This is a genomic window from Paenibacillus mellifer (genome assembly GCF_023195895.1).
GTDB lineage: Bacteria > Bacillota > Bacilli > Paenibacillales > Paenibacillaceae > Fontibacillus > Fontibacillus mellifer.
This window is the reverse complement of the sequence record NZ_JALPRK010000006.1, coordinates 57,672-173,014: the sequence shown is the minus strand read 5'-3', so window position 1 is coordinate 173,014 and position 115,343 is coordinate 57,672. Positions and strand designations below refer to the sequence as shown.

Here is a 115,343-nt window from a genome sequence, read left to right as displayed (position 1 = left end):
ATTTCCGGAATGGAAGGCATTGGCTGAGAGTTTTTCGCTTGCTCAGCAAAAGCCGATACGTAAGGATCGTTTTTGATTTGATCGCTTTCCAGCGCTTCAAGGTTCGTTGGAACTGCGCCGACTTTCTCGTTCAATAGAAGTTGAGCATCTTTCGAAGAAGCAAAGTTTGCGAACAATTTTGCTGCATTCGGATATTTCGTAAAGGAGTTAACAACCCAAACTTTGATCCCAGAGAACGTGATCGCCGTTTTACCGTTAATGGTCGGATACGGAGCCAGACCCAAGTTGTCACCGAGAGCCGCTTTGTATCCTGCCAACTCCCAAGGACCGTTGATGTCCATTGCAACGTCGCCTTCGTTAAACAAGCTGCGTTTGATGTCCGGATTGATGTCGCCGCTGTTGATAGGAAGAGCTGCCTTCAAGCTTTGGAACACTTTCAAGCTTTCAATTGCACCTTCACTTGCCAACCCGATGTCGTCCGGGTTTGTACCGTTGTCGCCAAACAGGTAACCGCCGTTGCTGGCAATAAACGGATAGTTGAAGTACATGTTGCCGACTTCCCACATAATCCCGTATTTGTTTTTGGATTTATCCGTGAACGTTTTGCTAAATTCCAGAACGTCTTTGAAATCCTTAGGTGCTTCTGGAAGGATCGATTTATTGTAATACAAAGCCATCGTTTCCGCTGCTCTCGGGTAACCGTACAGCAAGCCGTCATAGGTAGCACCTTGAATGGAGGCTTCCGTATTGTTTTTCGTTGTTTCTTCTGCAAACGCATCGTTTGGCAAAATCAGACCGGAGGTTGCTGCATTACCCAAGTGATCGTGAGGCACGATCAGAACGTCGGCGGCGAGGCCGGATGGTCCGTCTTGCGTCAATTTACCGATTTGATCGGTAGGAGCTACTTCTTCGATCTTTACATTTACGCCGTATTTCTCAGTAAATTGCTTGGCGATTTCGTCTGTAAATACTTTCTCTTCTTTACTTTCCCAAATGACCAGTTCCGCGCCATCTTCCGGAACGATCGAGTCTGCGGAAGCATTGTTGCCGGTTCCCGTATTTCCAGTGTTTTCGGCTTGATTCGCCGGAGCGTTCGCACTTCCGTTGTTGCCGCCGTTATTGCTTGATCCGCAAGCTGTGATGGAAATAACCAAGGACAGCGCCGCTACCAAGGTCAATGCCTTTTTGAACTTCATTACAATAACCCCTCCTAAATATGATATAGACGTTTTTGCGCAAACGTTTTCAGAAAATACCTGAAACTATTGGATAGTTGTCTTTTCTCGCCTCGATAGTTTAGTATTTCCCGCCCGAAAGCGCTTTATCCATGTAACACATCATACATCATGCCGCAGAACTTGTAAAAACGTTTGCACAGAGCTTAAATAGGGGTAAATCATTTCATATCTCTTCATTTCTTTTATTTACTCCGTAATTCGCATATTTTACTTATTCACGAGTTTGCCATACGTTAGCAGATGTGGCATGTTTGTGCGTTTTTTCTCTATGTATCAAGCTCTAATCGGTACTTCTCGTCCCGAATAGCGCTTGCTCTCGCTCGAAATAATTACAGCTCCCCTTCTATCTTGTGCAATGGTTTGAACAGTGTTATAATCCGGATCAATGAGAGCAATACTAGCTTTGCCGCTTGGTTCAATAATTCGAAGGCGCTGTTATCGAAAGGTACATCCTCGGCCCGTTACTCGGCTTGGATGTGCTTTTTTTGCTTATGAAACAAGCCGGCCCGGTACGGGATCTGGCGGACGAAGCGATCCATTAACGATTCTAGGAGGGAATTACTATGTTACTCGAAGCGGTGTATCACCGTCCCAAACTCAATTGGACTTATGCTTACGACAACAAGACACTCCATCTACGCCTGCGGGCCAAGAAAAACGATCTCACCGAAGTTTACGCTTTTGTTGGGGATAAATACATGTGGGATCAAAGCAAAGAGTTGATTCCGATGACCCTCATGATTAGCGATGAGATGTTCGATTATTGGGAATGCTCGTATCAGCCGCCGCTGCGCCGGACGAGATACGGCTTTCTGCTGAAATCCGGCGACAAGCAAATCTGGATGACGGAAAGCGAATTTACAAAGGAACGCCCTGCCGGTCCGGAACGGCTGTTCGAATTCCCGTTCATCAATCCAATCGACGTGTTTACACCACCGGCTTGGGTGAAGGACGCCATCTTCTATCAAATCTTCCCGGAGCGCTTCGCTAATGGGGATCCAAACAATGATCCGAAGGGGGTATTGCCTTGGGGTGGCAAGCCAGAACGCGATAACTTCTTCGGCGGGGATCTGCAAGGCGTGATCGATCATCTCGACCATCTAAGTGAACTTGGAATTACGGGCATCTATTTCACCCCGTTGTTCGAGGCCACAACCAACCATAAATACGATACCGCCGACTATATGAAGATCGACCCTCATTTTGGCGATATCGCTACGATCAAGAAGCTGGTTCAAGCCTGCCACGAGCGTGGGATCAAGGTGCTGTTCGACGCCGTATTTAACCACTCGGGCAAGACGTTTGCTCCGTTCGTCGACGTCATGGAAAAAGGCGAAAAGTCCCGCTACAAAGACTGGTTCTACGTGCGTGAATATCCGCTGCAAGTGAAGAATGGCGTACCAACCTACGACACGTTTGCATTCGAACCGCTGATGCCGAAGCTAAACACCGAGAATCCGGAAGTCAAAGAATACTTGTTGAAAGTCGCGGAATTTTGGATCAAGGAGATCGGGATCGATGGCTGGCGGTTGGATGTCGCCAACGAAGTGGACCATGCCTTCTGGCGTGATTTCCGCAAAACAGTGAAGGCCGCCAACCCGGAGGCCTACATCTTAGGGGAGATCTGGCATGAGTCGTCGGGCTGGCTGCAAGGCGACCAATTCGACGCCGTAATGAACTATCCGTTCACCGAAGCGGTGCTTGATTTCGTCGTGCGCGGTACGTTGGATGCCGAAGGCTTCGCAAATGCAATCGGCAAGCAGTTGTCCCGGTATCCGCTGCAGGCAAGCGAAGTGGCGTTTAATCTGCTCGATAGCCACGACACCCCTCGTCTGCTGACGTTATGCAAGGACAACAAAGCCCAAATGAAGCTGGCGGCCCTGTTCCAGTTTACATACAGCGGAACGCCTTGCATTTACTACGGGGACGAAGTGGGCCTGGACGGCGGCGCGGATCCGGATTGCCGCAAGTGTATGGAATGGGATCCGAAACGTCAGGATCGCGACTTGTTCGCGTTCTATCAGAAACTTATCGCGGTTCGCAAGGAGCTGGCTCCGCTTCGCACCGGCAGCCTGAAATTCCTTCTCGCAGAGAAGGAAGGCTCGAAGCTGGCTTACGAACGTGTATTGAATGGAGAGAAAGTGCTTGTTCTGCTGAATAATTATGATGCCGGACAGACCATTGAGGTTCCTGCGACAGGTTCGTCTTGGCGCGATGCCTTCGGCAGCCAAACCTACTCGACTTCCGATGGCAAGCTCGCTGTTAAGCTTCCGGCTTATGGTTATGCTGTGCTGACCCTGGCGTAGGCGAACCCTTTTTCACCTGAACTCAAAAAATCACCTTATGGCGACCGGCCTATTTCCTCTGAGATAAGGCCGATCGCCTGTATTTTTGTTGGTAAATCGTTTGCGCAATCTGTATAGTTATTTATTCCCTTTGATGTCTATTTTCGAGGGAATGTCCCCGGATATAAGGCGGTAATATGCGACTTATCCCCAGATTCTCTATTTACTTTCCTTTTTCTTTCGATTAAGATTACAGTGTAAAGCAAACGGTTCCACAGAGGAGGTTTTTTATGGCTGTCACCATTAAAGATGTTGCCAAAAAGGCCGGAGTATCGCCCTCTACCGTGTCCCGGGTGCTGTCCAATCACCCTAGAATCAGCGCGGAAACCTCGCGCAAGGTGAAGCTCATTATGGATCAACTTGGCTACCATCCAAACATTATGGCCAAGAGCTTGGTCTCCAAAACGACAAACAGTATCTGCATCATGCTGCCAAAGTCCGCAGAGGAATTGTTCTCCAACTTCTTCTTCATGGAACTGATCCGCGGTATCGTAACCCAGGCCAGCCGTCTGGGATATGATGTGCTCATCAGCTCTGGAGCGAATGAGAAGGAAGAACTCGAAAGCGTCTCCAGACTTTTGAACGGACGCCGGGTGGATGGGGTCATTTTGCTGTATTCACGGCAGAACGATCCGGTGATCGATTTTCTCCATGAAGGGGGTCACTCGTTCGTATTGATCGGACGCAGCGAAGAATATCCTGATATTTTAACGGTGGATAATGATAATATCCAGGCGTCCTACGACGCCACGAAACATTTGATCGCGTTGGGACATGAACGAATCGGGTTCGTCAGCGGACCGCCGGAGCTCGTCGTTTCCAAAGACCGGTTGAAGGGCTATCAGGATGCGCTCAAAGATTCAGGCTTGGAGTGCCGGCCCGAATGGATTGTCGAAGGTGAGTTTTTACAGGACAGCGGCTATCGGGCCATGTCGTTCTTCATGAATCTTCCGGACCGTCCGACGGCCCTTGTCATGATTGACGATGTTGTAGCCTTTGGCGTACTTCGCGGCTTGCATGAACTGAAATTTAAAGTGCCTGAAGATTTGTGCCTGGTCAGCTTCAACAATATTCCGCTGTCAGAGCTTTCAACACCGCCGCTCAGCAGCATGGATATCGGCATTTACAACTTGGGTTACACGGCTTCCCAGGTGTTGATTCAATCGGTTCAAAACAGCGGCGACAAGGTGTATCCGAAGAGGCAGATCATTCCGCACCGCCTGATCGTTCGCGATTCGTCCATGTATTCGGTCCCTAAGAAATCGTAATGGACGCATGGGCATGTAGATGAAAATAAACGGGAGCTGAGGCTTCCTTTATTTTTCACCGTTTGTTCAAACGTTTGCGCTAATTATTGACCTTACAGGAGGTTAGTTATGAATCCCATTCAAGCTTGTTTGTTTGACCTCGACGGCGTGCTCGTCGATACCGCAAAGTACCATTATCTGGCCTGGAAGCGGCTAGCGGAGGAACTGGGTTTTGAATTTACGGAACAGGATAATGAGAAGCTCAAAGGCGTAAGCCGCATGGCTTCGCTGGATATTTTGCTAAGTGTTGGCGGCCTTCAGTTGGAAGACAACGTGAAGCAGGAGCTGGCCGAACGCAAAAACAACTGGTACGTCGAGTACATCTCCCGTATGGATGCGTCGGAAATTTTGCCAGGGGCGCTCGAGTTCCTGCAGCAGTGCCGTGAGAACGGACTGAAAACCGCACTGGGATCGGCCAGTAAGAACGCGCCAATCATTTTGCAGAACACCGGCCTGACGCCGTACTTCGATGCGATCATCGATGGTACGCGTACGTCCAGCGCCAAACCCGATCCTGAAGTGTTCCTGCTCGGCGCTTCGGAACTGGGGGTTCCCTCGGAAGCTTGCGTCGTGTTCGAAGACGCGGAGGCCGGAATTGAAGCGGCCCGCCGTGCTGGCATGCGCTGTATCGGCATCGGTTCGCCGGATACGCTCGGCGAGGCTAACCGAGTGGTCGCTTCGCTGGGCGACGTTTCGGTCGCCCTGCTGCAGCAGCTGGCCGCCGAATAAGCAAAAGAGGCCTGTAGAACAGCCTCGGGCAACGCGACTCGCCAATCGTAAGAAAACGCGAGCCGCTTGCGGCGAATAGCTCTCGTTCTTTTTTTGCATAAATAATCTATTAGAAAAGACTAAAGGAGCGGTTAGAGTGAAACAGTATTTAAAAGTGGATCCTTGGTCCATTCTGGAGGAATCCTTTGATCCGGCGAATCATGAAATATCTGAAAGTATCTTCAGCATTGGCAACGGATTTATGGGCCAGCGCGCAAACTTTGAGGAGCAATACAGCGGTCCTTCCCTGCAAGGCAGCTACATGGCCGGCGTGTATTATCCGGACAAAACGCGGGTTGGCTGGTGGAAAAACGGCTATCCCGAATACTTCGCCAAAGTGCTGAACAGCACCAACTGGATTGGCATTGGCGTGTTCGTCGACGGCGTGGCGCTGGATTTGGCCGAATGCCAAGTGAAGGACTTCGTCCGTGAGCTGAACATGAAGGAAGGATATCTCTCCCGCCGTTTTACTGCCGTGATGATGGACGGCAAAGAGCTGTCGGTGGAAGCCGTACGTTTTGTCAGCATCGTACGCCATGAAGTCGGGGCGATCCGTTATGCCGTGACGCCGCTGAACTTCAATGGGGAGCTGCGCTTTGCCCCTTATCTCGACGGCGATGTGAAGAACAAGGACTCCAACTATGAGGAGAAATTCTGGCTGGAGGTAGAGAAATCTGCCGGTGCCGACCTCTCCTATCTGACCGTAAAAACGAAGAAACTCGACTTCCACGTCACGTCGATCATGGCGTTTGATGTGGAGCAAGACGGGAAACGCCTGGAGCTGACTCCCGCGTTCCACGAGCAAGAGAAATTCGTTTCCGCCGAAGTTGCGGTTAACGCATCTGCGAACGAAACGGTTACGCTGTTCAAATACGTAGCCAATGTGACCTCTCGCGACCACGGGTTGGGCGATCTGGTGAAAGCCGGAACGGAAGCGCTGAACTCCGCGAAGCAAGCCGGTTTCGATACGCTCAAACGAGAGCAAGCCGAAGCCTGGGCGAAGAAATGGGAAATGAGCGATATCATCATCGACGGCGACGTATCGGCGCAGCAGGCGATCCGCTTTAATATTTTCCAATTGAATCAAACCTACAGCGGCGAAGACGACCGTCTGAACATCGGACCAAAAGGCTTCACCGGGGAAAAATACGGCGGCAGCACTTACTGGGATACGGAAGCATATTGCCTGCCGTTCTACCTCAGCACGGCGGAGTCCGACATCGCCCGCAACTTGCTGATCTATCGCTATAAACACTTGGAGAAAGCCAAGGAGAACGCTCGCAAGCTTGGTTTCACGAAGGGCGCGCTGTATCCGATGGTGACGATGAACGGTGAGGAATGCCACAACGAGTGGGAAATCACGTTCGAGGAGATCCATCGGAACGGGGCGATCGCTTACGCTATTTTTAACTACGTTAATTATACAGGCGATAAAGCTTACCTGGGCGAATATGGCCTCGAGGTGCTTGTGGAAATCTCCCGCTTCTGGGAGCAACGCGTGAACTTCTCGCAAGCGAAGGGTAAATACGTCATGCTCGGCGTCACCGGACCTAACGAATACGAGAACAACGTCAACAACAACTGGTACACGAACCGGATCGCGGTCTGGACGATGGAATACGCGCTGGAAGCACTGGGCGAGGTCAAAGCACAGGATTCCGCACACTATACGGCACTGATCGAAAAGCTGGGTCTTCAAGAGACGGAAACGAAGCAATGGCAGCACATTATCGACAATATGTATTACCCTTACGCTGAAGAGCGCGGCGTGTTCCTGCAACAGGACGGCTTCCTCGACAAAGAGCTGATCGCCGTGAAGGATCTGGATCCGAAGCATCTGCCGATCAACCAGAACTGGTCTTGGGACCGAATCCTGCGTTCGTGCTTCATCAAGCAGGCTGACGTGCTGCAGGGTTTATTCTTCCTCGGCGACCGTTACGACCTGGACACGAAGAAACGCAACTTCGACTTCTACGAGCCGATGACCGTTCACGAGTCCTCCCTCTCCCCTTGCGTGCACGCGATTCTCGCCTGCGAGCTTGGATATCAGGAGAAGGCGTACGAGATGTACCTGCGCACCGCGCGCCTCGACCTCGACAACTACAACAACGACACGGAAGACGGCTGCCATACGACCAGTATGGCCGGCACGTGGATGGCGATCGTGCAAGGCTTCGGCGGCCTGCGCGTCCGTGAAGGCGAGCTGGTGTTGCGTCCGTTCATCCCGTCCCACTGGACGTCGTTCTCGTTCAAGGTGATGTTCCGCGGTTCCCTGCTGCAAGTGAACGCCACCGCGGACAGCATCATCGTAACGAACGAGTCGGATGCACCGGCGGCCATTCGCATCTATGACCAAAGCTACACGGTCGCGGCCAAGAGCCAAGTGCAAGCACAGCGCCTGGAGCCTTCGGCGCTAAGCTAAACGATTGTAACAGCCCCCATCGGCCTGGCCGTTGGGGGCTGTTTATTGCGTGCGGCGAAATAGCGGTAAAAAATGGCCTTATTTCGGTCCGGCAGGGGCAAAACCGCCCATTTGGGGGCTCCTGCGGAGAAATAAGGCCATAATATGTCGCTATTTTGTTCAAAAGCGGCGCTATCGCGGAAATAAGGGGATTTATTCCCCTTATTTCCGCGAAGGCCCTGGGACGGCGAGTACCACGACGCCGACCCCGCGAACCTCCAGCCGTGCCCCGGCTGGAGGCCCGCCTGCTGCAGCGCCTGCGGCCGCTGCAGAGCCCCCGCTCGCGCCTGCTTGCAGCGCGAGCACAAGCTCGCCGCCGAACCGGACCTCCCACGGTCCGAGGGCGGGCAACACCAGCGACAACGCGCCGGGGTTCGCGTTGTAGAGCACGTACAGGTGGCGATCCGGGTCGCCACCGGCGTGGTCGCGCAGCGTGTACGCCACCGCGTGGGACGGCGCTGCCTCAAAGCGCAGATGCGCGCGAATCTCGTCCGCCGTCCGGAGGCGGAACGCGGGATGCGCATGGCGCAAGGAGACCAGGCTGCGCAGATAGAACACGTCGTCCTGATGCGCAGCGCAGCGCTCCCAATCGAGCCAGTTGGTCTCGATTGGCGATTTGTAGCTGTTCTCCACGCCGCCCTTCGTGCGCAGGAATTCCTGCCCCGCGTGGAGGAACGGAATGCCTTGGCTCGTCAGCACGATCGCCGAGGCGAGCCGATGCATGGCCCGGCGTTCGTCGTCCGAAGCGCTCGGCGTGGACAGCTCGATTTTGTCCCATAACGTATGGTTATCATGGCACTCCACGAAGTTCACCGACTGAATCGGCTCAACGGCAAACTGCCGAAGCTCCACCCCGTCATAGTCAATGCCCCCGGCTACGCCGCGCATCACGCCATCCTCAAACCCATCGCCGCCGCTGATGAACCCTTTGCGGTCAAAGATGAAAATATCCCCCTTCACCGCATCCCGCAACCCATCATTAAACATGCCGATGCCCGGCACCTTCCCGGCGTTATTCTGGTTGGCTCGGCGCTCCTTAGGAAGCACCGTCTCCATGATCCAGCCTTCGCCGATCGTCAGGATCGAAGGGTCGATTTCGTCCAGTTGGCGGCGAATTTCATTCATCGTCTCCGTATCAATGAGCCCCATCAGATCAAAGCGGAAGCCGTCGATATGGTATTCGCGGACCCAATACAAGATCGAATCAACGATATATTTCGTCATCATCAGGCGTTCCGAGGCGCACTCATTCCCGCAAAATGCCCCGTCCGAGAACGTCCCATCCGACTTATACCGCAAGTAATACCCCGGCACGAGCTTGGTGAAGTGGATTAAGTACCCATCGTACACATGGTTATACACCACGTCCATAATCACCCGAAGCCCGCGAGCATGCAGCGTCTGGACGAGTTGCTTCAGTTCGGCAATCCGAGCCGCCGGATCATAAGGATCCGTGGCGTAGGAGCCTTCCGGCACATTATAGTTCAGCGGATCATACCCCCAGTTGTAATGGGGGGCATCCAGACGGCTCTCATCCACACTCTCTCGGGAGTAATCAAAAATCGGCAGCAACTGCACATGCGTCACACCCAGCCCGGCGATATGATTGAGGCCCGTCGGAATCCCGCCCGGCCCCCGGGTTCCTTCCTCCGCCAGGCCCAAGAACTTGCTCTTCTCGCGGATGCCGCTGCTAGGGTGAATCGACAGATCACGAAGATGCAGCTCATAAATCACAGCGTCCACGGGCGATTCGAGCGGCGGCTTCGCATCCTGCTCCCATCCGTGCGGATCTGTGCTTCGTAAGTCGAGAATCGCCGCCTTATCCCCGTTCACGCCCACTGCCTTCGCGTAAGGGTCGACTGCCTCATTCCATAGCTCGCCAACCTTGACGCGATACGTATAGAATAAACCTCGGCAATCCTCTGCTACCGTTAGCGTCCAGGTTCCCTGCACATCCCGCTGCATCGGCAGCTCATTCACCGGCGTGCCGTCCCAGCTTTCATATAGAACGACCTTCGCCTCAGAAGCGGTTGGCGCCCATAAGCGGAACCGGGTTTGCTCCGGCGAATAAACCGCCCCCAGATCATCTCCCTCATACCTAAACTTCTCATCAAACTCGGCGTCAAACACCGAGATTCCCTCGGTAACCGCCAAATCACCGTAATCGATGGTGCCCTGGTATTCTTGTTGTACCGACACGTCCCTTCACTCCCATCCCGTCAAATTCGGCAGCACGTCTTCCGTATAAGCGCGAAGGATTTCGCCCACACTCCAAGCCTGCGTAAAGCAACCTCGCCCGGTACAGGCAAATTCCCCGTCAAAAATCTCGGCAATGCCGCCAAGTCCGCCGTCAAACATATGATCCTCAAACACGCTGCACATCTCCTTCGCCGTCCATACGGCCTCCCGGCTGTAGTCATTCACTTTGCAATAGGCCGTGATGAACCCGCCAATCGGAAACGCCCACGTCGTTCCCATATGATAAGCACCGTCCCGATCGATCAGCTTGCCGATGTAGCGAGGCTGGAACCGGGGGTCCCGATCGGACAACGACCGAAGTCCATACGGCGTGTACAGATGCTGATACACTGTCCCCACAACCGCCTTCTCCTGTTCCGGAGGCAGCATCGTAAACGGCAGCGAGACCGCCCAAATCTGGTTGGGCCGAATCGAAGGGTCATCTTCCAGTCCGCCGCCGTCCTGCGGCACGTCCACCACATCGTACAGGCATTGATCCGCCTCGTTCCAGAACCGGCGGCAGAACGATTCCCGCACTTTCTGTGCTAATTCATCATATGGCAGCTTTTCCCCAAAACGTTCCGCCAGCTGTGCCATGATCCGCAGTGCATTGTACCAGAGCGCATTAATCTCCACCGGTTTACCATGCCGCGGCGTGACTACCCATTCGCCAACCCGCACGTCCATCCAGGTAACCTGATCCAATCCCCCGCCGGCATGAATCAACCCGTCCTCATCCATCCCAATCGAAAAGTCCGTGCCGTCCCGGTACGCATCGATGATATCCTTCAGCTTCGGATAAATTTTGTCTCGAATGAACCTGTAATCATCTTCCCCACCGGTATGTTTCAAATATTCATAGACGGAGTGAACATACCATAGGGAGGCGTCAACCGTGTTGTAGAGCGGCTCCTGACCGTCGTCGGGGAACATGTTGGGGATCAGCCCGCGCCGCACGTATTGGGCAAAAGACTCCAAAATTTCGCGGGCCTCCGCGAATCGTTTAGTCGCCAGCGCTACCCCTTGAAACGCAATCATCGTATCCCGGCCCCAATCGGTGAACCAGGGATACCCTGCCAGAACCGTCTTCAGTCCCGTAGACTCCCGATCCACGATAAAATGATCCGCTGCCTCCACCAGGCGGTCAGCCAGCCGATCGCCGTAACCGGCCGTCTGTACAAGCTGCTCCATCCGTTCGCGGTATTCCCGCACGATCGTAAAACCATCCTTCCCGTCCAGCGCCAATGGTTCCGTGGAGCATTTGAGATATACTCTCTTGCGCTCATAAGGCTCAATGGTGATCTGTATCTCATATGGCGTATAGTGATTGTCGATGCCCAGAAAACCGTTCCGGTTCTCAAACGGATAATAATGCCCTTCTTCGATTACGTAATTGGGCGTCGCCATTGTGACGGGAAGCGTTGATCGGTCCAGGAATTCCCCTTCCGAAGCGAGGAACGAAATCGTCACTCCCGGATCCTGTTCGGGAACCAATTGCAGCAACCGGCCCTTCAGCTGTTTCTCGAAGCGTAAATTCCCTTTCTCGGACACATCCCCGGGCGAACGGTAATTAAACAGCGGAACCAGCTTGATCCGCGCCGGTTCCTTGCCCCCGGTGATGTCATAACATACCGCGACCGTATTGTGGCCGTATTCCATCGCAATCGTTTTGACGATTCGTACGTCTTCGACCTGGTAGTCGTATTCCGGCACAGTATCCAGCTTGAAGCGCCGCAGATGGCGTTGGCCGTTTTTTTGCCAGTTGATGTATTGTTGCGAAGTCAGGTCGTAGCTGCGGTCACCGATGTCCACCTGCTCCTGAGAACGCGTAAACACCAGCATCCGGTTCACCGGCGCTTTCGCCGAAGCCACCAAATAACCATGCGACATCCGATAGCCGCCACCCGGCACGGCATGATTGGCATACCCGCCGATGCCGTTACCGATCAGCCACTCCCGTTCGTTCCCTTCCTCGATCGTCCGCCAGGCATTGCGTCCCAGGACATAAGCCCGGTTGTTTGCCGCTTCATTCTTCTTATGAGAAACTGTACAATTTGAAATCTCCATCCAACTTACTTCCTTTCGATCATTTCGTACTTGCCCCTTCGGGATTTCTCATCCTGCCGTCTCAGGTCGCTCCAAGTCCCTATTGTTCCTTCGACCTCCGCTCTTCATGACATTAAATTTCAGCGTCAAAAAAGCGCTCACATCATTCCGAAGGTTAAACGTTTACTAGTCGGTATGTGCTGGATTATATCATTGGCACCGGAAACAGGTCAATCGTTTGCACAACGTTGGTATAAGCTTATTCGTTTGAAAAAAGCGCGAGTCCCAGAGATCCGCTGATCCCCAAGCTCGCGCTCTTCTTGAAGCATTTATAGCATTAAACTCTGCTGCGAAGGTTACGCCGCCTTCCCCCCGATAACCTCCAAATCCTTCAGCATCAACTTGGCGAAGCTTTCCTTGATGGTCAAGCCGCTTTGGACGCTGATAGTCAACTTCAATGCTTTCAGCTTGATATCACGCTCCAGCGGGGTTTTGGCTTTTTGCAGAGAGGTGATTTGAGCTTGTAGGCTGGTGGCCGTGCCTTTGGTTTTGAAATAGCCGTTCTTCTGTCCCAAATCCACCAGTTCGTCCAGATGGGCTATGTCGATTGTAACCTTGAACGTAAACTCTACCGTAGCGGTATGTCCCGCCGCATCCGTTGCTTGGACCGTCAGCTTGTGCGTGCCAACCGCCAGGGAGAACGGGACGATTTCCGCGACCCCCGCAATGCTGCGATCGTCAAGTCGGTAAGCCGCAGATTTCGGACCGCTGACTGCGTCATGAACGGCAATGGAGAACGGAACGTTCGAAGCAACCTGCAGGACTTGGCTGTCTCCGGAGAAGGTCACTTCGGGTGCCTGGCGATCTACATTGATATGCAGCGACTTGGAGGCTTCCTCGTTCCCCGCCTGATCCACGGAGCGGTATTCGATGGTGTACTTGCCGTCGGCCGACAGTACCAGCGGATCCGCATAGGAAGTCCACTCCCCGCCATTCACCCGGTACTCGGTACGATCCAGTCCACTGCCCCCTTCATCCTCTGCATAAAAAGCTACAGTGACTTCCGTTTGGTTATAAACGTCCGCTCCTTCAATCCCCGTAATATTGCTTTCCGTCACCGGAGCGGTTAGATCCGCTTCCACCGTCCTAGGCACAACATGGGCCAAGGCGAGCGGCTTCAGTTGGTATGTTCCCCGGAACACCGAAGCGATTCCGCTGATATCCACGCGCGTGCCTGCAGGGTACAACGCCGTAAAAGCGTCCATCGTCACACCGGTTCTCCCGTCGAAGCGTACCCGCGTCGAACTCCCGTCTTCCCGGACAACGTTAAACTCGAAGGAACCGGTTGGAGTGGCAGCAACAACATCCTGTACCTCCACGTTCGTTAAGGTGATGAATTGCCCTTGATTGGCTTCTGTCACCGCCTCCTGGACTAGCGGCTGCGGCAGCGGAGCCGTGCCTAACTTCTCGATCAGCACCGGATTCTCCAGCTCCACTTCACCGTTGTACAACGTTCGGGTTGCGCTGATTCGGACCAGATCTCCGGCATGGTAACCCGCTGCCGTTTGAAAGACATAAACCCCAGCCGTCTCGTCCTGTAAATAAAAACCCTGGCCGCCAAACACACCCGGCTCGGAGGTAATCACCCCCTGGGCCGTCACAACCGTCCCTTCCGCCGCCTCGCGAACTTCAGCGATCGTGATCAGCTCCGGCACCGGCGGATGATCACCTGGCAACGGCTCGGCATCCACGTTCGCAATTTCAACTTGCTTCGTGATCTCGTTCGCGCTGCCTTGCTTCAAACGCAAATTGGCGTTTGAAGCCGACACCCCCGGCTTCAGCTGTACGGTCAAGTCCTTGGAGGCATGCCCTCGGTTATCGCCTGTCAAGGAGAATGCCGGGCTGTAGTTGTAATCCGACCAGCTGCCATCGGTATTCTTGAACCGGGCGATCTGCTCCCCTCCGGCCAGGTAGATGCCTACGCGCAAATCAGACTCCGTCTGGCCCGGTGTCAAACCGTCGGCCGTCAAACGGAGTTGGAACTCCTGCTGACTGGGCAGCTGCGCTTGATGTACGAAGGCAAATACCGGCTCTGTTTCCGGCGCTTGCGATGAACCGTATGACCCCGGCTTAAAGGTGGTCGGATCATACCATTTGTATCCGGCGGCCGGCTGCGACCAAGGCTCCGGCTGCGGTTCCGTTGTGGCGGCTGGTTCCTCGTCAGCGCCCACCACCGTCGGCACGTCCAGCGTTAATCCCGGTACCTCGCCAAAGGAGGTGTAGTTCTCGTCGTACGCCAGCCATTTTACGGTTTGCACCAGGAACAAGCCGTCGTCGACTTCCTTGAACCCGTCATACGTCGTTTTCTTTTGGCCATTCTCTTCCCGCACGTATTTCGGCGTTGCATCTTCTACCGGCGACGAATCGCCGATAAAGGCCGCTTTGCCGAGACCCAGCTTGGAGATGGCGGCGTAAGGACCTTCCGCCCGGCCTCCACCATCATAGACTCCTTCGTCAACCGCGTTGCCCCAGGCCGGAACACCGGTTGGAACATAGACAAGCCCTTTGGCTTTCTGCGGATCAAGAATCGCCACGGTTGACCCGGCATGCATGGCGACGGCCTCTACGCCGGCCGTGATACCAAACGATTGCGACGGGCTGACGATATCCGCTGCATTGACGTCGCCCAAGGCGTTATAACGGAACCGAATGCCAAAATTCTCGGCCAGCCAGTCGGAGCTATTCAGTCCCTGCATCGCCGGGGAACTCGCCTCTTCGGCCGTCATCCCCTTGGCTGGATTCTCATAAGCTCCACGGCGATAGCCGTTAAACACCTCTGAGGCGTCCCAGCGGTTCTTATTGCGGTCGGCATTATAGTGGTCGGAGATGAAGAAGACGGCTCCGCCATTTTCCACGTATTGTACCAACGCCGCTTGTTCAGTTGCTTTGAAGGGAACGTTCGCTTCGGGAATAATGAAGACATCATAAGGTTGCAAAACCCCATAGGTAATCGCCGTTTCCCCGAAGTTGTATGGACTCGGGCGATCCAGCGACTCTACCGTAAAACCAGCCGCCCGCAGTCCCTCGGCAAAATCCGAGAATCCGCCATCGATAACCCAGTCCGCCGCACCGGCGGTTTGGCCGTGAGCATTGTCAAACAGCACCTTCTTGCCGGTACCGTCCGGTAACTGCGGAGTTTCACCCGGATCAGGCCCTTGGCCAGGGTCCTCTCCTGGATCCTCACCAGGATCCTCTCCTGGATCCTCCCCAGGGTCTTCCCCGGGATCTTCCGGTTGTACCTGGGATAATGAAATCGCCGATACGCTTTTTAATCCGGGAAAATTGTTATACGCTGCAAGGGAACCGGATACGACGACCTTCTTCCCGATCAAATCGGGATGGCTTTGCAGGCCGAACTCGGCTCTTAAGCCGGAAGGAACCTGAACGTCAATGAGCTTGGCCTTATCCTGTTCCCCGGCCGTATCGGCCATCAGGAAGTTGAAGTCGTTGCCGAAGGGAGCTTCGAAATCCGCAGTAAGTGAACCCGTCGCATGACCAACGATTATACCGGACACTTCCACAACCTCGCCGCTGTTCCCTTTCGCTATAGCTGCAGCAACACTAAGCGATTCGGCTGCAACTTGCAGGGATGCTTCACTGCTGTCCGTTGTTGGGACAGATTCCGTACCCACACCGTCGTCCATTGTTCTTTCGGTTACTTCCGTCGCTATTGACGGATCGGCAGACTGCGCTGCCGCCTGAGGTGCCCATCCCGGCAAACCGGTTACGACGATTGCACCGGTCAATAAGAGACCCAGCCATTTGTTGCGCCATGCGTTCGCTTTGCCTTTACCCATAAGTCATCGATTCCTCCCCATTCACCTATTCATTGGACTACCCTCTCATCATATTTATTATAAAATTGCAGATTATTTCCTGGTTGTAAAAATAATGTAAAATCGCCGATTCTGGACATTTTGAGCTAAAAGACATACAAGTCTAAACCCAACGCGTTGATCCTCCGATAAACATTTCAGATATAGTTCTATTGAACTATACAAACCCATCTATGAATTTATCTGGACGGAGGCTGTATATGTACTGCACCAACTGTGGGAATGTCCTACATGAAGAAGATCGTTTTTGCGCTAGTTGCGGTTCCCCGGCGAAGCCGAGCAGTGAAAGGGAGGACATCCTGCGCACCCCACCCTTCCCCCCGTTAAATCCTCAACAAGGACGAAACACGACCGAATTCGGAGTCTCGGAAGAGGATCTGAGAAGCTTTGTGGGGCGCCGAGCAGAATCCTATTTGCAGAAATGGCGGGAAGATAACCGTTGGAATTGGCCGGCTTTTCTATTCGGTGGATATTGGCTGTTATACCGTGGTATGTATTTATATTTACTTCTTTATCTGGTTGCAAGCTCGCTTGTGATGAACATTGCCGGACCTCTGCTTTTTTCGAATTCGGGAGGCACCTTTTCGGGCGGAATGGTGGTGACCGTGCTTACCGTATATTTAGCTATCAAAATCGGTTTGGCTATTACCGCGAATCGACTTTATCTACACCAGGCCAAACGTAAAATCAACGTACTTTATCAACGGTATCCTTCGGATCCGGTCACCCGTGAAGACAAGATCGTATTAGCCGGGGAAACCAGCCTGTACATTCCCATCGCACTGGCAGTTCTCCCGTTATTAGTCGCCCTCGTATTCGGGGCGTTCACTTACCTCCATTACTATAAACAAGTCCAAACGGAAATCGAACAGCTGCAGGAATAGGCATGCCTCCCCGCTCGCAAGGAAAAACAGCACAGCACCACCTCAGTTCTCCCTATACAGTGGTCTTAGCCCGGCTTTCCGGAGAACGGCTTAAATGGGAGTGAGCTCTGCCGATATGTTTCGTTCGTTAAAAACAGCTGTTATTCTTACCGCCGGCTTAAGTTTACTTGGACTAAGCGGATGTATGGCTTCTCGGTCCTCGGATGACCTACCCGTGAAGTTGCAGGCGGGACAGCCACTTACGCTGGTTGTTGCTTCCGATATCCATTACCTAAGCCCCCGCCTGCATGATGATGGGGAAGCCTTTCATACTTATATCCAGGCCGGAGACGGTAAGCTGCTGAGTTACATCGACCCGATGAGTGAAGCGTTCGCCGAAGAAGTTAAAGAGCAACACCCGGCCGCCCTGATCCTGAGCGGCGATCTAACCAACAATGGGGAGAAAGCCAGCCACGAGGATTTGGCCGCCAAACTGAAGCGGATCGAGGCCGCGGGAACGCAAGTTTATGTGATTCCCGGTAACCATGACCTCTCCAATCCTTGGGCACGCCGGTTCAAAGGCGATTCCCAATACAAAACCGAAGCAATTACGCCGGAGCAGTTCGTCGAGATTTACGAGGCTTTCGGGTATCATCAATCAATTTCCAGAGATACATCGACTTTAAGTTATTTGGCTAAGGTATCTCCCGATCTTTGGTTACTGATGCTCGATACAAGCCAGTACGATCTAAACGAGTTCGCCGGCTTTCCCCAGACCGACGGGGAGATTCCATCCACCACGCAGGAATGGATCAAGGACTGCACCCGGCTTGCCGGTAAGAATGGCGCCCGCATCGTGACCGTGATGCACCATAACCTGGTCGACCACAGCACCGTACCCATCAAAGGGTTTACACTCAACAACAGTAAAGAAATTGTCCCCTTATTTGAGAAGCTGCGACTCAACCTCGTCTTGTCGGGTCACATCCACATCCAGGATATCCGGCAAACGGATCACGGCCTTTACGATATTGCCACCAGCGCCTTCAGTGTCTATCCGCATCAATACGGTGTGATGCAATACGATCCATCCGATAGGACGATTAATTATGAATCCACCCAGGTTGATGTAGAGGCATGGGCCCGTAAGCAGCATGTTTCAGACGGAAACCTGACGGGTTTCGCGGAGTACAGCCGCCAGTTTTTTGCCGAGCATTCTTATAACAAGTCCTACGCCTCCTTGGGGGAGCTCCCCTTATCCGAAGCGGATAAGACGTTAATGGCACGAACTATGTCAGACATCAATTTGCTGTACTTCGCGGGCAAGGCCGCATCGGGGCCCGAACGCGAGCGCTTGCTGGCCTCCCCAGGTTATCGATTATGGGAGAAAGCTGATTCGATCTTCCTGCAAGGTTATGTCCAAAGCATGCTAGAACCGAAAACTCCGGACAACACCAAGCTGCAAATGACGTTGCAAGGCGGATTGGAGTAGGCCAAACCAACCTCTTCGTGCCAATGAGCGGTAACACGGTGTCTCCCTCATCCATCTGAGATGAGTAAAATGTTGCAACATGTGCATCATTTTGCTCTCCATTGGCGGCGAAACCAAGAAAATGTTGCATTCTCTGCAGCATTTTCTCGGGAATCTGCCCTGACCGGGTTAGAATGCTGCACTTTTTGCAACACTCTTCTCCCAGGGCTCACCTCGCCGCCGAAATGTTGCAGTTTTTGCAACATTTTCGACCCTTTCGGCTGGGCCGGTCTCCGAGCGGTGACATAAAAATGGGCACGGCTCCTTGATCCAAGGTCCGTGCCCATTTCCGTAGGTGTTTCTATACCGTTCCCGCTTTCTCGATCATGCCGCGGGCGATCCATACGCCGGCCGCTCCCGCCTGGGCCAACCCGCGGGTAATCCCTGCGCCGTCACCGCCGCAGAACAAACCGCTGATTTCGGTCTCCAGCGATTCGCTTAGCTTTGGCCGGGCCGAATAGAATTTCGCTTCCACGCCGTAGAACAACGTATGCTCGGAGGCGATCCCCGGCGTTACCTTATCAAGCGCCTCGACCATTTCGATCAGACTCTTCATCGTATTGTACGGCAGCACTAGACCGAGGTCGCCCGGCACCGCTTCCTTCAGCGTGGGTTCTAGGAATCCCTCCGATATCCGAGCGGCGGTAGAACGGCGGCCGCGCAGAATATCGCCGTACTTTTGCACAATCACCCCACCGCTGGACAAATCGTTGGCCCGCTGGCAGATTTCCCGCGCGTACTCATTAGGCTTATCGAAAGGTTCGGTAAACCGATGCGAAACGAGCAGCGCAAAGTTCGTATTCCGCGAACCCAGCGCCGGGTCTTTGTACGAGTGGCCGTTGGCCGCCATAACGCCGCTGTGGTTCTCGACCACGACATGTCCGGACGGATTGCTGCAGAACGTACGGACTCGAGTGCCAACCGATGTGTTATAAATAAACTTCCCTTCATACAAATGCTCGTTGATCTCCCGCATGACCACGTCAGAGGTTTCCACGCGGACTCCAACGTCCACCTGATTGTTTGTCATCTTCAGCCGGCGTTTCTTAAGGATGTCAGTCAACCAGGCCGAGCCGTCTCGGCCGGGAGCTACCATCACCAAGCCGGCTTCGTAGGTTTCGCCGTTCTTGAGCGTAATGCCCCGCATTTGGTGGCTTCCGTCGATTTTTTCCGTGATCAAATCCTCGACTTCGGCCTTGAACATCATATCGATGCGAGTATTTAAATATTCGTAAATCGATTTCAGAATCTCCAGGTTCTGTTCGGTCCCCAGATGCCGTACCTGTGCCCGCAACAGCTTCAGTCCCGCCGCGTACCCGCGTTGTTCGATCTCCCGCACGGCTTCCGTCATCGGATCGGTAACGGCGGTTGTCGCCCCATGCTCCAAATTGATTGAGTCGACGTATTGGATCAAGTCCAGCACCTTGGACGGCGCGATATAATCGCTCAGCCAACCGCCGAACTCCGTCGTAATATTAAATTTCCCATCACTGTAGGCCCCAGCCCCGCCAAACCCGGCAGTGATTGAGCAGGCCGGCAGACAACCGGCAAATTCCTTGCGCCCGGCTGCCGGCGGGCAAAGGGTGATTTTCTCCTCCAAGATCGGACAGCGGCGACGGTAAATATCATGCCCCTTGTCCAACAGAAGTACCTTCCAATGCGGCGCTTTCCGGGTCAGTTCATAACAGGCAAAAATCCCGGCAGGTCCCGCCCCCACCACAATGACATCGTATTTGCTCATCTGTATCCTCCTGAGGTGATTCGAATTCATGCGATAAACATAAAAATTCCTGACCACTCATAGGTATGCGAATGCACCCTATTCGTAGTCAGGAATTTATGGTTCCTTGTAGAGACCCTCAATCCATATTACTGAGGATATACGAATTTAATAGTTTCGTTTGATCTTATCTGTGTTTTAGAACAATCTGAGTATAAGTGTAATAACCGGATAAGTCAAGCTTGTTTCAAGGTTAATATTCGTGTTTTATTAAAGAACAAATAAAATACATTGTATTTTCTAATACTATTAACATAAAACACGAACATTTTAACCAAAAACCCCGTCTTTTTACCCAGGGCAAGATTCGCGTTTCTATGAGGTTGTATTATATAATAGAGATAGTTTCATGCCTTTATATTTAAAAATTGAGGAGTAGATGCATCGAATGGACAGTGACAGGCAATTGGTAATAAATTTATTTTTGGTCGTACTTCTGATCGCGCTCACGGCGTTTTTCGTGGCGGTCGAATTTGCGATCGTTCGCGTCCGGGGCAGCCGGGTTGATCAGTTGATTGCGGAGGGACGTAAAGGCGCCGTTGCCGTCAAACAGGTCACCTCTAATCTGGACGGATTTCTATCCGCTTGCCAGCTTGGAATCACGATCACCGCGCTGGGGCTTGGATGGCTTGGCGAACCAACGGTGGAGAGCATGCTGCATCCGTTGTTCCATCGTCTGGAGGTACCTGATACCGTGGGCAGCGCTCTTTCCTTTATTATCGCGTTTGTCGTCATCACGTATTTCCACGTGGTTGTGGGCGAGTTGGCTCCCAAGACGGTGGCGATTCGCAAGGCAGAAGAAATTGCCATTCTTACGGCCAAGCCTTTGATTTTATTCACGAAGGTCATGCGCCCTTTCATCTGGGCCTTGAACGGCTCGGCTAACCAACTGGTACGCCTGTTTGGCGTCAAGCCAGCTTCCGAGCATGAAGAAGCGCACTCGGAGGAAGAGCTGCAAATCATCATCAATGAAAGCTTCGAAAGCGGCAAAATCAATCAGAGCGAATTTGGCTATGTGAACCGAATTTTTGCATTTGATAATTTGCTCGCCAAGGAAATTATGGTACCTCGCACCGATATGGTGTGTTTATATACGGACAAGACGCGCCAGGAGAACCTGGATATCATTCGGGAGCAGCAATATACCCGTTTTCCCGTCGTCGAAGGCAGCAAGGATAACATCATTGGCATCGTGAATACGAAGCAATTTTTCCTGGCCTATGAGGGCAACCCGAACGTCGATTTCGCCGCATTGCTGCAGCCGGCAATGACCGTTTCGGAGGTCACCCCGGTGAACGAGCTGCTGAAGAAAATGCAGAAGGAAGGCACCCATATGGCGATTCTGATCGACGAATATGGGGGAACCGCCGGTTTGGTGGCACTTGAGGACATCCTTGAAGAACTCGTCGGGGAAATCCGCGATGAATTCGATAAGGAAGAGGAAGACCCGATCGTCCAGTTGGACGAGTCACATGTGGTCGCCCTGGGTACGGTGACGGTGAATCAGATCAATGACGTGCTACTGACCGACCTGAGCACAGAGGAAGTGGATACGATCGGCGGCTGGCTTTACGGCATGAACCCGTCCATGGACGTTGGGGAAACGATGGAGCATGAGGATTTGACCTTTAAGCTCCTGGAGAAGGAACCCCATCGCTTCAAGAAACTTGAGATCGTTAAGCACGACGCCTAAGGCAGGCGTAAAGAAAGCGCGAGCGCAGAGGAGATCTCTGCAGGCTCGCGCTTTTTGATTGTATGAGACTAAAACTACTGCGGCCAGCGTCGCCGCAACTCGGCCACTTCGTCGTCACGTGGAATCTCCTCGCCATACCGCACTTGGTAGTACAACCGAAGCAACGGGTTTAATGCGGCATCCGATTCCTCTTGGACGCGACTCTTCTCCTTCTCCGAAGCCCTCACGCCAAAGCTGAAGCGCCGTCTCTCAGATCCGGCGGCTTTGGCAGATTCATCCCGCCGACCTGCTTCTGCTTCCAGTCTCACCTCCTCCACCGTCTCACGTGGCGTCAAATGCGGTTTTATCGGGTAACCCCGCTCGCGTTCCTTCCGTAAGAATAGCCGGTATAGATAACGAACCCGTTCCCGGTTATCCTTCATTTCCTCCCAGCGTTCAGGCGGCTTCCCGGGACGCAGCAGGCGGGCACCCATCTTGCGCCATCCTTGCAGCGTAGACTCCCAAGTAAACAGGCTCGTCTCCTCGTCGAGATAATCCGCTTGCTTCGGGGCGGCGCTTTCCCGGCGCAGCAGAGAGAGCAGCCGGTCAATCGCCTTACGCCATATTCCGCCGGCGTTCTTGTAGAGCCAATACATCGCAAAGCCCAGCAAAGCGGCTATGAGCAGGCTGCCGATAGCATAAAAGGCAAAATTCAAGATGCGCGACAGCAGATCCGAATCGTGAGACTCCACCGGGCTCATGGGCTCCAGCGGCGGGACCTCCATATCCGGCTGCTCCAGCGGTTCGGATTCCTTCGGCTGCCGGAGCAACCAACGCATGACCGCTCTAAGCATCGCCATCAGGAGGCCACCGATCCAGCGGCCAACACCGGCAGCCAGTAGGATGGCGGTCACGATAATGACGCCGACGTACAACCGGTTATGACGCCGGAGCCCGGCAGGCAGCCGTTGGCCCGAATCCCCGGAATGCGAGCTGTAGCGTAAATACTGGTGGTTGGTCACGAATAGTGCAGTGCCCAAGCAGAAGACGCCGGCCCAAGTGATCAAGGGCACGGTCCCTTGAAGCACCTCGATTCGCGGGTAAAAGATCCCCGCAAGGAAGTAAAGTCCCAGCCCGGCCCAATACAGCCGGAAGCTGCCCTGGCGATTGCGGACCGTCATCCCCTGCATCGAGCAGAGCAGACCTGCTGCAAGCTGCGCGGCGGTTTGCAGCAGCAGGACGGCGACGCCCTGAGCGGGAGTCTGGCCTCCTGCGGAGGGGGTGCTGCCGAAGCCAAGCGATCCGGCGCCGCCGACCCAGGCGATAGCGACCGCGGTAAAGGCCGCCGCGAGCACCAGCGCCACGGCCCCGCGCTGCCACAGCTTGCGGAGGCGCGGGCCAAGCAGGACGCCGGCCAGTGTCAACATCGGCAGCAGCCCCAGCCCCGCTGCCGGGAACTCCGGCGGCCGAAGATAGGCCGCGAACAAAATCCAAGCCGGCAGCAGCAGCACATATTCCAACAGGCAAACGAGCCATAACCGCAGGATCTGTACAAGGTAAGCGGATTCATTTTCTCCGTCACGTTGGTGATCGTCGGCGCTTTCTCCCTTACCGGCAAGTTCGTTATCCCGATCGTCGTATTCACCCTTGTTCCTCATCCCGATATCCCTCCCGATCTCCTTGCGAGCGCATCTTCCTTCTTACCGTCCGAACGGAAGAGGCTCCTCTTCATTAGCTTCATCATACCACAGAGCAGGGTGTTGCGGGCGTCGGTTGTCCCGAGCTGATTGGAGGAGCGACCTCACAGTGACTGGCGTAAACAAAGAACCCCGCTCCTCTCGCAAGAGGCGGGGCGATCCGGCCTGACTATCTATGGGAGCTGTAAACCGAATTAAATGGCCGACGTTTCACTGTAGCCGGTCCGCTCGACAAGCAAGGGGTTTTTGCGCGCTTCCGTTTCAAATTCCATCATTTCCAGGAGCCCGTCGTAAAGCGAATACCGGGGTTCCCACCAAAGGACGTCCCGAACTTTACCGTTGTCCAGCACGCTCTGTTCGATATCTCCTGCCTGAGCGGGCCGAAACTGCGGCTGCACATTGCGTCCGGATATCTCCTTCAGCATCCCAAGCGCCTCCAAGAGCGAGATGCTTCGTCCACTGCTGACATTCAAAATTTGATTACCTGAGCTTCGCAGCGCCAGCACATTCGCCTCTGCCACATCTTTAACGTAAACGAAATCACGGGTCTGCAGCCCGTCCCCGTACACCTCCAGAGGAAGTCCCGCCATCAGCCGCTCCACGAACGCCGTCAGCACCCCATCCTCACCAGTGCGCCGTTCCCTAATCCCGTAAACGTTGGCGTATCGCAGGATAGAATAATCCAACCCGTAGCGCTCGCTGTACGACTGGATATACATCTCCGATACCCGCTTGGAAACGCCGTAAAAAGACAAAGGCTCCGTCCCGTGCGACTCCTTAATCGGTAGATAGTCCGGATTCCCGTAGACCGCGGCCGATGAGGCAAACACGATCCGCCGCACCCCAAACCGAACGCATTGCTGCAACAGCTGAATCGTACCCAGAATGTTCGTCTCGGCATCGGCCGATGGGTTCTGTAACGAGCGGCGAACGCTCGTTTGTGCAGCAAGGTGAATGACGGCATCCGGGCGTTCCTCGGCAAAAATAGACTCCATTTCCTCCGAAACGATATCCACAGCGTAATAGGAGACCGACTCGTCCATTTTTCTCAGATTTCCGTCCTGGCCTGTATCGACCACAACCACCTGCTCCCCCTCTTCCAGAAGCCGTTTGACCGTGTGACGGCCAATAAATCCTGCTCCCCCCGTGACTAGCACTTTCATCGTCTCGACTCCCCTATTCCCTAAAAATACCGGCAATTGCCCCGTTTCAACCACCTTATGTAGGCCTAGCCCGAATTAGACTAGGAAAGTGCTGGGTTTTCGTCCGGTATACACGTATTTACGTATAGAATAGAATTCCGATTGCACTAATATACTGCTATGAATTCTCTTAACGAGATCTAAACCTATTTTCGCTAGAGACGGAGTGGAAACCAATGAAAATGAATATCCACAAAAAAGTGGCGATACCGGTAGTTCTTCTACTCCTCGTGGCCGGCGGACTGCTGATCGCCTATTTGAAATACGAGCCGTCCCGGCATTTTCGGGGTACCGATATCCCCGTGTTGGCTACGCCGGAGCCATCTGGCGGTGTGGGGGCGGATTCGTCCGACGCAGTTGCCGAGAATTCGGAGCGGGCCGAAGGTGCTGGCCGCAAAAGTACGGGGACTACCGGGCAAGCTGCTGCAGCGAATCCTGCGCAGAGTGAAGATATCCGTGGTGCCCGCGGCAGCTTCAACTTGCTGTTACTCGCCACCGATGCCCGGGCAGATGAAGCCTCACGTACTGATGTGCTCATGCTGGCTCACGTCAATCCGGAACAAAGTAAAGTGAACCTAGTCTCGATTCCCCGCGACACGCGGGTTCACCTTCCCGGTATTGGTTTGACCAAGATTAATCATGCGCACGCAATGGCGGAAGCGGGCGGTAAAGGCGGTCACGCCGGTACCCTTGCCGCGATCCAGGCCGTCAGTAATTTATGCCGCTGCTCCATCAACTACTACGTCAAAACCAACTTCGACGGATTCGAACATTTCATCGATACGATCGGCGGCGTAGATGTCGAGCTAGACGCTCCCGTCAAATTAACCTACAATTACCGGACCTTGCCCGCGGGTGAGCAGCATTGGAACGGTGAAACCACCCTTGATTTCGTTCGCGAGCGTAAATCGCTGGATGACGGCGACAACGCTCGCCAGCGGAACCAGGCGTTGGTCGTTCAGGCGATTGCCCGCAGACTGCTTGTGCCAGACAACCTAGCCCAACTACCCGAGTTGATCCGGCAAGTGAAAGAGGACATTTTGGATACCAATCTAACCGATGCCGATATGCTTAGCTTGGCCTGGATGATTCGCGGCATCGATCCGGAGGAGATGAATTTCGTGCAGTTTCCGGGAAGCAGCGACAAAGCCCATGATCCGCTGGTGAATGCCGAGCTCTATTATTGGATCCCGGATATGACGACTTGGAACGAGCTCTCCCCTCAAATCCTGGGGGATGCGCCTGATGAATAAATCGAACTTCCCTCGTTCGAACGACCGGCTTCACCCGGGCGGTGGCGGGCCTCGGCGGCATCAGCTCCAGATATTGCTCCTCGTTCTGCTCATTTTGGCCTTGAGTTGGGGTCTGCTGCTGCGATGGGGGCCTTCCTTCCCCTTCCCCGCACCTACCTTCAACGTGAAGGAAGCCGGCGCTAAGGGAGACGGGATTGCGGACGATACCCGCGTATTTTTGCGCGTGTTGCGGCAAGCGGCAGCCACCGGCCGGGATACGACCGTCATCGTGCCCCCCGGCACGTACCTGCTCGCCTTGGACGAGCCGCTGCCGCTCCGCAGCGGCGTAACCCTCCGCGGTCTAGGCCGACCCGTCCTGAAGTTCCGCGCGATCTCCGTCGCTCGATACGGGTTCGAGGCCGTCTCAATCCAAGGGCGGGGGATTCGCATCGACGGGGTTGTGATCGACGGCGGTGCACGGCTAACCCGCGGCATCGGCATTCACAGCGGTTCGTCGGACGTGGCCATTGTCGGCAGCACGGTCCAGGACTTGAACCAGCCGGAGGAGCTGAAGCACCCGTTATCTACCACCGTCGTCGCCGGCATCATGATCTATGGGGACACCGTCGACATCAAGATCCTCGGCTGTACGCTCACCGAGATCGCCGCAAGAGAGGCAACGCCTGTCGCCCGAGGCATTATGGCCTGGAGCGAACCGGGGCGAACGATCGCCCGCCGCGTTAACATTAAGGGCAACCTCATCTCTTACATTTCCCCGCGGGAGGATGCGGACGGTATCTATTTCGATCAGCCGCCGGGCTCTTCGCCTTTGTCGGATTCCGTGATATCCGATAATATCCTCCACCACACCGCCAAACGCGGGATCAAAATCTCCGCTCCCGGCGTCGTCGTGAAGAACAACCGGATCCTGAATCCCTATTCCAGGAATAACCGCTATCTCGCCATACCCAAAGACGCGCTGCCACAGGACATGTACGCCGCGATATCCATTTATGCTGGCGATGTAACGGTGTCTGGCAATATCATCGGGGGCTCTGGCAGCTATTATGCCGCCATTGAGGCCGATGTTGGAGGGGCGGGCGTCGTCGTTATTGAGCATAACGTGATCGAAAGCAATGCGAGCCCTCCTTTCCCCAATTCAAGCGGTATCCGCCTCGACCAGATCGGCGGCTTCCGGATCATCGGAAACGCAATCAGCGGCGCGGAGACGCCCATCCGTTTGTCGGAGGAGGCCCGTGAGGCGCTTACCTCCGGAGCGGGGACGCTGGCGGACAACACCGCTGAGTAAGCGGGGCGGGGTTTGGTAAAAGCTTGGGGTTGGCACATCGTATGCGATTTGAGTTCCTGGTGGGCGCCTTGGGAGCACTTGGTGAGCACTTGGTGAGCACTTGGTGAGTACATAGTGAATTCCCATTAAATACCAGGTTGGGACCAGGTGAAGTTTGATGAGTAATTATGGAGTGTCTGTTGAGTTGGTAATTCCCTTTTGATCTGTATGGTGTACCTGTTGAGTTGCGCCGAGTACCTGCCCGATCCCCTTCTTGCCTCTGAAATGTTGCATTTTATGCAGCATTTCAGAGGCATAAGCGCTTAAAGACCCCAGAATGTTGACATTAGTACAACATTCTGGGGTCTTTTCACCTGTGGCGCTCTGATTTGTTGCACTTTATGCAACATTTCGGCCAATTATCTCTAGAGCCGAATAAATTGTTGTACAAAATGCAACATTTCCTAGTCAGGCACAGGTGGGGCAAGAGCTATTTCGTTAAACGCGGTAAGGTAAGGCGTGAGGAGAATGGCGACAGAGGACTGTGGGCTGTGGGCTGCAGACTGCAACGTTAAACCTCCAATCGGTGAGGTACCAGGCAAGCTAAGATGGTGGCAAGCTCGTCGTTGATGCCATTGTTGTGGCCGCAGCCGTCCCGCTGGATGAGGATGCGGGGGAAACGGCAACGGCCGTACTCAACGATGTCGCGGCCATTTCCGTTCCTCCAGCAGCCTCCACACCCTTGGCCTGCTCTCGCTGGACCACAACCCGAATCGTCTGGAACAGTATTTTCAGATCGAGCAGCAGCGAATATCTTTTGATGTACATCAGGTCGTAACGAAGCTTGTCGGACGGCGTGGTCGCATACCCCGCCATCACTTGAGCATATCCGGTTAACCCTGGCTTCACCATCAGCCGGTAAGTGTAATGCGGCAGCTCCTCCTTAAAGCGATTAATAAAAAACGCTCGCTCCGGCCGAGGCCCGACCAAGCTCATATGACCCAGAAGGACGTTAAACAGCTGCGGCAGTTCATCGATACGGGTGGCGCGGATCCATTGTCCCAGCCGAGTCACGCGTGCGTCATTCCGCCCGGCCAGTACGGGTCCGGTTCCAGCCTCCGCCCCATCCACCATGCTGCGAAACTTATACAGCGGAAACGGTTTTTCCTGCAAGCCAATGCGCTCTTGGACATACAACGCCTTCCCTCGAGACGTCAACGGGATCACAGCAAACATCACCAACATGACGGGAGACGCCATAAATAGCAGCACCGAGGACACCACAAGATCAAAGCATCGTTTAAACACCCGCTCCGGCAGCGTCAACTGCGGCGGCATAAGCGAGTAAACAAGCAAATCGCCAATTTGCTGCGGTTCGGCGTCGGCCAGATAAAGCTCGTAAAAATCAGGAACGATAACCACTTCCATATTTCGCTGTCCGGCGATCCGTGCCCATTCCGCTTTCGTTTCGGGGGCGAGCCCCGGCCCGATGAGCAGCGTCTCCATCCCCTCCCACATTGGCTCTCGCAGTGCTTCGTCCATGCCATGGCCTTCCTCGCGAACGATCCGTTCGACACGGAACCACGGCTTGCCTTGCTCCAGCATATTGCGCAGAACCTGATCCCCCGGGGCCGCACCGCTGACGACAGCGAGTGTCTTTTTGCGACTAAACCCCTTGCTCTGAATATAAAACAACAAGAGGCGTAGTCCGAAAGACAGCAGCAACTGAGCGGCAAATGCGAATAGAAGCAGGCTTGGAGTTAAGCTGAATAAGTTACTCGCATACCCGAACACGATCAGTTCCGCGGCGACGAAGAGCTGCGCCAGCATCAAGTTCCACAGGAATTGCACCGGCTTCCGCCGTCCTGCCAAATCATACAGGTTGAAAAAATAATACGTCATCACCGTAAACATCCCCAGCCAAGGCGCGCTGCGGAACCGGGAATCGCCCAGAACGGCGGGCGAAGTCCAATCCTCCTCCGGCAGCAGCCCGGCTGCAAGCCGGTAACTGGCATAGATCACCAGTAGATCAAGCAGCAAGAGGACCGCCTTCATCCCGTTATTCCGATACAGCTTGATCATAAGCTTCCCCCTCCTCCGCGTCCCCCAGGCGCGGCCGTACCCTGCGAGCTTCCGCACGCCCAATCAACTCTAGCCCCGCATAGATCTCCGCGATTTCGCTGCGAATCCGCTCCAGATCGTACAGCTCCGCCAGCTTACGGCTGTACTCCCCCATACGCCGCCGCAGCCCGGCGTCCTGCTGTAGCCGCTCGATTGCAGCCGCGGTGGCAGGCACGTCTCCTACCGGAACGAGGTACCCGTTACGGCCGGGGACAACGAGGTCGCGGCTGCCCCGTACCGCCGTCGCCACCAGCGGCTTGCCGGCGGCCAGGCCCTCCAGCAGTGCTTTGGGTAAGCCCTCCCGCCTTGACGGGAGCGCCACGGCGTCGGCGGCTTGCAACAGCTGCGGCACATCGCGGCGGTAGCCGAGGAAGCGCACCGCCTGTGCGACGCCGGACTCCGCCGCGAGCTGCCGGAAGCGCGCTTCCTCGCCGCCGATCCCCGCCAGCAGCAGTACGGCGGGGAGGCCCTGGCGGCGCAGCTCAGCGATGGCGCCAATCAGCTGACCCTGATTTTTGTTGCGGTTCAGCTCGGCGACACAAAGCACGGCGAAATCACCTGGAGCCAAGCCAATTTCGCCTCGCAGCCGCTCCCGTTCTCCATCCTCCAGAGCCGCGTGCAGCGGCAGGTCGACGCCGACACCGGGGACGTAAACCGATCGGCCGCGCACCGGAAAAGCGGCCGCCTGCCGTTCATCCTCCCGGTTGATCGTGACAAGAACATCGGTCCACCGGGAAAGGAATCGCTCCAGCGGGTAATACATCAGCCGGTTACGCCAGGGAGCCCCCGCATAGAAATGAAAACCGTGCGCCGTGTATACGACCTTGGGATACGGTCGACCCGCCAGCCGAGCGGCCAGCCGGCAGACGACACTCGCATTAGGCGTGTGCACATGAATCAGGTCGTATCGTTCCCGCTTCAACCAGCCGATGAGCTCTCGCAGCGCTCGAAGGTTCCCCGGAGCGAGCGGGTTACGGCTAAACGGCAGGTCTCGGCACTCAAACTCCGCGTTGGTTACATCCTCCCGGCCATGATCCGGGGCGGCGTAGGCATGGACCGTAAACCCGGCATCCCGCAGGTCGCTCATAAAAGGAAGGTGGAACGCCGCCAAATGGGCGTAAACCGTTGCGATATAGGCTGCTTTACACGTCATCCCCCATGCACTTCCTTCGGCAGCGCCCGGGCTGCCGGAAGCTTCCGGCCGGACGCCTGCTCGTAAAGCTCGATCCATTTCCCGGCGACACGGGACATCTCATAGTTCGCCGCGACGTGCTCCCGTCCGCGCTGCCCCATGGCTCGCCGCTCCTCCGGCGGCAGGGCCATGACCCGCTCCATCGCGCGGGCCAGCGCTGCCGGCTCCTCCGGGGGCACGAGGTAGCCGTTCACGCCGTCCAGTACCACCTCGGCGTTGCCGCCCACCGCAGTCGCGACAATCGGCAACCGCCCGGCGCAGGCCTCTAAGAGCACGATCGGCAGCCCTTCCCACTTCGAGGAGAGCACAAATCCGTCGGCGGCTTGCAGCAGTGCCGGCATATCCGTACGAATCCCGAGAAACCAGATGCTGTCCGACAAGCCCAGCTCGGCGGCTTGCTGTTCAACAGATAGCCGCTCCGGTCCGATCCCGGCGATCCAGAGCACGCTGTTCGGGAAGTTCCTCCGTGCCTCAGCAAAGGCGAGCAACATAGCGGGGTAATCCTTCTCCGGAACGAAACGTCCGGCAGCCAGCCAGATGAACGGGCTTGGACCGTCGATAGCCGGCTGAACTTCCCCCTCCCCCGTTACTCCCAGCTCGGCTCGTAGCTGCTCGGGTCCCCGCTCCTCCCCATCAAAACGGCTGAGATCGATCCCGTTCTCCATCAGCCGAATTTTACGGGCCGGAGCAATCCGGCGCTCGGTATAGCCGCGTACGGCTTCCCGGCTGACGTTGGTCAGTAAATCCCCCAGCGGATCGGTAAGCCGGTACAACATCTCCCGCCACCAGCTCCCTTCGTTGACGCTATGAGCCGTGCACACCAAATACGGAATACGCACGAACAATCGCGTGACCCGAGCCAAAATATTCGCATGGACCAGATGGCTATGAACCACGTCGGGTCGCATCCGCCGAATCAAGCTGACCAGGCGAAGTATCGCTCGAGGATCCGGCACGCCCTTCTTCATGCCAAGGCTGACGACTTCGACCCCCAGCTCTCTCAGCTCCTCCAAATAAGCGACCGGGGGGATCATCGTCACCAGACGGACCTCGCAGCCTCTAGCCCGCAGCTCGCGGCATAACAGCAGGACCTGGTTTTCCGCCCCTGCGTAATCAAAACCGGTGATCAAAAACAAGAGCTTCACGTTTAACCCCCACTCCTTCCCGTTGCTTGACCGGATACAGTGCCAATGCTGTGATCGCCATTACTACGTATTCATAGTTGTAGCCGAAGTCTCCGCTAGCCAAGGCGTAACCGACCGACTGAACCAGCAGGATGGCCAACACCGGCGCGCGCTGAATCGCGGCCCACAAGGAGAATAATACGGCGAATGTCCATAACGTTAGACCCGCGAATCCCCCCTCCGCAGCAATCTCCAACACCAAGTTATGCGGAAAATCCCGGGCTAAAGGCGGCGTCACGCTACCTAACCCGGCGCCGAGAAACGGGGAGGCCTCCAGCTTCTCCAGAGCTCTCGTCTGCAAATCCACGCGACCGATATAATTATCGTCGCCCTGCAACTGGTTCCGGTCGAACAGGACCATAAACCGGCTGCTCTCCACCCAAACCGCTAACTGCTCCGCGTAAGCCGATGCGGTCCCGCCTGCGATAATCAACAGGAAGAGCAGGGGCATGGCTAGGCGTGACAGCTTTCCAAGCTTACGCTCCCGAAATTTGCGAATGAACCATACGCCGAAATACACCGCGTTAGCGAGTAAAAAGGCTGCCAGCGGTCCCCTTGACTGCGTGGACAGTGCAGAAGCTAATGCTGCCCCCAGGGATAGTAGCCTGACCGGCAGCGGAATCCGCGAAGCCCATAAACAGACCGTTGCTGTAATTAGCGAGGTTCGGGCGTTAAAGATCGGATTTCCGCCGGGAAGCGTTAAGCGGCCTGGATATTCTTCGTTATACTCGCCGAGCAACAAATGCAAGACCGCATAGGCCATACCCGCCCAAGCTACGATGGTCCAGGAGAACCGCCCGTACTTCCGGTAGACGAGATAGACATACAACGCCGGAACCACTCCATGCGCCAACAAAACGACTTCTTTCATGATCCCATTGGACTCTGCCGGGGCCCAGGTGAGCGAAATCAAGACATAGGCCAGAAAAATCCCCCATAACCAAATCCCTTGATCCCGCAGCGTTTCGAGTACGATGGACGGTTTAAGCAGCAAGGCGACGCCCACGGGCAGCAACGGCGCACCAATTAATAGGATTAACGATTCGCCAGGAACAGCCAATTTATAGAAATAAGCAAAGAGATCAAAATAGATGCAAAACGCAAACAGGTAGGCGGCGTCTACCTTCATTTTTAGCGACAGCAGGCATTGGAGAGAGAAAAAGGCGAGCGTCGCGACAAGCAACGCCCCCCATACGATGCTAATCTCGGTCATTCGCTGTTCCCTCTTTTCCGCTCTCCAGCAACCCGCCGCATATAGGCTACCCGCGCCGCCTCCTTAACGCTAACGTCCAAATGACGCACATGCTCCCGCTCCACACGTCGCCCGCGCCAGTATCGAGCGAAATTCTCGATGGCAGAGAGATGGCGAATTACGTTCTCCGGCTCCCCCGGCAGTTGGAGAAAGAACATCACCGGCTCCGGAAAATCCGTCTCACGGTAGGCGGCAATCACCGGCAAGCCGTTGGCCAAATATTCGCGCACCTTCAGCGGCGAGGCCTCTTCCATGCCTTTGCGGTACAGCGCCAGCGTGCCGATGGCGAGATCGGCCCGGTCGAGCAGCGGCTGATAACGCTCGCGCGTCATATGACCATGGAACACCAAGTTCGCCGGCGCTTGCAGCTTGGCCGCCTCCAACTCCGCACGCTCCGGCCCGATGATGTCAAACCGCCAGTCCGGTTTCGCCGCGGCCAACCGGGCGATCTCATCCAAGCCCTGCCAGGCCTGGCCGGGTGAGCTCATGAACACAAATCGGACAGGCTCCATACCATCATGGGTCAACGCCTCTCCCCTCTCCTGTCCCGCTGCAAACTGATCCAACGGGATACCGTTGCCAATGACCGTGTAACTCTTCACGTACCGTCGAAAACCGTCGGCTTCGGCCAACTCGCCGCTAACGAACACAAAGCCCCCAGCAGCCGCCAGCACAAGGCCGCGTGTCAGCAAGTGGTAGAGGCGACGGGGGCTCAAGCTGCCCCCTTCCAGCGCCAGCTCTCCCACATCATTCGAATTGATCTCGAGTACGGAAGGGTAGTCGCGGAGCAGCCGCGGCAGAGAAGGATAATACAAGTCGAAGCGATGGTAGATGACATCCGGCCTCCAAGCCCGCACCTGGGCGCTCAACGCCTTAAAGCGGGCGGTACGGCCCAGCCTGTCGTGGTAGACCTCACGAAAAACCGGCAGCCCGCCGGTTTCCGCCTCACCCCACACAGGGGCGGTTCCGCGGCTGAACAGGAACAACGCCGTTTCATGCCCCAGCGCCTTCCAGGTCAGCGCCTGGCTGATGATCTTTTTGAACACACCGCTGTCCGGCCCTTCGTTCCAGTGAATCAGATAGGCGATTCTCACAACTTCTCCCCCTTGCGGCTATTAGGCCCCAGCAGTTCCAGCACCAATCTTCGGTAAACGGATCGGTCCGACGATTTCACGAGCTGGCTGTTATGCCATAACAGGGTGAAATCGCCGTTATACTTTCGGCATTCCAGATACAACCTGCGGATCGTTTCATAGGCTCGTTCGGGGCCAAGCCCCATATATTCCGGATGCAACACCGTCTGATCCATCACGATTAACGGACGCTCCCGGAGCGCCAGCTCCCGGCGGGTCTTCAGGTTAAAGACCGGGAATTCGTAGCAGACGCCGCAGCGGAAGCCCGCCCGGTCCGCATAGCTGAGCGTGCTGTCGTAGTCCAGCCCGGCATCCTCCCAGAACTGCCACGTATCCGGTGCCCGCCAGCGCAAATAATGCTGCCGTCCGCCCCAAACCGCCTGGCGGATTCCGTTGGCTTCGGCGATTTGTCGCAGCTTCTCGTATTGTCTGCGAATGCGCGCAGGGTTCAAGAACGTATGGTAGCCCGGATGCAGTCCGATCTCATGCCCCCGTGCATGAATCTCCTGCAGGAGACGCTGAATTGCGGGATCGTCGATGGAATAATTTCCATCCAAGCCGGATTTCGCCCGGTGCTCCTCGGTTATGAAATAGAAGGCGCTGCGCAGCCCGGCTTGTTCGCTTAACTCCATCAGCCAGTCAAACGTGTTATACGGGTCCCGTTCCAGCGCACGCCGCGATCGCAGGAGAATCCCGGCTTTCTTGCGGGCGGATTCGAAATCCCGACGATGTACGGCGTCCATGAGGATGTCGCGAAGCATGCGAAGCCGGCTGCGGCCATAAACGTAGAACGGATAATCCACGTCATGGCTGAGATAAACGGACGCCTCCCGCTTCCTGCGAGCCAGCTCCGGCCAAAGCCTGCGCAGCAATTCCCACAACAGCTCCACATATTCATTGACGATCGGACGATGCAGGAAAGACTCCCGACAAGCCAGGGAGCGGCGTCCCGGAAACCGGCCATGCCGGTCTCGCTCCCGGAATGCGACCTCTTCATACCTTGTCAACATAAACAAGCCGCTGCCAAATACATCGAGACCCAGATAGAAGCCTTCCTCCCCCTCTTCGCCAAGCGTCTCAAGGTAACGACCGGCACGTCCCCTTTTCCCGAAGATGACTGGCAGGGGTTCCTCCTCCGGTTCTTTTGCAGGCGGCATAAAGCGGTCCAGCGGCAGCTTCGGCAAGGAGGCAGGAGTGAGCCATAAACGGTCAGGCGTTTGCAAGAGCACGTCCGGCATGCGGAGCCTGCGGACCGGAGAATCCTCCCGTTTCTCTGCGGCTTCCGAAGCCAATACCAGTTCGATATGTTCCCCATCCCTGTATGCGATGGTATAGTCCAGACCAAGAAACTCGCCCAGGATCACGCGGTAGATGTATTCTCTCTCGGCGGCCCTTGCTGGAGGTGAATAAATCGTCAGCATCCCGTTATCCTCGCTCCTTGCCCAGTAGTGATATCTCCACAGAACCTTCTGTGGAAGGTTCTACAGAGGTTTCCATGGCGTCCTCCCCTTCGCTGTCCGCCCCTTTGTACTTCCTCACCGAATGCCACGACAACCCCAGGTGCAGCGCATACCCCAACGTGGATGCAGCGCTGAACAGCCCGATGGCAACCTCCGCCGACTGCTGCGTATGCCAAGCAAAATACAGGGAACCCAAGATCAGCGCCGAGCGAATGATCTCCCGATACAAATGCAGATCCTGCCGTTCCATGACATCGATCGTAGAGCCGACGGAATTGGCCACAAACTGGCTCAGGTACATGATCGACAGGATGCGAATAAAGCTGCCCGACCGAGCCCATTCCTCGCCAAACAGGAAGGAGAACATGTAGGGCCCGACGGCTACGATAATGAAGATGACCAATGCGCCAAACAGAAAGACGTTGCGAACCGTTTTGCGGAACAAGGGATATAGTCTACGGGGATTGTTGATCATGGAGTCAGCGGTTTCCGCCAAATACACGTTGCGAACAGAGGTCATAATCAGCGTCATCGGGGATCCGAGAATGCGCTGGCATAACGCGAACCAGCCGGCTACCTGGGGGCCGTAAAACGAAGCAAGCAGGATCGTCGGCACGTACAACACAACGCTGTTCAACAGACCGGCGGCCATCGACAGGAAGGGAAACCGCCGATACCGGTAGGCGCTCTCTTTCAGGTCAGCCCAATCCGAGGTGATGGCCTGACTTTTGACGTCCCGGCGCCACAGTCTCCACTGCGGCAGCAATCCGCCGAATCGGCCGACGATATCGCCGATAATCAACCCCAGCGGGCCGAGGTTAAACAAGCTAAGCCCAATTTGCGAGGATACCTGGCTGAGACTTTGCGTATATTTCGTTCGGGCCAGCGGTTTGAAGTATTTTTTGCGAATCGACCAGTAGTTCAGGATTTGGTAAAACCCGGCGCCGAACAAGCTGACGATAAAAAACAGGTAATAGTGCGTTAAATAGGACTCGTGCAACCAAGCCGACAGCGGCTCCTCCAAGATATGAATCCCGATCCCGCTGGCGATGCTGACCCCGATGCAGATGCGCAAAGACAAGCTCAATACGGTGGAGGCCGTTCGGTCATCCTCCGGCAGCGTTATGGCATTTTCGTACGAAAAAGAAATGACCATCAGCAATATCCCAATGATAGACAGGTACATGGAGTAAGTGCCGTATTCCGTCGGAGAGTAGAGACGTGTCAACACCGGCAGCGTCGCCATCACGATCACCTGGCTGATCATCGTTCCGCTGGCCAGGACGGCCACGTTCCGCAGGAATCCGTCGTTCATGAGCTTCCGCACCAGGCCGGGCAGGCTCCGAATCCGCAGCAGTTTCCCGAGTTGCCTGAGATAGCGGATGATTGGGGAGGAGAGTTTTTTCATCATGTTGGCATAGCCGTCCTTTAATAAAATAAATTAGCTCATCAGTCTGCGAAGGTGCCCCGCGATGTGTTCCTGCACGTCCGCCTCGATCTGCGGCCAAATCGGCAAGGACAAGACTTCCTGCGACAGCCGTTCGGCAAGAGGAAACGTCAGACCGCGGTCGCCATAGACGGGAAGCCGATGTACCGGCAGCGGGTAGTACACGATGCTGCTGATGCCGACTTCGGAGAGCCCCGCCTGAAGCGCATCCCGCCGGCCGTTCAGCACGCGCACCGTATATTGATGGAACACCTGCTTGTCGCCGGCCAGCACCTCGCCCGGAAGCATCAAACCAGGGATGTCCCGCAGCAGCTCATGATAGCGGGCCGCGGCTTGGCGACGGTCCTCGTTCCATGCTTCAATATGGGGCAGCTTGACCCGGAGGATGGCCGCCTGGATCTCATCAAGCCGGGAGTTGAAGCCAACACGCTCGTTGTAGTATTTTCGCTTCGAGCCATGTGTCCGCAGCATCGCTGCAGCCTCGGCCAGCCCGGAGTCGTTCGTCACCAGCAAACCGCCATCCCCGTAGGCCCCAAGATTCTTCGATGGAAAAAAGGAATAGCAGCCCATCTCCCCCATCGTTCCGACCTTCCGCCCTCCTGCTTCGGCACCAAACGCCTGGGCTGCGTCCTCTATCACGATCAGTCCCCGGCGGCGGGCCAGGTGCATCAACCGTTCCATGTCCAGCGGACGGCCGAACAGGTGCACAGGGATAATCGCCTTCGTGCGCGGCGTGAGTGCCGCCTCCAGACTGTCCAGATCCAGGTTGTACGTCAACGGATCGACCTCGGCGAACACCGGATCCGCCCCTACCCGGCTAATCGCTTCCGCCGTGGCGAAGAACGTGAACGGCGTCGTAACCACCTCGTCGCCCGGGCCGATCCCGGCGGCCAGCAAAGCGATAACCAATGCGTCCGTGCCGGAATTCAGCGCAATTGCATGTTTGGTGCCCAAGTATTCGGCGGTTTCTTGCTCCAATCGCTTGACCTGGCTGCCCATGATGAACGCCGCTTCGTCCAGCACATTCTCGATAGCCTCCATCAGTTGCGGCTTAAGCTCCGCGACCTCCCGCTTCAGATCCAGCAGGGGAATCGCCGGCTGCGGTTGCCCTGCGGCCGTTGCCGTTCCTGAATCCATCAGATTACCGGCGGTGTTGTCCGCTTGTTGTCCTCCAATACGAAATGGTTCCATACCCGCTCACCCTTCCTTTGTGATCGCTACGGTGTCCTGCTCCAGCCGGTATTCCCGCCCACAGTCGCCGCACCGTCCAGCCCCGCCGCTAAAGCCCAGCGTCTTGCCGCAGCGGCACACCCAGCCGATCCGCCGGCCCGGCACCCCGGCGATCAGCGCATAGGGTTGTACATCGCGGGTAACGACTGCCCCGGCCGCGATCAAAGCCCACTCCCCGATCGCGACTCCGCATACGATGGTGGCGTTCGCCCCGATCGATGCGCCGCGCCCGACCCGCGTCCTGAGATAATCCTCGCTGCGGTTGCGAGGAAACGCCGCGCGGGGTGTCCGCACATTGGTAAAGACCATGCTTGGCCCGCAGAACACCTCATCCTCCAAAATGACGCCTTCGTAAACAGAGACGTTATTTTGGATTTTTACACCGTTGCCGATGCTGACGCGGTCTGCGATGTAGACGTTCTGCCCCAGGCTGCATCGGCTGCCGATGACCGCGCCGGACGACACGTGGGCGAAATGCCACACTTTGGTCCCTTCCCCAACCTGCGCCCCCGGATCAACAACCGCGGTTTCATGTATATATCCGAATCCGTTCATGTGATTAACTCCTCATAAGATTATTTGGGTGAGAAATGTTGTACAAAGTGCAACATTTCGCGTCCAAATGAACTGCGTCGACCCGAAATGTTGCAATAAGTACAACAATTTGGCGGCTCCAACCCGGTTTGGGGCAGAAAAGTTGCAGGAAGTGCAATATTTCCGCGCGCCCCCCGCCGTTTGGAGCACAAATGCTGCACTAACTGCAACATTTGCGCCAGAGTCCGGAGAGACCTCGATGCACCGCCTGCCGCCCACCCGCTGGCCGCAAGCCATACGGGACAACTACAGCAGGTAATACCGCTCTGGCTTCGCCTGATCCTTCATGGCGTTCCGGGTATCGAGCAGACAGCGGCTGGCGCTGCCGATCAACTCGTATTCAAAGCCCGAATGATCGGTCGTGATCACCGCAATATCGGCCTCCCGCAGACGCTGCTCGGTCATTTCCTCACATGTATAGGTGAGGCCATGATGCTTAAACTCCACGATATGTGTGTCGCTGGTCCATACGGTGGCGCCCCGCTCCTCCAGCAGTTCGATCATTTTCAGCACCGGCGATTCGCGGTAATCGTCGATATCCTTTTTGTACGCGACGCCCAGCAAATAGACGATCGAGCCGCTCAGCGACTTGCGGTCGCCGTTTAAGATATCTCCGATCCGCCGCACGACGAACTCGGGCATCGCGTTGTTGATCTCCCCCGCCAATTCGATCAATCGGGTATGATACCCGTACTCCCGCGCTTTCCAGGTCAGGTAAAACGGATCGACGGGAATGCAATGCCCGCCCAGCCCCGGGCCCGGATAAAAAGCCATAAATCCATAGGGCTTGGACTTCGCCGCTTCGATCACTTCCCACACGTTGATCCCCATTCGGCTGCATAGAACGGCCATCTCATTGGCCAAGGCAATATTGATGTGGCGGAACGTGTTCTCGTAAATCTTCTCCATTTCTGCGACGGCCGGACTGGATACGACGTGCACGTCGCCGTTCAACACCTGGCGGTATAACGCCTCGGCCACCTCCGAGCAAGCGGGTGTGACGCCGCCGACGACCTTGGGTGTATTTTTCGTGTTGTACGTTTTATTGCCGGGGTCCACCCGTTCCGGGGAATATGCCAGAAAAAAATCAACCCCGCAGCGAAGTCCCGTCGCCTCAAGGAGGGGCTTCACCAGTTCTTCCGTCGTGCCGGGATACGTAGTGCTTTCCAGCACGACCAGCATGCCCGGGTGCAGGAAACGAGCGATCTCCCGCGTGGAATTCTCCACATAACTCGTATCCGGCTGCTGATAAATATCCAGCGGCGTCGGAACGCAGATCGCTACAGCGTCCACTTCCCGCAAAAATGCATACTCGGCGGTGGCCCGCAGCCGCCCGTCTTCCACCATTCCGCGCAAATCCTCGTCCACCACATCACCTATGTAGTTGTGGCCCCTGTTCAGCATTTCGATCTTTCGGCTCTGCACATCAAAGCCGATGACCTGGTAGCCCGCCTTCGCCTTCTCGACCGCGAGCGGCAGACCGACATACCCTAACCCAATCACCCCGATCACGGCGGTTTTGTCCTTTAGCTTGCGAAGTAGCTCGGCTTGCCCGTTCCCGGAGTTCTCCGTGTTCTCTGTCCACGTGCTTTGCATTCCGCTATGCATGACCTATCGCCTCCTTTCTATCCAAGCGTATAGGCAGGTTCGCCGCTGCCCCCGCCGGTCATGTCCAACGCCAGCTTCACGGCGCGAATGCCGTCTTCCAGCGTAATTTCCGGTTCACGGTCCTCCTGGACCGCCTGGACCAGGTCGGCAATGATACATTGGTGACCCGGCACGCCGTAAGGATCCTCGTCCACCCTGCGGATCAGCGCCTCTGTCTCTTCCCGCGACATCGATGCGCATACCCAATGCTGGATCCAGTTGGCCGTCTTGCCGCTGATCACGGCGTAACCCTCCTCCCCGAAGACGGAGATGCTTTCCTCGAGGTTGTGTCCATACACCGTGGTGGCCGCTTCGATCACGCCCAGCGCGCCGCTGTCCAGCCGGATCGCCGCAATCGCCACATCCTCCGCTTCGATCTGCTTCAGCCGCGTGGCGGTCAGCGACTTCACCTCCGCGACCGGACCGAATAACCACTGCAGCAAGTCCAGGCCATGAATCGCCTGATTGAGCAGCACACCGCCGTCCATCGCCTTCGTTCCCCGCCAGGCCGCCTGGTCATAATAGGCTTGGCTGCGGTTCCAGCGAACGGTCATGTTCACGTGGCTCAGCTTGCCGAATCGCTGTTCTGCCACCGCCGCCTGAAGCACCTGCATCGCCGGGCGGTACCGGTTCGGATGCACGACCGTAGCTTTGACGCCGCTGAAACGAACGGCTTGCCGCAGCTCCTCCGCCTCCGTCAGGTCCAGCGTCACCGGCTTCTCCAGCACGAGATGCTTGCCTGCGTGGAGCGCCTCCAGCGCCAGTGCCCCGTGCAGCCCGCTGGGCGCGCAAATACATACCGCGTCAATGTCCGGCTGCTGCGCCAGCATAGTGCCGAGATCCGGATAGGACGCGGCCGGCGTGATCGCCCGCAGCTCTGCCAGGCGGTCCGGATTCGGATCGCACAAGGCCACCAGCCGGGCGCCTTCTGTTTTTCCAATGGCCTCGATATGCTTATAAGCAATATGCCCGCAACCCGCGATGGCGAAATTCATCATTTGACCGCTCTCCCTTTATATTTCTTCTCGATCCGAATCAGGGTGTCGCCCAGCTCCGAATAATCTTCCGACAAGTGCCGTCGTGCCTGTCGACTTTTTTTGTTGCGCATATGGCGAGCATCCAAAATCAATGCCAGGCTTAGTCCCGCAAACAAACCCACGAAGCAGGCAAGCGCGAGATTCAACGCTTTGCGCGGACTGACCGGCGTCTTGGTCTCCTCCAGACTGGCGGAATCGAGAATCGAAACGTTGGCCCCTTCCACGATCTCCTTGGATTTGGCGATAAATGTTTCAGCGAAGGCGTTGGCGATCGCTACCGCCTGCTTTGGCTCGTCTCCCGTATAAGACAGCAGGATAACCAGCGTGCCCGGATCGGTGCGAACTTTAATTTTCTTCAGCATTTGGATGACCGTGTCTTGGGTGGAAACCTTCTTTTTGACCTCAGCGGCGATATAGCGGCTTTGAATGGTGTCCTCATAGGTTTTGGTCAGCATTTGGCTGGCCAGAAACTCATTGTACGTACTCGATTCCGGATTCGCGGCGATATTGGCGACCAAACTCACATTTGCCCGGTAGGATGGGGTCACCACTTCATTCAGAAGAATAGCCAGTCCGATACAAGTCGCCATTACGATGATAAATGCTAGAAAATGCCGCCGAACGGCGTTCCACACGGCTACCATATCCATGATCGTTCACCTCATTCGATTATTGCCTGCAAGCTCCAATTCTCGGCGAGTTCCGCAGATTCGATGGGGGTATCCTTTGCCGCCTGCTTTGCCCCCGCCCCTGCCAGAACCCGTTCCCCTAACTCCTCCATGTTCAGGCTGATCATCCCGTATTGCTCGGCCAAACGGCGGTAGTGACGCACGACGGCTTCCAACGATCTGAACATCTCGTCGTCCGCCGCGTTATACGGATGAAGCCAGAGATGATACACCTGCCCCTGGCGGGCGGCATGGGTCATACTGTCTTTGATCCTCTTTATTCGAAGCGGCTCCAGCCGCCTGAGCGGTCCGGGCGGTGTCCGGAAGAAGAAGCTGGCCGGCAGATCGATCGGCAGCTTGGGCGAGATGGAATCCACCGGGTACGTGTGGTGCCCCGTCAAGTTCATGTAGCTGTCGCCGAGCCTAAGCGCCCGGCGCAGCCAATGATCGGAAACGGAATATCCTGCGCGGTACAGCGAGTGGCGGGGATTCCCCCGGTAGGTCTTGAAGCCAAGCTCCGGCAGCTTGCGCATATACTGACGGCGCAGCTGGTTGCGCGGGAGCACCAAGCTTTGGAGGGGAATCCCCCGCTTCTCCGCCGCAGCTACAGCAGCCTGCAGATCGCTGTAAAATTCGTCGACGGTCTGCCCTTTCTCCATACAGTAAAAGTGAGAAAACGTATGGGAGCCAATCGCTTGGCCCGGGGTTCTGTGGATGTGCTCAATCAGCGTTGGAGCATAGAAATAAGGATCTTCCGCCTCCCCATCCCCAATGGCTCCGGTTTTGATCTCGCCGTAAGGGGAGAGCCTGTTGTCAACGTACCCCGGTTTGAGCGCCGGCAGACCCGCCAGCAATTCACGCCGGTCCGCAAAAAACAGCAGCCCCACCGTCGCCCAAGTTGCGTGGACACCGGCCTCCCGGAACAATTCTAGTATGTCGGGGATTCGCTCCCTCTCTCGCAACCATTTTGCTCCATACTCCGCCTTGGTATAAAGATCGCGAACTCCCCAATAGAGCTCGAAATCTAGCGATATGACCAAGATTCCCGCTTCCTTCGCCAATTTCACTCACCTCTTCTCGGGCCAAGCCGTGGCATCTACCGTTCTACCAAGTTGGTTGCTATATAGTCTTATATTCCGTGGGCAGCCAATTTAGTAGCCTGAATTTTAAAATTCACCTCATGTATGACGTATGACCGAACCTTCACGATTATTGAACCACCACGTTGAGATTGGTCATTGAGGAGGTTTTCACTTTGAAAGCGGCAGCCGTAATTCGATTCCCCGTACAGAAAATATTCTTTTGCGAGTACCCTCGTAGATACGTCGTCAGGTCGATCCCGCCGCCCTTCGGCATGCGAATCACATTGTTATCGATTCGCCCATTCTCGGCGTTTTGCCAGGTCCAGATCCCTCGCTCGCCGTTTTGCAGCTCATTGCCCCCGATGACGAAATCGCGGATATTCCCGAGGCGAATCGCCGTCGTCCCCTTGATTTCACTTTGGCTGCCCATGGTGATGGCATTGCCCCGAAGGGTCACGTTCTCTACGACGGGCCCGGCCCCGACCTCGATCGCCGCGTAGAAGCTACCGCTGCCCGCAATTTGATTCCCCTCTACGACGTTATCTCCCGCATAGATGCTGATTGCCGCATACATATCCGGTGCCAATCGACCCTTTTCCACACCCATATAGAAGTTGTTACTCAGATAAGGGTTGTTGATCGTATTGCCGCGCACAGTCACGCCTTTTGCAAACACCTTGACCGCCCGCTTGGCACAATAATCGAAGCGGTTGCCGACGATTACACTGCCAACTGCTGTACCGCGATTCTCTTCCATGGCCGGATCCTCATAATAAATGCCGTCACCATCGTCCGCCGGCCCGATATGATGAATACTGCAACCGGTGATCGTTACCTTTTGGGCGGCCCGTTCCTTGCTCCCCCAGGTTGTTGTAACGTAGATTCCCCGGGCGACAAGACCGGCTCCGCCCCCGTTTCGAGCGATGACATCCGCGATCTCCGACCCCTGGATGGCAATCGACTCCGTGTTGCCAAGTACGACGATGCCGGACACGACGCCCGCATAATAATCGCTGCGACGGTCGCCGCTATGCGTGGCCCCCTGGACGAGCAGCCCTTGAACCGTCACCCGCGCGCTGCCCCCGGCGATCGTCAACACCCGGTTCACCCGGCGATTGCCGTCAAGGACAAGGCCGGTCAACAAAACGTCTTTGCCCGTCACCCGCATGAGCTCCCAACCAAAACTGCCGGACGCCGCGCGGACGACCGAGGTACGGCCGTCTCCCTTGACCGTGGTGTTGCCGCCAACCCTCAGCGTTTTGGTCGGATTGACCAGGTAAACTCCCTTGGGGAAATAAACCGTGTCCCCGGTTGCCGCCGCCTGGTTAAGCGCCTTCTGAATGGCCGCGGTGTCGTCCGTTACTCCGTTCCCCTTCGCCCCGAAATTCGTTACTGATATCATGGTCTTCCCTCCTATGCGTTTGTTGATTATATTTAATGCCAAGTCTCTCCGGAGGGAGCGGCATATGCCTTGGTCAAACCTGCCTGCTTCCGCGCATATTCGACCGGACAAGATCATAGGCTGGCAATAAGGCACGGTATGCCTTAAAAAGAAACCAGAGGTACTCCTATGGACAATCGCGAGTTATTGGAAAAATGGGCGGATTTTCACGTCCACAAATGGGGCTGCACCGCACGCTTAGCCCGTTGGGAAGCCCCGAATTCAACTGCGTGGGGCGAAGGACTGTTGTTCTTTAACCGCAAAGGTCACTTGTATTTGCCGCCTTTGAATCCTTACCACCCCTTCGCGTTTCACCCGACGCCGACAGATAAGCCCTACAAGCTGACCCGGCAATGGCACGAAGCCGCCAAAGCGATGATTCCGGATTTGCTGAAGTCCCAGCGCAGCGCAAGCTTCGTACTCCCACCTGAAATTACCGACATCCGTCCCTTTCTGTGGAGCGGGTTTAAAGCAGAAGTGAAATATACGTATGTCGTGAAGCTCCCCTACACCCTCGATCAGGCCAGTACGGAGATTCGCGCGAAAATCAAAAAAGCGACCGCCGCCGGTTACCGGACGGCGTTGACCTGGAACATGGCCGAGGTGCATCAGTGCCTGCAGGGCACGGAATCACGGCAGGGCTTCAGCCACCAGCTTACGCTGCAGGATCTGGAACGGGCCCAGGGCCTGCTCGGGGAACAAGCTTTTCGCGCCTATGTCTGTTATGCGTCAAGCGGAGAACCGGTCAGCGCCAGCGTCGTGGTTGCCTTGGACGGCCGTCGCGCATTCGGGTGGATCGCTGGCAGCAAGACGGAACATTTGAACCGGGGCGTGGTTCAACAATCGCAAAGCTTCGCCTTGCAGGACTTATCAGACATTGGTTTCGCCGAATTCGATTTCGCCGGGGCTAACCTCCCGACTGTCGCTTATTCCAAGACCAACTGGGGCGGTCAGGCCACGCCCTACTATCTCGTCCGCCCTCCGGGGGTTAAGGAGGTTCTTCGGGCAGGGCGCGATTGGGTACGGTTTGCTCGAGAACCCCGGTCCCACTGATCGACGAAACATCCGCTTGATTTTCCCCCTTCCCATTTATTGAAATTTATATATAATAGACATAAGTAAAGGTTCGTTATAACGAACGGACTAGCGAATGATACTTACCCTCCGTCATAGCTGCTGCAACCTGGGAGGGCCGAGTTATAAGGGAAAGGATGGGGACGATTTGAAGAGGGTGAGGTATCGGGGCTACCGTAAATACGCTATGGCTGTATACGCCGTTTCCATCCTGGCTGGGGTCGTATGGCATGCGGGACAGGCCAGCGCTGCGGACTCAATCAAGCTGCGGATTGGAACGGAGTTAAGCAGCGAGCTGCCGATGAGCAATTTAAAACCCGGAGACCGGGTAGAACGCACGTTTACGGTCGCCAATGACGGCAGCGTCGCCTTCGATTACAAGGTTCGAACGCGCTTCGTTTCAGGGGACACCGAGTTCTTTGATGTTCTTCAGTTGACGGTGAAGGACGGGGACACCGTCATCTATGACGGCGCGCTGCATCTGGAGCAACAGGATATCGCCTTGGGACGCCTCGCGGCGGGCGGGGAGAACGAGTTGGATTTATGCGTGGTATTTCCGGAAGAGGCCGGTAACGAGTATCAAGGCAAAGCGGCGACGATCGCTTTCGGCTTCACCGCTTATGCGGAGGAACCCTCGAACGGCGGAGGCGGAGGCTCCAATCCTCCGGGGGAAGGCCCCTCACAGCCAACGGATCCAACACCGGTGAACGGCGGTAACCCTCCAGGCAACCCTGGAGTGAACCCGGATCCACCTGGCGGACAGCCTCCGGGGAATCCTCCAGCGAACAATCCCGATTCCTCCACGCCGGAGCAGCCGGAAGATCCCGGTCTGCCGCCGCAAGAGCAGCCGCAAACGCCGACAGACCCAGGACCAGGACCGGGGCCGGGCGACAGCGGCCCCGGTATGATGGAGGAGTTGCCACAAACGGCGAATCCATGGTTTAACCTGATTCTGATCAGCTTGTTCGCCACAGTCGGAACCGGCATGTTCCTCCGCAAATCGGGACGGCAATAAACGATGCGGGGTAAACGTTCATTACTACGAATGGCCGCATGGCTGGTGTTTTCCGGCTCCCTGGTCGTGTTGGCCTACTCTACGTATCAGGCAGTCCGTGCCCCGATGGAGGCGCATCAAGCCCTGCGGCAGTGGGATGCGCTGAAGCGGGAAACGGAGGGCGGCAGCGCGGCACGAGCCGCAGACGAAAACCCGCTTTCCTCGGCGATAGCCGGAAAGCTTCAGCAGACGGGCGGCGGCGGGAGCCCGGCGGCGCCTGCCCGAACGGCGGCGGACGGCGAGCTTCTTGGTGAGATCGCCTTCCCTTCCCTTGATCAGCGCTATGCGATCTTAGAGGGGACCGGGAATGAACCGCTTAAACTAGGGGCCGGTCATTATACCGGCAGCCCGCTCCCCGGTGAAGACGGCAACAGCGTACTCGCCGGACACCGGGATACCGTCTTTCGCAATCTGGGCAAGCTTAAAGCCGGCGATCGGATCGAGGTGGAAACGACCTCCGGGCGCTACACCTATGAGGTGACGGGACGGAGAATCGTCGACGAGAACGATTCCGATGCGGTCCAGGCCTCCACCGAACCGCTGCTCACGTTAATTACCTGCTACCCGTTCACCTATGTCGGACCCGCTCCGGAACGACTGCTCCTTACGGCAAAATTAATAGAAGAAGCGCCGGCTACCTGACCGGCGCTTCTTCTATGTCCAGCGACTTAAACCGCGGGTATCTCCATCCATTCCACACCGTTGCCGTTTTGTCGCAGCAACTCAGCGGTTTCCGCCAGCTTCTCACCCTGGTGGCAAGAAATGATCAGGTAATCGGTGTCCGTCGCCCCCGCCTCTAGTTCGATTTCTAGCATCCGGATCATCGTCGCGGTTCTGTCCAGCACCATCCGAGCCATAGTTTCGAGCAAAAGCGTGAGCTGATCGGAGGAGGCATACGGCTCGATGCGAATCGGCTCCTTCGGCCCGTCGGCCAGACGTGCATTACTGGCAAACCCAGCCGCCAACCCGCTCCGCAGCGCTTGTTCAGCCACAGTCGCCGCATAACGGATCCCGAGCTCGATGCGCTCCGGTTCGATCACCGTTCTCCACATCGAATCGCTGGTCTCCAAGTTCAGGAAGATCATCAGCCGATGGTCGGCCGTATAATCGCGTTTATGTACCTGGAGCTCACCGGTGCGGGCCGTCGCCTTCCAGTTAATATGGCCAAGCGGGTCGCCTGGCCGATATTCGCGAATGCCCGCCGTCAGAAACGGATCCTCAATGATCCAGCGCCGGACAGGCAGCTCCCCCAGCCAGCTGTGGTTGGGCAGCGGCAGCTCCTGCAGCTCCAGAATCCGCGGGTACACCAGCAGCTCTAAATCCAGGGGAAATTGCTTGACTTCCGCATTCAGCCCCAACGGATCGCCCGTCGTCATCGTAGCCGACTCCAGTCGGTATTGTCCCCGGCGCGAGCAGATCACCTCGTGGCGCCGGGTAATTTGCCGGTAGGACCGCAAGTAAAACAAGCTGCTGTGATTCTGATAGATCTCCCCGGCATGGATATTTAGATTGCTTTGCCGCCCGAACGTCAGGCCGGCGGCGATGCTCGACTCGAGGCGCAGCCATGGCAACGGCAACAGCTTGGCGTTGGCGATGACCTCGACCATTTCGACGGTATCCCCTTCGAACACCGCCTGTTCGGTGAAATAGCGTCGATAGCGGATTCCTTTAAGCGCCCGCCAGCGGTAAACCAACGCCAATGACATGAGGATCAGCGCGGCGCTGACAAGTAGCCATGGTAGCTGCATTGACATTGGTTAATCCCCCTGTCTCCCCTTTGCCGCAAGCACCGTCTCTGCCGGCACCTCCACCTGCTCGAGCACCTGACGGACCACCTCGGCGCCGGGCTGATCCGCACCGCGCAGCCCGTGGCGCAGGAGCAACCGATGCGCCAGCACCGGCTCCGCCACCGCTTTGATATCATCCGGCGTCACGTAATCGCGGCCTCGAACCAACGCATACCCCTGCGAGGCGCGCAGCAGGCTCATGCTCGCCCGCGGGCTCGCCCCCAGCTTAACCTCCGGATGCTTGCGGGTCGCCTCGGTGATTGCTACGATGTAGGCGAGCAGGTCTTCTTCTACGCGGACGGACTGCGCGAATCGCTGCGCCTCCGCCACTTCTGCGGCGGAGGCGGCTGGGCGAATCTCTGCCAACGGCTGGCGCTCTTTGAAGCGCCGCAGAATGGACACGCCCTCGTCGGACGTCGGGTATCCCATGGCGATCCGCATCAGGAAGCGGTCAAGCTGGGCCTCCGGCAGCGGGAACGTTCCCTGCTGATCGACCGGATTTTGCGTAGCCATGACCAAGAACGGCGCCGCAAGCGTATGCGTCACTCCGTCGATCGTCACCTGCCGCTCCTCCATGCACTCCAGCAGGCTGGACTGCGTCCGCGGCGTCGCCCGGTTGATTTCGTCGGCGAGCAGCACGTGGGTGAACACCGGTCCAGAACGGAACTCGAATTCGCCGGACTTTTGATTATAGAAATTAATGCCGCTCAAGTCCGATGGCAGCAAGTCTGGCGTAAACTGAATCCGCTTGAATTCGCCGCCGAGCGATTTGGCCAACGCTTTGGCTAGCAACGTTTTCCCGGTACCCGGCACGTCCTCCAGCAGCACATGCCCGTTCCCGAGCAAGGCGGCGAGCAGCAGATCCACCACGTCCTCCTTCCCAACCACCACCTCACTGATATTGCGGCGAATTCGCCCGATGACCTCTACCACTTCCCGCAGTTCCATAGTAAAACCACCTTTATCGCAAAATTTAAAAGTCCGTTGTTACCGCTTTCCTTTTGCTATTGGTTAAAGCGATCAGGCCTGAAGCCACTCGCTTAAGTCCACCACCGAACGCATGGCGTATTCCTGCCGGATCGGCTCGCCATCCTGCAGCACGATCAGACAGGGGACACTGGCGATCTGCCACCGCTCCCGCAGTTTCGGGGTATAGTTAATATTCAGCTTAGACACCGGAATGCAGGGGCCGGACGCCAGGACGATCTCCAGCATCTTTTCCGCCAACTGGCAGGTCCCGCAGAGGGTCGTTACGAACAATAAGGCCTCCCTGCCGGCTGCCTTCTCCGCATTCTCTGTCTCCACCATCTTCTCCGTTTGCATTAGCCATTCCTGCTCGGTGATTTCGCGTAGGGGCACGGGCTCCCACCTCCTTGTCATTCTCCTAACTCCTATCATAGCATAGGAAAACGGCCCTTTCGCCAAAAAAGCGAAAAGGCCGCCAAGAATCCGGCTTTACGCCGGGCGTTTTGTAAACACATAGAAGGTGACACCAAACTTGTCGGTGACGATGCCGTACGTCGGGCTGAAGTAAATGGGCTGGAGCGGCTGCTGCACCTCTCCCCCTTGCTTCAGACCATCGAACAATCGCTGTGCTTGCTCCACCGTATCCACCGTGAGGCATACGGTCACCTGATTACGTGCGGGACCGCATCGACCAAATGAAAAACCGCGTCGATTTCGTATCTCCGACGCGGCAATCCGCCTTTCCGTATTTGGGACTGCTGCTGGAAGGAGCCATTCAGCAGCAAGTTCTCCATATCAACTACGAATCGCGCCGCGGCGTCTCTACCTGCCGCCAGATCCAACCGGTCGGTATCTTTGCGAGCGGCGGCCTATGGTATTGCCCGGCCTATTGCTTCGAGCGACGCGATTTTCGCTTGTTCCGCTGCGACCGCATCACCTCGGCCGAGTCCGCCGAAGGATCCGAAGCCCCGGAACCGCTCGATCTGCGCCACATCCACCTTGGCAACTGGGAGGAGCATCTCGGCCGCAAGCCAGCATTGCTGGACTGTGTGGTCGAACTCAGTCGGCTGGGCGTCGAGGCGTGCGAAGGCCAGCTCATCCACCGCGGCCTGGAACTGCACGTCCGTGAGGACGGCTCCGGCCGGTTGGAGGGATCCATCCCCGCCAGCGAGCTTCCGTACCTCGCGACGTTCTTTATCGGCCTCAACCACGATGCGACTGTCCATAGACCACCGGAGCTGTTGGACTCGATCAAGCGAACGTTAAGTGAACTGCTGGAGAAGTATCGATCCTAGAGTAACGCGCATAACTCTAATAAAAAAATTAGTCCTTGGTTCTAAGGACTAATTATGCTGAGAGTTCATTAATATACTGTCTTCTTCCTGACCATAAGATAGTTCTTACATCGTATTGTTTAAAGGCGCTAATTATATCACTGCTAATGGTCTTCTCCGCATCATTAATGATAGCGTAGAGGCTAGAGTCAGATTTTCTGGTATTTTTTATATTTTCCCATGCAAACAATACACTTTCAGCTTTCGATTTAGAGGGATTATTTATTGTTTGTATAATTCTTTCTCCCATTTGTTTAGATTTTGGGATAACAAAATCAAACTTTTGGGAGAAACCACTTTTCCCTGTAAAGATAACATTATCAGTATATCGAATGTCATTCATAATTAAGAAATTTTCAACGTCTTCCCAAAAAATACTTTGAATATTCATTCGCGTTGTAAGAAACATATCGTTGACAGTTAGCATTGCTTGCGCTAACATATGTTTCTTCTGTGGGAAGGTATCCATAGTGGCTTCCACAAAAAGTTCATCCTTATCTGACTTGGTAACACCATAGCTATTTAAAATAGTTTGGAGCATTTCTTTACGTTTTTTTGATCCATGAATGTCACAGCCAGATTGAATTAAGTCCGAAATAATGTACCCATCATCAGTAAGTTTAAGTTTGTCTCCCTGTGGAACAACATATATTTGTAAAAAATCATTATGCCGATCCATTAGAGGGGTTGTTATTTCGATCGCATCATTAATTAAAGTGATGTTCTGTTTTAACCACCCTAAATATGTATTAATCAATTGATCCTTAAGCAATTGCATGCTCCCCCTCCTTTCGTTGTTAATCAAGCATAAACTGCTGATAAATTGGCGGTAACTTATATTAGATAGATAAATTGTATGTCATATATTGGATGTGTCAACTAGTTTTTGATAATTCCCTCCACTATTCTGTATCAATTAAGTAAACCCGACCTCAGATAAGGAAAACTTATCGTTGATCGGGTTATATCTTTTATAGCTTCAAATCAAGCCACATGCCTATGAAATCTTCTAAGTCTACCGCTAAGTATCAGTCAAACTCCTAAAATTCACATCGACAGCGAACCCGCCGTCGCGATCTGATGGTACAAGCCGTTCACGTCGAGTGTGCCAAACACGTTGTTCTGGTTGAACACGAGGCGCTCCGCTTCCAGCTCTTCCAGTTGGGAGACCCGGCCGTTCACATAGTCCAACAAGCGGTCGCGGGCCGACGCGGCGCGGCTCAGCACACCGCCGTAACGGATGTCGAGCACTTCCCAGCCAAACGGCTTATACGTTCCTAGCCACAGCTCCCGGTGCGCCACTCGGAGTTCCTCGACCCGGCAGCGAAGCTCCGGCAGCGTCTCGTCGGCGATCCGCCGCAGCCCGTCCCGATCCCCGGCGTCGTAAAGGCGTTTGATCGTCACACCCAGCGTCGACTTCACGGACAGCGCGGCGGCGAGCTTTTCATAGAAGGCGAACATCGCGGCAAACGGCTCCGTCAACCCGCTTCCCTCTCCTTCACGGTAACCCCGCCATTTCTCAGCGAGCCCGGCATAATAATCCGGCAGCGTCCCTTCCATACCTTCCACATGCTTGTCAAACAAGCCGATCAGCGGATCCTGCCAGAGCAGGAACTTCGACGGATTCGCGCCGTAATAGTTCCCCTCGTGGACCTCCGGCACTTCATCCATCCCCTTCAACGCTTCGAGCGGCCCGAACAAATCCAGCCCCGTGCAGGCGGCCAGCCGCTTCTGCAGATGCTCGTCCGTCACCTCTCCGTCGTGGTAGCCGTATTCCGCAAACAGCTGCAGCCCCGGCAAAATCACAAAATGATTCGCCTCGTTCCCGTTGTCGCCCCATGCGGTCGCAAACACCTCTCGCAGACCGCTCCGCTTCGCTGCCCGCAGCGCCGGGTGCATGGAAGACCAGGTTTTGCCGTGGTTCGGGGCCATCAGGTTCCACATGTGGATGCCCCCCGCGAAGAGCGGCTCCGATCCAAGCAACCGATGCTTATCAAACACCTCTTTATACGCGTTCTCATCCGTCCCCCAATAGTTCCAGTAGACGAACCGGAGGCCGTCCGGGATTTTGGCCATATTTTCCGTGGAAAAATCCGCCTCCATATTGTACAACCCGCCCTGCACATCATTCGACAGCAGGTTGAAATACATATCGCTCCAGATCATCGGTTCCAGCCCCAGCTTCCCGGTGATCTCCATCACCCGCTCAACGTGCTCGTTCATCACCTCGAACCGGTCGCGGAAGCCGTTGTCCCGCAAATAGCGGCCCAATCCAACCTGGAACGCCTCGTCCATGCCGATATGGATCCGCTTCGACCGAAACGGCGCCGCAGCCGCCCGAATCGACTGCTCCAGGAATTCGTACGTCGCTGGCGCACCCGGCAGCACGATGTCGGGATGGTCCCGCAGCGGCTCCGCATAAAGCCATTTCAGCGCATGAAATAAATGCCCCAGCGTCTGGATGCACGGAATCATCTCGATGCCAAACAACGCCGCGTAATCGTCGCACTCCCGCAGTTCCTCCGCAGTGTACCGTCCCCGCATATAACCGAAGTAAGGCAATTCCGGCACCTCATACGTGTCCTCGGTATACATCATCAGGCCGTTCAGCCCCATGACCGCCATATACCGCAGCATCTGCTTGATCGCGTCCACCCGCATCACCGCATTGCGCGACGCGTCCAGCATCGTCCCATTGTAATCAAAGTTCGGACGTTCTAACAGATCAAACGCTTCCGACGTTTTAGCCTGCTCCACCAACAACCCCAGCGCACGGAAGAAATGAATCTTCTCCACGTACTCAATCCGGCCTTTTCCGCCGTTAAGCGAGACCCGCAATTGTCCAGCATCCTGAGGCAAACAAACGACTTCCACCGGCAATCCCGCAGGGTCTGACTGGAATCCGAGCTGGGCCTCCAACTCTTTTACGCCATAAACTAAATCCTCATCCATTCCTTGAAAATAAAGCTTCATCCCGTGAACCTCCTCTATTGTGTAAACCCCTACGCCCAGACCTTACTGTCCGCCCCGGCTCCGATAGCTCCGCGGCGAATAACCGGTGATTCGCTTAAACACGCGCGAAAAATAAAACGTATCCTGATATCCCAGCGCCTCGCCGATCTCTTTGACGCTTTTTTCCGTGTTAAGCAGGACGTTCTTGGCCTCGGCCGCTTTCAGCCGGTGAATGAACTCGTTCAGCGGATAACCCGAATATTCGTGCACGATCCGCCGCAGCGTCGACACCGAAATATGATGCCGCGCCGCCAGGTCCTCCGGCTCCGGGTTCGCGTACAGCGAAGCGGAGATGTCCTCGATCACCTTCATCACGAACCGTCCCCGGTTCCCAGCCTCCGCTTGGTCCGCCTGCGACACCAGCTCGTACAGGAACGCCTCCAGCATCAGCGAAGCCCGGTCGAGGTTGCTGGGAACGCCGCTGTCGATCAACATGAACATCAACTCCATCCGGTTGATGACCGAGTCGTCGATCGTCGCTTTATGGACCTGGTAGGGGTGCTGCAGCCAACGGTCGAGCCATTCCTCAACCCTTGGCCCTTCCACCGTGAAGTAATACTCGTCCCAGTGTCCCCCGTCGTGCGGGCCGTAATGAAACGTCTCGCCCGGGAATAGGCAGAACCACGAGCCCGCCGTAACCTCCTGCCTGTCCGCGCTGCCGACTTGGTAATACCCGCTCCCGCCCGTGATCACCACAAACGCCCAATACCGGAACCTTGCGTCGTCCCGCTGCATCGTGCGCCCGGGTAAATGACCGGCGTTGACGATGGCTAACGATTGAATTTTTCGCCGGCTCGCATCCACCGCGGGGTTGAACAGTCGAATCGGCTCAGGACTGATCATATAATCCAGATATTTTGTCATCCTGAACATTCTCCCTTTAAAATTCCTGTGCTAAATTAGGGGTGCCTAAACATAACTTTGAATAAATAAAACATATCCTAGCGAATGAATGCTCTCATTGTAGCAAACTCGCGCGGAGAACGAAAGGGTGCACCTTCGAAAAATGAGTGAACTGAACATCGGTTTGATCGGCAGCGGTTCGATTTCTGATTCCCATCTTCAGGCTTACCGCGCCAACCCGCGGGCCAAGCTGTTGGCGATCTGCGACATGAATGAAGAACGGGCCCGGAACATGGCGGGCAAGTACGACATTCCCCACGTTTACACGGATTATCGCGAACTGCTGGCCAACTCGGATGTTCAGGCGGTCAGCATCTGCACCTGGAACAATTCCCATGCCGCCATCAGCATTGACGCCCTGGAAGCGGGCAAACAAGTTCTCTGCGAAAAACCGCTCTGCATCACCGTGGATGAAGCATTGCAAATGCAGCAGGCGGTAGAGCGGACTGGTAACTTGCTGCAGGTCGGTTACGTACGCAGGCATGCCTCCAACATTGCAGTACTTCGGAAATTCATCGACGCCGGCGAACTCGGCGAGATTTATTTCGCTAAGGCGAGCCTGATCCGGCGGCTCGGCAATCCGGGCGGCTGGTTTGCCGACAAGGCGCGCTCGGGCGGCGGTCCGCTGATCGACATCGGCGTACATGTCATCGACCTCTGCTGGTACCTAATGGGCCGGCCGAAGGTGAAGTCCGTGAGCGGCAACATTTACGCCAAATTGGGCAACCGCTCGAATATCGAGAACTATGCCTTTTATCAAGCCGCAGATTACGACGCTTCCTTCAACACGGTCGAAGACATGGCCAATGCCTTGATCCGCTTCGAGAACGGTGCGTCGCTGATGGTCGACGTCAGCTTCTCCCTCCATGCCAAGCAAAATTCGGCCCTGGTTAACATTTACGGAGACAAGGGCGGCGCCGAAATTGAACCGGCGTTGTCCATCGTGACCGAGCGCCATAACACCATCCTTAACATCGATCCGCAAATCACTTCGCCGGGATTCGATTTTCAGGGTGGCTTCCAGAACGAAATCGATCATTTCGTCGCCAGTTGCCTGGATGGCGTCCCGCCAATCAGCCCCGTGGAGGACGGCGTGGAAATGATCAAAATCCTGAACGCGATTTACGAATCGGCCGCTGAAGGCCGGGAAATCCATTTCTAATTTGGAATCTAAGGAGGCGCGAACGGAATGAAGCTGAACAACAAAATCGGTATTATCGTCGACAGCTTTGGCGTAAGCGTGAAGGAAGGCTTGAAAAAGGCGAAGGCGACCGGGGCCGAAGGCGTACAGATTTATGCCGTTTCCGGCGAGATGGACCCGGCGGTCCTGATTGGACCCAAGCGCAAGGAGCTGCGCGATTACATCGACAGCCTGGGGCTTGAGATCTCCGCCCTTTGCGGCGACTTGGCTGGCCATGGGTTTCAGGACGCTGCGGCCAATCCAGCCAAAATCGAAAAGTCGAAGCGAATTCTCGATCTGGCAGTGGAGCTGGGCACCAACGTGGTAACCACGCATATCGGCATCGTGCCGGAGGACACCAACAGCCCGATTTACGCGGCCATGCAGCAGGCTTGCGAGGAGCTGGGCGTTTATGCCAAGAGCCTGAACGCTTATTTTGCCATCGAAACCGGACCCGAACCCGCCGCTCATCTCAAAAGCTTCCTAGACACCCTCACCACCAACGGCGTTTCCGTCAATTTTGACCCGGCCAACATGGTGATGGTCACGGGAGATGACCCGGTCCAAGGCGTTAAGACGCTTCGGGATTACATCGTCCACACGCATGTCAAAGACGGCATCCGCCGCCGTCCGGTCGATCCGCGAGACGTGTACGGCTTCCTCGGCTACGATGCGATGAGCCACGAGAAAATCGCCGAAATGGCTGGCAACGGAGCAGGCTTTGAGGAGGTACCGCTCGGAGCAGGAAGCGTTGACTTCTCGGCCTACTTCGCCGCCCTGCAAGAAATCGGCTATACCGGCTACCTGACGATCGAACGCGAAGTGGGCGACCACCCGGAGGAGGATATCCGCCAGGCGGTGAAGTTTATCCAGTCGTTTCGAGGCTAGTTACCCCACGGAGGGATCGGGAGACGGACGGCCGCTCCTACCGGACCGTCCGGTGCTACCGGATCGACCCGTGCTACTGGACCGACCGGTCTCGCGGTTCGCAGCCCCACGGGAGCCGGCCGGTCTCTCCACAGCTGCACGTAACGGACCCAAATGACCTTATTTGCTTATTTCCTGGCGATTCCCCGCCGTAACGGACTCCAGCGACCCTATAAGGCCCAACCAAAAGCCATTTTACCTGCTCCATTCGAAATAAGGTCTCCTCGGTCCGTTAAATAAGCTAATCACTCCAAAACCGGCAAATAACGCTTCTGGAGTCCGTTAGCTAGCTGAAACCCCCATTCTTCGCTTCGCATTGGAAAAATCGTCTGGGAACTACCACTAAAGGAGATGGACCATTTATGAAACTGGGAGTCAGTTCATACAGTCTCTATCAAGCGATGCAAGCCGGATCGATGTCCTTGCTTGAGGTTATCGATTGGGTCGCCAGTATCGGCGGCGAGCATATCGAAATCGTGCCGCTGGGGTTTAACTTCGTTGAAAATCCCGGGCTGATCGAGCAAATCCGTGAGCGCGCGGCGCAGGCCGGCATCGTCGTGTCCAACTATGCGATTGGCGCTAACTTCATCGTGGATTCGGAGGAGGCTTACGCGGCGGAGATCGCCCGCGTCAAACGCGAGGTCGACCACGCCCATGCCCTGGGCGCCAAGCTGATGCGGCACGACGTCGCCTCCCGGCCGGACACCTCGATCGTCCGGTTCCAGGAAGACCTGCCGCGGATCGCGAACGCCTGCCGGGAGATCGCCGATTATGCCGCACAGTACGGGATCACGACTAGCCTGGAAAACCACGGCTACTACGTGCAGGCCAGCGACCGGGTGCAAGCAGTGATCCATGCCGTCGACCGGCCCAACTACAAAACGACGCTCGACATCGGCAACTTCGTTTGCGTTGACGAGAACCCCGTCATCGCTGTAAAGAAGAACATCGGCTACGCCTCGATGGTTCACATCAAGGACTTTTACGTTCGGCCCGAGAACCGCAACCCCGGTGCCGGATGGTTCCGCAGCGCGGGTGGCCAGTACCTGCGAGGCGCCATCGCCGGTCAAGGCGACCTCGACCTGTGGGAGATCCTGCGCATCGTAAAGGCGTCCGGCTACGACGGCTACCTCTCCATCGAATACGAAGGCATGGAGGACTGCCGCCAAGGCACGCGCATCGCCTTCGACAACGTGCGGCGCATCTGGGAAGAGGTCTAACTCAGATTCATCTACAGTGAGGTATACTTTCGTATACCTCATTTTTTAATGAGCTGGGCCACCTCTTGCTGTGTGGGAGCTTTGCACGATTATCCCCTTGAATCAGATGGAATCAGGTTCCTGAACAAAAGGGATAATCGTGCAAAAGAGCTCCCAAAGACAAAACAAAAAGGTTACCCCGCCATTACAAGTCATGGCAGGATAACCTTTAATCCCTCTTCCCGGTCTAGGTTCAGCAGAGGTCCCCCGAATTACCGGCGAATCCCGATCGTGACGATTTCGCACGGACCGGCCAACAGGGACAGACATCCTGCCGCGCTCTTGGCCAGCGGTGCCGCTTCTTCCTCGAGAATCGTTGTTTTATAGAAATGCTCATGCGGAATGTTCAAACCAAGCGTCAGCTCCGAAGACTGCTTGCTCATGTTGTACCAACGCAGCAGCAGGTCGCCGGTCGCCTCGTTCATTTTGAGCGAGGAGAACGCCAGCTCCTGGCCTTCCCATTGGAACGGCGCGTACGCCGGGGTCAACGTGCCCGCATGCATTTCCGTCTGGCTGACCGTCCACGGAATCTGGAACTGGTACGCTTCCGTAAAGGCGCCGGACGCGATGCCGTCGCCGTTATGCGGGATCAGCTCCATCCGTGCGGTGTGTACGCCCAGACACTGGGCTTCCGGCGTCGGGAACAAGCCCCAGTCGCCGAGTTCGCCCACGGAGCGAAGCAGTGTAACCGCGATCGTGTTCCGACCGTCACGCAACACCTCGTATTCGTTCAAGCCGAGGTTGGCCACCGTCAAGCCGGCTCCTTCGCCCCTTACGTCCACGAACGCTTGTTGATGCTGGGTGTTGCTCGGATTTTCCCATTCCGGCGCCGGCTCGATGCTGCGTTCGGCGATCTCAAACATGGAATCCACCTGATGCATCGAGGCTTTCAGATCCGTTGGGAACAGGGCGCGAATCCGATGGTCCTTCGCCGTGTTGTCGATCGTCGTTTCGATGTGAATGCCCTTGCCGGCGGCTTCCAGCGAAATGACCGTGCGGAGCTTCAACGTCGTCAGCTTGCTGCTGCGCTTCGCTTTGCGGTGCGGATAATACACTAACTCGCGTTTTTCCTCGTCCAGCTTCTCATCGGCCGACACCGGAATTTCCCAGTCGTGGCACACTTCCACGGAAGCGCGGTAAGGAGCATCCTCCAGCACGCGGATTTGGGCCGCCAGTCCTTTCGTGGTCAACGCCTTTTCGCCTTCCGGCTGCTTGTACATGTACTCGTTCCCGATATCCCCAGTATTCTCATACACGCCAAGATCGCGATACACCTGACCCGTCGCTTTATCCGTCATCACGAAGGATCCGTCTTCCGCGATTTCCACCTTCAGGTTCGCATTCTCCATCACCCAGTGACCGGTGAACAAAGAAGCCGGCTTCGCCGTTGCCGCTACCGATTTCCGGCGTACCCAAGCGTAGGTGCGCAAGCCCAGAGCAGCGACGTCCGCCGCTTGGAATGTCAGCTTCACACGGCGGCACATGTACGGCTGGCGGAACTTGTCGTCCGGCAAATCGTAGCCGAACAGCAGCCCGAGGTCCTCCGCCTTGCAAGGCACTGTGTTCCCCTGCTCGTCGACCAGTTCGCGGCCCGACAGGTCCACCGCCTTCATGCGGCGGCCGGTCTCTTCAAGGCCAAGGCCGTCACGTAAATACAGGCGGGCGGCGTCCAGCTCAATGGACACCGTGCCCGTACGGTTCCAGCCGGTCGTGTTGAACACGACCAGCGGCAACGGGTCTTCGCCATACTGAGCGAAGACGGAGGTGTTCACTGCATCGGCGATCACCCGCTTGCTGTCGTCGATGAGCGCCTCGGCAACGTGGCGGCTCTTCGCGAAGCGGGTGACCATCTCGCGGTGAACCTCGTCTACGCTGCATCCGCAGATGCTGTCATGCGGATGGTTCTGCATCAACGTTTTCCACGCATACGTAAACAGGTGATGCGGGTAATCCTTCCCGAGCAGGTTCGCCATCGAGGCGAGCGGCTCGGCAACTTTCTCCAGCAAGGCTTGGCCTTCCTGGTTCATTTGTTTCAAGTACACGCGTGCGGAAGCGGTGTTCACAAGGGTGCCCCAGCCATCCGTACGTTGACTGCGCAGTTCGCCCTTCACCGTGGACAGCTCGCGGCCTTCCAGCGCCGATTCCAGCTCGTTCAAATATTCTGGGAAGTTCGAATGAACGAACTTCGTATCCGGGTACAGCTTCTCCGCCGTACGGATCGCCTCTGGCAGATCCAGTTGCAGAGGCTGATGGTCACAGCCGTTCATGAACAGCAACTCGCCCGTGGCTGCGTATTTCTCCGCGTCCGCCAACTTGCGATCCCAGAACGCCTTCGCTTCCGTCTCATCCACCGGCACTTCGTTGCCGTTGGAATACCAGTTGGCGAACAAGATACCGAGCACCTTGGAGCCGTCCGGCCCTTCCCAGATGAGTTCTGAGAAGGAAGACTCGTACCCGCCGTCCGACACGGTATTATTGAAGCCGGTTGGCTTCACCCCGCGGCCAAAGAAGGCGTTCCCGATCCCGGACTGCTGCATCAGCTGCGGGATTTGCCCGACGAGGCCGAAGGTGTCGGGGAAATAACCGATCTTAGCCGGAGTACCGTATTTTAACGCGTCCTGGTGGCCGATTTGCATGTTGCGGACATTCGCTTCGCCACTCGTCAGGAACGCATCCTGCAGAATGTACCAAGGCCCGATTAGGATACGGCCTTCGCGGATATATTTTTCCAAACGTTTCTTGTTCTCCGGTCGTACCTGCAGGTAATCCTCAAGAATAATCGTTTGACCGTCAAGGTAAAAGCTGCGGAACGCCGAATCGCCGTCCAATTTATCCAGCAGTGCGTCCACCAGCTCCACCAGGCGAACGTGATGTTTCTCGTAAGGCAAATACCATTCCCGATCCCAGTGTGTATGGGAAATGATATGGGCCGTTCTCTGTTTGCTCATTGATCTAACCCCCCACTTTCCTCCGTGGTTTGATATCGCCACAGACGGCTTACGCTTCCGTCTCCAGCGGATATTCTTCCATATACTTCAGCAGCTCGTCCACGGTGGTGAACGCGAGGCCGGTTACCGTATCGGCGCAGCCATAATAGATAGCGATGCGGCCGGTCTCGGCGTCGGTCAATGCTGCGCAAGGGAAGGTGACGTTCGGCACGTCGCCAACTAATTCATACAGCTCTTCCGGGCCGAGGATGTAGTTGCGCGAACGCGCTTTGACGATCCATGGCTTGTCGATGTCGAGCAGGGCGCAGCCCATGCGGTATACGAAGCCGTTGCAAGTATTGATAACGCCGTGGTAGATTAACAGCCAACCTTGGTCGGTTTCGATCGGAACCGGTCCTGGACCGATTTTTTTCGATTGCCATGCGGAAGCATCGCCGTTAATTGTCCCCATGACGTAGCGGTGTTTGCCCCAGAACGTCAGGTCCGGGCTGACACTGTAGAAAATATCGCCAAATGGCGTATGCCCCGTGTCGCTTGGACGGCTGACCATCGCATAGTAACCGTCGATTTTACGCGGGAACAACACGCCATTGCGGTTGTACGGCAGGAAGGCGTTCTCCAACTGATGGAATGTCTTGAAGTCGGTTGTGTAAGCAATCCCGATCGTTGGGCCATGGTAGCCATTACACCAGGTGATGTAGTAACGGTCGCCGATTTGGGTGACGCGCGGGTCATAACGGTATTCGCGTTTGGTGATCTCCTCGTCGCCTTCGAATTGGATCGGCTCGTGGTTGATTTTCCAGTTCACGCCGTCGTCGCTGAAGCCTGCAAAAATGTCCATGCTGACCGAACGGGAATCGCAGCGGAATACGCCGGCAAATCCGCCTTCAAAAGGCACGACCGCAGAGTTAAACACGCTGTTGGAGTTCGGGATCGCGTGCCGCTGGATGATCGGGTTCTGGGAGTAACGCCATACCGGCGCGTTCGAACCGGCCGGTTTTTCTTGCCAAGGGATATTTTTCAGGGCTTCGCCGATAATTTTGCTCATGGTCAAGTCTCCTTTGGTTTTAGGTTTACAAAATGCCTTCCTGCATTGCACGATACACTAGCTGCGAGAACAAGCTGTTCGACCAGGCGAACCATTTACGCGTAAAGGTATTCGGTTCGTCGGCGTGGAAGCCTTCATGCATATAACCGGTACCCGCGTCGGTAGCCTCCAGCATTGCGATCATTTCCAGCTTTTCTTCCTTCGTTTGCGCCGTGATGCCTTGCATCGACAAGGCCATATGCCAGATGTAGTTCTCCGGCGTATGCGGGCTGCCGATGCCTTTGGCCGCTTTGCCTTCGAAGTAGAACGGGTTCTCCTTGCTCAAGGCAAAACGCCGCGTATTTTGATAGATCGGATCATCCGCGCCAACGTAACCCAGATACGGAATGGACATGAGTCCCGGCGTACCGGCGTCGTCCATCAGGCAGTAGTTGCCAAATCCGTCAGTTTCGTAAGCGTAAATCGGTCCGAATTCCGGATGGCGATAAATCCCGTACAGCTGGATCCCATGATTGACCTCGAACTCCAGTTCCTTCAGCTCGCCCAGGAAGTCCATGTCGCGGAAGACCCATTCGGCGAATTCCTGCATTTGACGCAGCGTTACAACCGCAAACATGTTGCCCGGAATGTTGTAGTGGAAGTCGCAGGCGTCGTCGCTGGAGCGGAAGCCCGACCAGATCATTCCCGTATAGTTCACCGGCATCCCCAAACCGTTGTTTCGCAAGGAATCGGTTGGGATCCCATTATTGCGGGTAAAGCGGTAAGGTGATTGCTCAAAGTGATGCTGCTCGGTTTTGAACAACTCATAGATTTTCCGCATGGCGGCTTTGAAGCCAGCGTCAAAAATATCGGTTTGCTCGGTTTCCTTCCAGTACGTATAAGCCAATCGAACAACAAAGCACAAGGAGTCGATTTCGAATTTACGCTCCCATACCCAAGGAGACATCTCCGTCACGTCGGTCGTGTTCCAATGCCAATCGTTAGCCGATTCGTTAAACGCGTTGGCGTAGGGATCGATATGCACATAGTTGATGTGGCGTTTGATTAACCCGCTGATGATCCGCTGCAAATCGGGATCGTTCTTGGCGAACGGCACATAGTGGATGACCTGCTCCACGGAATCGCGTAGCCAGGAGGCCGGGATATCACCGGTGATGACAAAGGTCGTTCCGTCGTCCATCAGCTTTGTTGTTGTTTCCAGCGTGTTCGGAAAACAGTTCTTGAACAGCTGCAGCAATTTCGGGCGATGCGCCAGTTTCGTTTCAGCCTCAGCCAGCACGTCCTTGACGGCTTGCGGCAATTCCAGCTGCGGCATCGGTATTTTCGGGAGTCTAAATTGTTCCATGAGCTTGTCTTCTCGCTCCTTTATAGTCATTTCATTTGGCTTCGCTTAAAACGGTTGGGGGCGGCCCGGCGGCAAGCATCAGATTAACGGTAAATCCTACTGCTAATGTGCCGATTTCCCGCCAATCGTTAATTTAACGGTAAATCGTGCTGCTATTTCAGCCTACTTGGCCCAAGTCGTCGGATATTCGATAAATTAACGGTAGAAATTCCCGTTAAATTCAACCGATCCCAAGATACAGTCAAAATTAACGTTACTTTTTCCAGCTAATCTCTCGTGCCTCCACACGAGCCCCCACAAATGTTCACATCTTACTTCAACTTCAGCGTCTTAATCTCATACGGGGCAAAATCGAGCTCGATCCGCCCAGCGTCCATCGCCAGCGGCTCAAGCTCCCGCTCCAGCGCATCGGACAGGAACGCGCCCGAAACCGGATCGTGCCAATTCAACGCTACGCGCTCGCGGCCGCCTGCCGATTCGTACAGACGCAGGATCACGCCGTCGCCGTCCTCGGCCGGTTTCACCGTGTCGAGCACGACATGCTCGCCCGCAAATCCGAGCAGCGTCCCCGTGGAAGGGAGCGTGCCATCATGCGTTCCAGCCGCCAGCACTACCGGCGTGTGATTCAGCTCAGCCGCAGCGCGCACCGTATGAGCCGTCTGCCAGTCGCCTTGGTGCGGATACAGCGAATACGTAAACTCGTGCTCGCCCAGATCGGCGGTCACATCCGGCCATTTCGGCGCCCGCAGCAGTGACAAACGCATCGTGCTACCCTGAATGTCGTAGCCGTATTTGCAGTCGTTCAGAAGGCTGACGCCGTAGCCGCGTTCGGAAACGTCGGCGAATCGGTGTCCGCACACCTCAAATTGCGCCTGCTCCCAGCTCGTGTTGCGATGCGTTGGGCGTTCCAGTGCACCAAACGGAATTTCGTAAGTTGCTTTGTCTGTAACGACATCGATCGGGAAGCCGACCTTCAGCAGCTTATGGGCTTCGTTCCAGCTCACCTTCGTTTGGAAGTCAATCCGCTTATCATGATGATACAGAATCACATCCTGCGTGATTTCCGATTGACCGATGCTCCAGCGGAAGCGCAACACGTCCTGGATTGGACCGCTTGCAACCAAACCGCACTCCAGCAATACGGCCTCTCCGGCCGGCTGCTGTTCATAACGCGGGTCAATGTCCCAAGCGTCCCACAGCGTCGGACGGTCGTGGTAGAAGTGGAAACGGTTCGCGCTTTCACCCGACTTCACGACCTCACGGTTCGCTTTCTTATCCCACAGACTGACGATCTCCCCGCGGCCATTGAATTTCAGGCGGTAGAATTCCGTTTCCCACTCGCCTTGGAACACCTTGCTTCCGGCCGGTGAATTCGCCGCCGCTCCTGCCGCTGTATCCGCCTCGGAGCGCAGCCAAATCGTCCTGTAGCCAAGCGCCGGAACTTGCGGCACACGGACCCAAGCCGCTGCTTCTCCGTGAAGATCCGTCCGGATGTCCAGCTCAAGGCGCGTACCTTGCTCGTCGAAAGCAGCCGCGCCGCCGAGATCAACTTGATCGGGAAGTGCCACGACCATATCGCGCGTCCAGCCAAGGCTGTTGAAGACGACGTAAGGCGTACCTTCGCCGGAGGTTTTTACCTGTTCAACCAGCGTCGTAAGGCCATGACGCAGTCCAACTTGGCCTTTCTCAAAAATTTCTACATATTCTTTCGTCGACGTCTCGTATGCTTCGGTGATCGCCGAACCCGGGATAATGTCGTGGAACTGATTCAACAGGATCAACTTCCAGCCCGCCTGTAGCGTGCTTTGGGCCTCGCGTTGTTGATCCGCTGGCATCAACGCAGCGGCCAATGCATTCCACAGCTCGGCTTCGCGGTACAAAATCTCCGCTTTGCGATTGCTGCGCTTGTTGCGCCCGTGGGTCGTATACGTCCCCCGGTGCAATTCCAAATACAGATCGCCGTGCCAAGCCGGCAGCTTCGGCTGCGCCGCTTCGATTCTGGCGAAGAACTCCGTCGCCGTGCTATATTCGCTCGCCGGCTGACCTACCATCAGCTCGGCGCGGTTAATGTACTCCAGCATTTCGCGGGTGACCCCGCCGCCGCCGTCGCCATGTCCGTAGAGCAGCATTTGCTCCGGATGAACGGCTTTCTGGCGATAAGACTGCCAGTGGTCATGAACGTCCTTCGGCAGCGTGTTTTCGTTTACGCCGTGGTTGAGATACGACAACATCGGCGTACCGTCGATGCCCACCCAATGGAATAGGTCGTACGGGAATACATTGGTGTCGTTCCAACCCAGCTTGGTCGTCATGAAATAGCGAATTCCGCCATGCTTCAAGATTTGCGGCAAAGAGGCGCAATAACCAAATGTGTCCGGCAGCCATTCGATTTCGGAGGTAAATCCAAACTCCTCCTGATAGAAACGTTGCCCATACAACATCTGACGCATCAGCGATTCGCCGCTTGGCAAGTTCAGATCCGGCTCTACCCACATGCCGCCAACCAATTCCCAGCGGCCTTCCTTGATCCGCGCCTTCACCCGCTCGTACAACTCGGGGTCGTTCTCCTTCAGGAAGGCGAACAACAGCGGTTGGCTTTGCGTGTAGCGGTATTCCGGGTACTCGCGCATCAACGCATCCACCGTCGAGAATGTCCGGCTGGTCTTGCGCACCGTCTCCCGCACCGGCCATAACCAGGCGATGTCGATATGCGATTGGCCGACCATTTGGATCAGGCCTTCGGCATTGCCGCCGATCGCTTTGACCCGTTCAGTGAGCTTCTTCTCCAGCTTAGCAATCGCCCCGCCTTCGCGGACCGCTTCCGCATCCAGCGCTACGAAACCGTCCATGGCGTCATACAACGCCTCGATCAAGCGGGTGCGGCGGAAATCCTGCTCCGGCAGCAGTACGGCGGAATCGCGGACGATCGTCGCCGTATACATCAAGCTTTGCACCGGGCGGTTCACCAGTACCATGCGACTGTCAATCCGCGTAATCGGCGGTTGAATCACCGCTTGTTGGTTCAGCGGATCCACCGGCTCGGGGATCGGATCATACAGCTCGATCTCCAGCGAGAGCGAGCCTTGTCCTTGCTCCTGCGGCAACGTCACGAACGTATGATTCCGATCCAGGCCCTGAGCCGATTTGCCGTTGATTCGAAGCAGTCCTTCTCCGCCGGAAGCAAAGATAAATCCGACCTGACCGCCGCGCCATCCTTCCGGGATTTCCAACTGCGTCCGGAAGAAATACGTTGTTCCCTGCGTGCTCGGGAACCGCTCGAAGACTTGCCCCTCCGGATAAGGTGTTTCCTTGGTGTAACTTCCGGGAACCTGATAGACGGAAGAAGTAATCTCCCACCCGCGCAGCTCGATCTGATCAAGCCACTGAGCTTCCGATAACTCCCGGATAAAACGTCTGATGCGTTCCATTTATTTAACCCTCCCGCACAAAGAGATTGGCGCTCAGCGTATCATTCACATTTTTACCGACATGTACCCGGAATTCTCCCGGCTCCACCACCGGTTTATAATCCCGTCCAATGTACTGCAGCTGTTCCGAACCAACCTGGAACTCCACCGTCTGCGTCTCGCCCGGCTGCAGGAATACCTTGCGGAAGCCCTTCAGCTCTTTCGCCGGCCGAGTCACGGTACTTGCAATGTCGGAGATGTACATCTGTACCACTTCCGAGCCAGCCCGGTCGCCCACGTTCGTCACTTCTACCGACACCTTCGTAGTGCCGTCCGTATCGATCGTATCGGACTCTACCGTTAAGTTGCTATAGTTGAAAGCGGTGTAGCTCAGCCCATAGCCAAACGGGTACCGAGGCTGCGAGTCATCTTCCAAGTAGCGTTTTCCCCGCGATCGTTTACCGTGGTAGTAGACCGGGATCTGTCCGACATGCTTTGGAACGGATATGGTCAGTCGTCCGGAAGGATTCACGTCCCCGAACAGAATATCCGCTACGGCATGACCGCCCTCTTGACCCGGATACCATGCCTCCAGAATCGCATCGGCGTTCTCATCGATCCAAGGCTCAGCAATCGGCCGTCCGTTGATGTAAACCACTACTAGCGGTTTACCCAATTTATGGATTTCTTGAATCAGCTCCAGCTGTACACCGGACAAACTGAGGTTCATGCGATCAATGCCTTCGCCGCAATCCATGTCGCTCTGCGCATTGCCGGTCACTTTGGATGCACCGGTTCGGAGGTCAATCGTACCCTCGCCGAAGTCGCGCGCGCTGGAGCCGCCGACGACCATAACCACCGTGTCTGCTTGTTCCGCGCAAGACAAAGCCACGTCGAATCCTTCTCGGGAGTCGCCATTAATCCGGCAGCCAGGAGCATACAGCACCCGCTCCGGCGTTCCGGCAAGCTTACTGCGGATCCCGCCCAGCACGGTCGTGACCTTGGAACGCGGCTGCGGCGAAGTGTAGTCGCCCAACTGGTTGTAGCCCACATCGGCATTCGGGCCGATGACGGCGATTTTACCGGCGTCTGCGGACAGTGGCAACGCGCCGCCTTCATTCTTGAGCAGCACAATGCCTTCGCTGGCCAACTGCCGAGCCAGCTCCACATGTTCCGTGCTGCCGATCACCTGCTCAGCCCGCACCGGGTCGGCGTACGGCTGTTCGAACAGCCCCAGTCGGAATTTCAGCGTCAATACGCGGCGTACCGCCTGATTGAGCACATCTTCCTCCAGCTGTCCCGAACGTACCGCCTCCACCAAGTGCTTGCCGAACATCACGCCGGACATCTCCATATCGATGCCCGCCCGAATCGCTTGGATCGCCGCATCCCGTCCGTCCTCCGCCACGTCGTGGCCGGAAGCGAGCATGTCGATCGCGCCGCAGTCGGTAATGACCATGCCGTCAAAACCCCACTCGCCGCGCAGAACGCCATCCAATAATTCCTCATTGGTTGTGCACGGAACGCCGTCAATCTCGTTGTAGGCCGGCATGATCGAAGCCGCGCCGGCTTCCACCGCCTTGCGGAACGGCAGCAGGTCGACCTCCAGCAGCTCGCGCCGTCCCATATGAACCGGGCCGGCATTGCGGCCGCCCTCGGAGCTGCCGTAGCCGACAAAGTGCTTCAGCGTGGCCGCCACGCTGTCCTCTCCGTCCAAACGTTCCCCTTGCAAGCCCTCGACCGAAGCCACGGCCATTTCGCCGATCAAATAGGCGTCTTCGCCAAAACACTCTTCGGTCCGGCCCCAGCGAGGATCACGCACAACGTCGAGGACCGGCGAATAGGTGACCGCGCCGCCTTGGCTGCGCGTCTCCCGGGCCACCGCCCGGCACATCTCGCGATACAGCTCCACGTTCCAGGTGCTGCCGAGCGACAATGGCACCGGAAAGACCGTAGCTCCGATCGCCATATGGCCGTGCGAGCACTCTTCGCCGATCAGAATCGGAATACCGAGGCGCGAGTTCTCGATGGCATAACGTTGGATTTCGTTGACTGCCTCTGCCCCCTCGCGTGGCGACAAGCCGGTTTCCAGCGTCACGCCTGTCCACGGATCGGCGCGCAGCACGCCGTACAGCGAGCCGATCCCGCCGCTTTGCACCTGCTCTTTAAACGAATCGGTCAGCTGGATCTCTCCATCGTTATGCTCATAGGTCTGCCAGCCGAAGGGTTGAACCAGCTGGCCGGCCTTTTCTTCCAATGTCATCAGCCCGAGCAAGTGCTCCACTCGTTCCGGGACGGGTTTCGATCTGTCTTTGTACAGCAACGTCTCCACCTCGCTCCTTAAATTTTTCCTCAATATAAAAGAGTTCAAAAAGGGTTGGATCTAGAGTTCCAATGACGTTCAAAAATTGACTTTTCAGCACCGAGAAGGTTGGATGAAGCTAGGGACTGAGTAGCGCGGCGTAGCTGGAGGCTACGTGAGCAACTGAAATGTTTCCGCAGGAAACATTCTTCGGAAGCCTACGCTTTAGGCCCGGCTGAATTCAAGATTCGATGCCGATTAAACTACTTGGTACTACTTCGTGATCAAAAGGCAATTTTTGAACCACCGCTATATTTATTCTTTGACAGCGCCTACCGTAAGTCCTTGTACAAAATACCGTTGGAAGAACGGATATGCAAAAATAATTGGCAATGTCGCCAGCACAACCATCGCCATCCGGGACGTATCCTGCGGAATCGACGACAGGGCCTGCAAGCTTAGCGAGCTATTTTGCGAGTTTTGCTGAATAAAGGCAATACTCGATTCGATCCGCATCAGCATCGATTGCAGCGGCACCAAATTCGGATTGTCGATATACAGCAACGCGTTAAACCAGTCGTTCCAGTAACCCAAGGTGCTGAACAAGCCGATTGTAGCGAGACCCGGCAGCGACAGCGGCAACACGATGCGGAGGAAAATATAGAAATCGCCAGCACCGTCAATCCGGGCCGATTCGATAACAGCTTCCGGTACGCTTGTACTATAAAACGTACGTAAAATCATGATATAAAATGCATTCATCGCAAGCGGCAATATCAGCGCCCACAATGTGTCTTTCAGACCCATCAACTGGGATACCACCATATAAGTCGGGATCATCCCGCCGTTAAAGAGCATCGTAACGATGGCAAATACGGAGAAAAATCTCCGGTAACGGAAGCTCTTCCGCGAAATCGCGTAAGCATACAGCGAGATCATGATCAAGCTGATCACGGTACCCACCAGCGTGACCAGAATCGTTACTCCGTAGGAACGAAGCAACGAATCGCCGCTCTCAAATACGAAGCGGTACGCTTCCAGACTCCATTTCGCAGGAATCAGCCGATAGCCGTCCGTTGCCAGCGTTTTTTCATCCGTGAAGGAAATAATAACGACGAAGAGAAAAGGGAACACGCACAAGAAAGAGAAGATGCCTGCGATCAGGTGCAAGACGGCGTTCCAGCCGCGGGAGACGTTATGAAAATCTTTGTTTTTTCTAGCAAGCTCCGCCATACTCTGACACTCCTTTCAGCTGTTTTAAAATAGAGCGCTGTCCTTATCAATTTTGCGCACGATGTAGTTGGAAACCATGACGAGAACGAAGCCTACCACCGATTGATAAAGGCCGGCCGCCGTACTCATGCCGATTTCCCCGGTTGTTTTCAGACCGCGATATACGTAAGTGTCGATGACGTTGGTAACTTGATAGAGTGTGCCCGAATCTCTTGGTACTTGGTAGAACAAGCCGAAGTCGGCGTAGAAGATCCGCCCTACCGCAAGCAGCGTCATGATAATAATGATTGGGGAGAGCAGGGGAATCGTAATGTTCTTAATCTGCTGCCATTTGGTGGCTCCGTCGATCATCGCCGCCTCGTAAAGCGATCTGTCGATCCCCATAATCGAAGCCAAGTAGACTACGCTGTTGTAACCAATCGTTTTCCATAGATTGACGAAAATCAAAATATAAGGCCAATATTTCGGCTCCGAATACCAGTTAATCCGTTCCATACCAAACCAGCCCAGAATCTGGTTGATCATCCCGCGGTCCATGCTCAGGAAGCTGAACGCGAAGTAACCCACAATAACCCAGGATAGGAAATAAGGCAGGAACATCCCGGTTTGATACACTTTGGCCATCGTCTTGCCGACCAACTCAGACAGCAGGATCGCCATCGCGACGGAAAGGACGAGTCCAATGAAAATAAAAGCTAGATTGTAAAACAACGTGTTGCGGGTAATGGTAAACGCATCGTTGGTGCTGAACAGGAACTTGAAGTTGTCCCAGCCAACCCATTCGCTCTTCGCAATACTTGCCCAGAAGCCGTCACGATTGAAACGGTATTGCTTAAACGCCGTAATGGTACCGACCAAAGGAAGATACGAGAAAAAGAAAAACCAGACGGCACCCGGCAACACCATAAATAACATGACTTTATTCTTGAGCAGGTTTTTGAAAAATGTAGCCATGATGTTCCCCTCCTGTCGAAAAAATAATGAAAAAGGATCGGGCGCAACTATCACCCGCCCGATCCCTTACTGTTTCTTTAATTGTTACTTGCTGTTCGCAGCTCTCCAGGCATCGAGCTGAGCTTGGGCTTCAGCAATGACCTTATCAAGGCCGGCCTCTTTGAATTTTTCGATGGCTTTCGGCAAGTAATCTGCCGGATCAACCGTACCCGTCATCAACGAGGACCAGAATTGTTCTTTCACGTTTTGCACGGCAGCCATTTCAGTTGCTACTTTCGTGCTGTCGAAGTTGAAGCTCAGGATCGGCGAGTTGACGCCTTCTGCGTTAAACTTCTTGAATTGCTCCCATTTGTCGTCTGCATCGTTCGGGTTCAAGTAAAGGAGCATGTTGTTGCCCAAAGAGTAAGACGGCATGTCGTAGTTTTTCGATTCTGCCAGGTTTTCGTAGTGCGTGTCGTCAAGCTTGTTGTAGTGAACGCCTTCGATCCCGGAGTCAACCATGTTACGCAACACCGGATCGGTGTTCAACAGGTTCAGGAATTCCATTGCTTTCTCCGGATGTTCGGAGTTTGCAGAGATCGCCATGATCGAACCTTGTACGGAAGTGTTCGTGATGATCGCGTCACTTGCCGGTGTGGAAACTACAGGGTAACCATAGCTTGCCGACCACAGGTTGTCCGCGAGTGGTTGAGTTTGCGCACGGTCCATGAACCATTGGCCGGAAGTCATCAGGTCGCTGGTGGAACCGGTGGTTGCAGCTTCAGGAGCTACATAACCTGCTTGATAGTACTTGTGCATTTGGTTCAGAGCCGCTTGCATTTCAGGTGTTTCCAGGATGTTAACGATTTTATAATCCGTAGTATCCAGTTTCACAGCCATCGGCAGGTTCTGGATGACGTAATCATAAGGCACGTAAGGAACGTAGTTCTTGTCCATTGCGAAAGGCGTTACGCCTGGTTCGTTTTCCTTGATTGTTTTCAGCAATGGCTCGATGCTTTCCAAGGAACGACTACTGGTGATGTCTACGTTGTATTTGTCAGCCAACGTTTTGTTAAAGCGCCATACTTCTTGTTGAGGCAATTCTTTGTTGGCAGGAATGCCGTAGTTATGGCCGTCGACTTTGGAACCTTCCAGGAAGGCCGGATCGATCGCGTTCTTCAGATCTTGTCCGTATTTCTCGAGCAGATCGTCAATCTCCAGGAATGCGCCTTTTCTGGCGTTTTGTACGTAGTCGAAACCACCGGCGGAAGTGAAGACGATGTCCATCGGCTCACCGGAAGCAACGTTAACTTGCATTTTTTGTGTGTAATCGCCCCAGTCGATCATTTTCATAGTGATCGTTGCGTTGATTTTCTCTTTGGTGTATTTGCTGACTTCTTCCATAACGCGGTCTACGTCTTTTTGAGGCGTCCCGATCGTGTACCAAATCAGGTTGACCGTTTCTTCCGAGTTGCCTGCTGCCGAGCCATTGTTGCTTTCAGCGTTCTTGTTTCCGCCGCATGCGCTCAGAACAAGCACTAAAGCCATCAGAGTGGCAAGTACGAAAGAAAAACTTCTTTTGTTTTTACTCATGCTGATCCTCCCTTTTGAAGCTCTTTTTGTTTTGTTTAACTAACTTAACCTTACCGGATGAAAGCCGTTACAAAAAGAAGATAAACTTAAAAAATCATTGTACAAATTAAAGAAAAGGACAATACCCCGGATCCAAGGAAAACCTACCTTTCCGGCAGGCCAAAATCTCCCTGATCCAGGGTACCCATCCCCTTCATAACTAATGCAGTGCTTTAAAGTCGGTGGGAGAGATCCCCACGTATTTTCGAAACTGTTTGTAGAAATAGCCGATTTCCCAATATCCTACGTTCCGGGCGATTTCGTGCACCTTGAGATTGGTGTTCTTCAATTGCTGCTTCGCCTTATCAATTCGGTACTTGTTAATGTACTCGGCAAAGGAGACGCCGGTCTCCTTGTGAAATAGCTGACCGAGATATACCGGATGAATATGATATTGTCCCCCTAATGTTTTCAGGGACAGCTCGTCGGCATAATGTGTCTCGATGTAAGTCAGCACTTGATGCACGACCGGATTTTTAGCATCCTGCAGCAGGGAGCAGACCGTCTCGTCCGCCAGGCCTTCAAGGATTTCAATCAGTCCCTGGTACGATTCACAGCGTTGCACACTTTGGAGCGCTCTCTTAAACAAGTCGGTCTCTTCCGTATATTTGATGTGCTGAAGCTCCATTTTAAAGCGGACCACCAGCTCTAGTGCCGCGTTCTGTAAATCCTCGGGACGGATGCCCTCCAACTGCTTCAACTGTTCGAAATCACGGCGAATGCATTCCTTCAACCCTTCTTTATCTTTAGCCAAAATCAGTTTGGCGTACTCCTCCCATGCCAGCGGATAACCGCTCTCCAGCACGTTGTTACCGCCGCGGTCGCCTTCCAGTTGCTTGTATTCAATGGTACGCCGATCTGGATAAATCAAATAATATTCTAGGGCGCGCTTGGCTTCCTTGTAACTGAGTGAAGCCGCCTCAGGAAGCCGGCCCGCGCTGCCGACGCCGATTTGGATCGTTCGGTTCATGACAGACAGCTCTAGAGACAGGTTCTCCATCAGCTCCGCAAATGTCCTCTTCTCCACCGCTCCTTGAGGGAGGGAGCCCACGATCACAATATCGCCGTCCACATCGCGGAATAAGGTGATTCCCCGCTGCATGTTCAGGTAACATTCGGTTCGTTCGAATACTTCGCCCGGACTCCCATTCGTGCGCAATACAGCAACTGCAGCGCAAGGCCCCTGTAAGTACAGTCCGAGCAGCTCGGCCCGCTCCTCAAATTCGGAAGCAGCGATTTGCCCGTTTAACCAGCGGTACAACGTGTTATCCTTCAGAATCTGGACATCATAGGCGTCATACAGACCGTCTGACTGTACGCTATCCAGCTTCTGCACCGTGGTGCGCAGCGTCGACTCCAGTTCCTCCAGATTAATGGGTTTCAACAGGTAGTTTTCGATGCCTAACTTCATGCCTTCCTTGAGGTAATCAAACTCGTTAAACCCGCTTAAAATAATCACTTTCAGTTCCTTGTGCAGCTTCCTCGCTTCGGAGATCAGCGTTAACCCGTTCATCACCGGCATGGAGATATCTGTAATCAATACGTCAACCGGCGTTGAACCCAAAGCGTCCAGCGCCTTCTGTCCGTTCTCCGCATGCCCAACGATTTCGAGACCAAACTGCGGCCAGTCGACGATATCATATAAACCTTCGATAATAAACGGTTCGTCGTCGACGATAAACACCTTATACATCTTCGCCCTCCATTCCTTCCTGATTGGGGTAACGAACAGTGATGGTAGTCCCTGAGCCAGGCACGCTGTCGATCTCTATCCCGTAAGCTGGACCATACAAGAAACGCAACCTCGTGTGTACACTGCGCAAACCGAACATTTGCCCGGTTTCTTCCTCTCGCTCCAGCTCCCGGCGGATTTCCGTAAGCCGGTCCGGTTCGATGCCTTTCCCGTTATCATGTACCACCGCGATCAGGGTATCTCCTTCTTCCCGCACTTCGATCGTGATCCGGTTATCAAAATGGTCCGTTTGTATCCCATGGACGATGTAATTCTCCACGATCGGCTGCAGGGACAGCCTGACAAGCGCTTTGCCGTAGAGCGCCGGTTCGACCTCAATTTCATAGTTAAAACGATCCTTGTAACGGATGCGGAACAATTCCAGATACAAGCGGCAGGCTTCCAGCTCGTCCTTCAGCGTGTAGTTTTTCTTCTGCTGTACCATGCTCTTGAACAGGACGGACAAGCTGTAGATCATTTCGCCCACATCCCGGGCCCCTTGGGATATCGCCCGCATGCGGATGACCTCCAGCGTATTGTAGAGAAAATGCGGGTTGATCCGCGCCTGCAGCGCAACAAGCTCCGTTTGCTGCTGTTTGATCTCCGCTTTGAACACCCGGTCGATGTACAAATTGAGCTCGTCCAGCATGTCGTTAAAGCTCTTCGAAATCTGCCCCAGCTCGTCCTCCCGTACGTCGGCGATCCGCGCCGTGAAGTCGCCATTACGAACTCTCCGGGTAAACCGGATTATGCCGTTCGTACGTTTGGCGAAATTGCTGATGAATAATGCCGGGATTAGAATGGCAAACAAAATGCAAATGGAACTGATCGTCAAAATCGTATTGCGGAGTCCTTGATAGGTTTTGGCCAACTCCTCTTTCGGGACGGTACTGAGCACCGTGAATCCCCCCTGACTTTGCGTCAGCTTAGTAGCGATCAGCCCGTTGCCCAGCACCCCAGTGTCATACATTGAGTTAATTTGCTCGGTATAGGGGTATTTCCGGCCGTAATACGTTCCGGAGGTATCGAACAACACGTTACCATCCGCGGACAAGACCAGAATTGAACCTTTCAGCTCTTCCCTGTACATTGCCAAACTGCCCCACACATTCGCTGTATCGAAGTAAACGTCCAATTGCCCAATGTTGCGGAGCGTTAGCTTATTATTGAGCGGGATGCGAACCGAATACATTGGAGTATCCGGTAAACCCACCGTTTTGCGCACCCAGATGTTAGCTGTTCCCACATTCATCCCTTCCTGTTGATACATCACATCCGGCACGAAGGATCGGGCCTGATTGGTGGGGATAATCTTAAACTGCTTATCGCTGCCAAAGACATACAGCTGCTGCAGATCCGCGCTATACAACATCAAACTGCGGATATCCGGGTCGTCATCGACCACGTTGCGGAAATACAACACGGTATCCGTAGATGAACTATTTTCCATATAGAATCGGTCTAGGCGGTAATTCACGTAATCCTGATACGGGTGCTCCAGGAAAAAGGAAGTGTTCGAGGCCCGCTCCTCGTCTCGATAAATGTCCCGCACCATAGACTGTACGGAGTCGTATTTGCCGCCGATGTAATCGCTGACGCTTTCGATCGCCCGCTTCTGGACGTCCAACTGCCGTTGCACCGCGGACTCCGACATAAACATGAACATTAAATAGGAAAACGTAATGATCGTAACGATCGTGATCACCGAGAAAAACAAGATGATCTTCATGAACAAATTGTTCTTGAAGTAATTCCGGTAAATGTTCCGAATGAACATGTCTTCCCTCCTCGTGCAAGGTCAATTATACCATGCCTTTGGGGCTACATGGGATTAGCCGTTCTTGGCGGGGTGGTCGCAAGCTCCGGGCTGCCCGTAATGCGGCGAATGCGCTAGAATGTTGCAAAAAGTGCAACTTTTGAGGGCCTGAATGCCTCGAATGAGCTGAATTGCTGTATTTCCTGCAACATTTTCGCTTGTGATAACCGAAGATGCACTAAAATGTTGTACAAAATGCAACATTTACAGATGTGCCAGGCGCTTCGGCTCAAAATGTTGTAAGAAATGCAACATTTTCAAATTTAAAACGCCTGCTCCTCGTGGGAACAGGCGCTTCTCATGTATAGTGGATCGATCCGAGTCCGAAAAACTTACCCGCGGAATTCCTGCAGCCCTTCGTTCAGCGAACGGGTCGCCGCATAAACCTGCTGGTACAGCTTGAAGAGTCGAGCATATTTCTCCACGTTCGCCGGGATCGGTTCATATGTCTTCGCGTAGCCGATGAAGGCGTCGGCGCATTCCTTCAAGCTGCCGAACCAGCCGCTGCCGACGGCGGCCATCATCGCCGCACCCATCGCCGGGCCTTGCTCGTTCTTCAACGCCACAACCGGCTTGCCGAAGATGTCGGCTTGCATTTGCAGCCAAACCGGATTCTTCGCGCCGCCGCCGATGGAGATGACGCGTTCGACCTCAATGCCGGCTGCGCCGAACAGGTCAAACGATTCTTGCAGCGAGAAGGTGATCCCTTCCATCACCGCGCGGGCCAGGTGTTCCCGGCGGTGCGTGCCGGACAAGCCGATGAAGCTACCGCGGATCACGCTGTCCGCGTGCGGCGTACGTTCCCCGACCAGATACGGGGTGAACAGCAGCCCTTCCGAACCCGGCGCGATATCGCCGACCGGCTTCAGCAGCTCGTCAAAACTAAGCTCGGGTGCCAGCGATTCCTTGAACCAGCTCAAGGAATACCCTGCAGCCAGCGTCACGCCCATGGCGTAAAAAGCACCCGGATGCGCATGGTTAAAGAAATGCACCTTGCCAGCAAAATCCTTGTTCTTGTCTTCTTCGTACGTCAACACCACACCGGATGTCCCGACGCTGCACAACGCGTCGCCCTTGCGAACGATGCCCGCGCCAACCGCGCCGCAGGCATTATCGGCACCGCCGCCGAACACCTTCGTGCCGGCCGACAGGCCGGACTCGGCGGCAAACTCCGGCAGCAGCGTGCCGGTGCTCTCGGTGCTGCCCACTAGCGGTGGGCAGAAACCGGCAGGAAGCCCAAAGGCCGTTGCGATCTCTTCGCTCCAACGACCTTCCGGCACGTTAAGCAGCAGCGTTCCCGCCGCATCGGAGATTTCCATTTGCACTTGGCCGGTCATGCGGTAACGCAAGTAATCCTTCGGCAGCACGAACCGCGCAGCTTTGGCAAACAACTCCGGCTCATGCTCTTGAACCCAGAGGATCTTCGGCAGCGTAAAACCTTCCAGTGCGGCGTTACGCGTAATGTCGAGCAGTTTGCTGCCCAGCTTTGCATCAATGTCACGACATTGCTTCGTGGTCCGTGTATCGTTCCACAGGATGGCATTGCGCAACACGTTGTTCTGCTTATCCAACAGGACCAGTCCGTGCATTTGACCGGAGAAGGACACGCCCTCCACGTCCCCAGCCGTTACGCCGCTTTCCTTCAACAATTGCTTCAAGCAAGCTAAGGTTCCTTTTACCCATTCCTCGGGATCTTGCTCACTGAATCCGGGACGCTCTTGAATCAACGGATAAGCCGCCGACGCCTCCCCTGCGATCTCCCCGTTTTGGTTCACGAGCAACGTCTTGACCGAGCTGGTCCCCAGGTCAATGCCAATTACATATTTCATCGCGATATTCTCCCTTCGCATGTCCCTTATACCAAAAAAGGGACGGCAGGCGTCCCCTTTTGGAAAAGTTGTTCAAAACGTATCTTTACGCTTATTTCGTGCCGAAGATGTATTCGTTCAGGCGAGCTTTAACCAGCTCGAGGTGGTTCGATTTGTTGACGATATGGCTGTGCTCCAAAGCATAAGCTTCCAACGTTTTGAAGTTGGCTTTGCCGGATACGATGTCCGCGCCAATGCCCGTCTTGAAGGTAGCATAACGATCGTTCAGCAGATTCTCGATGAACTTGTCTTCGATCATTTTGCCGGCAACTTTCAGACCTTTCGCGAAGGTATCCATACCAGCGATATGAGCGTAGAACAAGTCTTCGGGCTCGAAGGAGCTGCGTCTTACTTTCGCGTCGAAGTTAACGCCGCCGGAGCCGAGGCCACCGTTTTGCAGGATTTCATACATAGCCAGTGTTACGGCATACAGGTCGGTAGGGAATTCATCGGTATCCCAGCCGAGCAAAGTGTCGCCTTGGTTGGCGTCGATCGAACCCAGCATATTGTTAATGCGAGCTACGCGCAGTTCATGCTCAAACGTATGGCCGGCCAGTGTCGCATGGTTCGCTTCCAGGTTAAGCTTGAAGTGATCTTGCAAGCCGTATCTTTGCAGGAATGCAATCGTTGTAGCTGCATCGAAGTCGTATTGGTGTTTGGTTGGCTCTTTTGGTTTCGGTTCGATCAGGAATTGTCCTTTGAAGCCGATTTCCTTCGCGTAGTCGATCGCCATTTGGAAGAATCTTGCCAGGTTGTCGAGTTCCAGGCCCATATCGGTGTTCAACAGGGATTCGTAACCTTCGCGGCCGCCCCAGAACACATAGTTTTCAGCGCCCAGCTCAAGAGCCGTTTCCAGACCTTTCTTCACTTGAGCCGCAGCATATGCGAATACGTCTGCGTTCGAAGTTGTTGCTGCGCCATGAACATAACGCGGGTTGGAGAACATGTTCGCCGTGTTCCACAACAGCTTCACGCCGGTTTGCTTCATGCCTTCTTTGATTTTCGCTACGATCACGTCCAGGTTCTCGTTGGATTCTTTCAGAGTAGCGCCTTCCGGAGAAACGTCGACGTCATGGAAGCAGAAATAAGGAGCGCCAATCTTCTCCAAGAATTCAAAGTTTACTTCTACGCGGGCTTTCGCAAGATCCAAGCCGCTTACCGTTTCCCAAGGACGAATCATGTTGCCTTGACCAAACGGGTCACTGCCGTTCATGGTCAGCGTGTGCCAGTAAGCAACTGCAAACCGAAGATGCTCTTTCATCGATTTGCCGAGGATGACTTCATTCTCGTTATAATGTTTAAATGCCAGCGGATTGTTGGAACCTGCGCCTTCATACTGAATTTTGCTAATGTTCTTAAAATAACTCACCACTAATTCCTCCCAGCCAGAGATTAAATTTTAAGTAAGCCTTTACATCCTGTGGATTATAAGTAGCATGCCCACCTAATCATGGGAGCATGCCTTTCACACCTAAATCGTATCACGTTCCACTTAGTTTGTCTAGTAAACTAACAAAGTTATTGATGAACCCCGGGTCATTTATGTTATGATGCGTATAGACCTAAATACACCATGCTTGGAGGCATGGGCATAACGAGGGAGTTTATATGAAAATCACAGGCGACCAGCAGCTCATCAAAAAAATGAATAAAACCATCGTCCTGGATACGATCCGTCAGCGTCAGCCATTGTCTCGTGCGGATATTTCCGCCGCAATCGGATTAAACAAGGCGACCGTATCGTCCCTCGTCTCCGAGTTGATCGACAGCCATCTGGTTACTGAGATGGGTCCCGGCGAATCCAGCGGCGGGCGTAAACCCACGTTGCTTCATTTTAACCGCAGCGCCGGTTATGCGGTCGGTATCGATATTCGCGTGAACGATTTACTGGCCGTGCTCGTCGATCTGGAAGGCCACGTTCTCCAGGAGAAAACGGTGCCGCTCGCCGACTTCACCCCTGAACACGTGCTTGAACAGATTCGCAAAACGATCCGCCAGTTTAGCAAGAAGCTGCCCGAATCCCCGTACGGTATCGTTGGGATCGGGATCGGGGTGCCGGGGCTCGTCGACGACAAAAGCCGCGTCGTATCGGCGCCTAACCTGGACTGGAACCAGGTTGACTTGTACGAATCGTTGGCCTCCGAATTCGGGCCCAATCTGCATATAGATAACGAGGCCAATGCCGGTGCCATTGGCGAGAAGCTCTACGGCGCCGGCCGTGAGGCTCAAAATCTAATATACCTGAGTATTGGTATCGGTATCGGCTCCGGCATCATCGTCGGCGGCGAGTTGTATCGCGGCACGTCCAATTTCTCCGGCGAGGTCGGCCATATGACGGTCGCCGAGAACGGCCCGCTCTGCCGCTGCGGCAACCGCGGCTGTTGGGAGACGTTAGCCTCGGAGAAGGCACTGCTCGATCGGGCTGCCAAACTGTGGAGCGACTCGCACCTGGATCTGGAGGAGATCATCCAGCTTGCCCGCGGCGGTGAACCTCGCGCCGTTCAACTTCTGGATGAAATCGGCGCCCGGCTTGGCGTTGGATTGGCCAACCTGGTCAATATCCTGAATCCAGAGTTAATCGTGATCGGTAACCGCCTGTCGCTTGCCGGAGACCTGCTGCAAGATGCCATGCTGCGCACCATCGAGAATCGCAGCTTGTCCTATCACCGGAAGAAGAGCGGGGTCGCCTTCGCCAATCTAGGCATCCGTTCAACGGCGCTGGGCGCGGCTTCTATGCCAATCACCATGTTCCTCAGCGAACCGGATCCCGCCCTCGCACAGGAAGGCAGCCCCTCAGCCGGGCTTTGATTTAAAGTAAATAACCCGCAGGATCGTGTATCTAAACACGCCTGCGGGTTATTATTTAAATTACATCGGGCCGATAACTCCGCAGCAATTCACGGACGCCGGTCTCCTGAAGCGGCTTGCTGATATAATACCCCTGAATAATATCACACTTGGCGCGCCGGACATGCTGCATTTGCTGCTCTGTCTCTACCCCTTCCACGACAACCTGCAGCCCCATCTTGCGGCCGATGAGTACGATCGCTTTGGCAAGGGAGCGACTGTCGTCCTGATCCGGCAAATGCTCGATAAACGACCTGTCCACCTTCAATGTCGTAATTGGCATTTGCTTCAACGACCCGAGGGAAGAATAACCCGTACCGAAGTCATCTAAAGCAATTTGAATACCCAGAGCTTTCAATTCATTCAGCTTAGGTGCAAGCGAATCTACGGTCTCCATGATCATGGACTCGGTAATTTCCAGCTCCAGACACTCCGGCGCCAAGCCAGTCTGCTGTAGGATGCGCAGCACCTTGCCAACGAAATCCTCTTCGAGGAGCTGGACAACGGAGATGTTGACGGCGATTTTGTACCTCCCGAACCCCTCTTCCTCCAAACGTTTGGCGAAGGCGCACGACTCCTCCAGCACCCAATCTCCGATCGGTACGATCAGGCGGCTGTCCTCGGCGATCTTAATGAAGGATAAAGGAGAGACGTAGCCGAGTTCCGAGCTGTTCCAGCGAATCAGCGCCTCGAAGCCGCAAATGCGGCCGTCACGCACCCCAAGTTGAGGTTGATAGTGGATGGTAAACTCGCCCCGTGTCAGCGCTTGCCGCAAGTTCTTTTCCAAATGTACCCGATCATTAAACGCTTGCAAAAATACCGGCTCGAAAACGACGTATTTGCCTTTCCCCGCTTCTTTGGCTGCGTACATCGCCACGTCGGCGTTCTTGAGAATTTCTTCCGGAGTGCGGCCGTCTTGCGGGTAGAACGAAATCCCAATGCTGACCGACACGAACAGATCGCTTTCGTCGATCCGAAACGGCTCCTTGAAGCCCTGAAGCAGCTTATCCGCCAGAGATGTCGCCTGCTCCTCCTCCACATCCTTCATCAATATCACGAATTCATCCCCGCCCAACCGGAATAACATCCCCTTCTCCCCGATCAGGGAGGTTAAGCGAGAGCTGGCTTGCATCAGCAGACGGTCGCCGAATTTATGGCCCAGCGTATCATTAATGAACTTAAAATTATCGGTATCGACGAAAAATAAGGCCGCTTTAGCGTCTTCCCTAGAAACCAGGGCATCCATTTCTTCGAGCAAATACAACCGATTCGGTAAATCGCTAAGCGCGTCGTAATAAGCGAGATGCCGCATCCGCTGCTGGTACATTCTCAATTGGTGCACCTCAATATTCGAGCCCACCATCCGATAGGCACGCCCCTCTTCATTGAACAACGCTTTTCCCCGACCCAGGAACCAACGATATTCCCCGTCTTTACAGAGCAAACGGTATTCGCATTCGAAAACCTCTTTGTCGCCTGCCTGTAGTGCCGTGATCTCCTGCTGAATTTTCGGGGTATCGTCGGGGTGAATCACCTGCTTCAGCATCTCGGTGCTAATCAGGTCCTCTTGGCTGTACCCAAGTAGCTCAAACCACCTTGGCGAGTAATACCGGCGATTCCGCTCCAGATCCAGCTCCCAGATCCCGCCGTTAGAGGCGTCCGCGACCAGCCGATAGCGTTCCTCACTTCGTCGCAGCCTCTCCTGGTTCTCCAGCAGCTTGTCGTAGTTCTCCCTCAACTCTTCCTGGGTGGCGGTTAACTCCAGATTTGCCGACTCGAGCTCCTGATAGCTTTGATGAAGCTTGTTCTCGAATTGCTTGCGTTCCTCGATGTCCACGCCGGTCATGATGAAGACGTCCTGATCGCCCTGCAGCCCGGGAATCACCGCCGTGCGGAACAAAAACGCTTTCGCCTTCCCTTGACAAGCACAGAACAGGTTAAGCTCCTGGTTATCTACGAAGCGATGAGATAATGCCTGGTCCAACAAAGGAATTAGCTCCCGGCAGGCATGTTGCAGCAAGGGATGCTCCGTATAGGACCGTCCAACCGCCTCTCCTTCCCGGATGCCTGTGATCCATTCGGCGTATCGATTGAAGCGCACTGTAGTCCGGTCGCTTTGCACCGCCCAAATAAATAGGTTGGTATGATCCAGCACTTCCTTGGAAAATCCCCGTTCTCCGTGAATCGTGCGCCGCAGACGGATGATATAAGCCCGGATTAGCCAATAACTCGCCGCCACCCCTCCGACGAACAAACCGCCGACTAGGATAAGGCGATTTCGCAACGCATTCGAGAACGATTCCGAGTGGGTGAAGAAATATTTCAGGTAGAGCTCCTCATAGACTCCCGACCGTTTCAGGTCATCCATTCGGTTGTTGATATAATTGACCAGCTCCGGTGATTTTTTGCTGATTCCATAAGCCACATCCCGGGGATAAAGATCCTCCAGCACCTTATGAACTTCTCCGGTCATTTCCCGCTTCACGATCAAATAATCAACGACGTTCTCATTCTCAAACAACAGGTCGATGTCTCCCTGTTCTAAAGCCAGGAGCGCTGCTTCCACGGTAGGGTATGTATGGTAAGACCTTACGCCGGCTTCCGACTTAAGAATTTCTTCGGAATATTGCCCCGCGCCCACACCAACGGTATATTGATTCAAATCAGCTGTTCCCAGCTTGCCTTGGAGACGATCTCCGGCATAAACCCCTATGGAGGTCCGCATGACCGGTTTGGAAAAAAGCACATCTCGTTTCCGATTCTCCTGAACCGCCATTAAACCGGCCGTATCCGCCGAGCCATCGACCAGCGCCTGGTAAGCTTCTTTCCAATCGGAGGCGGAATATACCAACGTGTAGTCCCGCTCCTTAAAGATCAGTTGAGTCAACTCCAGATCGAAGCCCATTTCAAACCCGTTCTGGCTAAATTTATAGGGAGGATAATCCAGCTCCGTCTGGTAACGGACCACCCTTCGTTCCGCTTCGACTGACGTAGCGCCTAACCCCGCTAGCATCGAAAGCACGAGCATGCCTGTTATTATCAACAACATTCGGATCCGCTTCATATGCGATACACCCTTTACGGTAGGATAGGAGTGGGTTACCCCATCGAATCGCGAAAATTAGCATATTTTGTTTTCATCTTAACACAGTTAGCCTAGATCCCATAGGCCAAATTACCCGGTTGGAGAAGAAAAAACAGGCACCCTCGAAAGCGAAGGCGCCTACTTGAAAATGTGTTTATTTATGCGGGGTTTTGGAAGCGTCCTCCGCATCTAAATACGGTTTATTCGCGAAGTAGTACATAAAGCCCATCAGCAGCACTCCGCCAACCAAATTGCCAAGCGTTACCGGAATCAGATTGTGCACGACGCCGCCAAACGAAATCGTATCGGGGTGATCCAATACCAACGCGATGGCAAAGGTACACATATTGGCGATACTGTGCTCGTAGCCAGAAATGAAGAAACAGAAGACGAACAACATCATCGCAAACATTTTTGCTCCGTCCCCTTGCAGGGCCATCGGGATAAAGAAAGCCAGACATACCAACCAATTACACAGGATCGCGCGGAAGAACAACTCTGTGATGGGGGTAGACATTTTATGTTCAACCACACTTAACAAGAAGCTGTTGACCGAGGCATCGGCAAATAAGCCGGTCAGATAGATTAATAAAGCGAAGGCCCCTGCTCCCAATATGTTACCGATATAGCTGAACACCCATAACTTCGTGATGTCGCGCCATTTCAGCCGCTTCCTTAAAGCGGCGTATGTATAATAAAATGTATTTCCGGTAAACAGATCCCCGCCACCATAGGCGATCAGAATAATGGCGGCGCCAAAGGTGATGGCGGCCATCGGATAGGTCAGCGGCGAATGCTCCAAGTAAAAGTAGTTCCCACTCTTGAAAGCAACGATCACCCCGAACCCGATAAACATGCTCGCCAGCATCGCTCTGGCAATATATCGGAGATGACTTTGCATAAAAATTTTATACTTCTTGAGCGCCAGCTCCTCAACTTTTAACAGTGATTCTGTCTCCATAACGCCTCCCATTGTGCTCTGCTCTGTTTTTCATTTAGCTTAACCTTTGTTAGCTATTGCCATCCGGCAATCTGCCATTTCATTCAAATTTTAGATTAAACGGTCTCGCCGCTATTTACAAGGGGCACGAAATTGTGCATAATAAAAAAAAGACTCATTTGATAATGATTATCATTATTATCTTTGAGATCACCCCGGTATATCACCGAAAACGGCCAAGAGGAGACGAACGCCCATGAGATTGCTATCCGCCCGCAGAAAGACAAGGCTGAACATCGATGACTATTTGGATCTGCTCAATCTTGCCGCCCAATTAGGCGACTCACAGTGGCAAAAGGAGATTATCCGTAAGCTGGAAATGATGCAGTCCGAGTTAACCGATGTCAGTCTATAGACTGGATTCTTATAAAAATGAGCGCGAGCTTGGGGGTCATCTCCCAAGCTCGCGCTTTTTGCATTATTATGAACGATATTCACCCCGGTGGGGTTAGAGCCTTGCGGACATCTGCAGGCTTTCCTCGCTGGACTCCATCATTTCGGTAATCACCAAGTCCGTCTTGCGCATGAGGTCCACCTCATAAGGCGCCCTTACGTTCGAACCGTCGGCTTCGCGGATGATCTTAACCACCGGACGATGCACCAGACTGGAATCCAAAGAGGATACGATACCAAGCTGGCCATTGCTGAGCTTAACTACAGAGGAAAGGGGATAAATGCTAATGTTTCGCAGATAGGTTTGAATCAGTTCCAGGCTGAAGTAACGATCCCCTGCAGCCAATAAATATTCTATCGCTTCTCCCGGAGTATAAGCGAGCCGGTAGTTCCGCCGCGAGATCAACGCGTGGTAGGTGTCGGCTATGGCGACGATTTGAGCGTATTCATCGATTTCGTGATGCTTCAACCGGGAAGGATACCCCGTCCCATTGTATCGCTCATGATGCTGCAGTGCGCATAGGGCCGAACGCCTCGATACGCCCTCCATATCGCAAATGATTTGGAAGCCTGCCTCCGGATGCCGCCGCAGCGCTTCACGATCGGCTCCGGTCAAGCTGCCGTTGCGCCGGATCGTGTGAGCTGGCAGTTCGGTCATCCCGATGTCGAACAACAGCGCGCCGACACAGAGATCGATCATTTCCGCGCCTGAGTATTGACCGGCGATGCCAAGAATAGCCGAATACGCCGTCACGTGAAAGGAATGCTCCAACAAGTAAGGATCGCTTTGCTGCAGGCGGATCAAGCCGTCCAGCACTTGCTCGTGACTTGTGATTTCGTACAGGATGTTACGGAACATGCGGCGAAATTGTTCATCCAGCTGCGGCGTGGATGGACGCCCAAAACCCAGGTCAGAGTCGGCCAGACGCACCAGCATTTGCCGAATTTCCTTACGCGCCTCCCGTTTCTCTTTGAGATCCTGAAACTTCATGATCGGGCTTGGCCCGTTCAGGTCGTCATCGCGGAAGGAACCCACCGGTTCCTTCTTGCCGATCATAGCCGTTTGGATCCCTAACTTCTTGAGACGGACAATATGGGTTTCGGTTAACGCGGTTCCCGCTCCAAGCATGGTCATTCCGTGTTGATTTAGTATAGGCTCGGCCAAAACGTCGCCTGGTTCGAGCATTCTGACATGAACCTGTCTCATGACATCACCTCATCCTTATTGCAGATCAGCTAGTTATGGCGAACGCCTTCGCCTTATGTCATGGTCAATTCCTGTGCCTTTCGGCCTAATCATCACTTTCTACCTATTTCCCTATCTTCCTATAATAATTCAAGAATTGTAGTCCAGACCACAGAAATTTCCTATTCGACAAAATAAAATTTATCATGACGACAGCAATTGAGACATTACCCCAAAGTATACTTTGTTTAAGGGTCTTTCGACATTACTATACAAAAAGTCACTATTCTATCTTACATTTCAACGATATTCTAAATTATAATAGCAGAAATTTGAAGTAGGTGAGGGGGGGATGAAGAACTATGAATTCGACATCACATGAGTACGAGGACTTGGAACGACCTTCTCGATTACCAGGACGAGAGTGGGAGTCAGAGATCTTTTCGGTATATCTTAAGCACTATTCCCATATGGAGCGAATCATCAACATTTATGGCTCCGCCGGCGTAGGGAAAAGCTCGTTAGCGGAGGAGTTTCAAAAACAAGCCGCCAGGCAAGGAGCAAACGTAATCGCGATTGACGCTGCGAGAATCAGAACCGCACCCGAAGATTTCAGCCGGCAAATCCTGTCCCAGCTTGATTTATTGGACTCCCTCCCCTCCCTTTCCGATTCCGACTATATCATCAGAGCCTCTATCGAGGCGATCCATAAACGAGCTAAACTTGGACCTGCGTTATTATTTATCGATACGTTTGAGCTTCTGGAACCGTTGGAAGATTGGCTTCGCGATTCTTTTTTGCCGCAAATCAAAAACGGCTGCCTTTGCGTCATTTCTGGTCGAAATCCACTATCCAGCCAGTGGACGGAATACTCCCTTTGGAAGTATTCCATCTACCGAATGCCGCTCACGAACTTGGACTTTAACAGCGTTGTCGCCTATCTGCGGGCCTGTGGAATCGTTGAACCGGAACAGATCTATCGCATCTGGAAGCAGACCGATGGTTTGCCTCTCATGATGACGTCATGGATCAGCGGACATACTGATGGGGAGATGCCCTTTCCCGGCTTACGTGATGACAGCGATCAAAGACACCGTGAAGCGATGACCTTCGGTTTAACGCCGGAGAAGATGCCGAGGACGAAACCGGAGGCCGCGATTTACGCCCGCACGGACTTGACCCATCGCGAGAAGGAGGTTGCCGCTCTCGCTGCCGAAGGGCTTACAAACCGCGACATCGCCTCCCGCCTCTTCCTGAGCGAAGTCACGATTAAGAAGCATATGCGTTCCATATTTCAAAAGGTCGGCGCCAGCAACCGGACACAACTGCTCAAGCTATTGATGGATTAATTATCTTTGGAACATGCTTACGTCAACGCCGAGCTGCCCACCAAATATCGTTCGACCTCACGGGCAGCCAGTCGCCCCTCATACATCGCCCAAGCGACTAGGCTTTGACCTCTCCGCATATCTCCGGCGGCAAACACACCCTCCATATTTGTTCGGAAATCGCCGAGTTCCGCCTTGACGTTCGTACGTTCGTCCTGTTCCAAACCTAGCTGCACGGGGAGAGTAATCTCCGGCCCGCTGAATCCTAATGCCAACAGTACCAAGTCCGCAGGGATCACCTGCTCGCTTCCCGCCATTTCCACCGGTACCCGGCGCCCATCGTGCTGATTCCACTCCACGCGGACGGTACGGACTCCAGTGACTTGGCCTTGTTCATCCCCCAGCAGCGATTTCGTTGACGTTTCAAAGATTCGGGGATCCTGTCCGAACAGTTCCACCGCTTCCGCTTGACCGTAATCCGTTTTTTGCACCTTAGGCCACTCGGGCCACGGATTGTCCGGCTGCCGGGTCAGCGAAAGCCGCGGCAGAATTTCCAGCTGGGTCACGCTTTTGCAGCCTTGGCGGATGGCGGTGGCAACGCAGTCGGTTCCCGTATCGCCGCCGCCGATCACGACGACATGCTTATCCTCGGCCGACAGGAACCGTCCGTCCTGAAGCTCCGAATCCAGCAAACTCTTGGTCGTCTGAGATAAGAACTCCATGGCCTGATGGACGCCGCGCAACTCTCGGCCTTCCATCTTCAGCTCCCGAGCTTGCGTCGCCCCGCAGCACAGAACCACGGCATCAAACTCGGTGCGCAGTTGGTCAACCGATAGCGCCTTGCCAACCTCCACCCCGGTGATGAAGCGAATCCCTTCGGCAGCTAATAAGTCGACGCGGCGCTGTACGATTTGCTTATCCAGCTTCATATTTGGGATGCCATACATCAAGAGTCCACCGATCCGGTCAGCTCGCTCGTACACAGTCACGGCATGGCCGGCTTGATTCAACTGATCGGCACAGGCCAGACCTGCGGGGCCGGAACCCACGACCGCTATTTTCTTACCGCTGGATGCGGCAGGTACCCGCGGCCGTATCCACCCCTCCGCAAAACCGCGATCGATAATGGCTTTCTCGATGCTTTTGATCGTTACAGGCTGACCGCTCTTCCCGACGGTACATGCCCCTTCGCACGGAGCCGGACAAACCCGGCTGGTAAACTCGGGGAAATTGCTCGTCTTCTGCAGGCGTTTCAACGCTTCCTTCCAGTTGCCGCGGTAAACGAGATCATTCCATTCTGGAATCAAATTGTGCACCGGACAACCGGAAGCCATCCCCGACAGCAACTGCCCCGCATGGCAAAACGGAATTCCGCAATCCATGCAACGCGCCCCCTGGGTTCTCAGCTTCTCCTCCTCCATTGGCACGGCAAACTCTTGCCAAGAGTCAACACGTTCCTGTGGCCGAATTTCGCCTGGAACCTCCCTACAGTAATCCAAAAAACCGGTAGCCTTCCCCATTTCCAACCTCCTGAACTGTGGTTATCCTTTGCGTTATCGCTATAAAGCATTAAAACATGCAGTCGCAACGTCGCGTCTTGTGCTGTAAATAAGCTCATGTTATCACCGAGACAAGACCGTTCAGAATGAGGAAAATCACGATCGTGAAAAAAATTACAAGCCTAGGAAGATGGGCATGCGTCGATTGTCGTATATTTTCGAAAAACCGATTGCCAGCGGCACATGCCGCATGTATGATGGGATTGTAAGCTCTGGCTTTGATCGGACGCTCCCGTATGACGGACTTCGTCGGTTAACTACATCTTAAGCGGTTCATTTCGAGGAGGCTTTATTTCGTGGAAGACGACCAGGCAAGCTCCCCATTCCATCCAGAATCCATGCTCACCGCCTCGGCCCTGCTTCGCGCCATTGATCGAATGGGTGTCGGCTTGGCCATTACAGATCCGAATCTTGAGGATAACCCTCTGATTTACGTGAATCAAGGTTTTGAACAAATTACCGGTTACAATCGCGTGGAGGTCCTGCGTCGGAATCTCCGCTTTCTTCAGGGTGAGGAAACCAACAAGGAACACCTCGACGTGATTCGTAAGGCTGTTAAGGAGATCGGATCCGCAACCGTAAGGATCAAGAACTACAGGAAAGACGGCAGCACTTACTGGAACCAGTTCGTCATCAGCCCCATTTTGGACTCGGAGGGTCATCCTCTCTATTTCATCGGGCTTCAATTCGACGTGACCCAGGAAGTGGAGCAGCAGCAGGCTTCCACAGAACGACTCCGCCAGCTGTCCCATTTCGACCCGGTTACTCAACTACTGAATTCCAACCGTTTCAAGGAACTGATGTTCGCTGAACTTCGTTCGGCTCAAGAAGAGAATACTATGGCCGCCGTGATCTGCATTAATCTGAACCGGTTTCGGCATGTCAACGAGAGTTTCGGCGAAAGCGATGGGAACGAGCTGCTTCGGCAAGTCGCAGAAAGGCTGCGTCATTCCTTCCCTGAAGGAACCCCGATGTGCCGTAACTTTGCGGATGAATTTTTCGTGTTGGTGTCGCATGTGTCCGACCCCTTGTATATACATACCCTTGCACTTGATTTGAATGACTCGTTAAAGGACCCTTATACCCTTTCCGGCGAAGCCTTCCATGTCGGTTTCGGGATGGGAATCAGTCTCTATCCAGACGATGGATCCGACGTAAACCAACTGCTGCAGCATGCCGAAATGGCGATGAAGGAAGCGAAGAAGGAAGCGTTGGAAGGCCCGCACTACTTTGATTATTACTTAATGGACCGCCTGATGGCCCAGTTAACACTAGAGAAGAAAATGATTCGAGCGCTGGCGGCTAGGCAGTTCGAACTACATTACCAACCTAAGATCGATACAGCCACGGAGAAGTTGACCGGCTTTGAAGCGCTAATCCGTTGGAACGATCCCGTTCAGGGATACATCCCGCCGGGCACCTTTATCCCGATCGCCGAAGAGAATGGGTTCATTGTTGAGTTGGGCAAATGGGTCCTGCTGGAAGCATGCAGGATGAACAAGCGATGGCAGGAGGCTGGACTCCCGAAGCTGCCGATGTCCGTTAACGTCTCGGCGGTGCAGTTTAGGCATCCGCATTTCTTGCGTACGGTAGAACAGGTCTTAGCCGAAACCGAGCTCGCCCCGCATTTTCTGGAGCTTGAAGTGACCGAGTCGCTGCTAAACGATCATGTGTTGATCAGGGATACTTTAACCGCTTTGCAGCAACGCGGCATTTCCCTATCCGTGGACGATTTCGGAACCGGCTACTCTTCTATCCATTACTTGAAGTCACTGCCCGTTCAGGTGCTCAAAATTGACCGCACCTTCGTACAGGAAACACCTTGCTCAGAACGCGACAACTCTCTGCTGCGCTCCATCATCCAGTTAGGGAAGTCGCTGGGCATGACCGTGCTGGCTGAAGGCGTCGAAACCAAAGCTCAGTTCGAATTCCTGCAGCAAAACGGCTGCGATCAGATTCAAGGTTACTATTACAGTCGTCCGCTGAATGCGGAGGCGGTAGAGGGATTGTTGAAATCAAGTTAATGTGCACCACGGAATCGAGACCCTACGACCTAGACTGCCGCTTACCTAAGGGGTACAAGTAAAAAAACAGCAACGCCAGCAGCAGCGCCGCAGCCGGTATCCCGCTGAGCATCCATCGGATGCCGACCGCGGCCGATGCCGGCTGTTCGTTTAGGCCGGCGTCATATCCGCTTGCCTCCAGGATGAGCCCCATGCAGGCGGCCTGCAGGGATACGCCCCATCTCACAATAAACCCGTTCATGCCAAAGTACATGCCTTCCCGACGCGCCCCGGTTCTCCGCTCGTCCTCGTCGATCACCTCGGACAATATGACATCGAGCAGTACCAGCAACCCCGCCAATCCCATGCCGACGGCGGCAGCGGTAGCGATCACACCGCCCTCCTGCATGACCCAGCCGAACGGCAGCAAAGCGGCCGCATAGCAACCGACAGCCGCGAGAATTCCACGCCGGGCTCCGTAGTTAGCTGTCATCCTCCCCCACAGAAATACGCATGGAATTGCGGATAGAAGGATCGCCCCTAGCAGCAAGGTGTTAAAGCTCTCCTCCCGGCCCAACACGTATTTGGTATAAAACGGGATGCCGGCGGGCAACAGGGCAAACGTAAACTGCACCAGAAAGCTGCCCGTAACGTACAGCACAAACGCACGGTTCCCCAACGTATGCCGAACCGCCGTGCTTAAACGGAACGTTGCCCGGGGGGCATCCGGGTTCTCCCGACTGCCCCAGAGAGACAGGGCCAGGAATATCGCTGACACTGCTGCGAAAATGACCCCCATCGCGCCCCAACCAATCTGCGAATAGAGGAGCGGCGGAATCGCTACCCCCACGATCATCCCCACGATCCCTAGCATCTGCCGCCACGAGGAGACGTAAGCGCGATCTTTGATGCTTTGGAACATCTCCGGAAACAATGCAGAATAATTGAGCACCACTAATACAAACAAGGCATCATACAACATCACGGTCCCGATAAAATAGGGGAACGCCGCCCCCTCAGCCGCCGGCGGCGACCATAACAGGGCAAAGGCTGCGGCCAGCGGGACCAAGCCGAACCCGATATAGGGGAGCCGCCTTCCGAACCGCGTGCGAGTCCGGTCGGAAAGGTGGCCGAACAGCGGATTGAGCACCGCATTCAGGATGCCGTGGAAGATCATCGCTAAGCTGATCCAGGCCGGACGGACGCCCAGCACGTCAACGTAATAGTACACGAGATAGGTGGCAAAAGCCTGCGACATCAAATTAACCGCCAGGTTTCCCGAACTGTAGGCCACCTTTTGAATCTCCGACCGATTGCGCAGGTTCTTGTTACGCCCCATCCGCCCCGCCCCCCCTTTTATTCCAAATGCAAATCTTACTTAAGGCCGCCGCTGCAACTCCTGCAAATCCCTCCAGCGGATCATTTCAATGCCCTCCTCCGCCAATACCGCCTTGATCTCCGGATCGCGAAAGAGTTGAAAATCCCACTGTCTTTTTTCCCACTCGATATGAATCGCCTTCAGCTCCTCCGTCGCCAGTGCAGGATGAATGATGATTTCGGTGACACCGGGACGCAGCGCCTTGAGGACGGCGATCATCTCCCGCTTGTAGCTTTCGTACGTTTCGCCCGGCTGCTTGCCGAAAGGCAAACCAATCAGGTCGTCAAGGAGAATCACGCCCATCCGGTCGGCCAGCTCAGTGACCTGGCGGGCTAGGGCAGCGGCTTCCGGCGGCAATTTGCTTACCTGTGGCAGGGAACGCGGCAAGCGGAACGGCAATCCGTAATCGGCACAGATTTCGAACGTCACGTCGAAGAAGTGTTGACCGGTCGCCAAACCGTATAAACTGCCCATATGGTTGTCGAGATGCGTAGGCGCCAGACCTAACGCCAGCGCGGTCTCCACCTGATTGATCATCTCCAGGCGTACTTGAGGCCGACTCGCTTGCAATTCGAAACGGGTCACATCTTTGGGGAAATACCCCTCCTCCGTGACCAGCGTCCGCACGTCTCCGTCTCGAGTGACCGGTCCCCATTTGTACCCGTTCCACTCGCTGGTGAACGTCAAATGTACCCCTACATCGTATTCGGGATTCGCGACGCTCCAGGCCGCAGCTTCCTTGGCCCACGCACAAGGGACCATGACCGTGGCCGAGGATACCGCGCCTTCCTGCAACAGCTGGATAATCGCCGCGTTCTCCGCATGGCACATCCCGAAATCGTCCGCATTAACGATCAACAATTTGGCATCCCGCCCATACCCCAATCGCTCTGCCAGTGTCATCTGTCCTCTCCTCCGTTCCGTTTCCGTTCGTGGATTTACCCGCCCTCAAGAAAGTAAAACGCTTACATAACTTGTGAGGCCAATCCATGCTGACCCTCCGGTTTACGGATATAACTCCGAATCCCGATTCAGAACAAACGTATTGCAAATCCAATCATGCAGGCCGCGCTTCTCCGCACTGAAAGCAATCATGATGAAACCGATGAATATGATCAAACCGGATAGAACTTGCGCGAAATATCGGCCAATCGAACGCAAAATGGAGATTCGTTCACCCTCTCCATCCACGATCTTTGCTCCCACCGCCAGCTTGCCAATCGTCCCTTGCCAAGAGGTGGCAGGCAGGATCACAAAGTACAACAGATCAAGTAACCTTTGCATGAAATCGGAGAAAGGGAGGACCCAATCGACCGCCGTCAAAATCAACGCATCAATGAGATAAGCGAGCAGCCTTCTCCAGAATCCGACATACACCGGATTAGGATCCAGATAGATCATTTCCCTACGCCCATAGCCTTCCGGCGAGGACGGCTCGTAATTGTTGGGGCTGTATTGGTACAGCAGCGTTTGTGCCATGCTCTCCAATCCTTTCTTTGGCCGATGGATCTACTCCATGTTTATGTAAGAAACCCGGCCTGTAGTTCCCTGAGTAGTAAATTTCGCGCCAACCCCAAATAATTCCTTCCCACGCAAAAAAAGGCGACCCTTATTGAGCCGCCCACACATGCTTCCTGCTACTTGTGAACTCGGTAATGATAGGCCGAGATTGCCTCAAACCCCAGTTTGCTGTAAAGCTCCAGTGCCGGCGCATTACCCGCAAGTACTTGCAAATACAGGCCCTCCGCCCCGTTCTCGGCTGCCCACGACACCAGCGCTTGCAGCAGACGGCCGGCAACGCCCTTGCGGCGATGGCGCGGGTCGACGACAACGTTACTAATTCCCGCCCATCCTTCCTCGATCACCACGGTAGCCACTCCCAGCGGTTCTCCCGCTTCATAAATAGCGGCAAACGTCTTGGGTGCCGGCATCGCCGTGAAGATCGACAAATATCCACCCCGCCGTTCTTCCGGAAATCCCTCCATCCGTAAGAAATCATTCATCCATTGCTCCTCAAGCTGCACAGCCAAAGTAACCTTCGCTTCGCCAAGCTCGTAAATTGCCGAGCGATGAAGCACCTCCCGGATAGGGGCCGCCAGTAGCAAGCAATTCATCGAAATTTCGTAACCTGCCGCAGCAAGCAACTCATCCAGTTCTTTAGGCGAGGAGTCGCTGACATGAAAGCACGACGGAAGTCCACGCTCCCGGTAAAATCGCTCCACTTCCCTTAGCCAGTCACCCGCCGGAAACGGCCCCGCCGCTAGCACGCTGTTCGCGCGCGTCGTAACTCCGCCGTTGGTCCGCAGTTTCCACGCACCAAGCGACTCGAGCTCGCGTGATGGCCAACCGCTCGCGGCTAGTTGCTCAATCCTCCCGGCCCATTCCGCTCGAACCGTCTGTCTGCTCATTTCAACCACTCCCCAAAGAAGCGCTCATATCCCTGCTTCATCACTGTCGCCGAAAAATTCGCAAACGCGTATTCCCGATTGTCCGCGGAATACTTCTGTGAGGAGGCGGCCGCCATGTTCACCAGCTCAAACCAGTTCCTCTCATTGCCGGCAAAGGCATGCCGCGAGCTAATGTGCCCATAGCAAGGATGCTCCGGTTTGACGACGATTTTACCCATAGCCAGCGCCTCCGTCAACGGCATAGCAAAGGTGTCGAACTTGGAACAGCTCCAGTACACCTTAGCCGAGTTCATCAACGCAAACACCTCGTCCTGACTTAAGGCAAACTGTAAGGTGACATTGAGTGGGATGTCGTATTTTTTCATACTTTCCTTGTAACGCTCCCCGCCAAATACCATCACGACATCTTTGTCCGGATTTTGCCGCGCATACTCCAGCACCAGATCCGGCCTCCGGTTCTCTTCGTCACGCCCGATCCACAACACCCGGTTATCAATAATGGCTGTCGGGTCAAAATGCCGCTCCGCTAACGATTCGTTAAATCCGATGGGGATCACGTCCACATCCGTCACTCCAAACACGTCGTTCAACTGCCGCCGCAGGAACTCCGTCTGCACGACCGCCTTGTCCACAACCCCGTAGAACGGCTTCATCATCTCATACCCGGTCAACGCCGGGTCAGGGAAGCTGTGCGGGAACAGCACGCTGTGCGGGAGGAACATTTTTAGAAAAGTAAACCCGGAGACCGTATAAATCACATGCTCGATATTGTGCGAATGGATCTGGTCCAACACGACATCGTAATTAACCAGATCGCCTTTCTCGTGCTCGTAGCCGGGAAGCCAATCCTGCCCGCTGACATGGCGTTCCGGAGCGATAAATACGATATCTACGCCAAGCTCGCGGCCAATGTCGCGCAACCGCTCCGCAAACACACGGGGACCTTGGGCTTCCGCAAACTGGATTTTTCGCATGACTAAACCGACTTTCTTCATTCGTTCCCGCCTCTTATCTTATATTGATTTGTAGTGGATAGATAATTACGTCATGTCTTGCATCGTAACCTCTAACGGACCTGAGGGACGTTAATGGCTTCGGATCCGGGACTACGAGGTTTTAACGGACTGGAGCGACCTTATAGTAGGCAAATCCGGCAAAAACACCTCTTTGTAGCCCAAATAAAGGCTTACAGGTCCGTTACAGCGGGAAATGTTCGGGAATTGAGCAGATAAGGTCACTACGGTCCGTTAGCGGGTCGTTTGTTTTCTTATGCTACCCATGGTTCTCCAATAGTCCCAGACATCCAGTCAAGCCGGTTGCTGTCTCTTCCCGCTGCCGCAGCAGTCCTTCCTTCGTCCAAACGTCGCCCCCCCGCCGCAAATCGCTTTCGATTAACAGCAGCATCCATAGGGAAAAGATCACAGCGAACCAGGCATACTCCCGGACCAATATCTCCCTCGCCCATGACGTGCCTTGCTTATCCGCTTCGTCCATATATGTCTCGAGCAACTTCATTCGATCCTCGGTCGGCATCGCCTTTGGAAACCGCGGATGCGACATATCGATCAGATGGTACAGATCCCAATAAGGGAGGTTCCGATGCGCGTGCTCCCAATCGAGCAAAACGACGCGCCCCGCCTCCGTCACGGCATAGTTGCCAAGATGCAGATCGCCATGCGACAGCACCAACCGCTTGACGCTGAAGCCGTGCCCGTCCAGGACTGCCGGGGCGATCTCCGAGTCGAGCCATGATACCGGCAGCCCCTGCCCAGCTAGAACCGCCAGCGCTTCGTCTCGCCGTCGCAGCACATCGGAAGCGATGGCCTCAATGACCGGTTTGGGGCCCTGGGCGGTCAAGCCTGTCCATTGCTCCACCGGAGCCGCGTGCAGGCGGGCTAGTTGTTTGGCCGCCGCTTGAGCATTCTCCAGCCTGTAGGTATGGTGCAACGGCCCCAAGTCCTCGAAGATCGTCCAGCCCTGGGCCCCTTTCCCTTCCGGCGAGGCCACCAGCAGCTTCGGTACCGCAATCTCGGGGAGCTGCCCTAGAACGTTTCGGTTCACCCACGCCTCCCGGTCCACCGATTCGCCGTTCGTCAATGGCTTGAAGATGTAGCTGTGCCCCGATTCGGTGTAAAACCGCTCCACCCATCGCCCGTTCATCCCTTGGTACATCGGTTCCCTGCGCCATATCCGGTGATCATCCAGCGTTCCGTCCGCTTTTACTACTTCATCCCACTTCCGCATTCGCTATCCTTCCCGCTCCCTAGTTTGACCTTAATGGTACATAAAATTTGAAAAGATTGTCAATCCGCAGACTATCCACGGCGAATTAAAAGCGAAAAAAAAGAGCGGTGCCTTTGGGCGAACCGCTCTTCGTAGGTACTATCATTTCACTTATGGAGTAGGCGTGACTGGAGTCGGCCCGGTGATGTTATAATTCGTGGATTTACTCGTATCCGGAAGCGAAATCACATAAATGTTATAGGAGTTCTTCTGGAAGTCAAGTGTATTTCCTTGGTAGTCCTTATCCACAGCGCCCAAATAAGGGCCTTGTTTTGCTACTATTGTCCCTTGGTAGCCATCTGAGGCCTTGATCGTTGAGACGTCAGTATCAGGTACGGCAATAACAAGATATTGATTGATGTTTTGGTCCCCATCAGCTTTTTTAATGTTTACAGCAATGGTAGCGCCATTAGCCGTAGCACTATCAATTGTTGCTGCAGGTACGGGCACGGTACTAGGGTCAACATTCAGCTTTACTTGACCCGATGGACCGGACAAGACGTTTGGCAAGCCCGAACCGGATTTCACCACCGTTAACACAAACACATGATAGGTTGTATTTGCGTCTAGCGGTGTACCATAGACGGTATTCGCCCGATTCAACGGAACCTGAATGTTCTGTCCATTTGGGGATACAGTTGTGAAGTTGCTGTCCAGCGTTACCGTATTGGCATACTCAAGACTAAAGCTGCTGACATTAGCCGCTGGAACAACCATGATGCGGTACTCCTGAACGTTAGTCTCATTTGCCTGTTTGTTGAAGCTTACCACGATATCACTGTACGAGTATCCGCTTCCTGTGGTCTGGGCGTTTACGTTCAATCTCTCGAGCGCGCCGCTGTCATTCAACGTCACCTCATTCGAAACCCCCGACAGCGCATTCGATCCGCCGCCGCTTGTGGCAAGCGACAAGACGTAAACTCGGTAAGCCACACCGTTGCGAATGGCTTCCCCGTCGGTATCCCGTGCTCCTGCTCCGAGGTCAATAGTTAAGGTGGCCCCATTTTTATTAACAGGCGTATAGAGGTTCGACACATTGGCTGCATTCAAATCAAAGCTTCCGTACTTCGACGCCTTCACCACAAACACCCGGTATTGGCTGATATACGTTTCGTTTGACGCCCGGGTAAACGTTACCCGCAGATCGCGGCCATCCCCGTTATCATTCAAGTCGTTGGCCGTTACATTCGAAGCTGCCCCTACAGCACTGCCCGAAAGCGTAATGATGTTCGAGCCAGTAGAGAGATTGTTGCTTCCTGTATACCCGTTGCTGCCAACCGACAAGACAAAGACTTGGTAGCTGACACCGTTTTTGATCGCTGCTCCATCAACGTCTTTAGCCCCCGCAGCGAGGATGCCGGTTAACGTGTAGTTGCCTTTGCTGATATACGTGTATCTGTCACTAGGGACGTTATTGGCCTTCGACAGATTAAAGCTGCTGGCGTTTGCCGATTTCACGACCATAACCCGGTAGTGGCTGATATTGGACTCATCGGCGGCACGGTTGAACGACACCAACAGATCGCGGCCGTCACCATAATCACTGACGTCAGCGGCGCTCAGATTCGAGACGGCACCAACGGCGTTGTACGACAGCGTAATCGGCGAAGAGTAATAAGACAACGCGTTGCTCAGATTATATCCGTTACTGGCTACCGAGAGGACAAACACCCGATAACTTACTCCGTTCCGAATGGTTGCCCCGTCTACATCCCTTGCCCCTGCATTTAGAACCGTGGAAAGGGTGTAGCCGTTTCTGCTCACCGTGGTATAGTTCGAGCTGCTGACATTATTAGCTTTAGATAACGTAAAGTTGCCTGCATCCGAGGTTTTGACTACCATGATCCGATAGTTGCTGATATACGTCTCGTTAGATGCCCGGGTAAAGGTCACCCGCAAGTCGCGGCCATCGTTATAATCACTCACGTCTTCAACGGTGACGTTCGATACCGTATCCACCGCGTTGCCTTTTGTCAGCGTAATGGCGCTGGAAGCGGCGGATAATGTATTCGTTCCTGCATAATTTCCGGTGCCCACGGCCATGACGAATACCCGGTAGCTAACGCCGTTGCGAATCGAGGCTCCGTCCACATCCCGCGCGCTCGAGGACAAGGCATACGACGAAATATTCGATCCGGTCTTATTAACCTGGGTATAGTTCGCACTGGATACTGCATTTGCCTTCGCCAGGCTGAAGTTCGCATAATCACTGGCTTTAACTACGAAAATTCGGTACGAGCCGATCCGTGTTTCGTCCGAGATCCGATTGAAACTTACTCGCAGATCGCGGCCGTCGCCGTAATCGTTCCAGTCTTCGACCTTCGTAATCACCGGCGAAATGACCGAGCCAACCGCAAGCGAGATCGCGGAGGAAGCGGAGGACAATTTGTTAGCGAATCCCGAATGATTACTTACCGATTGCACAAAAACCGTGTAGGAAACGCCGTTCTTGATCAGATCGCCGGATGTATCCCGAGCGGAGGAGGCCAACTGGCCGGTCAACGTCGAACCGCTGCCCGATTTAGACACGACCGTAGAATACGAGCTTGGTACATTGTTCGCCGTACTCAGAGTAAAGCTTCCGGCGTCCTTCGTCTTAACAACGAACACCCGGTAGTTCGCGATGCTGCTCTCGTTTTGAGCCCGCGTAAAGGTGACGCTCAAGTCACGGCCATCACCGTAATCGCTCACGTCGCTTACCTTCACGTTCGTTGGAGCGGCCACCGCCGCGCCATTGGACAACGTAAAGGCCGGAGATGGGTTCGACAACGCATTAGCGCTGTTGCCTTTACCAATGGCCAAGACGTAGGCAACATAAGATTGGTTTTCACGGATGGTGGCCCCGTCGACGTCTCGTGCACCGGCCGACAGGTTCACGACCGGATCCGTACCCGACGGCGACAACGACGTGTAATTGGCCGACGCGATCCTTTGCGCTGCCGTCAGATTAAAGACAGACGCATTCGAGGATTTCACGATCATCACGCGGTACTGTTCAACGCGCGATTCGTTCGAGGATTTCGAGAAGCTGACCTCCAAATCCCGGCCATCCCCGTTATTCCCTACATCACGAGCAGAAACGTAGGCCACAGGGTTAGGATCCAAGCTGCCGCTATCCGATCCGCCTGTGCCCGAGCCAGAATTAATCGTGACGATTTTGGTGGAGTTATTCCACCCGACTTGCTGCCCAAGCGCTTCACTGACGAAGCGAACGGGCACCATCGTTCTGCCTTTAATGCTTTGCGCCGGCACGTCGAGCAGCACCGCCTCGTTGTTGATTGTTGCCGAACGCGACTTCAGCTTCAGCACGATGGTCGTGCCGTCCTTCTGGGCCGTGACGGTTTGCAGCGTCTGGTTGTAGTTGACCGTAGCATCCAGCGCCTCAAAGATGGCCCGCAGCGGCAGCATGACCCGCCCGCTGATGACGACCGGCGCCTGATCCGTCGTCAACCGGCTACCGTCAATGTAGATGCTGATCGGCGTAGCCGCCTGCGCCGTCGTTTGTTGAAACATTGGTATGATTAGAAATGCGGCTAAGAGCGAAGCCCATAGTTTTCTCAAAAATCTCATCCTCCCCATGCTCATAAACAGAGCGAAAGAAAATAACTCTTCCCATTTGACGTATCATCTCAGGTAAAAGTTTCTATGTTTTCCTGTCGCACAGAAAATTTACCCCCGGACGCCTAGCCTTGAACCAAGAAGCCTGGAAGTCCCGGGGCCGGAGTCCCCTCAATTGGGGCGGAAGACATAAAAAATCCACTTCCCCGATACGGGAAGCGGACGACAACAGAGAGATCTATTCACCTATCAACCGGCTCAATCGGGCGGTCAACGTCTCACGCCAGTTGGCCGATAATTCCTCCACGGCCAAAAGGCGCCGGATCCCATCAGCATCCTCCTTGTCCACATGCATAATGCGGTTGGCGAATGCTAGTGTAACGCCGGCGGGGTGTCTGTCGATGAGTTCCAGCGGATCGTCGGGTCTAACTTCACCCTCGCGAAGAACCCGAAAGTAATACCCGGTATAGCCCGTTTGCTGGATTTCCAGCTGCAGCTCAGGCAACCCGTGCTTAACACCCAGCTTGAAGCAGGGCTGCCGGGGCTGGCTAACCTGAACAACGGCTTCGCCCAAGCGAAATCGGTCGCCGATGCGGATCTCTTCTTCGAGCATGCCTTCGGTCGTGAGATTTTCCCCAAATGCCCCAAAGTCTAGTGTGATCCCGAACCGCTCCTCCCAGTAGCTATACCGTTCGAATGGATACACGCAAACGGCCTTGTCCGGCCCTCCGTGAAATCGAAGATCCGCTTGCTCGTCCCCGATAAAATTCACCGTCGAAAGATGCAGTGTTTCCTTCACCGGCATTTTGAAAATCCCCGTACGGACCGTCTTGCCTTGATGCTCAACCTCGATCGGTTTGCTTACATTCAGCGAACGGATCGCTATTTGCTCTGCCATCTCGTATTGCCCTCCTCTGCTCCGAAATCACCGGGATATTGAATTCCATTATACGAGAGGCCTCCTTACAACACCACCCTGTAAATCAAGAGCGACGGGCGGATTGAAACTTACTGGGCTGCCCATCCGTATTACTACTAGGAATCGTTGTTTCACGTATTTCCATCCCTGGATCAGAGAGGAATTCAATTCTATGAAATTTAAACTCAAAAAAGTGGTCATCCTCGGTACGATGGCCCTCGTCATTACCATAAACCCCAGCATGTCTGGATATTTGACCAGCCTGGCCTACGCGGCTCATCCGTCTAAACAATCCAGCACTAGCAATCATGCGGAGCATCCGGAGGACGAGCTTAACGGACTTCTCGGTGCTGCCTCCGACAAGGAAGTCTACGACGCCTTACTGGAAGGCGAGTCGTTGGCAGACATCGCCGAATCCCACGGTCAAGACGCAGACCCCGTGATTCGGTTGCAAGTTGCCCAGCTGCAGGAGCAGCTGCAGAAACGCTTGAAAGAAGGAAGTTTAACCCAAGAAGCTTATGAGCTTCAATTGCAAGAGCTGCCGGAAATCGTGGCAGACAGCGCCCGAACCAGGTATACCATCCTCGGGTGATCATCGTCATTAAAAGAAAGGGCCCTACTAGATAACCGTTCTCGGTATCTGATAGGGCCCTTTTTCTATTATTCCCCCCGCTTGGGGAGCAGTTTGACGTATTCGTCGGAGAGCTTCATCAGCTGCGTAATGTAATCATAATCGCTGCGATAAGGCGCGATATTGGCAACCGGCTGCAACGTATCCAGTGAGACAGCGGTGCCGTCGTCAAAGCCGGCGCCCGGCACGAACATAACCTCATCATTAAAGAAGGAGCCTGTCGGCAAATAATACCTCATTCCAACAACGTTCCGATCCATATTCAGCAGGTCATGCCCAAACGCGGTAAACCCTTCGTTCTCCAGCGAAATGCCAAGGAGATTGGCCACCGTTGGCAGAAGATCAACCTGTCCGCCAGCGCGCTCCACCATCTGGCCGTGCTGCTGTCCTGGGATGTGGACGATCAGCGGGATGTTAAATCGGCTAATCCGCTCGTCGTAAGCAATCCCCAGCTTCTCGCTGATTTCTTTGGCGGGAACGTCTTTCTCCTGAAGGCCGAAGTGATCCCCGTAAAAGACCAGCATGGTGTTCCCCCAGAGGCCCGTTTGCTTCAACCGGTCGATCAGTTTCCCGATCGCGTAATCGGTATAGTTAGCCGCCTCGATGTAATTCCCGAGCATCGTGTCTTCCATCTCCGCCGGAAGATCGAAATGGCGGCGATCCTTCGGCACCACAAACGGATTATGACTCGAGGTGGTGACAAACTGGGCGTAAAAAGGCTTGTTCTGCGCTTGTAGCCCCGCCAGCTTTTCCACACCAACCCGATACATTTCCTCGTCAGAAGCTCCAAAATTATTAAAATGATCGTTCGTGTAATATGGCTTGTCATAGTATTTATCGAAATTCAAGGCCGGGTACATTTTGTGGCGGTCCCAGAACGTCACTTTATTGATGTGGAAGGTGTTTGCCACGTAACCCTGACTTTGCAGCAAGCGCGGAAGACTTGGGATCTGACGATCCCCATAGCCGGTCGACATCGCTTCTGCGGCCGTCGGATAAATCGACGTATTGGACATAAACTCGGCATCCGACGTATTTCCGGGTCCGATTTGTTGAAACACATGAGGGAAATAGAAACCTTCCTTCGCTAGACCGTTCAACACAGGCGTGACCTCTTGGCCGTTTAGCTTTAGATTGATCGGGAAGTTCTGGAACGACTCCATTTGCACAATTACCAGGTTCATCCCCTGAGCGGCACCGAAGTACGCCGGTTCCCCCGTTGCCGCTACCTCTTGGTAAGGATAGTTGCTCTGGAGCTGACGGACCTTGGCTGCCGTCTCTTGCAAATTGCCTTCCGCGATCATCCGTTCCTCTTCCTGGTCGCGGATTGCCGCATCGACCTGGAAGTTAAAGAACCCGACGCTTTCGGCACGCACCAGCTCATTATCAATGCTTTTCCCCAAACGGATGTAAAGGCCGGAAAGCATCAGACTGACGACTAGAACGAACGCCACGCCTACCTTCCACGCTAAACCCGCGCGAGGCCGATCTGTCCGGAAGCTAAGGCTTCCCGCAAGACGGTACCCTCGCGAGGCCCGGCGACGCCGACCCGCACGGAAGATACGCACCGCCGCCAGCACCGGCAGGTCGATGAAATACAGAAATTGTTCAGGCCGTAACAGCGAGGCTACGCTCGCTTTGACCTCAGGCACCTGGTTTAACCCGCTTAACACCGCATAGGTAGGTACCGTCCCAAAATAGGCATTATACACCGTCGCGGCAAAGAGGATAAAAGAAATAACGAAGTTAAATCCCAGGAATACCCCCCATTTGCCCTTGACTGGCGTCAATAGCTCCACCAGACACAGCAGCGCCAGCACCGACAGCCATTCGCCGGGTAACCCCTGGGCCGCAACGCCCCCATAGAAAAAGTATCGCAACAGTAACAGCTTCGCACCGATCAGCGCGAACGTGACAACAAAATGTATTCGGCTTGAGTTACGTATGATCCCCATCTCTTTTCTCCGGGTTGTTCCCGTGTTTACATAAGACACGATTTTCTATTCGTTTATTATAACACGGTAAAATCCAGAGTCGAATTCACACGAAATCAGCCATGGAGCGAACGATCAGCTTGCCCGGATTCCCCGCAACGAACGGCTCCGCGCTGCCCTCGCCACCCCGCCGCCGGAACTCCACCGTCACCGTAATGCCTGGAATCAGGTCGAAGTAGTTGTCGGAGAAGATCCCCTCTTCTTCCGCTGAAATCCACACCTGGCGCGCCAAAGTGTCACTTACTAGGGTATATCGGCTGCCGCCGCTGCCGTCCTCTTCCAGGAGGGTTATCTTCGCCTGTGGCAATGAAAGGTCTTTGTCTGGAGCAAAATAATGCAGCTTGCCATCTGCTACCTGCCCGTCTACCTCTAGAACGGCATGCAATACGACCTGGCGGGGATCACGGCCTTCCAGCCATTCCTCCCGAGTCAAAACGGCAGCTTCAACAACCGAATCCGCAGCGGCGTGGACTTCCAACGCCTGTTCTTTCAGTAAGGCGCCCTGGAAGTCGTAAAGTGATAGCCGCAACTGACCTTGCACCGGCTTCTGCAGATCGGAAACCAAGCTGATCGAGATCGGGCCATCCTCCGGCTCGTAGATCGCCAGCATCACGTCGCGGAAGCTTCTGCGAACCGTATACTGCAGCGCCTTCCAGCGTCCGTAATAGTCCATTCCCGCCCAGGACGCTACAGGCCAACAGTCGTTCATCTGCCAATACAACGTCCCCATGCAATAAGGCTTGTTGCGTCGGTGCGCTTCAATCGCTGTGCGAATCGCCTCGGCCTGGAGTACCTGACTCATGTACAGGAACGATTTGAAATCCTTGGGTGCGGGCAAATAGAGATCCATGTACTCCTTGATCAACTGGTTGCCGCGGCCGTTCTTCTGGTGGGCCAGCATGATGTCGGATTCCAGCGCCAGCTCGCTCTCCGGCGCATAGGTCAGCACGGATTCCAACTCCGGGAAGGACTGGAAGCCGTATTCGCTCATAAACCGTCCAACTCGAAGGTTATAGTTGTCGAACGGCTCGACCGCATGCCACACGCCCCAGTAATGAACGTCACCTTCACCGGTCACTTGGAGCGCATGCTGATTGGCATCCCCCGTCAGTTTACGGATCGGAGAGGACGGCCAGTAGGCCACGCCGCCGCCATGACGTTCCACGACTTGCGGCAGGACCCGGTGGAAGATTGCCTCGTAATCAGCCCATAACTTCTCACGTTGCTCTGTGGTGAAATCCTTTTTCCAACCCCAGCCTCCATCCTCCTCATAATGAGCCCAAGCCGAATCAATTTCGTTGTTGCCGCACCACAATGCGATACACGGATGATTCCGCAGCCGCTTCAAGTTGTCTTCCGCTTCGCGGGCAATACGATCAAGAAACTCCGGATCCCCCGGATACATGCTGCAGGCAAACATGAAGTCCTGCCAGACCATGACGCCGTATTCATCACATAACTCGTAAAAGATGTCCTGCTCGTAGATACCGCCGCCCCAAATGCGCAGCATGTTCATGCCGCTTTCGGCGGCTGAGGCTATCTCGTGGCGGTAGCGTTCGTCCGTCACTTCCGTCAAGAAGCTGTCGTTCGGGATATGGTTGGCGCCCTTGGCGAACACGGGTACACCGTTCAACTCGAAGCGGAAGGAAGCGCCGGCAGCATCCTTCTCCCGCACCAGCTTGATATCGCGCAGCCCGGTTCTAACGGACGCCTCAGCGACCGTTCTCCGCTCGCCGTCCGCCACAAGCACGGCGCGGAAGTTGTACATCGCCGGTTCGCCCAGCCCCCGGCACCACCACAGCTTCGGCTCCGCGATCACCGCGGGCACCTCCACCACGTGGGTTCCCGACTCCAGCACAACGGGGCGTTCCCACCTCAGCTCGTCGGCCGATAACCGCAGCTGACCTTCCCAGCGTTCGGCGGTTTCGATCTCTACCACGGCAGTGAGCTCAGCGGCCGTGGCGTTCACGTGGTCCTGGCGGATGTGCAGATCACGGATCACCGGACCGCTCCCTCCCTCCAGCCGGACCTCACGCCAGATTCCGCTGGTCACAAAACGCGGCCCCCAGTCCCAGCCGTAGTGATACGGCGCTTTGCGGGCAAACACACTGACCCGGCGGCCGCCTAATCCGCCCAGCTCCGATTGGTCGTTCGACGCCGGCAAGTCGTAACCCAGCTTCTCGAGCTTGGGCAAGTCCTCCGCGATCGGCGAGCGAAAACGGACGGTCATCGTATTGGCGCCTTGGCGCAGCAACGGCTTCACATCGATTCGCCAGACGCGGAACATATTGTCAGACGACAAGACATGCACACCGTTGACCGTGACGTCGGCATACGTATCCAAACCGTCAAAGGCGAGTTCGATCCTCGGTAAAGCCAGCCAAACCTCATCGCATTCGAAGGAGGTTTCGTATTCCCAATCTTTTCGATCGATCCACTGCAGGTCATGTTCGTTGGTTCCATAGAACGGATCGGGGATCAGCCCGTTGCGGAGCAGATCTGTATGCACTGTACCCGGTACCCGGGCCGGTTTCCACTCCGTTTCATCGCAAGCCTTGAATTTCCAATGTTGGATCACATAGCGGTGGTTGTTCATAAGCCCTCCAGTATGAAGTAAGTTACGGTACATTATATACTAATATCGTAATCGTTTGTTATTTTTTTGTTAGTGATTTTGCTTGACAACGTGCATACCTGTTATTTCAATACCGAATTCCTGCCCTTACTAGGAAGAGTTTACTTGGTGATGGAGAAAACCGGTAAATGACCAGCGAAAAAACCATTTTGCCTAATTCCATCATTATCATTTATAGCGAATCATAGTATGATGATGTCGAAGTTCATCTCTTTTTTGGACCGCTCTCATGAAAGGGGTTACATATGAAGAAGATTTGGATCGTGTATTTGCTGTTATTCGTCTGTTTTGCGCTATATGTGCTGGATTATCGCTCCCAGAGCCGATTGAACGACCAGTGGAATTCCGGGGGCATGCAGGGTTCCATCGATGAGAAGTACGTGATGGTGACGTTTCAAATGGGGATCGATTATTGGAAAAGCGGGCTGAAAGGCTTTGAGGACGCGGCCCAGGCGCTGAACGTCTCTGTGGAATACCGCGGCTCCACCCAGCGCGACATTCATGAGCAGATCACCGTACTAGAGCAAGCCATCGCCAAAAAGCCGGCCGGAATCGCGATCTCCGCCATCCATCCGACCGAACTCACCGCCACGATCAACAAAGCAGTTGACGCGGGCATCCCGGTCGTTCTGTTTGATTCCGACGCCCCGGGCAGCCGCGCCTTCTCCTTCCTTGGCACCGACAACTATTCAGCCGGGGTCGAGGCTGCGAGAAAAATGGCCGAGCTTACCGGCGGACGTGGTGAAGTGGCCATCGTGACCGTACCGGATCAGCAAAATCACCAGGAACGCACGAAAGGGTTTGCTGACACCATCTCGAAGGAGTTTCCCGACATGCACATCGCCGCCATCAAGAACGGAAAAGGCGACGAGCTCTACTCCCGGCAATCAGCGGAAGAGATCCTGCGAGACTTCCCGGGGATCGCCGGCATTTTCACCACCGAAGCCAACGGCGGTATCGGCGTCGCGGAGGCGGTTCGGGAATTTGGCTTGACGTCCTCCGGTCCAAAGATCATCAGCTTCGACACCGATAAAGGCACTCTGGACCTGGTCAAAAGCGGGGATATCGCCGCCACGATGGCGCAGGGAACCTGGAATATGGGGTATTGGTCGCTGCAACTGCTCTTTTCGCTGAAACATGACCCTGACGGATCGCAGCATCCCGGTCCTCGCGTCCCGCAGCGATTGGATACGGGCATCACCGTCGTTACGCGGCAGAATGTGAATGACTACTATGCGAAATAGATATGGGAAACGCTCCTGGGAGCTCCGCGACTTTTCGCTGAACAACCTGCCGATCCGTTACAAATTAATCGTTCACTTTATGTTGATCAGTATTCTTCCTTCCATCGGTCTGGGCGTGCTAACCAATTGGACGGTCGACCGGATCATTGAACGCCAGATCACGGACAATACGCTGCAGCTCATCGGCAAGGTCAACCGGTCGCTGGAGACGTATGTAGAAAATCTGCAAAACATGACGTTCTTTATCTCCTTCAACTCCGAGGTTCTGCAATTTCTCGAGGCCGGTGACGATGCGGGCGCAGATGGTTCAACGACAACGTCCGCCGAGGAACCCGGCCTCACGGGAAGTACGGACGCCTATCTGAGAACCACAGTTGAAGCCGAGGCCGATCACTACGAGATTCGCAAGTTTCTTCAAGGCTTTACCACCCTGTACTCGGAGGTTGCGGGGGTTCTGATCGTCAACAGCCGCGGCGATTATATCAGCAATGAGATGTATGCCAGAACCGATGGAGACCTGACCCGGGAGTCGTGGTATCGGGAGGCCGTCCAAAATAAAGGAATCTTCAAAATTATCGGTCATCCGCGGAATCGTAACGTAACAACACATGTCAACTACAAGGACAGCGAGGTCGTGTCGGCCGTAAGGGCGATTCTCGACCCCGAGACTCAGCAGGTCAAAGGGGTCGTATTAATCGACCTCAAGCTGCGAGTCATCGCCGAGACTGCTCAGGATGTCCGTTTGGGGAAAACGGGCTATTTAACGGTAGTGGACGGAAACGGCGAATTGATTTATGCCCCGCCGGAACCCTACATTGACCGCGTACCGCTGGAGCGGCTGGGCCAGGACGGCTCGGGTACCTATGCGGAACGAATGGGCGGCCGCGAGCTGCAATTCATTTACCGGCATTCGCCGTTTACGAACTGGACGACAGTCGGCGTATTTTCCATGGCGGAATCCGCTTCCGAGATGCGGGAAATTCGCTTTTACGTAGTCAGCTTTGTTTTTGTTGTCTGCCTGCTGGGGATGACCGCCTCCTTCTATTTGGCCCATACCATTTCCAGACCGATCGGACAGTTGGCTTCCTTTATGCAGAAGGCCCAATCCGGGGATCTGACGATTCGCCATTGGAGCGACCGAACCGACGAAATCGGCCTGCTCGGCCGCCGCTTCAATGCCATGCTGCAGCAAATTCACCGGTTGCTCTCTCTAACCGAGCTGCAAGAAAGGCAGAAACGCGAAGCGGAACTGCGGAGTTTGCAGGCGCATATCAAACCGCATTTTCTGTACAATACGCTGGATACGATCCATTGGATGGCCCGCCGCAAAGGCGCAGAGGATATCGCGGAAATGGCGGAATCCTTATCAAAGCTGTTCCGAATCGGACTCAGCAAGGGGAATGACATCATCCCTTTAAACGATGAAATTGAGCATGTTCGCAGTTACTTGCAAATACAGCATGTCCGTTACCAAAACAAACTCGATTACTCGCTCCACATCGCTCCGGAAATTCGCGGCGTTTATGTGTTGAAACTGATCCTTCAGCCCATCGTAGAGAATGCCATCTACCATGGGATCAAGGAGCGCCGGGGGCCAGGTCATGTCGTTATCGAAGCGGTCGAAGACGGCGGCATGCTGGTGATCTCTATTCGCGACGATGGGAAAGGGATCCCGGCGGAGAAACTGGCTAAGTTGCAAAAGGAGCTGCAAGCCGCGGTTGCCGCCGATGGACGGGAACAGAGTCTTGAACCGATAGGCTCATCCGGCGCAGATAACGTCGATCAGGGTTATGGGATGCTAAATGTACAGGCCCGGATCGCGTTAACTTTCGGTGCCCGTTACGGGTTGTCGATCCAAAGCGAGGAAGGGCGAGGAACGGTCGTTACTGTCACGCACCCGATCATTCGAGAAGAACCTACCCGATGGGAGAGGATGGACTCATGAACGAAGCATTATCCAATTTCCGCTGGAAGGTGCTCATCGCCGACGATGAGCAAATTATCCGCGAAGGCATCCGTGACAGCGTTGACTGGGAGGGCATGCGTCTTACCGTAGCCGCCGAGGCGGAGGACGGTGAGGAAGCCCTGGAGTTAGCTGTCCGTCATGGCGTCCATATCATGCTCGTGGACCTCAACATGCCCATCATGGACGGCATCGAATTGATGAAGCGGGTCCGCGAACAGCTGCCGGACTGTAAAATCGTCATTATCACGGGCCACGACGAGTTCACGTACGCGCAGAAGGCGATCCGGCTTCAAGTGAAGGACTATATTCTGAAGCCGGCCAATCCGGCGCAGCTGGCGAAGGTGCTGCGCCAAGTTCGCGGCGAATTGGAGGAAGAGACGACAAAGTTGCAACAGTGGCAGGAGGCCTCGCGACAGATTACGCGCAGCTACCCGCTTCTAAGGGAGCGGTTCTGCCAACAGTGGCTGGACGGTGGGATGACCGCCGTGGAAATCGCCGAGCAACTGCAGTTCCTGAAGCTGCCGGAGGCCTGCCCCGATTGGCTGGGCGTCGTCCGTTTGCCCGAGTCGGCGGGCTCCGCCGCAATCCTCAAGGAGGACGATCGACAGCTGTATGGATTTGCGGTCGATAATATCGCGGCCGAGGTGCTCGCCCCTTACCCCAAGACGATCTTCCGAGACCCCTTCGGTCTAATCGTCATCCTACTCTGGAGCTTGGAAGCCGAGGCCGACTTCTATCGCATCGAAACCTTGGTACGCACCCACTTGAAAATTGCCGCCGAGGTTCACTTGGCCGAGGCTACCGGCGATGTGCTGGAGCTTCCGGCCGTTTACCGGAAGGCAAAGTCCGCCGTGATGAGGGAAACCGTCGTTTCACCGCTGGTGCGCCGAGCTAAGCAGTACATGCTGGAGCATTTCGGCGACAGCGGATTAACGCTGGAAGCCATGGCGCAATCCCTCCAATCTTCCCCGACTTATCTAAGCCGCATGATCAAGCAAGAGCTGGGGGCTACGTTCAACAGTTATTTAACGCAGCTTCGTATCCGCCGGGCAACCCAGCTGTTAAATGCCACAGAGCTGACGATCGGCGAAATCGCCGAGCAAGTCGGCTATGAAACCCAACACTACTTCAGCACGGCGTTCAAGCGAGCGACCGGCCTTTCCCCGCTTCAATACCGCAAAGGCGCGTTTGGACGCGATGACGCTCAGGGGGAGTAACACTCCCCTTGAGTAACATCCCTCTCAACCACTCACAAAGGTTCGATTTTTATAAAAAGTGTCAATTCACTGTAAATACGACCTCCCCCTTCGCTTGTTATACTCCCTACTGTAAACGCATTCATTTCAAGTATAGGGGGAATTGGCTTTGAAAAAGGTAACGGCCATTTTACTTGCAGTGGCAATGGTATTAGCCCTCGCGGCTTGTGCCAATGGCGGAAACGGCAGCAGCGGATCGGGCAACAGCGACAAGGGAACGATCGGCATCGCCATGCCCACGAAGTCGTCTGAACGCTGGGTGAACGACGGCAACAACATGGTCAAGGAATTTAAGGCACTTGGCTACGGCACCGATCTGCAGTACGGGGAAGACGTCATCGAAAACCAGGTATCGCAAATCGAAAATATGATTACCAAAGGCGTGAAGGTCCTTGTCATTGCTGCTATCGACGGCGGCGCTTTGACCGACGTCCTGCAGAAAGCCCACGACCAAGGCATTCAGGTCGTCGCCTATGACCGGCTGATTATGAACAGCGAATACGTCGACTATTACGCCACCTTCGACAACTTCAAGGTTGGCGTGCAGCAGGCCTCCTATATTGAGGAGAAGCTGGGCCTGAAGGACGGCAAAGGTCCATTTAATATCGAGTTGTTCGGCGGCTCGCCGGATGATAACAACGCCTACTTCTTCTATGACGGCGCCATGTCCGTTCTGCAGCCGTACATCGATTCTGGAAAGCTGGTCGTGCGCAGCGGACAAACGAAAATGGAGCAAATCGCTACCTTGCGCTGGGACGGCGCCACCGCCCAAGCCCGCATGGACAATTTGCTGAGCGCCCATTACAGCACGGAGAACATGGACGCCGTTCTTTCCCCTTATGACGGAATCAGCATCGGCATCCTTTCCTCGCTCAAGGGCGTTGGTTACGGCTCCGGAAGCAAGTCGATGCCGATCGTAACCGGCCAGGATGCCGAATTGGCTTCGGCGAAGTCGATATTGGCTGGGGAACAGACGCAAACCGTCTTCAAGGATACACGCGAACTGGCGAAAAAGGCAGTCTCTATGGTCCAAAGCATCCTGGAAGGCACAGAGGCCGAAGTCAATGACACGAAGACCTACGACAACGGCGTCAAAGTCGTTCCCTCCTATCTGCTTGAACCGGTTTCGGTTGACAAGGATAACCTTGAACAAGCGCTGGTCGACACCGGCTACTACTCCAAAGAGGATCTGGGACTCTAACATCAACTTAGGGTAACCGGGGTAGCGGCGGACGCGGATTGGGGCGACCGCCGCTATGCCCTTACCAAGAGCGAAAGGCCAGGTGGCGCAAGTGAGCAATACGATTTTGGAAATGCGGGGAATTACGAAGACCTTCCCAGGCGTCAAGGCGCTAAGCAATGTCAACCTAAAGGTGACCTCTGGGGAAATTCATGCCTTGTGCGGGGAGAACGGGGCCGGCAAATCGACGTTAATGAAGGTGCTGAGCGGTGTTTATCCGCATGGCTCTTATGAAGGCGAGATCCTGTTCGAGGGCAAGGTTTGCGAGTTCAAGGATATTAAGGAAAGCGAACAGCTGGGGATCGTCATTATTCACCAAGAGCTCGCGCTGATCCCTTACCTCTCTATTGCGGAGAACATTTTTCTCGGTAACGAGCAAAGCCAACGTGGGTTGATTAATTGGAACGAAACGACGGTCAAAACAAAAACGCTGCTGGAACGGGTTGGGTTAGCGGAATCACCTGCCACACGTGTGTTGGAACTGGGCGTCGGTAAGCAGCAGCTCGTCGAAATCGCCAAAGCATTAGCCAAACAGGTCAAGCTGCTGATCCTGGACGAACCCACAGCGGCCTTGAACGAAAACGACAGCGAAAACCTGCTGGAGCTGATCCTCGAGCTGAAGAAACAAGGCATCACCTCCATCATCATTTCGCACAAATTGAACGAAATCAGCAAAGTCGCCGACTCGATCACCATCCTGCGCGATGGCAAGACGATTCAGACTTTGGATATGAAAGCCGATCAGGTGACCGAGGATCTCATCATCAAGGGCATGGTTGGCCGCGATCTCACCCATCGCTATCCGGAGCGGGTTCCCCGGATCGGCGAAGTAATTTTCGAGGTGCGAGACTGGGAGGCAACCCACCCGCAGCAAGAGGAGCGTAAAGTGCTGGACGGCATTAACCTGAACATCCGCCGCGGGGAAATCGTCGGGATCGCCGGCTTGATGGGAGCAGGACGGACGGAGCTGGCCATGAGCCTGTTTGGCCGATCCTACGGAAGGCATATTAAAGGCCAACTCTTCTTGCATGGGAAAGAGGTGCGGTTTAACAACATCAGCCAGGCGATCAAGCATGGTGTCGCTTATGTCACGGAGGATCGTAAACAATACGGTTTGGTTCTGATCGATGATATCAAACGCAATATTTCATTAGCTTCGCTTAAGAAATTATCCCGCCGCGGCGTCATCAATGAACGTGAAGAAGTGTTGGTCGCCGAGGAATATCGGAGCAAGCTGAATATTAAGACGCCAAGCATTTTGCAACATACGGTTAACCTGAGCGGCGGCAATCAGCAGAAGGTCGTCCTTAGCAAGTGGATCTACGCTCAACCGGAAATTTTGATTCTTGATGAGCCGACGCGCGGCATCGATGTCGGGGCCAAATACGAAATTTATTCGATCGTCAATCAACTGGCGGATGAAGGCAAAGGCATTTTGTTCATCTCCTCGGAGCTTCCGGAAATTCTCGGGATGTGCGACCGCATCTACGTCATGAGCGAAGGCCGGATTACCGGGGAAGTCCTGCGCGAGGACGCCACCCAGGAAGTGTTGATGAAATCCATGACTCGAGGCAGGGGGTAAACCGATGCAAGCGGTTAGCGAACTTTTTAGAAAAAA

General features: G+C 54.8%; 81 protein-coding genes, 1 pseudogene and 1 riboswitch (2 of these 83 cut by a window edge). Of the genes and pseudogenes, 28 read left to right on the top strand and 54 right to left on the bottom strand.

Annotation, left to right across the window (positions count from 1 at the left end; translation table 11 throughout):
• Nucleotides 1-1,196: the 5' portion of a sugar ABC transporter substrate-binding protein gene (locus M0651_RS09125; protein ID WP_248551533.1), read on the bottom strand. It extends 127 nt beyond the left edge of the window; 1,196 of the gene's 1,323 nt are visible here — the first part of the coding sequence; its start codon is at nt 1,194-1,196; its stop codon lies off the left edge, out of view.
• 605 nt (nt 1,197-1,801) lie between these two features.
• Here M0651_RS09125 and M0651_RS09120 point away from each other — a divergent pair.
• The 4 genes from M0651_RS09120 to M0651_RS09105 all read left to right on the top strand — a co-directional run bounded on the left by M0651_RS09120 (nt 1,802) and on the right by M0651_RS09105 (nt 8,080).
• Entirely contained in the window at nt 1,802-3,544 is a 1,743-nt protein-coding gene (locus tag M0651_RS09120) for an alpha-glycosidase (protein ID WP_248551532.1), read from the top strand.
• A 269-nt stretch (nt 3,545-3,813) separates the two neighbouring features.
• Nucleotides 3,814-4,851 (top strand): LacI family DNA-binding transcriptional regulator, encoded by a 1,038-nt coding sequence (locus tag M0651_RS09115; protein ID WP_248551530.1) that lies wholly within the window; start codon nt 3,814-3,816, stop codon nt 4,849-4,851.
• A gap of 108 nt (nt 4,852-4,959) precedes the next feature.
• Nucleotides 4,960-5,619, top strand: coding sequence for a beta-phosphoglucomutase (gene pgmB, locus M0651_RS09110; RefSeq protein WP_248551529.1), 660 nt, complete (start codon nt 4,960-4,962; stop codon nt 5,617-5,619).
• A 136-nt stretch (nt 5,620-5,755) separates the two neighbouring features.
• Nucleotides 5,756-8,080, top strand: a complete 2,325-nt coding sequence (locus M0651_RS09105) for a glycoside hydrolase family 65 protein (RefSeq protein ID WP_248551528.1) — start codon at nt 5,756-5,758, stop codon at nt 8,078-8,080.
• 201 nt (nt 8,081-8,281) lie between these two features.
• Here M0651_RS09105 and pulA read toward each other — a convergent pair whose 3' ends face one another.
• The 3 genes from pulA to M0651_RS09090 all read right to left on the bottom strand — a co-directional run bounded on the left by pulA (nt 8,282) and on the right by M0651_RS09090 (nt 16,260).
• A complete protein-coding gene (gene pulA / locus M0651_RS09100; protein WP_248551527.1) occupies nt 8,282-10,318 on the bottom strand; it encodes a type I pullulanase in 2,037 nt (678 codons plus the stop codon).
• Between the two features lie 6 nt (nt 10,319-10,324).
• The gene (locus M0651_RS09095) at nt 10,325-12,424 is read right to left on the bottom strand and encodes an amylo-alpha-1,6-glucosidase (RefSeq protein ID WP_248551526.1); all 2,100 of its coding nucleotides are present in this window, start codon (nt 12,422-12,424) and stop codon (nt 10,325-10,327) included.
• Between the two features lie 335 nt (nt 12,425-12,759).
• Entirely contained in the window at nt 12,760-16,260 is a 3,501-nt protein-coding gene (locus M0651_RS09090) for a DUF6359 domain-containing protein (protein ID WP_372490918.1), read from the bottom strand.
• 212 nt (nt 16,261-16,472) lie between these two features.
• On the opposite strand from M0651_RS09090, the pseudogene M0651_RS24365 reads away from it, so the two are divergent.
• The 3 genes and pseudogenes from M0651_RS24365 to M0651_RS09080 all read left to right on the top strand — a co-directional run.
• Nucleotides 16,473-16,562: pseudogene (locus M0651_RS24365) on the top strand (zinc-ribbon domain-containing protein); the annotation flags it as partial.
• A gap of 126 nt (nt 16,563-16,688) precedes the next feature.
• Entirely contained in the window at nt 16,689-17,183 is a 495-nt protein-coding gene (locus M0651_RS09085) for a DUF2628 domain-containing protein (RefSeq protein WP_248551525.1), read from the top strand.
• 94 nt (nt 17,184-17,277) lie between these two features.
• On the top strand, nt 17,278-18,654 hold the full coding sequence (locus tag M0651_RS09080; RefSeq protein ID WP_248551524.1) for a metallophosphoesterase: 1,377 nt from the start codon (nt 17,278-17,280) through the stop codon (nt 18,652-18,654).
• Nucleotides 18,655-18,994: 340 nt separating this feature from the next.
• Here M0651_RS09080 and M0651_RS09075 read toward each other — a convergent pair whose 3' ends face one another.
• Nucleotides 18,995-20,434 (bottom strand): NAD(P)/FAD-dependent oxidoreductase, encoded by a 1,440-nt coding sequence (locus tag M0651_RS09075; RefSeq protein ID WP_248551523.1) that lies wholly within the window; start codon nt 20,432-20,434, stop codon nt 18,995-18,997.
• 65 nt (nt 20,435-20,499) lie between these two features.
• Nucleotides 20,500-20,599, bottom strand: a riboswitch (purine riboswitch).
• Nucleotides 20,600-20,861: 262 nt separating this feature from the next.
• On the opposite strand from M0651_RS09075, the gene M0651_RS09070 reads away from it, so the two are divergent.
• Nucleotides 20,862-22,166, top strand: coding sequence for a hemolysin family protein (locus M0651_RS09070; protein WP_248551522.1), 1,305 nt, complete (start codon nt 20,862-20,864; stop codon nt 22,164-22,166).
• Nucleotides 22,167-22,240: 74 nt separating this feature from the next.
• On the opposite strand, the gene M0651_RS09065 is transcribed toward M0651_RS09070, so the two are convergent.
• Together M0651_RS09065 and M0651_RS09060 are read right to left on the bottom strand one after the other, a co-directional pair.
• Nucleotides 22,241-23,803 (bottom strand): DUF4129 domain-containing protein, encoded by a 1,563-nt coding sequence (locus M0651_RS09065; RefSeq protein WP_248551521.1) that lies wholly within the window; start codon nt 23,801-23,803, stop codon nt 22,241-22,243.
• 233 nt (nt 23,804-24,036) lie between these two features.
• Entirely contained in the window at nt 24,037-25,005 is a 969-nt protein-coding gene (locus M0651_RS09060) for an NAD-dependent epimerase/dehydratase family protein (RefSeq protein WP_248551520.1), read from the bottom strand.
• Between the two features lie 215 nt (nt 25,006-25,220).
• On the opposite strand from M0651_RS09060, the gene M0651_RS09055 reads away from it, so the two are divergent.
• Both M0651_RS09055 and M0651_RS09050 read left to right on the top strand, forming a co-directional pair.
• Complete coding sequence (locus M0651_RS09055) at nt 25,221-26,297, top strand: LCP family protein (protein WP_248551519.1); 1,077 nt, start codon at nt 25,221-25,223, stop codon at nt 26,295-26,297.
• On the top strand, nt 26,290-27,585 hold the full coding sequence (locus M0651_RS09050; RefSeq protein WP_248551518.1) for a glycosyl hydrolase family 28-related protein: 1,296 nt from the start codon (nt 26,290-26,292) through the stop codon (nt 27,583-27,585). The genes M0651_RS09055 and M0651_RS09050 overlap by 8 nt, the downstream gene beginning before the upstream one ends.
• A 582-nt stretch (nt 27,586-28,167) precedes the next feature.
• Here the strand turns inward: M0651_RS09050 and M0651_RS09045 are convergent.
• The 14 genes from M0651_RS09045 to M0651_RS08980 all read right to left on the bottom strand — a co-directional run bounded on the left by M0651_RS09045 (nt 28,168) and on the right by M0651_RS08980 (nt 45,013).
• Nucleotides 28,168-29,646, bottom strand: coding sequence for a sugar transferase (locus tag M0651_RS09045; RefSeq protein ID WP_248551517.1), 1,479 nt, complete (start codon nt 29,644-29,646; stop codon nt 28,168-28,170).
• Nucleotides 29,624-30,838: a glycosyltransferase family 4 protein gene (locus M0651_RS09040; protein WP_248551516.1), complete on the bottom strand. Its 1,215-nt coding sequence runs from the start codon at nt 30,836-30,838 to the stop codon at nt 29,624-29,626. The genes M0651_RS09045 and M0651_RS09040 overlap by 23 nt, the downstream gene beginning before the upstream one ends.
• The gene (locus M0651_RS09035) at nt 30,835-32,022 is read right to left on the bottom strand and encodes a glycosyltransferase (protein ID WP_248551515.1); all 1,188 of its coding nucleotides are present in this window, start codon (nt 32,020-32,022) and stop codon (nt 30,835-30,837) included. Before M0651_RS09035 ends, M0651_RS09040 begins: the two co-directional genes overlap by 4 nt.
• Nucleotides 31,991-33,274 carry an O-antigen ligase family protein gene (locus M0651_RS09030; protein ID WP_248551514.1) on the bottom strand — a complete coding sequence of 428 codons (1,284 nt, stop codon included), beginning with the start codon at nt 33,272-33,274 and terminating at the stop codon, nt 31,991-31,993. The genes M0651_RS09035 and M0651_RS09030 overlap by 32 nt, the downstream gene beginning before the upstream one ends.
• On the bottom strand, nt 33,271-34,407 hold the full coding sequence (locus tag M0651_RS24180; protein WP_248551513.1) for a glycosyltransferase: 1,137 nt from the start codon (nt 34,405-34,407) through the stop codon (nt 33,271-33,273). Before M0651_RS24180 ends, M0651_RS09030 begins: the two co-directional genes overlap by 4 nt.
• Nucleotides 34,404-35,867: a polysaccharide deacetylase family protein gene (locus tag M0651_RS09020; RefSeq protein WP_248551512.1), complete on the bottom strand. Its 1,464-nt coding sequence runs from the start codon at nt 35,865-35,867 to the stop codon at nt 34,404-34,406. The genes M0651_RS24180 and M0651_RS09020 overlap by 4 nt, the downstream gene beginning before the upstream one ends.
• 4 nt (nt 35,868-35,871) lie before the next feature.
• On the bottom strand, nt 35,872-37,317 hold the full coding sequence (locus M0651_RS09015; RefSeq protein ID WP_248551511.1) for a lipopolysaccharide biosynthesis protein: 1,446 nt from the start codon (nt 37,315-37,317) through the stop codon (nt 35,872-35,874).
• 30 nt (nt 37,318-37,347) lie between these two features.
• Entirely contained in the window at nt 37,348-38,490 is a 1,143-nt protein-coding gene (locus tag M0651_RS09010; RefSeq protein ID WP_248551602.1) for a DegT/DnrJ/EryC1/StrS family aminotransferase, read from the bottom strand.
• Nucleotides 38,491-38,550: 60 nt separating this feature from the next.
• Nucleotides 38,551-39,138 carry an N-acetyltransferase gene (locus M0651_RS09005; RefSeq protein WP_248551510.1) on the bottom strand — a complete coding sequence of 196 codons (588 nt, stop codon included), beginning with the start codon at nt 39,136-39,138 and terminating at the stop codon, nt 38,551-38,553.
• A 285-nt stretch (nt 39,139-39,423) separates the two neighbouring features.
• On the bottom strand, nt 39,424-40,773 hold the full coding sequence (locus tag M0651_RS09000; RefSeq protein WP_248551601.1) for a nucleotide sugar dehydrogenase: 1,350 nt from the start codon (nt 40,771-40,773) through the stop codon (nt 39,424-39,426).
• Between the two features lie 29 nt (nt 40,774-40,802).
• Complete coding sequence (locus M0651_RS08995) at nt 40,803-41,822, bottom strand: Gfo/Idh/MocA family protein (protein ID WP_248551509.1); 1,020 nt, start codon at nt 41,820-41,822, stop codon at nt 40,803-40,805.
• A complete protein-coding gene (locus M0651_RS08990) occupies nt 41,819-42,511 on the bottom strand; it encodes a YveK family protein (protein WP_248551508.1) in 693 nt (230 codons plus the stop codon). Before M0651_RS08990 ends, M0651_RS08995 begins: the two co-directional genes overlap by 4 nt.
• An 11-nt stretch (nt 42,512-42,522) precedes the next feature.
• Nucleotides 42,523-43,590: a polysaccharide deacetylase family protein gene (locus M0651_RS08985; protein ID WP_248551507.1), complete on the bottom strand. Its 1,068-nt coding sequence runs from the start codon at nt 43,588-43,590 to the stop codon at nt 42,523-42,525.
• Between the two features lie 148 nt (nt 43,591-43,738).
• Nucleotides 43,739-45,013: a glycosyl hydrolase family 28-related protein gene (locus M0651_RS08980; RefSeq protein ID WP_248551506.1), complete on the bottom strand. Its 1,275-nt coding sequence runs from the start codon at nt 45,011-45,013 to the stop codon at nt 43,739-43,741.
• 168 nt (nt 45,014-45,181) lie between these two features.
• On the opposite strand from M0651_RS08980, the gene M0651_RS08975 reads away from it, so the two are divergent.
• The 3 genes from M0651_RS08975 to srtD all read left to right on the top strand — a co-directional run bounded on the left by M0651_RS08975 (nt 45,182) and on the right by srtD (nt 47,822).
• On the top strand, nt 45,182-46,105 hold the full coding sequence (locus M0651_RS08975) for a GNAT family N-acetyltransferase (protein ID WP_248551505.1): 924 nt from the start codon (nt 45,182-45,184) through the stop codon (nt 46,103-46,105).
• Between the two features lie 169 nt (nt 46,106-46,274).
• Nucleotides 46,275-47,141, top strand: coding sequence for a hypothetical protein (locus M0651_RS08970; RefSeq protein ID WP_248551504.1), 867 nt, complete (start codon nt 46,275-46,277; stop codon nt 47,139-47,141).
• Nucleotides 47,142-47,144: 3 nt separating this feature from the next.
• Nucleotides 47,145-47,822: a class D sortase, LPxTATN-specific gene (gene srtD, locus M0651_RS08965; RefSeq protein ID WP_248551503.1), complete on the top strand. Its 678-nt coding sequence runs from the start codon at nt 47,145-47,147 to the stop codon at nt 47,820-47,822.
• A gap of 26 nt (nt 47,823-47,848) precedes the next feature.
• On the opposite strand, the gene M0651_RS08960 is transcribed toward srtD, so the two are convergent.
• The 4 genes from M0651_RS08960 to M0651_RS08945 form a co-directional block, all read right to left on the bottom strand.
• Entirely contained in the window at nt 47,849-48,934 is a 1,086-nt protein-coding gene (locus M0651_RS08960) for a DUF58 domain-containing protein (protein WP_248551502.1), read from the bottom strand.
• Nucleotides 48,935-48,937: 3 nt separating this feature from the next.
• On the bottom strand, nt 48,938-49,915 hold the full coding sequence (locus tag M0651_RS08955) for an AAA family ATPase (protein ID WP_248551501.1): 978 nt from the start codon (nt 49,913-49,915) through the stop codon (nt 48,938-48,940).
• Between the two features lie 72 nt (nt 49,916-49,987).
• On the bottom strand, nt 49,988-50,326 hold the full coding sequence (locus M0651_RS08950) for a thioredoxin family protein (protein WP_248551500.1): 339 nt from the start codon (nt 50,324-50,326) through the stop codon (nt 49,988-49,990).
• A 96-nt stretch (nt 50,327-50,422) separates the two neighbouring features.
• Nucleotides 50,423-50,599, bottom strand: a complete 177-nt coding sequence (locus tag M0651_RS08945; protein ID WP_372490917.1) for a VOC family protein — start codon at nt 50,597-50,599, stop codon at nt 50,423-50,425.
• Nucleotides 50,600-50,628: 29 nt separating this feature from the next.
• Here M0651_RS08945 and M0651_RS08940 point away from each other — a divergent pair, with 29 nt between their 5' ends.
• The gene (locus M0651_RS08940; protein ID WP_248551498.1) at nt 50,629-51,228 is read left to right on the top strand and encodes a WYL domain-containing protein; all 600 of its coding nucleotides are present in this window, start codon (nt 50,629-50,631) and stop codon (nt 51,226-51,228) included.
• A gap of 52 nt (nt 51,229-51,280) precedes the next feature.
• Here the strand turns inward: M0651_RS08940 and M0651_RS08935 are convergent, their stop codons facing one another.
• From M0651_RS08935 to M0651_RS08925, 3 genes are all read right to left on the bottom strand, one after another.
• On the bottom strand, nt 51,281-52,045 hold the full coding sequence (locus M0651_RS08935; protein WP_248551497.1) for a DUF1829 domain-containing protein: 765 nt from the start codon (nt 52,043-52,045) through the stop codon (nt 51,281-51,283).
• Nucleotides 52,046-52,314: 269 nt separating this feature from the next.
• Nucleotides 52,315-54,240, bottom strand: a complete 1,926-nt coding sequence (locus tag M0651_RS08930; RefSeq protein WP_248551496.1) for a beta-N-acetylhexosaminidase — start codon at nt 54,238-54,240, stop codon at nt 52,315-52,317.
• Nucleotides 54,241-54,282: 42 nt separating this feature from the next.
• Entirely contained in the window at nt 54,283-55,143 is an 861-nt protein-coding gene (locus M0651_RS08925; RefSeq protein ID WP_248551495.1) for a helix-turn-helix domain-containing protein, read from the bottom strand.
• A 142-nt stretch (nt 55,144-55,285) separates the two neighbouring features.
• Here M0651_RS08925 and M0651_RS08920 point away from each other — a divergent pair, with 142 nt between their 5' ends.
• From M0651_RS08920 to M0651_RS08910, 3 genes are all read left to right on the top strand, one after another.
• On the top strand, nt 55,286-56,344 hold the full coding sequence (locus M0651_RS08920; RefSeq protein WP_248551494.1) for a Gfo/Idh/MocA family protein: 1,059 nt from the start codon (nt 55,286-55,288) through the stop codon (nt 56,342-56,344).
• Between the two features lie 27 nt (nt 56,345-56,371).
• Nucleotides 56,372-57,250 carry a sugar phosphate isomerase/epimerase family protein gene (locus tag M0651_RS08915; RefSeq protein WP_248551493.1) on the top strand — a complete coding sequence of 293 codons (879 nt, stop codon included), beginning with the start codon at nt 56,372-56,374 and terminating at the stop codon, nt 57,248-57,250.
• Between the two features lie 401 nt (nt 57,251-57,651).
• Nucleotides 57,652-58,509: a sugar phosphate isomerase/epimerase family protein gene (locus M0651_RS08910; protein WP_248551492.1), complete on the top strand. Its 858-nt coding sequence runs from the start codon at nt 57,652-57,654 to the stop codon at nt 58,507-58,509.
• A 251-nt stretch (nt 58,510-58,760) separates the two neighbouring features.
• Here the strand turns inward: M0651_RS08910 and M0651_RS08905 are convergent, their stop codons facing one another.
• The 12 genes from M0651_RS08905 to xylA all read right to left on the bottom strand — a co-directional run bounded on the left by M0651_RS08905 (nt 58,761) and on the right by xylA (nt 80,181).
• A complete protein-coding gene (locus M0651_RS08905; RefSeq protein WP_248551491.1) occupies nt 58,761-61,496 on the bottom strand; it encodes an alpha-mannosidase in 2,736 nt (911 codons plus the stop codon).
• Nucleotides 61,497-61,545: 49 nt separating this feature from the next.
• A complete protein-coding gene (locus M0651_RS08900) occupies nt 61,546-62,544 on the bottom strand; it encodes a glycoside hydrolase family 130 protein (RefSeq protein WP_248551490.1) in 999 nt (332 codons plus the stop codon).
• A gap of 25 nt (nt 62,545-62,569) precedes the next feature.
• Entirely contained in the window at nt 62,570-63,889 is a 1,320-nt protein-coding gene (locus M0651_RS08895) for a glycoside hydrolase family 125 protein (RefSeq protein WP_248551489.1), read from the bottom strand.
• A 311-nt stretch (nt 63,890-64,200) separates the two neighbouring features.
• Complete coding sequence (locus tag M0651_RS08890; protein WP_248551488.1) at nt 64,201-67,317, bottom strand: alpha-mannosidase; 3,117 nt, start codon at nt 67,315-67,317, stop codon at nt 64,201-64,203.
• A gap of 4 nt (nt 67,318-67,321) precedes the next feature.
• Nucleotides 67,322-69,619: a glycoside hydrolase family 3 N-terminal domain-containing protein gene (locus tag M0651_RS08885; protein ID WP_248551487.1), complete on the bottom strand. Its 2,298-nt coding sequence runs from the start codon at nt 69,617-69,619 to the stop codon at nt 67,322-67,324.
• Nucleotides 69,620-69,913: 294 nt separating this feature from the next.
• A complete protein-coding gene (locus M0651_RS08880; protein WP_248551486.1) occupies nt 69,914-70,831 on the bottom strand; it encodes a carbohydrate ABC transporter permease in 918 nt (305 codons plus the stop codon).
• Nucleotides 70,832-70,855: 24 nt separating this feature from the next.
• Nucleotides 70,856-71,785, bottom strand: a complete 930-nt coding sequence (locus M0651_RS08875) for an ABC transporter permease (RefSeq protein WP_248551485.1) — start codon at nt 71,783-71,785, stop codon at nt 70,856-70,858.
• An 84-nt stretch (nt 71,786-71,869) separates the two neighbouring features.
• The gene (locus M0651_RS08870) at nt 71,870-73,357 is read right to left on the bottom strand and encodes an ABC transporter substrate-binding protein (protein ID WP_248551484.1); all 1,488 of its coding nucleotides are present in this window, start codon (nt 73,355-73,357) and stop codon (nt 71,870-71,872) included.
• 199 nt (nt 73,358-73,556) lie between these two features.
• Complete coding sequence (locus tag M0651_RS08865) at nt 73,557-75,089, bottom strand: response regulator transcription factor (RefSeq protein ID WP_248551483.1); 1,533 nt, start codon at nt 75,087-75,089, stop codon at nt 73,557-73,559.
• A complete protein-coding gene (locus M0651_RS08860; RefSeq protein WP_248551482.1) occupies nt 75,082-76,905 on the bottom strand; it encodes a sensor histidine kinase in 1,824 nt (607 codons plus the stop codon). The genes M0651_RS08865 and M0651_RS08860 overlap by 8 nt, the downstream gene beginning before the upstream one ends.
• A 371-nt stretch (nt 76,906-77,276) precedes the next feature.
• Nucleotides 77,277-78,773, bottom strand: coding sequence for a xylulokinase (xylB, locus tag M0651_RS08855; RefSeq protein WP_248551481.1), 1,497 nt, complete (start codon nt 78,771-78,773; stop codon nt 77,277-77,279).
• A gap of 91 nt (nt 78,774-78,864) precedes the next feature.
• Nucleotides 78,865-80,181, bottom strand: coding sequence for a xylose isomerase (gene xylA, locus M0651_RS08850; protein WP_248551480.1), 1,317 nt, complete (start codon nt 80,179-80,181; stop codon nt 78,865-78,867).
• Between the two features lie 239 nt (nt 80,182-80,420).
• On the opposite strand from xylA, the gene M0651_RS08845 reads away from it, so the two are divergent.
• Complete coding sequence (locus M0651_RS08845) at nt 80,421-81,620, top strand: ROK family protein (RefSeq protein WP_248551479.1); 1,200 nt, start codon at nt 80,421-80,423, stop codon at nt 81,618-81,620.
• A 55-nt stretch (nt 81,621-81,675) separates the two neighbouring features.
• On the opposite strand, the gene M0651_RS08840 is transcribed toward M0651_RS08845, so the two are convergent.
• Together M0651_RS08840 and M0651_RS08835 are read right to left on the bottom strand one after the other, a co-directional pair.
• Nucleotides 81,676-84,723 (bottom strand): EAL domain-containing protein, encoded by a 3,048-nt coding sequence (locus M0651_RS08840; RefSeq protein WP_248551478.1) that lies wholly within the window; start codon nt 84,721-84,723, stop codon nt 81,676-81,678.
• Between the two features lie 175 nt (nt 84,724-84,898).
• Nucleotides 84,899-85,705 (bottom strand): formate/nitrite transporter family protein, encoded by an 807-nt coding sequence (locus M0651_RS08835; RefSeq protein WP_248551477.1) that lies wholly within the window; start codon nt 85,703-85,705, stop codon nt 84,899-84,901.
• Between the two features lie 235 nt (nt 85,706-85,940).
• On the opposite strand from M0651_RS08835, the gene M0651_RS08830 reads away from it, so the two are divergent.
• Nucleotides 85,941-86,099 carry a hypothetical protein gene (locus tag M0651_RS08830; RefSeq protein WP_248551476.1) on the top strand — a complete coding sequence of 53 codons (159 nt, stop codon included), beginning with the start codon at nt 85,941-85,943 and terminating at the stop codon, nt 86,097-86,099.
• A 93-nt stretch (nt 86,100-86,192) separates the two neighbouring features.
• Here the strand turns inward: M0651_RS08830 and M0651_RS08825 are convergent, their stop codons facing one another.
• Nucleotides 86,193-87,344, bottom strand: a complete 1,152-nt coding sequence (locus M0651_RS08825) for an HD-GYP domain-containing protein (protein WP_248551475.1) — start codon at nt 87,342-87,344, stop codon at nt 86,193-86,195.
• Nucleotides 87,345-87,685: 341 nt separating this feature from the next.
• Here M0651_RS08825 and M0651_RS08820 point away from each other — a divergent pair, with 341 nt between their 5' ends.
• On the top strand, nt 87,686-88,672 hold the full coding sequence (locus M0651_RS08820) for a LuxR C-terminal-related transcriptional regulator (protein WP_248551474.1): 987 nt from the start codon (nt 87,686-87,688) through the stop codon (nt 88,670-88,672).
• A 17-nt stretch (nt 88,673-88,689) separates the two neighbouring features.
• On the opposite strand, the gene M0651_RS08815 is transcribed toward M0651_RS08820, so the two are convergent.
• Nucleotides 88,690-90,171 carry a glutamate synthase subunit beta gene (locus M0651_RS08815; protein WP_248551473.1) on the bottom strand — a complete coding sequence of 494 codons (1,482 nt, stop codon included), beginning with the start codon at nt 90,169-90,171 and terminating at the stop codon, nt 88,690-88,692.
• 335 nt (nt 90,172-90,506) lie between these two features.
• On the opposite strand from M0651_RS08815, the gene M0651_RS08810 reads away from it, so the two are divergent.
• Nucleotides 90,507-92,234, top strand: a complete 1,728-nt coding sequence (locus tag M0651_RS08810) for a putative bifunctional diguanylate cyclase/phosphodiesterase (RefSeq protein WP_248551472.1) — start codon at nt 90,507-90,509, stop codon at nt 92,232-92,234.
• Between the two features lie 22 nt (nt 92,235-92,256).
• Here the strand turns inward: M0651_RS08810 and M0651_RS08805 are convergent, their stop codons facing one another.
• The 8 genes from M0651_RS08805 to M0651_RS08770 all read right to left on the bottom strand — a co-directional run bounded on the left by M0651_RS08805 (nt 92,257) and on the right by M0651_RS08770 (nt 102,738).
• On the bottom strand, nt 92,257-93,552 hold the full coding sequence (locus M0651_RS08805; protein WP_248551471.1) for an MFS transporter: 1,296 nt from the start codon (nt 93,550-93,552) through the stop codon (nt 92,257-92,259).
• Between the two features lie 39 nt (nt 93,553-93,591).
• Nucleotides 93,592-94,494: a polysaccharide deacetylase family protein gene (locus M0651_RS08800; RefSeq protein ID WP_248551470.1), complete on the bottom strand. Its 903-nt coding sequence runs from the start codon at nt 94,492-94,494 to the stop codon at nt 93,592-93,594.
• 102 nt (nt 94,495-94,596) lie between these two features.
• The gene (locus tag M0651_RS08795; protein ID WP_248551469.1) at nt 94,597-95,070 is read right to left on the bottom strand and encodes an RDD family protein; all 474 of its coding nucleotides are present in this window, start codon (nt 95,068-95,070) and stop codon (nt 94,597-94,599) included.
• Nucleotides 95,071-95,228: 158 nt separating this feature from the next.
• Complete coding sequence (locus M0651_RS08790; RefSeq protein WP_248551468.1) at nt 95,229-95,999, bottom strand: GNAT family N-acetyltransferase; 771 nt, start codon at nt 95,997-95,999, stop codon at nt 95,229-95,231.
• On the bottom strand, nt 95,996-96,994 hold the full coding sequence (locus M0651_RS08785) for a glycosyltransferase (protein ID WP_248551467.1): 999 nt from the start codon (nt 96,992-96,994) through the stop codon (nt 95,996-95,998). Before M0651_RS08785 ends, M0651_RS08790 begins: the two co-directional genes overlap by 4 nt.
• A 277-nt stretch (nt 96,995-97,271) precedes the next feature.
• Complete coding sequence (locus tag M0651_RS08780) at nt 97,272-98,243, bottom strand: aminoglycoside phosphotransferase family protein (RefSeq protein WP_248551466.1); 972 nt, start codon at nt 98,241-98,243, stop codon at nt 97,272-97,274.
• 150 nt (nt 98,244-98,393) lie between these two features.
• Complete coding sequence (locus M0651_RS08775) at nt 98,394-101,852, bottom strand: copper amine oxidase N-terminal domain-containing protein (RefSeq protein ID WP_248551465.1); 3,459 nt, start codon at nt 101,850-101,852, stop codon at nt 98,394-98,396.
• Nucleotides 101,853-102,078: 226 nt separating this feature from the next.
• Nucleotides 102,079-102,738: an MOSC domain-containing protein gene (locus M0651_RS08770; protein WP_248551464.1), complete on the bottom strand. Its 660-nt coding sequence runs from the start codon at nt 102,736-102,738 to the stop codon at nt 102,079-102,081.
• A gap of 193 nt (nt 102,739-102,931) precedes the next feature.
• Between M0651_RS08770 and M0651_RS08765 the strand changes: the two genes are divergently transcribed.
• Nucleotides 102,932-103,351, top strand: a complete 420-nt coding sequence (locus tag M0651_RS08765) for a hypothetical protein (protein ID WP_248551463.1) — start codon at nt 102,932-102,934, stop codon at nt 103,349-103,351.
• A gap of 68 nt (nt 103,352-103,419) precedes the next feature.
• On the opposite strand, the gene M0651_RS08760 is transcribed toward M0651_RS08765, so the two are convergent.
• Entirely contained in the window at nt 103,420-105,345 is a 1,926-nt protein-coding gene (locus M0651_RS08760; protein WP_248551462.1) for an LTA synthase family protein, read from the bottom strand.
• An 85-nt stretch (nt 105,346-105,430) separates the two neighbouring features.
• Nucleotides 105,431-107,980, bottom strand: coding sequence for a beta-mannosidase (locus M0651_RS08755; RefSeq protein ID WP_248551461.1), 2,550 nt, complete (start codon nt 107,978-107,980; stop codon nt 105,431-105,433).
• 284 nt (nt 107,981-108,264) lie between these two features.
• Between M0651_RS08755 and M0651_RS08750 the strand changes: the two genes are divergently transcribed.
• The 6 genes from M0651_RS08750 to mmsB form a co-directional block, all read left to right on the top strand.
• Nucleotides 108,265-109,263 (top strand): substrate-binding domain-containing protein, encoded by a 999-nt coding sequence (locus M0651_RS08750; protein ID WP_248551460.1) that lies wholly within the window; start codon nt 108,265-108,267, stop codon nt 109,261-109,263.
• A complete protein-coding gene (locus M0651_RS08745; protein WP_248551459.1) occupies nt 109,253-111,208 on the top strand; it encodes a cache domain-containing sensor histidine kinase in 1,956 nt (651 codons plus the stop codon). The genes M0651_RS08750 and M0651_RS08745 overlap by 11 nt, the downstream gene beginning before the upstream one ends.
• The gene (locus tag M0651_RS08740; protein ID WP_248551458.1) at nt 111,205-112,446 is read left to right on the top strand and encodes a response regulator; all 1,242 of its coding nucleotides are present in this window, start codon (nt 111,205-111,207) and stop codon (nt 112,444-112,446) included. Before M0651_RS08745 ends, M0651_RS08740 begins: the two co-directional genes overlap by 4 nt.
• A 148-nt stretch (nt 112,447-112,594) precedes the next feature.
• Nucleotides 112,595-113,686 (top strand): multiple monosaccharide ABC transporter substrate-binding protein, encoded by a 1,092-nt coding sequence (gene chvE / locus M0651_RS08735; protein WP_282577837.1) that lies wholly within the window; start codon nt 112,595-112,597, stop codon nt 113,684-113,686.
• Between the two features lie 91 nt (nt 113,687-113,777).
• Nucleotides 113,778-115,307 carry a multiple monosaccharide ABC transporter ATP-binding protein gene (gene mmsA / locus M0651_RS08730; protein ID WP_248551599.1) on the top strand — a complete coding sequence of 510 codons (1,530 nt, stop codon included), beginning with the start codon at nt 113,778-113,780 and terminating at the stop codon, nt 115,305-115,307.
• Nucleotides 115,308-115,311: 4 nt separating this feature from the next.
• On the top strand, nt 115,312-115,343 hold the 5' end (the start) of the coding sequence (gene mmsB / locus M0651_RS08725) for a multiple monosaccharide ABC transporter permease (RefSeq protein WP_248551457.1). It continues 1,132 nt past the right edge of the window; the window shows 32 of its 1,164 coding nt (coding positions 1-32); the start codon lies at nt 115,312-115,314; the stop codon falls past the right edge of the window.

Excerpts from the sequence above, each read along its gene's own strand:
- M0651_RS09120 (WP_248551532.1), top strand. The coding sequence starts at position 1,802 with ATGTTACTCGAAGCGGTGTATCACCGTCCCAAACTCAATTGGACTTAT.
- M0651_RS09115 (WP_248551530.1), top strand. The coding sequence starts at position 3,814 with ATGGCTGTCACCATTAAAGATGTTGCCAAAAAGGCCGGAGTATCGCCC.
- pgmB (WP_248551529.1), top strand. The coding sequence starts at position 4,960 with ATGAATCCCATTCAAGCTTGTTTGTTTGACCTCGACGGCGTGCTCGTC.
- M0651_RS09095 (WP_248551526.1), bottom strand. The coding sequence starts at position 12,424 with ATGGAGATTTCAAATTGTACAGTTTCTCATAAGAAGAATGAAGCGGCA.
- M0651_RS09090 (WP_372490918.1), bottom strand. The coding sequence starts at position 16,260 with ATGGGTAAAGGCAAAGCGAACGCATGGCGCAACAAATGGCTGGGTCTC.
- M0651_RS09080 (WP_248551524.1), top strand. The coding sequence starts at position 17,278 with ATGGGAGTGAGCTCTGCCGATATGTTTCGTTCGTTAAAAACAGCTGTT.
- M0651_RS09075 (WP_248551523.1), bottom strand. The coding sequence starts at position 20,434 with ATGAGCAAATACGATGTCATTGTGGTGGGGGCGGGACCTGCCGGGATT.
- M0651_RS09070 (WP_248551522.1), top strand. The coding sequence starts at position 20,862 with ATGGACAGTGACAGGCAATTGGTAATAAATTTATTTTTGGTCGTACTT.
- M0651_RS09065 (WP_248551521.1), bottom strand. The coding sequence starts at position 23,803 with ATGAGGAACAAGGGTGAATACGACGATCGGGATAACGAACTTGCCGGT.
- M0651_RS09060 (WP_248551520.1), bottom strand. The coding sequence starts at position 25,005 with ATGAAAGTGCTAGTCACGGGGGGAGCAGGATTTATTGGCCGTCACACG.
- M0651_RS09055 (WP_248551519.1), top strand. The coding sequence starts at position 25,221 with ATGAAAATGAATATCCACAAAAAAGTGGCGATACCGGTAGTTCTTCTA.
- M0651_RS09050 (WP_248551518.1), top strand. The coding sequence starts at position 26,290 with ATGAATAAATCGAACTTCCCTCGTTCGAACGACCGGCTTCACCCGGGC.
- M0651_RS09045 (WP_248551517.1), bottom strand. The coding sequence starts at position 29,646 with ATGATCAAGCTGTATCGGAATAACGGGATGAAGGCGGTCCTCTTGCTG.
- M0651_RS09040 (WP_248551516.1), bottom strand. The coding sequence starts at position 30,838 with ATGACGTGTAAAGCAGCCTATATCGCAACGGTTTACGCCCATTTGGCG.
- M0651_RS09030 (WP_248551514.1), bottom strand. The coding sequence starts at position 33,274 with ATGACCGAGATTAGCATCGTATGGGGGGCGTTGCTTGTCGCGACGCTC.
- M0651_RS09020 (WP_248551512.1), bottom strand. The coding sequence starts at position 35,867 with ATGCTGACGATTTATTCACCTCCAGCAAGGGCCGCCGAGAGAGAATAC.
- M0651_RS09015 (WP_248551511.1), bottom strand. The coding sequence starts at position 37,317 with ATGATGAAAAAACTCTCCTCCCCAATCATCCGCTATCTCAGGCAACTC.
- M0651_RS09010 (WP_248551602.1), bottom strand. The coding sequence starts at position 38,490 with ATGGATTCAGGAACGGCAACGGCCGCAGGGCAACCGCAGCCGGCGATT.
- M0651_RS09005 (WP_248551510.1), bottom strand. The coding sequence starts at position 39,138 with ATGAACGGATTCGGATATATACATGAAACCGCGGTTGTTGATCCGGGG.
- M0651_RS09000 (WP_248551601.1), bottom strand. The coding sequence starts at position 40,773 with ATGCAAAGCACGTGGACAGAGAACACGGAGAACTCCGGGAACGGGCAA.
- M0651_RS08995 (WP_248551509.1), bottom strand. The coding sequence starts at position 41,822 with ATGATGAATTTCGCCATCGCGGGTTGCGGGCATATTGCTTATAAGCAT.
- M0651_RS08990 (WP_248551508.1), bottom strand. The coding sequence starts at position 42,511 with ATGGATATGGTAGCCGTGTGGAACGCCGTTCGGCGGCATTTTCTAGCA.
- M0651_RS08980 (WP_248551506.1), bottom strand. The coding sequence starts at position 45,013 with ATGATATCAGTAACGAATTTCGGGGCGAAGGGGAACGGAGTAACGGAC.
- M0651_RS08975 (WP_248551505.1), top strand. The coding sequence starts at position 45,182 with ATGGACAATCGCGAGTTATTGGAAAAATGGGCGGATTTTCACGTCCAC.
- srtD (WP_248551503.1), top strand. The coding sequence starts at position 47,145 with ATGCGGGGTAAACGTTCATTACTACGAATGGCCGCATGGCTGGTGTTT.
- M0651_RS08960 (WP_248551502.1), bottom strand. The coding sequence starts at position 48,934 with ATGTCAATGCAGCTACCATGGCTACTTGTCAGCGCCGCGCTGATCCTC.
- M0651_RS08955 (WP_248551501.1), bottom strand. The coding sequence starts at position 49,915 with ATGGAACTGCGGGAAGTGGTAGAGGTCATCGGGCGAATTCGCCGCAAT.
- M0651_RS08940 (WP_248551498.1), top strand. The coding sequence starts at position 50,629 with ATGAAAAACCGCGTCGATTTCGTATCTCCGACGCGGCAATCCGCCTTT.
- M0651_RS08935 (WP_248551497.1), bottom strand. The coding sequence starts at position 52,045 with ATGCAATTGCTTAAGGATCAATTGATTAATACATATTTAGGGTGGTTA.
- M0651_RS08930 (WP_248551496.1), bottom strand. The coding sequence starts at position 54,240 with ATGAAGCTTTATTTTCAAGGAATGGATGAGGATTTAGTTTATGGCGTA.
- M0651_RS08925 (WP_248551495.1), bottom strand. The coding sequence starts at position 55,143 with ATGACAAAATATCTGGATTATATGATCAGTCCTGAGCCGATTCGACTG.
- M0651_RS08920 (WP_248551494.1), top strand. The coding sequence starts at position 55,286 with ATGAGTGAACTGAACATCGGTTTGATCGGCAGCGGTTCGATTTCTGAT.
- M0651_RS08915 (WP_248551493.1), top strand. The coding sequence starts at position 56,372 with ATGAAGCTGAACAACAAAATCGGTATTATCGTCGACAGCTTTGGCGTA.
- M0651_RS08910 (WP_248551492.1), top strand. The coding sequence starts at position 57,652 with ATGAAACTGGGAGTCAGTTCATACAGTCTCTATCAAGCGATGCAAGCC.
- M0651_RS08905 (WP_248551491.1), bottom strand. The coding sequence starts at position 61,496 with ATGAGCAAACAGAGAACGGCCCATATCATTTCCCATACACACTGGGAT.
- M0651_RS08900 (WP_248551490.1), bottom strand. The coding sequence starts at position 62,544 with ATGAGCAAAATTATCGGCGAAGCCCTGAAAAATATCCCTTGGCAAGAA.
- M0651_RS08895 (WP_248551489.1), bottom strand. The coding sequence starts at position 63,889 with ATGGAACAATTTAGACTCCCGAAAATACCGATGCCGCAGCTGGAATTG.
- M0651_RS08890 (WP_248551488.1), bottom strand. The coding sequence starts at position 67,317 with ATGGAACGCATCAGACGTTTTATCCGGGAGTTATCGGAAGCTCAGTGG.
- M0651_RS08880 (WP_248551486.1), bottom strand. The coding sequence starts at position 70,831 with ATGGCGGAGCTTGCTAGAAAAAACAAAGATTTTCATAACGTCTCCCGC.
- M0651_RS08875 (WP_248551485.1), bottom strand. The coding sequence starts at position 71,785 with ATGGCTACATTTTTCAAAAACCTGCTCAAGAATAAAGTCATGTTATTT.
- M0651_RS08870 (WP_248551484.1), bottom strand. The coding sequence starts at position 73,357 with ATGAGTAAAAACAAAAGAAGTTTTTCTTTCGTACTTGCCACTCTGATG.
- M0651_RS08865 (WP_248551483.1), bottom strand. The coding sequence starts at position 75,089 with ATGTATAAGGTGTTTATCGTCGACGACGAACCGTTTATTATCGAAGGT.
- M0651_RS08860 (WP_248551482.1), bottom strand. The coding sequence starts at position 76,905 with ATGTTCATTCGGAACATTTACCGGAATTACTTCAAGAACAATTTGTTC.
- xylB (WP_248551481.1), bottom strand. The coding sequence starts at position 78,773 with ATGAAATATGTAATTGGCATTGACCTGGGGACCAGCTCGGTCAAGACG.
- M0651_RS08845 (WP_248551479.1), top strand. The coding sequence starts at position 80,421 with ATGAAAATCACAGGCGACCAGCAGCTCATCAAAAAAATGAATAAAACC.
- M0651_RS08840 (WP_248551478.1), bottom strand. The coding sequence starts at position 84,723 with ATGAAGCGGATCCGAATGTTGTTGATAATAACAGGCATGCTCGTGCTT.
- M0651_RS08835 (WP_248551477.1), bottom strand. The coding sequence starts at position 85,705 with ATGGAGACAGAATCACTGTTAAAAGTTGAGGAGCTGGCGCTCAAGAAG.
- M0651_RS08830 (WP_248551476.1), top strand. The coding sequence starts at position 85,941 with ATGAGATTGCTATCCGCCCGCAGAAAGACAAGGCTGAACATCGATGAC.
- M0651_RS08825 (WP_248551475.1), bottom strand. The coding sequence starts at position 87,344 with ATGAGACAGGTTCATGTCAGAATGCTCGAACCAGGCGACGTTTTGGCC.
- M0651_RS08820 (WP_248551474.1), top strand. The coding sequence starts at position 87,686 with ATGAATTCGACATCACATGAGTACGAGGACTTGGAACGACCTTCTCGA.
- M0651_RS08815 (WP_248551473.1), bottom strand. The coding sequence starts at position 90,171 with ATGGGGAAGGCTACCGGTTTTTTGGATTACTGTAGGGAGGTTCCAGGC.
- M0651_RS08805 (WP_248551471.1), bottom strand. The coding sequence starts at position 93,552 with ATGGGGCGTAACAAGAACCTGCGCAATCGGTCGGAGATTCAAAAGGTG.
- M0651_RS08800 (WP_248551470.1), bottom strand. The coding sequence starts at position 94,494 with ATGACACTGGCAGAGCGATTGGGGTATGGGCGGGATGCCAAATTGTTG.
- M0651_RS08795 (WP_248551469.1), bottom strand. The coding sequence starts at position 95,070 with ATGGCACAAACGCTGCTGTACCAATACAGCCCCAACAATTACGAGCCG.
- M0651_RS08790 (WP_248551468.1), bottom strand. The coding sequence starts at position 95,999 with ATGAGCAGACAGACGGTTCGAGCGGAATGGGCCGGGAGGATTGAGCAA.
- M0651_RS08785 (WP_248551467.1), bottom strand. The coding sequence starts at position 96,994 with ATGAAGAAAGTCGGTTTAGTCATGCGAAAAATCCAGTTTGCGGAAGCC.
- M0651_RS08780 (WP_248551466.1), bottom strand. The coding sequence starts at position 98,243 with ATGCGGAAGTGGGATGAAGTAGTAAAAGCGGACGGAACGCTGGATGAT.
- M0651_RS08775 (WP_248551465.1), bottom strand. The coding sequence starts at position 101,852 with ATGAGATTTTTGAGAAAACTATGGGCTTCGCTCTTAGCCGCATTTCTA.
- M0651_RS08770 (WP_248551464.1), bottom strand. The coding sequence starts at position 102,738 with ATGGCAGAGCAAATAGCGATCCGTTCGCTGAATGTAAGCAAACCGATC.
- M0651_RS08765 (WP_248551463.1), top strand. The coding sequence starts at position 102,932 with ATGAAATTTAAACTCAAAAAAGTGGTCATCCTCGGTACGATGGCCCTC.
- M0651_RS08760 (WP_248551462.1), bottom strand. The coding sequence starts at position 105,345 with ATGGGGATCATACGTAACTCAAGCCGAATACATTTTGTTGTCACGTTC.
- M0651_RS08755 (WP_248551461.1), bottom strand. The coding sequence starts at position 107,980 with ATGAACAACCACCGCTATGTGATCCAACATTGGAAATTCAAGGCTTGC.
- M0651_RS08750 (WP_248551460.1), top strand. The coding sequence starts at position 108,265 with ATGAAGAAGATTTGGATCGTGTATTTGCTGTTATTCGTCTGTTTTGCG.
- M0651_RS08745 (WP_248551459.1), top strand. The coding sequence starts at position 109,253 with ATGCGAAATAGATATGGGAAACGCTCCTGGGAGCTCCGCGACTTTTCG.
- M0651_RS08740 (WP_248551458.1), top strand. The coding sequence starts at position 111,205 with ATGAACGAAGCATTATCCAATTTCCGCTGGAAGGTGCTCATCGCCGAC.